Source organism: Lysinibacillus sp. NPDC086135, from assembly GCF_044746345.1.
Classification (GTDB): domain Bacteria; phylum Bacillota; class Bacilli; order Bacillales_A; family Planococcaceae; genus Lysinibacillus.
Genome location: NZ_JBIVCA010000016.1, coordinates 1 through 115,343, shown reverse-complemented (window position 1 = coordinate 115,343; position 115,343 = coordinate 1). Strand labels below are relative to the sequence as shown.

At 36.9% G+C, this 115,343-nt stretch carries 97 protein-coding genes, 4 pseudogenes and 1 riboswitch (1 of these 102 running past the window's edge); of the genes and pseudogenes, 78 read left to right on the top strand and 23 right to left on the bottom strand.

Annotated features, from left to right (window positions below; all coding sequences use genetic code 11):
• From glpK to ssuE, 6 genes are all read left to right on the top strand, one after another.
• A protein-coding gene (glpK, locus tag ACIPKN_RS19440) for a glycerol kinase GlpK (protein ID WP_142510797.1) crosses the window boundary here: on the top strand, window positions 1-349 show its final stretch. 1,148 nt of this gene lie to the left of the window's left edge; only the last 349 of its 1,497 coding nucleotides appear in the window; its start codon lies beyond the left edge, outside the window; the stop codon is at window positions 347-349.
• 1,149 nt (window positions 350-1,498) lie between these two features.
• The gene (locus ACIPKN_RS19435) at window positions 1,499-1,702 is read left to right on the top strand and encodes a helix-turn-helix transcriptional regulator (RefSeq protein ID WP_400939150.1); all 204 of its coding nucleotides are present in this window, start codon (window positions 1,499-1,501) and stop codon (window positions 1,700-1,702) included.
• Between the two features lie 2 nt (window positions 1,703-1,704).
• Window positions 1,705-2,196, top strand: coding sequence for a hypothetical protein (locus ACIPKN_RS19430; RefSeq protein WP_400939148.1), 492 nt, complete (start codon window positions 1,705-1,707; stop codon window positions 2,194-2,196).
• 544 nt (window positions 2,197-2,740) lie between these two features.
• Window positions 2,741-4,822: a catalase gene (locus ACIPKN_RS19425; protein ID WP_400939146.1), complete on the top strand. Its 2,082-nt coding sequence runs from the start codon at window positions 2,741-2,743 to the stop codon at window positions 4,820-4,822.
• A gap of 402 nt (window positions 4,823-5,224) precedes the next feature.
• Window positions 5,225-6,562: a dihydrolipoyl dehydrogenase gene (gene lpdA, locus ACIPKN_RS19420; protein ID WP_400939143.1), complete on the top strand. Its 1,338-nt coding sequence runs from the start codon at window positions 5,225-5,227 to the stop codon at window positions 6,560-6,562.
• Window positions 6,563-7,607: 1,045 nt separating this feature from the next.
• Window positions 7,608-8,138, top strand: coding sequence for an NADPH-dependent FMN reductase (gene ssuE, locus ACIPKN_RS19415; RefSeq protein ID WP_400939140.1), 531 nt, complete (start codon window positions 7,608-7,610; stop codon window positions 8,136-8,138).
• Between the two features lie 155 nt (window positions 8,139-8,293).
• Here ssuE and ACIPKN_RS19410 read toward each other — a convergent pair whose 3' ends face one another.
• Window positions 8,294-8,449 (bottom strand): hypothetical protein, encoded by a 156-nt coding sequence (locus ACIPKN_RS19410; protein WP_185903571.1) that lies wholly within the window; start codon window positions 8,447-8,449, stop codon window positions 8,294-8,296.
• Window positions 8,450-8,640: 191 nt separating this feature from the next.
• Between ACIPKN_RS19410 and ACIPKN_RS19405 the strand changes: the two genes are divergently transcribed.
• The 7 genes from ACIPKN_RS19405 to ACIPKN_RS19375 all read left to right on the top strand — a co-directional run bounded on the left by ACIPKN_RS19405 (window position 8,641) and on the right by ACIPKN_RS19375 (window position 21,080).
• Entirely contained in the window at window positions 8,641-10,029 is a 1,389-nt protein-coding gene (locus tag ACIPKN_RS19405) for an aldehyde dehydrogenase (protein WP_400939138.1), read from the top strand.
• Window positions 10,030-10,470: 441 nt separating this feature from the next.
• Entirely contained in the window at window positions 10,471-11,937 is a 1,467-nt protein-coding gene (locus tag ACIPKN_RS19400; RefSeq protein ID WP_400939136.1) for a UDP-N-acetylmuramoyl-L-alanyl-D-glutamate--2,6-diaminopimelate ligase, read from the top strand.
• Between the two features lie 326 nt (window positions 11,938-12,263).
• The gene (locus ACIPKN_RS19395; RefSeq protein ID WP_400939133.1) at window positions 12,264-13,841 is read left to right on the top strand and encodes a peptide chain release factor 3; all 1,578 of its coding nucleotides are present in this window, start codon (window positions 12,264-12,266) and stop codon (window positions 13,839-13,841) included.
• A 235-nt stretch (window positions 13,842-14,076) separates the two neighbouring features.
• On the top strand, window positions 14,077-17,130 hold the full coding sequence (locus ACIPKN_RS19390; protein ID WP_400939130.1) for an efflux RND transporter permease subunit: 3,054 nt from the start codon (window positions 14,077-14,079) through the stop codon (window positions 17,128-17,130).
• An 18-nt stretch (window positions 17,131-17,148) separates the two neighbouring features.
• Window positions 17,149-18,234, top strand: coding sequence for an SDR family oxidoreductase (locus ACIPKN_RS19385; RefSeq protein ID WP_400939128.1), 1,086 nt, complete (start codon window positions 17,149-17,151; stop codon window positions 18,232-18,234).
• 621 nt (window positions 18,235-18,855) lie between these two features.
• Complete coding sequence (locus ACIPKN_RS19380; RefSeq protein WP_323652949.1) at window positions 18,856-19,620, top strand: TerC family protein; 765 nt, start codon at window positions 18,856-18,858, stop codon at window positions 19,618-19,620.
• 104 nt (window positions 19,621-19,724) lie between these two features.
• Window positions 19,725-21,080 carry a TrkH family potassium uptake protein gene (locus ACIPKN_RS19375; RefSeq protein WP_142510000.1) on the top strand — a complete coding sequence of 452 codons (1,356 nt, stop codon included), beginning with the start codon at window positions 19,725-19,727 and terminating at the stop codon, window positions 21,078-21,080.
• A 465-nt stretch (window positions 21,081-21,545) separates the two neighbouring features.
• Here ACIPKN_RS19375 and ACIPKN_RS19370 read toward each other — a convergent pair whose 3' ends face one another.
• Window positions 21,546-23,285, bottom strand: coding sequence for a B12-binding domain-containing radical SAM protein (locus ACIPKN_RS19370; RefSeq protein WP_400939123.1), 1,740 nt, complete (start codon window positions 23,283-23,285; stop codon window positions 21,546-21,548).
• Between the two features lie 315 nt (window positions 23,286-23,600).
• On the opposite strand from ACIPKN_RS19370, the gene ACIPKN_RS19365 reads away from it, so the two are divergent.
• From ACIPKN_RS19365 to ACIPKN_RS19355, 3 genes and pseudogenes are all read left to right on the top strand, one after another.
• On the top strand, window positions 23,601-24,962 hold the full coding sequence (locus ACIPKN_RS19365; protein WP_400939207.1) for an ATP-binding protein: 1,362 nt from the start codon (window positions 23,601-23,603) through the stop codon (window positions 24,960-24,962).
• Between the two features lie 122 nt (window positions 24,963-25,084).
• Window positions 25,085-25,531 carry a MarR family winged helix-turn-helix transcriptional regulator gene (locus tag ACIPKN_RS19360; protein WP_142509997.1) on the top strand — a complete coding sequence of 149 codons (447 nt, stop codon included), beginning with the start codon at window positions 25,085-25,087 and terminating at the stop codon, window positions 25,529-25,531.
• Between the two features lie 303 nt (window positions 25,532-25,834).
• Window positions 25,835-26,082: pseudogene (locus ACIPKN_RS19355) on the top strand (IS1595 family transposase); the annotation flags it as partial.
• Between the two features lie 179 nt (window positions 26,083-26,261).
• Here ACIPKN_RS19355 and ACIPKN_RS19350 read toward each other — a convergent pair.
• The 3 genes from ACIPKN_RS19350 to ACIPKN_RS19340 all read right to left on the bottom strand — a co-directional run bounded on the left by ACIPKN_RS19350 (window position 26,262) and on the right by ACIPKN_RS19340 (window position 27,906).
• Window positions 26,262-26,957: a hypothetical protein gene (locus ACIPKN_RS19350; protein ID WP_400939120.1), complete on the bottom strand. Its 696-nt coding sequence runs from the start codon at window positions 26,955-26,957 to the stop codon at window positions 26,262-26,264.
• 64 nt (window positions 26,958-27,021) lie between these two features.
• Window positions 27,022-27,636: a CPBP family intramembrane glutamic endopeptidase gene (locus ACIPKN_RS19345; RefSeq protein ID WP_142509995.1), complete on the bottom strand. Its 615-nt coding sequence runs from the start codon at window positions 27,634-27,636 to the stop codon at window positions 27,022-27,024.
• 81 nt (window positions 27,637-27,717) lie between these two features.
• Window positions 27,718-27,906, bottom strand: a complete 189-nt coding sequence (locus tag ACIPKN_RS19340) for a YkvS family protein (protein ID WP_142509994.1) — start codon at window positions 27,904-27,906, stop codon at window positions 27,718-27,720.
• Window positions 27,907-28,030: 124 nt separating this feature from the next.
• Between ACIPKN_RS19340 and ACIPKN_RS19335 the strand changes: the two genes are divergently transcribed.
• From ACIPKN_RS19335 to ACIPKN_RS19325, 3 genes are all read left to right on the top strand, one after another.
• The gene (locus ACIPKN_RS19335; RefSeq protein ID WP_100544207.1) at window positions 28,031-28,219 is read left to right on the top strand and encodes a hypothetical protein; all 189 of its coding nucleotides are present in this window, start codon (window positions 28,031-28,033) and stop codon (window positions 28,217-28,219) included.
• A gap of 92 nt (window positions 28,220-28,311) precedes the next feature.
• On the top strand, window positions 28,312-28,488 hold the full coding sequence (locus tag ACIPKN_RS19330) for an aspartyl-phosphate phosphatase Spo0E family protein (RefSeq protein WP_132357797.1): 177 nt from the start codon (window positions 28,312-28,314) through the stop codon (window positions 28,486-28,488).
• A 327-nt stretch (window positions 28,489-28,815) separates the two neighbouring features.
• Window positions 28,816-29,682: an NAD(P)-dependent oxidoreductase gene (locus ACIPKN_RS19325; RefSeq protein ID WP_400939115.1), complete on the top strand. Its 867-nt coding sequence runs from the start codon at window positions 28,816-28,818 to the stop codon at window positions 29,680-29,682.
• A 139-nt stretch (window positions 29,683-29,821) separates the two neighbouring features.
• On the opposite strand, the gene ACIPKN_RS19320 is transcribed toward ACIPKN_RS19325, so the two are convergent.
• Complete coding sequence (locus ACIPKN_RS19320) at window positions 29,822-30,214, bottom strand: DoxX family protein (RefSeq protein WP_400939112.1); 393 nt, start codon at window positions 30,212-30,214, stop codon at window positions 29,822-29,824.
• A gap of 158 nt (window positions 30,215-30,372) precedes the next feature.
• Between ACIPKN_RS19320 and ACIPKN_RS19315 the strand changes: the two genes are divergently transcribed.
• The 6 genes from ACIPKN_RS19315 to ACIPKN_RS19290 all read left to right on the top strand — a co-directional run bounded on the left by ACIPKN_RS19315 (window position 30,373) and on the right by ACIPKN_RS19290 (window position 39,345).
• Window positions 30,373-30,690 carry a winged helix-turn-helix transcriptional regulator gene (locus ACIPKN_RS19315; protein WP_142509991.1) on the top strand — a complete coding sequence of 106 codons (318 nt, stop codon included), beginning with the start codon at window positions 30,373-30,375 and terminating at the stop codon, window positions 30,688-30,690.
• A 220-nt stretch (window positions 30,691-30,910) separates the two neighbouring features.
• Window positions 30,911-32,236 (top strand): MFS transporter, encoded by a 1,326-nt coding sequence (locus ACIPKN_RS19310; protein ID WP_400939108.1) that lies wholly within the window; start codon window positions 30,911-30,913, stop codon window positions 32,234-32,236.
• Between the two features lie 180 nt (window positions 32,237-32,416).
• Window positions 32,417-33,319 (top strand): chemotaxis protein, encoded by a 903-nt coding sequence (locus ACIPKN_RS19305; protein ID WP_132357787.1) that lies wholly within the window; start codon window positions 32,417-32,419, stop codon window positions 33,317-33,319.
• A 293-nt stretch (window positions 33,320-33,612) separates the two neighbouring features.
• Window positions 33,613-35,166, top strand: a complete 1,554-nt coding sequence (locus ACIPKN_RS19300) for a Ppx/GppA phosphatase family protein (protein ID WP_400939105.1) — start codon at window positions 33,613-33,615, stop codon at window positions 35,164-35,166.
• Entirely contained in the window at window positions 35,156-37,312 is a 2,157-nt protein-coding gene (locus ACIPKN_RS19295; protein ID WP_400939103.1) for an RNA degradosome polyphosphate kinase, read from the top strand. Before ACIPKN_RS19300 ends, ACIPKN_RS19295 begins: the two co-directional genes overlap by 11 nt.
• A 29-nt stretch (window positions 37,313-37,341) precedes the next feature.
• Window positions 37,342-39,345, top strand: a complete 2,004-nt coding sequence (locus ACIPKN_RS19290; protein ID WP_400939101.1) for a putative bifunctional diguanylate cyclase/phosphodiesterase — start codon at window positions 37,342-37,344, stop codon at window positions 39,343-39,345.
• A 257-nt stretch (window positions 39,346-39,602) separates the two neighbouring features.
• Here ACIPKN_RS19290 and ACIPKN_RS19285 read toward each other — a convergent pair whose 3' ends face one another.
• Window positions 39,603-40,217: a TetR/AcrR family transcriptional regulator gene (locus ACIPKN_RS19285; protein WP_400939098.1), complete on the bottom strand. Its 615-nt coding sequence runs from the start codon at window positions 40,215-40,217 to the stop codon at window positions 39,603-39,605.
• A 512-nt stretch (window positions 40,218-40,729) separates the two neighbouring features.
• Between ACIPKN_RS19285 and ACIPKN_RS19280 the strand changes: the two genes are divergently transcribed.
• The 23 genes and pseudogenes from ACIPKN_RS19280 (at window position 40,730) to ACIPKN_RS19170 (ending at window position 65,842) form a co-directional block, all read left to right on the top strand.
• Entirely contained in the window at window positions 40,730-41,653 is a 924-nt protein-coding gene (locus ACIPKN_RS19280) for an NAD(P)-dependent oxidoreductase (protein ID WP_400939096.1), read from the top strand.
• 15 nt (window positions 41,654-41,668) lie between these two features.
• Window positions 41,669-43,189 carry a CoA-acylating methylmalonate-semialdehyde dehydrogenase gene (locus tag ACIPKN_RS19275; RefSeq protein ID WP_400939093.1) on the top strand — a complete coding sequence of 507 codons (1,521 nt, stop codon included), beginning with the start codon at window positions 41,669-41,671 and terminating at the stop codon, window positions 43,187-43,189.
• Window positions 43,190-43,280: 91 nt separating this feature from the next.
• A complete protein-coding gene (locus ACIPKN_RS19270) occupies window positions 43,281-44,042 on the top strand; it encodes a 3-hydroxybutyrate dehydrogenase (RefSeq protein WP_400939091.1) in 762 nt (253 codons plus the stop codon).
• Window positions 44,043-44,058: 16 nt separating this feature from the next.
• A complete protein-coding gene (locus ACIPKN_RS19265) occupies window positions 44,059-45,243 on the top strand; it encodes an iron-containing alcohol dehydrogenase (protein ID WP_400939088.1) in 1,185 nt (394 codons plus the stop codon).
• A 152-nt stretch (window positions 45,244-45,395) separates the two neighbouring features.
• Complete coding sequence (locus ACIPKN_RS19260) at window positions 45,396-45,953, top strand: HIT family protein (protein WP_400939085.1); 558 nt, start codon at window positions 45,396-45,398, stop codon at window positions 45,951-45,953.
• Window positions 45,954-46,233: 280 nt separating this feature from the next.
• Window positions 46,234-47,001, top strand: coding sequence for a 2,4-dienoyl-CoA reductase (gene fadH / locus ACIPKN_RS19255; protein WP_400939082.1), 768 nt, complete (start codon window positions 46,234-46,236; stop codon window positions 46,999-47,001).
• Between the two features lie 171 nt (window positions 47,002-47,172).
• Entirely contained in the window at window positions 47,173-47,412 is a 240-nt protein-coding gene (locus ACIPKN_RS19250; RefSeq protein ID WP_049668244.1) for a hypothetical protein, read from the top strand.
• A gap of 247 nt (window positions 47,413-47,659) precedes the next feature.
• A complete protein-coding gene (gene cbpB, locus ACIPKN_RS19245; protein ID WP_400939079.1) occupies window positions 47,660-48,100 on the top strand; it encodes a cyclic-di-AMP-binding protein CbpB in 441 nt (146 codons plus the stop codon).
• Window positions 48,101-48,168: 68 nt separating this feature from the next.
• Window positions 48,169-49,062 carry a transcriptional regulator CcpC gene (locus ACIPKN_RS19240; protein WP_132357897.1) on the top strand — a complete coding sequence of 298 codons (894 nt, stop codon included), beginning with the start codon at window positions 48,169-48,171 and terminating at the stop codon, window positions 49,060-49,062.
• Between the two features lie 102 nt (window positions 49,063-49,164).
• Window positions 49,165-49,356, top strand: coding sequence for a DinB/UmuC family translesion DNA polymerase (locus tag ACIPKN_RS19235; protein WP_323653085.1), 192 nt, complete (start codon window positions 49,165-49,167; stop codon window positions 49,354-49,356).
• A 329-nt stretch (window positions 49,357-49,685) separates the two neighbouring features.
• Window positions 49,686-49,967 (top strand): YolD-like family protein, encoded by a 282-nt coding sequence (locus ACIPKN_RS19230; RefSeq protein ID WP_400939076.1) that lies wholly within the window; start codon window positions 49,686-49,688, stop codon window positions 49,965-49,967.
• Between the two features lie 450 nt (window positions 49,968-50,417).
• Window positions 50,418-50,837, top strand: coding sequence for a S8 family serine peptidase (locus ACIPKN_RS19225; RefSeq protein WP_400939074.1), 420 nt, complete (start codon window positions 50,418-50,420; stop codon window positions 50,835-50,837).
• Window positions 50,825-51,298: a S8 family serine peptidase gene (locus ACIPKN_RS19220; protein WP_400939203.1), complete on the top strand. Its 474-nt coding sequence runs from the start codon at window positions 50,825-50,827 to the stop codon at window positions 51,296-51,298. Before ACIPKN_RS19225 ends, ACIPKN_RS19220 begins: the two co-directional genes overlap by 13 nt.
• 12 nt (window positions 51,299-51,310) lie before the next feature.
• A pseudogene (locus ACIPKN_RS19215) lies at window positions 51,311-52,086 on the top strand (SAR2788 family putative toxin).
• Between the two features lie 140 nt (window positions 52,087-52,226).
• The gene (locus ACIPKN_RS19210) at window positions 52,227-53,000 is read left to right on the top strand and encodes a DUF7683 domain-containing protein (protein ID WP_400939072.1); all 774 of its coding nucleotides are present in this window, start codon (window positions 52,227-52,229) and stop codon (window positions 52,998-53,000) included.
• 1,047 nt (window positions 53,001-54,047) lie between these two features.
• Window positions 54,048-56,432, top strand: a complete 2,385-nt coding sequence (locus ACIPKN_RS19205) for a DUF7408 domain-containing protein (RefSeq protein ID WP_400939070.1) — start codon at window positions 54,048-54,050, stop codon at window positions 56,430-56,432.
• Window positions 56,432-57,367 carry an ABC transporter ATP-binding protein gene (locus ACIPKN_RS19200; RefSeq protein WP_400939067.1) on the top strand — a complete coding sequence of 312 codons (936 nt, stop codon included), beginning with the start codon at window positions 56,432-56,434 and terminating at the stop codon, window positions 57,365-57,367. The genes ACIPKN_RS19205 and ACIPKN_RS19200 overlap by 1 nt, the downstream gene beginning before the upstream one ends.
• A complete protein-coding gene (locus ACIPKN_RS19195) occupies window positions 57,364-58,209 on the top strand; it encodes an ABC transporter permease (RefSeq protein WP_400939064.1) in 846 nt (281 codons plus the stop codon). Before ACIPKN_RS19200 ends, ACIPKN_RS19195 begins: the two co-directional genes overlap by 4 nt.
• A 12-nt stretch (window positions 58,210-58,221) precedes the next feature.
• Window positions 58,222-59,625 (top strand): hypothetical protein, encoded by a 1,404-nt coding sequence (locus tag ACIPKN_RS19190; RefSeq protein ID WP_400939061.1) that lies wholly within the window; start codon window positions 58,222-58,224, stop codon window positions 59,623-59,625.
• An 11-nt stretch (window positions 59,626-59,636) separates the two neighbouring features.
• Window positions 59,637-60,632 (top strand): AAA family ATPase, encoded by a 996-nt coding sequence (locus ACIPKN_RS19185; RefSeq protein ID WP_400939058.1) that lies wholly within the window; start codon window positions 59,637-59,639, stop codon window positions 60,630-60,632.
• The gene (locus ACIPKN_RS19180; protein WP_400939055.1) at window positions 60,629-61,504 is read left to right on the top strand and encodes a DUF58 domain-containing protein; all 876 of its coding nucleotides are present in this window, start codon (window positions 60,629-60,631) and stop codon (window positions 61,502-61,504) included. Before ACIPKN_RS19185 ends, ACIPKN_RS19180 begins: the two co-directional genes overlap by 4 nt.
• A gap of 11 nt (window positions 61,505-61,515) precedes the next feature.
• Window positions 61,516-63,261, top strand: a complete 1,746-nt coding sequence (locus ACIPKN_RS19175) for a vWA domain-containing protein (RefSeq protein WP_400939052.1) — start codon at window positions 61,516-61,518, stop codon at window positions 63,259-63,261.
• The gene (locus ACIPKN_RS19170) at window positions 63,245-65,842 is read left to right on the top strand and encodes a VWA domain-containing protein (protein WP_400939049.1); all 2,598 of its coding nucleotides are present in this window, start codon (window positions 63,245-63,247) and stop codon (window positions 65,840-65,842) included. Before ACIPKN_RS19175 ends, ACIPKN_RS19170 begins: the two co-directional genes overlap by 17 nt.
• Window positions 65,843-65,978: 136 nt before the next feature.
• On the opposite strand, the gene thiW is transcribed toward ACIPKN_RS19170, so the two are convergent.
• The 7 genes from thiW to ACIPKN_RS19135 form a co-directional block, all read right to left on the bottom strand.
• On the bottom strand, window positions 65,979-66,488 hold the full coding sequence (thiW, locus tag ACIPKN_RS19165; protein WP_400939047.1) for an energy coupling factor transporter S component ThiW: 510 nt from the start codon (window positions 66,486-66,488) through the stop codon (window positions 65,979-65,981).
• A 117-nt stretch (window positions 66,489-66,605) separates the two neighbouring features.
• Window positions 66,606-66,713: riboswitch (TPP riboswitch) on the bottom strand.
• Window positions 66,714-66,777: 64 nt separating this feature from the next.
• On the bottom strand, window positions 66,778-67,974 hold the full coding sequence (locus tag ACIPKN_RS19160; protein ID WP_142509966.1) for an MFS transporter: 1,197 nt from the start codon (window positions 67,972-67,974) through the stop codon (window positions 66,778-66,780).
• Window positions 67,975-68,185: 211 nt separating this feature from the next.
• Entirely contained in the window at window positions 68,186-69,259 is a 1,074-nt protein-coding gene (locus ACIPKN_RS19155) for an ABC transporter substrate-binding protein (RefSeq protein WP_142509965.1), read from the bottom strand.
• Window positions 69,256-70,053 carry an ABC transporter permease gene (locus ACIPKN_RS19150; RefSeq protein ID WP_400939043.1) on the bottom strand — a complete coding sequence of 266 codons (798 nt, stop codon included), beginning with the start codon at window positions 70,051-70,053 and terminating at the stop codon, window positions 69,256-69,258. The genes ACIPKN_RS19155 and ACIPKN_RS19150 overlap by 4 nt, the downstream gene beginning before the upstream one ends.
• On the bottom strand, window positions 70,050-70,862 hold the full coding sequence (locus ACIPKN_RS19145) for an ABC transporter permease (protein ID WP_400939041.1): 813 nt from the start codon (window positions 70,860-70,862) through the stop codon (window positions 70,050-70,052). Before ACIPKN_RS19145 ends, ACIPKN_RS19150 begins: the two co-directional genes overlap by 4 nt.
• Window positions 70,852-71,958: an ABC transporter ATP-binding protein gene (locus ACIPKN_RS19140; RefSeq protein ID WP_400939039.1), complete on the bottom strand. Its 1,107-nt coding sequence runs from the start codon at window positions 71,956-71,958 to the stop codon at window positions 70,852-70,854. The genes ACIPKN_RS19145 and ACIPKN_RS19140 overlap by 11 nt, the downstream gene beginning before the upstream one ends.
• Window positions 71,959-71,975: 17 nt before the next feature.
• A complete protein-coding gene (locus ACIPKN_RS19135; RefSeq protein ID WP_132357730.1) occupies window positions 71,976-72,518 on the bottom strand; it encodes a helix-turn-helix domain-containing protein in 543 nt (180 codons plus the stop codon).
• Window positions 72,519-72,924: 406 nt separating this feature from the next.
• Between ACIPKN_RS19135 and ACIPKN_RS19130 the strand changes: the two genes are divergently transcribed.
• From ACIPKN_RS19130 to ACIPKN_RS19110, 5 genes and pseudogenes are all read left to right on the top strand, one after another.
• Complete coding sequence (locus ACIPKN_RS19130) at window positions 72,925-73,467, top strand: peroxiredoxin (RefSeq protein WP_142509961.1); 543 nt, start codon at window positions 72,925-72,927, stop codon at window positions 73,465-73,467.
• A gap of 462 nt (window positions 73,468-73,929) precedes the next feature.
• Window positions 73,930-74,382, top strand: coding sequence for a TlpA family protein disulfide reductase (locus tag ACIPKN_RS19125; RefSeq protein ID WP_053483465.1), 453 nt, complete (start codon window positions 73,930-73,932; stop codon window positions 74,380-74,382).
• A 457-nt stretch (window positions 74,383-74,839) separates the two neighbouring features.
• Complete coding sequence (locus tag ACIPKN_RS19120) at window positions 74,840-75,502, top strand: potassium channel family protein (protein WP_053483642.1); 663 nt, start codon at window positions 74,840-74,842, stop codon at window positions 75,500-75,502.
• A gap of 6 nt (window positions 75,503-75,508) precedes the next feature.
• Entirely contained in the window at window positions 75,509-75,988 is a 480-nt protein-coding gene (locus ACIPKN_RS19115; RefSeq protein WP_142509960.1) for a hypothetical protein, read from the top strand.
• 47 nt (window positions 75,989-76,035) lie between these two features.
• Window positions 76,036-76,618 (top strand): annotated as a pseudogene (locus ACIPKN_RS19110) (transposase); the annotation flags it as partial.
• Window positions 76,619-76,649: 31 nt separating this feature from the next.
• Here ACIPKN_RS19110 and ACIPKN_RS19105 read toward each other — a convergent pair.
• Window positions 76,650-76,835 (bottom strand): annotated as a pseudogene (locus tag ACIPKN_RS19105) (IS1595 family transposase); the annotation flags it as partial.
• A 243-nt stretch (window positions 76,836-77,078) separates the two neighbouring features.
• Here ACIPKN_RS19105 and ACIPKN_RS19100 point away from each other — a divergent pair.
• Genes ACIPKN_RS19100 through ACIPKN_RS19085 form a run of 4 tightly spaced genes read left to right on the top strand, consistent with a single transcriptional unit; the run spans window position 77,079 to window position 80,795 of the window.
• Window positions 77,079-77,864: an ABC transporter ATP-binding protein gene (locus ACIPKN_RS19100; protein WP_323657614.1), complete on the top strand. Its 786-nt coding sequence runs from the start codon at window positions 77,079-77,081 to the stop codon at window positions 77,862-77,864.
• 11 nt (window positions 77,865-77,875) lie between these two features.
• Window positions 77,876-78,868 (top strand): FecCD family ABC transporter permease, encoded by a 993-nt coding sequence (locus tag ACIPKN_RS19095; RefSeq protein WP_400939032.1) that lies wholly within the window; start codon window positions 77,876-77,878, stop codon window positions 78,866-78,868.
• Complete coding sequence (locus tag ACIPKN_RS19090; RefSeq protein WP_400939029.1) at window positions 78,869-79,885, top strand: FecCD family ABC transporter permease; 1,017 nt, start codon at window positions 78,869-78,871, stop codon at window positions 79,883-79,885. It begins immediately after the preceding gene.
• A gap of 4 nt (window positions 79,886-79,889) precedes the next feature.
• Window positions 79,890-80,795 carry an ABC transporter substrate-binding protein gene (locus tag ACIPKN_RS19085; RefSeq protein WP_400939027.1) on the top strand — a complete coding sequence of 302 codons (906 nt, stop codon included), beginning with the start codon at window positions 79,890-79,892 and terminating at the stop codon, window positions 80,793-80,795.
• A gap of 308 nt (window positions 80,796-81,103) precedes the next feature.
• On the opposite strand, the gene ACIPKN_RS19080 is transcribed toward ACIPKN_RS19085, so the two are convergent.
• Window positions 81,104-82,366: a dicarboxylate/amino acid:cation symporter gene (locus ACIPKN_RS19080; protein ID WP_142509955.1), complete on the bottom strand. Its 1,263-nt coding sequence runs from the start codon at window positions 82,364-82,366 to the stop codon at window positions 81,104-81,106.
• A 416-nt stretch (window positions 82,367-82,782) separates the two neighbouring features.
• Here ACIPKN_RS19080 and ACIPKN_RS19075 point away from each other — a divergent pair, with 416 nt between their 5' ends.
• The 5 genes from ACIPKN_RS19075 to ACIPKN_RS19055 all read left to right on the top strand — a co-directional run bounded on the left by ACIPKN_RS19075 (window position 82,783) and on the right by ACIPKN_RS19055 (window position 90,174).
• The gene (locus tag ACIPKN_RS19075) at window positions 82,783-84,384 is read left to right on the top strand and encodes an ATP-binding protein (protein ID WP_400939025.1); all 1,602 of its coding nucleotides are present in this window, start codon (window positions 82,783-82,785) and stop codon (window positions 84,382-84,384) included.
• On the top strand, window positions 84,385-85,089 hold the full coding sequence (locus tag ACIPKN_RS19070) for a response regulator (protein WP_400939023.1): 705 nt from the start codon (window positions 84,385-84,387) through the stop codon (window positions 85,087-85,089).
• Between the two features lie 320 nt (window positions 85,090-85,409).
• The gene (gene mprF, locus ACIPKN_RS19065) at window positions 85,410-87,932 is read left to right on the top strand and encodes a bifunctional lysylphosphatidylglycerol flippase/synthetase MprF (RefSeq protein ID WP_400939021.1); all 2,523 of its coding nucleotides are present in this window, start codon (window positions 85,410-85,412) and stop codon (window positions 87,930-87,932) included.
• A gap of 730 nt (window positions 87,933-88,662) precedes the next feature.
• The gene (locus ACIPKN_RS19060) at window positions 88,663-89,160 is read left to right on the top strand and encodes a GNAT family N-acetyltransferase (protein ID WP_400939019.1); all 498 of its coding nucleotides are present in this window, start codon (window positions 88,663-88,665) and stop codon (window positions 89,158-89,160) included.
• Between the two features lie 18 nt (window positions 89,161-89,178).
• Entirely contained in the window at window positions 89,179-90,174 is a 996-nt protein-coding gene (locus tag ACIPKN_RS19055) for a S66 family peptidase (protein WP_400939016.1), read from the top strand.
• Between the two features lie 41 nt (window positions 90,175-90,215).
• Here ACIPKN_RS19055 and ACIPKN_RS19050 read toward each other — a convergent pair whose 3' ends face one another.
• Both ACIPKN_RS19050 and ACIPKN_RS19045 read right to left on the bottom strand, forming a co-directional pair.
• Entirely contained in the window at window positions 90,216-90,776 is a 561-nt protein-coding gene (locus ACIPKN_RS19050) for a GNAT family N-acetyltransferase (RefSeq protein WP_400939014.1), read from the bottom strand.
• A gap of 512 nt (window positions 90,777-91,288) precedes the next feature.
• The gene (locus ACIPKN_RS19045) at window positions 91,289-94,378 is read right to left on the bottom strand and encodes an efflux RND transporter permease subunit (protein ID WP_400939012.1); all 3,090 of its coding nucleotides are present in this window, start codon (window positions 94,376-94,378) and stop codon (window positions 91,289-91,291) included.
• A gap of 99 nt (window positions 94,379-94,477) precedes the next feature.
• On the opposite strand from ACIPKN_RS19045, the gene ACIPKN_RS19040 reads away from it, so the two are divergent.
• A complete protein-coding gene (locus tag ACIPKN_RS19040) occupies window positions 94,478-95,311 on the top strand; it encodes a TetR/AcrR family transcriptional regulator (protein ID WP_400939009.1) in 834 nt (277 codons plus the stop codon).
• A gap of 355 nt (window positions 95,312-95,666) precedes the next feature.
• On the opposite strand, the gene rnjA is transcribed toward ACIPKN_RS19040, so the two are convergent.
• Window positions 95,667-97,334 carry a ribonuclease J1 gene (gene rnjA, locus ACIPKN_RS19035; protein ID WP_400939006.1) on the bottom strand — a complete coding sequence of 556 codons (1,668 nt, stop codon included), beginning with the start codon at window positions 97,332-97,334 and terminating at the stop codon, window positions 95,667-95,669.
• Between the two features lie 5 nt (window positions 97,335-97,339).
• On the bottom strand, window positions 97,340-97,549 hold the full coding sequence (locus ACIPKN_RS19030) for a DNA-dependent RNA polymerase subunit epsilon (protein ID WP_142507617.1): 210 nt from the start codon (window positions 97,547-97,549) through the stop codon (window positions 97,340-97,342).
• Window positions 97,550-97,998: 449 nt separating this feature from the next.
• Here ACIPKN_RS19030 and ACIPKN_RS19025 point away from each other — a divergent pair, with 449 nt between their 5' ends.
• Complete coding sequence (locus tag ACIPKN_RS19025) at window positions 97,999-98,769, top strand: Cof-type HAD-IIB family hydrolase (RefSeq protein ID WP_400939003.1); 771 nt, start codon at window positions 97,999-98,001, stop codon at window positions 98,767-98,769.
• A gap of 214 nt (window positions 98,770-98,983) precedes the next feature.
• On the opposite strand, the gene ACIPKN_RS19020 is transcribed toward ACIPKN_RS19025, so the two are convergent.
• Window positions 98,984-99,760: a DeoR/GlpR family DNA-binding transcription regulator gene (locus tag ACIPKN_RS19020; protein WP_400939001.1), complete on the bottom strand. Its 777-nt coding sequence runs from the start codon at window positions 99,758-99,760 to the stop codon at window positions 98,984-98,986.
• 146 nt (window positions 99,761-99,906) lie between these two features.
• On the opposite strand from ACIPKN_RS19020, the gene ACIPKN_RS19015 reads away from it, so the two are divergent.
• From ACIPKN_RS19015 to phnX, 5 genes are read left to right on the top strand one after another with little or no spacing between them, the layout of a single operon-like run.
• Window positions 99,907-100,659, top strand: a complete 753-nt coding sequence (locus tag ACIPKN_RS19015; RefSeq protein WP_400938998.1) for an ABC transporter ATP-binding protein — start codon at window positions 99,907-99,909, stop codon at window positions 100,657-100,659.
• Window positions 100,652-102,316 (top strand): ABC transporter permease, encoded by a 1,665-nt coding sequence (locus tag ACIPKN_RS19010; protein ID WP_400938996.1) that lies wholly within the window; start codon window positions 100,652-100,654, stop codon window positions 102,314-102,316. Before ACIPKN_RS19015 ends, ACIPKN_RS19010 begins: the two co-directional genes overlap by 8 nt.
• Entirely contained in the window at window positions 102,279-103,262 is a 984-nt protein-coding gene (locus tag ACIPKN_RS19005) for an extracellular solute-binding protein (RefSeq protein ID WP_400938993.1), read from the top strand. Before ACIPKN_RS19010 ends, ACIPKN_RS19005 begins: the two co-directional genes overlap by 38 nt.
• Before the next feature lie 15 nt (window positions 103,263-103,277).
• Window positions 103,278-104,378: a 2-aminoethylphosphonate--pyruvate transaminase gene (locus ACIPKN_RS19000; RefSeq protein ID WP_400938991.1), complete on the top strand. Its 1,101-nt coding sequence runs from the start codon at window positions 103,278-103,280 to the stop codon at window positions 104,376-104,378.
• Window positions 104,368-105,174 carry a phosphonoacetaldehyde hydrolase gene (gene phnX, locus ACIPKN_RS18995; RefSeq protein WP_400938989.1) on the top strand — a complete coding sequence of 269 codons (807 nt, stop codon included), beginning with the start codon at window positions 104,368-104,370 and terminating at the stop codon, window positions 105,172-105,174. The genes ACIPKN_RS19000 and phnX overlap by 11 nt, the downstream gene beginning before the upstream one ends.
• A gap of 102 nt (window positions 105,175-105,276) precedes the next feature.
• Here the strand turns inward: phnX and def are convergent, their stop codons facing one another.
• Window positions 105,277-105,834, bottom strand: coding sequence for a peptide deformylase (gene def, locus ACIPKN_RS18990; protein ID WP_400938986.1), 558 nt, complete (start codon window positions 105,832-105,834; stop codon window positions 105,277-105,279).
• Between the two features lie 392 nt (window positions 105,835-106,226).
• Between def and pdhA the strand changes: the two genes are divergently transcribed.
• The 7 genes from pdhA (at window position 106,227) to ACIPKN_RS18955 (ending at window position 113,769) form a co-directional block, all read left to right on the top strand.
• Entirely contained in the window at window positions 106,227-107,342 is a 1,116-nt protein-coding gene (gene pdhA, locus ACIPKN_RS18985; protein ID WP_142507608.1) for a pyruvate dehydrogenase (acetyl-transferring) E1 component subunit alpha, read from the top strand.
• Window positions 107,343-107,345: 3 nt separating this feature from the next.
• Window positions 107,346-108,323 carry an alpha-ketoacid dehydrogenase subunit beta gene (locus tag ACIPKN_RS18980; protein ID WP_079559704.1) on the top strand — a complete coding sequence of 326 codons (978 nt, stop codon included), beginning with the start codon at window positions 107,346-107,348 and terminating at the stop codon, window positions 108,321-108,323.
• A gap of 42 nt (window positions 108,324-108,365) precedes the next feature.
• Window positions 108,366-109,706: a dihydrolipoamide acetyltransferase family protein gene (locus tag ACIPKN_RS18975; protein ID WP_400938982.1), complete on the top strand. Its 1,341-nt coding sequence runs from the start codon at window positions 108,366-108,368 to the stop codon at window positions 109,704-109,706.
• A 5-nt stretch (window positions 109,707-109,711) separates the two neighbouring features.
• Window positions 109,712-111,127, top strand: a complete 1,416-nt coding sequence (gene lpdA, locus ACIPKN_RS18970; protein WP_370077012.1) for a dihydrolipoyl dehydrogenase — start codon at window positions 109,712-109,714, stop codon at window positions 111,125-111,127.
• A gap of 248 nt (window positions 111,128-111,375) precedes the next feature.
• Window positions 111,376-112,158, top strand: coding sequence for an SDR family NAD(P)-dependent oxidoreductase (locus ACIPKN_RS18965; RefSeq protein ID WP_400938979.1), 783 nt, complete (start codon window positions 111,376-111,378; stop codon window positions 112,156-112,158).
• A gap of 497 nt (window positions 112,159-112,655) precedes the next feature.
• The gene (locus ACIPKN_RS18960) at window positions 112,656-113,099 is read left to right on the top strand and encodes a CidA/LrgA family protein (RefSeq protein WP_400938976.1); all 444 of its coding nucleotides are present in this window, start codon (window positions 112,656-112,658) and stop codon (window positions 113,097-113,099) included.
• Window positions 113,092-113,769 carry an LrgB family protein gene (locus ACIPKN_RS18955; RefSeq protein WP_400938974.1) on the top strand — a complete coding sequence of 226 codons (678 nt, stop codon included), beginning with the start codon at window positions 113,092-113,094 and terminating at the stop codon, window positions 113,767-113,769. The genes ACIPKN_RS18960 and ACIPKN_RS18955 overlap by 8 nt, the downstream gene beginning before the upstream one ends.
• A 39-nt stretch (window positions 113,770-113,808) precedes the next feature.
• Here ACIPKN_RS18955 and ACIPKN_RS18950 read toward each other — a convergent pair whose 3' ends face one another.
• Window positions 113,809-114,405, bottom strand: a complete 597-nt coding sequence (locus ACIPKN_RS18950; RefSeq protein ID WP_400938972.1) for a class I SAM-dependent methyltransferase — start codon at window positions 114,403-114,405, stop codon at window positions 113,809-113,811.
• 241 nt (window positions 114,406-114,646) lie between these two features.
• On the opposite strand from ACIPKN_RS18950, the gene ACIPKN_RS18945 reads away from it, so the two are divergent.
• Entirely contained in the window at window positions 114,647-114,994 is a 348-nt protein-coding gene (locus tag ACIPKN_RS18945; protein WP_400938970.1) for a helix-turn-helix transcriptional regulator, read from the top strand.
• A 102-nt stretch (window positions 114,995-115,096) separates the two neighbouring features.
• Window positions 115,097-115,343, top strand: a 247-nt coding sequence (locus tag ACIPKN_RS18940) for an HTH domain-containing protein (protein ID WP_400938968.1), incomplete at its 3' end; no start/stop codon positions are given.

Below are 115,343 nucleotides of genomic sequence, written 5' to 3'. Positions count from 1 at the left end.
ATCGTTAGCGTATCAAACAAAAGACGTACTTGGTGCAATGGAAGCAGATGCCAATATTCCACTAACGAAATTACGTGTAGATGGTGGTGCAGTCGCAAACAATTTCTTAATGCAATTCCAATCGGATTTATTAAACGTTCCTGTTGATCGTCCGGTCATTAACGAAACAACAGCTTTAGGTGCTGCGTATTTAGCAGGTTTAGCAGTTGGCTTCTGGAAATCACCAGATGAAATTAGTGAGTATTGGAATTTAGATCGTCAATTCACACCTAATATGGATGACTCACATCGTGAAGAAATCTATGCAGGCTGGAAAAAAGCTGTTGCAGCTGCTCAAGCATTTAAATAAACATATAGCTGAATAGTGATGAAAAAAACCTTGATAGGCAAATTTGAAGCGAATCCGGTTGTTAGACAAATATCTAACTGAGGTCACTTCACTTGCTGGTCAAGGTTTTTTAGGTCTGTACTCATATTTGCACTTACATATTTTGAAGATGAACTAAGGTGAATATAAAAATAACAACAAATACATTACTATCCGCAATTGCAAAAGTATGTTTTATCGTAAATTAAGGAAAATTGAGTGTAGATTTGAAATAAAGTCGCGACGTATATAAAAAGTTTGATTGAAAATCCTGAGTTGATATGCAGGATTTTTTCTTTTTCCACAAGCGTGCCAGATTTTTGAAGAAGAGTATCAAAAAAACGTGTGGCTATCAAACCTAAAAAACCCCGAGTAAGAGATTTTGGTGTCTTTTACTCGAAGTAAAGTTCAGAGTATAGTGTCTTAACTAATTATTGTGTGGCTCATTATGATTGTATTTTAACAGTTTTATTTGACTCCTTTTGGTTCATCACCAAAAGTTGTGGATGACTTTTGTTAAAACGTCTACTATGTAAATAGTTGATTGGAGTGGAGACTGGGCGACTCCTTGGGGATCAGCGATAGAGGAACGAAGGCTAAAAGCATCACATCCTGTGATAATGCCTTCGTGACCAACATCGTGTTGGCCCGAGACCCTGTAGCGCAGCGGATGTTTTCTGTGCGAAAGCGTAGTGTTAACGTAGCGGCAGCAAATGTTTTGACTGTGCGAAAGCGAAGCGTCAGCAACACCAAAAGCGGCTCATCGGACGACCCCAGGAAGCTTTGCTCTGTGCGAAAGCGAAGCGTCAGCAACAAATGTTTTCTGTAGCGAAAGCGAAGCGTCAGCAACAAATGTTTTTTCTGTGCGAAAGCGAAGTGGCAGCAATAAATGTTTTCTGTAGCGAAAGCGAAGCGGCAGCAACAAAGCGCCCAGTCGGAACGGAAATCAACCACACGTTTTGGTGATGATCCCTCCTTTTGTTATATCCTCCATATATCTCCTAGTAGTGGTTATTTGTTGTATTAACTAAAAATTAAATTGTAAAGTAAACTTGACACTTTTGAAGGTGTAAAGTAGACTTTACTTATTAACGAATGTACAGTTTACTTTACATTTTTAAAGGAGGCTTTATGAAAAACAGAATTCGCGAATTACGAAAATCGAAGAAGATTACGCAGGAGGAATTGTCGAAACAAGTTGGAGTCTCACGGCAATCAATCATTGCAATTGAATCAGGAAAATTCAATCCATCTATTGAACTTGCCTATAACATATCAAAAGCTTTCAATTGCACGATTGAAGAAGTGTTTATTTTCGAAGAGGGGGAAATGTAATTATGGAGGTTTCTATCGGGGGTATTATTGGATTGTATGGAGGAATGATTTGTGGAATCTTTGGCTGGTGGTTCGGACGGAAAAAAGCTAGAGAAAACAGAGGTTTAGATGAGCTATACTATCATATTTGGCAAAATGCAAAATCCTATTCATGGTATGTGACATTAGGAGCGATTTATGTTCTCTTTTCTTTAATCATGTTTGGGATTGAATTAAGCAACGCAATGGTTTTAGGTATCCTTCTTTTAACACACCTAGGGAGCTGGGGAATAATTGGGATTGTTTTGTCCATTAGTATGTCCAGTACAGTCACGTTGCAGCCTTCCCGTGTGAAGCTTGGCATAATCATCATTGTTATGTCTATTATTGTTTTTACGATTATCACGATCATGACGAATAACTGGAAGTTTTTATTATTTAGTTTACCACCTAATTTAATTGGACTTTTTACTGCACTTAAACCAAAGGGAGAAGATTCCGAGTTAACTCCCTAGATGTGAAATAAAGTCGTACCATTATACCCCTTTAGATATGGTTATCTAAAGGGGTATTTTTATAGTGCAAAGGAAAAGAACATCGAAATTAAAAGATCGATTAGGAATTGTTGAGTGACAATAAAGTTGTTCCATTAAAGGGGTGCTTTACTGGAACAACAGTAAGGTTTTTCTTATTGTGCTAACGGTGGAGGTTAGTTGAAAAATGAACAAGAAGTGTTGTGAAAAAAAGTGAGAACCTGAGGACTTAGGAAATGTGTTAATTTGGCTATATTTACGAGTTTGGAATAGTTGAATGTATTGAACAAAATAAAGAGTATGTTAGTTATGAACCAGAAAAATATAATTGCATAGGTGTAAATGGGACCTTTTTGATGAACTTATGTCTAAGGTTTTGGTGAAAAAATGAATCATCTAGAAGCATTCGCGCTCGAATTTGGTCGTAAATCAAGAAATAATTGAGAAAGTTTTCCTATAGCTATGCCTTGAAGCATGTTTATTTCATAAAAACATATAGTGTATATTGAGAATTAAGAGTATTGGAATGAAAGGGGATTGCGTGGATAAATCTAAGTCGAATCAGCGCAAAAATTTGGAGGAGAATGCAAAGGATCAGCAGTTAGAGCAGTTTCGTGTCGATAATGAAGGGCAAAAGATGACGACGAATCAGGGACTAAAAGTTTCGAATGATGAGAATTCGTTGAAGGCTGGGGTTCGTGGGCCAACAATTATGGAGGATTTTCACTTTCGAGAGAAAATAACGCATTTTGATCATGAACGTATTCCAGAGCGTGTTGTACATGCGAGAGGCTTTGCGGCACATGGAGAATTTGAGCTGTATGAATCGATGGGGGAATATACTAAAGCAAGCTTTTTACAGGACCCTAATAAGAAAACACCTGTATTTGTCAGATTTTCAACGGTAGTTGGAAGCTTAGGTTCGATGGATACTGCACGTGATGTTCGTGGTTTTGCGACGAAATTTTACACGGATGAGGGCAATTATGATTTAGTTGGTAATAATATACCGGTCTTTTTTATTCAGGATGCCATTAAGTTCCCTGATTTAATTCACGCGGTAAAGCCTGAACCTCACAATGAAATGCCACAAGCAGCTTCAGCTCACGATACGTTTTGGGATTTTGTAGCGAACAATCAAGAAATTGCGCATATGATTATGTGGCATATGTCTGATCGTGCAATACCTAGAAGTTTTCGAATGATGGAAGGCTTCGGTGTTCATGCTTTTCGTTTCGTCAATGATAAGGGGAAATCAAGATTTGTAAAATTTCATTGGAAGCCTGTGTTAGGTGTTCATTCACTCATTTGGGATGAAGCGCAAATCATTGCTGGTAAGGATCCGGATTTTCAACGACGTGATTTATGGGAATCCATTGAAATAGGTGATTATCCTGAATATGAGTTGGGTGTACAAATGCTTGAGCCAGAGGACGAATTTAAATTTGATTTTGACATTTTGGATGCAACAAAGCTGTGGCCTGAGGAGATGGTGCCAGTTAAAAAGATTGGGAAGATGACATTGAATCGTAATGTGGATAATGTTTTCGCTGAAACAGAGCAAGTCGCCTTCCACCCTGGGAATGTTGTACCAGGCATAGATTTTACAAATGATCCACTTTTACAGGGGCGGCTATTTTCTTATTTAGATACACAGCTAATACGTTTAGGGGGACCAAATTTTGCAGAAATCCCGATTAACCGACCCGTTTGTCCATTCCATAACAATCAGCGCAATGGCTTTAGTCGTCAAACTATTAATATAGGAAAAGTGAGCTATCATAAAAATTCCTTGGCCAATAATACACCATCAACTTCAACGGCAAAGGAAGGTGGCTTTGTCCATTATGAAGAAAAGGTTGAAGGACGTATCACACGAGCACGTAGTAAATCATTTGATGATCATTTTTCACAGGCGAGGCTGTTTTGGAATAGTATGTCACCTCCTGAAAAACAGCATATCATTGATGCCTTTAGTTTTGAGGTAGGGAAGGTGAAAAGTAAGTCTGTTCGGCAACAGGTTGTCGATATGTTTGTCCGTGTTGATAAAGCAATGGCAACGACTGTGGCCGATAATGTAGGTGTTAATCGTCCAAAAGGCGAGCAAATAAATGTCACGTTAGCATCACCTGCACTTAGTCAAGCTAATACTATAAAAATGCCCCAAACACTTAAGGTAGGCGTGCTAATAGGTGATGGATTTGATGCAAATGAAGTTGGCGAAATACTGAAATTTTTGACAAGACAGGGTGTTCGATACAGTATTATTTCCGACAGATTAGGGGTTGTTACTAGTAGTGATGGTGTACAATTAACAGCAAGTGACACATTTATTACTACGGACGCGGTACTATTTGATTCGTTATATGTTGTAGGCGTAAGAGCAAAAAATCAGGCTAAGTTTAATTCACATATTGTAAATTATATTAATGAAGCATATAGACATTACAAACCGATTGGTATAGCTACATCAGGAACGACATTTTTTAATATGTCTAATGCCAATGTAGGGCCAGGAATTGTGTTAGCAACTGGCGACAAAGATTTCGCTAAAAAATTTGTCAAAGCAATTGCTCAACAACGCTTTTGGGAACGGAATATTTATTAACCTTACGTTGTTTCCGCGTAAAGGAAAATATCCGTGAAGCAGAGCAAATACCTGCGGGAAAAGAAGCAATACTTTCTCGCGTCAATGGCATTAGATTTTCTATGAAATATTTCATCTATCATAGTAAAAATGCTGATAATTAAAGTCTCTCATTGTTCTTAAAGAATAGTGAGAGATTTTTTAGCTTGCATTAATGGGTAGTTAGACAACTACCTCAAAATTCAACAAGAGCATTCTAGTTACGTTTTGTTATCTTTATTGGCTCCTTCTCCATATAGATGGGTCTTAAGATTGAGAGTTTTAAAGAAAGTTGGTAGACAAAATGTTTCTTAATTTACTATAAATTACATGGCGTTGCATTCGAATTTTGTAAATGCTATGGTGGTAAATGAGGTGAATTTTGTGGAAAAATTTGATATTGCAATTATTGGTGCAGGTCCTGGGGGCTATATAGCAGCCATTCATGCAGCAAAAAGTGGCAAGAAGGTCGCTTTAGTAGAGCGCGATAAAGTAGGAGGAGCCTGCTATAATGTCGGCTGTATTCCTTCGAAAATATTGTTGGAGCATAGTAAGCTCATTCAAGAAATAAAACGTGGTAATGACTGGGGTATTGAAACTCCTACAGTAAATGTGAATTTTCCACGATTGATGAAACGTAAGGATGCTATTATTGACGAGCTTTTAACGAATATTGAGGGCTATATTTTGAGCAATCAAATTACCTTTTATCGAGGAGAAGCGGCAGTATCTAATGATTTAACTGTAACAGTTGGTAATGAGATATTTACAGTAATGGATATCATTTTAGCAACCGGAAGTAAACCATTTGTACCACCTTTTAAAGGTATAGAGACTTCTTCCTATTATACAACGGATACCTTTTTCGATATGACAGAGCTACCAAAGCAGTTAACAATTATAGGCGGAGGCGTTATTGCAGTAGAAATGGCATTTAGTTTAGCACCGCTTGGAACAAAGGTGACGGTGCTGAATCATAGTGAAGATATTTTACAGACAGAAGAGTCAGATGCACGACCACTAATTCGTGAAAAGATGAAAAAGCTTGATATTGAGCTTGTGACAGATTTCCAATTTGAGCATTTTAATGGCAATGAAATTCATACATCTAAAGGCATTTATACATATGAAAATCTTTTGTTTGCAACGGGTCGACGCCCGAATACAAAAATAGCCCAGCAGCTAGGTCTAGCCTTCGAAGGTCGATTGATTGCTGTCAATGAGCATCTTGAAACAAGTCAGCCACATATTTATGCTATAGGTGACTTAGTTGGTGGTTTCCAGCTAGCTCATTCAGCGAGTGCAGAGGGAATTTATGTTGTGGACCATATTCTGGGGAATAAACCGGCACTAATTGATCAAGCTTTGATTCCTCGCTGTGTTTATACACATCCTGAAATTGCAACTTTTGGATTACTGGAAGAACAGGTTAACGAACCTTATAAGGTGACTCAAATGCCTTTACATACAAACTCTAAGGCATTAATGGAAGGAAATACAGTGGGCTTTATAAAACTTATTGCGACGGAAAAAGAAGGACGCATTTTAGGAGCTTGTGTTGTTGCTGATGGGGCAACAGAAATGTTAAATGCTATTTTAGCTACTAAAAATGCTGGTGGTACGGCCCATACTCTTGCAAATATGATTTTCCCCCATCCTACAGTGTCAGAGCATATAGGGGATGCTGCAAAAGCTATTTTTGATAAAGCCATTCACCAATAATGGTCTCAGAACTACCTTTTATGAAGCGAACCAGAACCCATAACAATACTGTTAAGCCTTCTATTTATAGATATACTTGTTCTTATACTAATTAAAATAAGTGTGATACAGGCTCATTATGCAAATGTTTGATTTTGTTATAACTACTATTAAATGGTTCATAACCGAAAATTGTGGATGACTTTTGCTAAAACGTCCACTATGTAAATAGTTGATTGGAGTGGAGACTGGGCGACTCCTCGGGGATCAGCGATAGAGGAACGAAGGCTAAAAGCATCACATCCTGTGATAACGCCTTCGTGACCAACATCGTGTTGGCCCGAGACCCTTCAGCGCAGCGGATGTTTTCTGTGCGAAAGCGTAGCGACAGCAACACCAAAAGCGGCTCATCGGACGCCCCAGGAAGCTCTGCTCTGCGCGAAAGCGAAGCGTCAGCGGTAATGTTTTATCTGTGCGAAAGCGAAGCGACAGCAACAAATGTTTTCTGTAGCGAAAGCATAGCGACAGCAACAAATGTTTTTTCTGTGCGAAAGCGAAGCGGCAGCAACAAATGTTTTCTGTAGCGAAAGCGAAGCGGCAGCAACAAATGTTTTCTGTAGCGAAAGCGAAGCGTCAGCTACAAAGCGGCCAGTCGGAACGGAAATCAACCACACGTTTGGTGATGATCCCATTAAATGAAAAAACTTATTGACTTTGTATGTCATTATGTTAAATTAAGTTTATAAGAATACTTGGTTTTAAAAAATGAGTTGACTAGACATCTAGAGGCTTCTATTTTACGTAACGGATTTTTTCCGAACGTAAACATAGAAGCCTTTTTTTATCTTTATGTTGTGAATTTCTATTGAACTTGAGGAGGAAGGAATATGAAATTAGGATTTGGCTACTGATTTTTAGAGGATGGTTACGTAATGTAGAAAATGGAAATATGCCTGCAACATTTGATTATGTAAAACAGGTTACTTAGGCGCTACATTACGTCCATATGAAAAGACATTGCATTGGGTGTAAGGACATTTATCTTTGTTAAAAAGGAGTGGCTAATATGACAAAAGCAATTATTATTAATGGCACTAATTCGAGAAATTCACGCGTGACGGCGATTCATGAAAAGGTGGAAAATTACTTAAAAGCACAGGGAATAGCGGTACACACAAATTATGTACATGAATTGCCAGCTGAGGACTTAATTAAGGCTAATTTTGCAAGTGAGGCCATCGTTTCAGAAAATAAACAGGTTGAAGAAGCAGATATTATCGTACTTTTGACGCCAATTTATAAAGCTTCATATACAGGAATATTGAAAACTTATTTAGATTTGCTACCGCAAAAAGCATTGCTTGGAAAGTTTATCTTACCAATTGCTGTAGGTGGCTCTATTGGACATTTACTCGCTTTAGAATATGCATTAAAACCAGTTTTAGCTGTATTAGGAGCTACAACTATTGCACATTCTGTTTATATTGTTGATAAACAAATTATTCGATTAGAAGATGGGAGCTTTGCTATCGAGGAAGAAGCTATTAACCGTCTTGATGTAGAATTAACACAATTTCAGCAAATTGTATCCATTTAAGTATGAAGTAGCTCAGTAACATAACATGGTTGATTTCCGTTCCGAATAGGCACTTTCTTGGGGGCGTCCGATGAGTTTTAACAACTTTTGGGATTGAGCCTAAAAGTTCAAAAAATAGCGCATTATAGGAAATAACCTCCTATAACGCGCTATTTTTAATTAACTTCAGGTTCTTCTTTTTTCTCACTCGCTGCTGTAGAGAGATATAAGAATGCCTCATCTTGCAATAGCAATAATTTTTCTTCGCAAATACCGTGTGCTAATGGTCCAGAAAAAATAGACTCCCACCAAGTTCCTGTTGTTGTTGTCATTCGTCTAAGCCCCCGTTTCAATTTTTCAATATGTAGTTGTAAATTTCCCAAAATCACAAAACGATCTACACATTCCGTCCATTCAAGAAAGAGGAATTTTGATTGTCAATGTTGTATCGTATAGACAAAGATAGTTTGTTTCGAAATGAAAAAACTATGTACGCCATTTTAAAAAAAGAGGTGCTTTTATTATGAATTTTACGATACAAGATGTAGAAAATATGATTACAGAACAGCGTCAATTTTATTTTTCACGAGCGACGAAAAGTACAAAATTTCGAAAAGAGCAATTAATAAATCTGAAGAAAATGATTTTAAAGTATGAGAAAGAAATTTTGAATGCTCTATATTTAGATTTACGAAAGAGTGAGTTTGAGGCATATGCAACAGAAATTGGCATTGTTTTAGATAGTATTTCTTATATGGTAAAGCATGTTGAAGAATGGATGAAACCTGAAGCTGTAAAAACACCGATACAATACCAGGTGGGAAAAAGCTTTATTGTAAGAGAGCCATACGGAGTAACATTAATCATTGGTCCATTCAATTATCCATTCCAGCTTGTAATGGAGCCATTAATTGGAGCAATTGTTGGTGGTAATACGGCTATTGTAAAACCATCAGAAACATCTGTGCATACAGCAGCGATCGTTAAAAAAATAATTGAAGAAACGTTTAGTCCTTCTTATGTTCGGGTTGTAGAGGGAGAAAAAGAGGAAGTGACTGCACTTATTCATGCATCTTTTGACTATATATTTTTTACAGGGAGTGTGGCAGTCGGAAAAGTTGTTGCAAAGGCAGCAGCGGAACGCTTAACACCAATTGCCCTAGAACTTGGTGGGAAAAGTCCCGCAATTATTGATCAAACAGCCAATTTAGAAGTAGCGGCGAAAAGAATCGCTTGGGGGAAATTTACAAATACTGGTCAAACTTGTGTGGCACCAGATTATGTTCTTGTTCATAAAGATGTCTATGACCGATTTATGAAAATATTGAAAGCAACGATTCGTTCCTTCTATGGTAAAAATGCATTAAAAAGCCCTGACTATGGTCGTATTGTGAATTTAAGACAATTTGATCGCTTACAGCAAATTATCGTGGAAGAACGTGACGCAATTACATTTGGTGGTAGAACAGATCGTGATGATTTGTATATTGAGCCTACAATTATTGGTTATGTGAAATGGTCAAGTCCTTCGATGCAGGATGAACTATTTGGACCGATTTTACCTGTGATGATGTATGATGATTTACCGCTGGCTATTCACCAGATTCGTCAGTTACCAAAGCCTTTAGCAGCTTATTTTTTCTCAGAGCATGAAAAAGCTACCCAGTACTTTTTGGAGGAATTACCATTTGGTGGAGGGTGTATTAATGATACGATTACACATGTAGGAAATTTACATTTGCCATTTGGCGGTGTCGGCCCATCAGGAGTAAAAGCATATCACGGGAAGGCAAGTTTTGAAAACTTCACCCATCCAAAATCTATTTTAAAAAAATCATCGAAGTTAGAGACGAATGTTCTCTTTCCGCCATATAAACAAAAGGTTAAGCTTGTGCGAACTATCATGAAATAGTAAAAGGAGGTGTCGGGCATGACACCTCACTTTTTTTGACACCCGCAGAAATAGGGGAACTCAGTCTAAGAACCCCACATCCTGTGGCACTTTATTTGTGCGAAAGCGAAGCGACAGCAACAAATGTTTTCTGTGCGAAAGCGAAGCGACAGCAACAAATGTTGCCGATGCAAAATTGATCTGCTCTCCAACGTATATTTCCCATTGTGCTTGTCGATAAATGCCGTTTTTTGATATGTTAGGTAAATTACGGTGAAATATTAAAAATATATTAAAATGATAGCGTTTTCATTTTAAAAACGTTCGTACAGGCATTTTATTTATCGGTGAATAAGTAGTAAAATAAGATCATTAGAATGTGGGGGTATTCATCTTGTCATTTTTTGTCGAATAAACAATAAATGATGAAATGAATGTAGAGATTGATTGGAGGACTATGAAATGTATGCAGAGGAATTGTTGAATGCATTACCTTTGAAAAAAATAATTGGAGTGCTACCTGACCAAGTAAGTGATATTGTAATTGATTCACGAAGTGTGCAACCAAATAGTATGTTTGTTTGTATAAAAGGTTATACAGTTGATGGTCATGACTATGCACAGAAAGCTGTTGAAGGTGGCGCAACAATTGTTGTAACAGAACGAAAATTACCATTAGCAGAAAATATTGCACAAGTCATTGTGAAAGATTCGGATCGTGCAGTTGGCTTGTTAGCTGCAAAGTTTTTTGACTATCCGTCGAAAGATATGGCAATGATTGGCGTAACAGGGACAAACGGAAAAACATCAGTAACGGGTATTATTCAAAATATAATGCATGGTATGGGTGAGAAATCGGCATTATCAGGAACAATCGGCTTTAATTTAAATGGTATTTTATATGAATCTGCAAATACTACGAGCGATGCATTATCGACTCAACAAATGATATTCCGTGCAAAAATGGAAGGCTGCAGATTAATGACTATGGAGGTATCTTCACACGGTTTAGCACTTGGACGTCTAGCTGGGGTAGAATATGATGTAGCTATTTTTACAAATCTTACACATGATCATCTTGATTTCCATGGTACGATGGAGGAATATGGCCATGCGAAGGGCTTAATGTTCTCTCAACTTGGACAAGACTTAGAAAAGAATAAATTTGTAGTGTTAAATGCTGATGATGCTTGGTCAGAGCGCTATGCAGCGATGACACCATTTCCTGTATGGACATATGGTTTGAAAAATGAAACAGCTGATTTCCGAGCTATTAACTGTGAGTATCATGATTTCATGACATCTTTTGACGTTGAAATGCCAGAGGGAATATACCATGTAAAAATGCATTTGCTCGGGGAATTTAATATCTACAATGTGCTTGCCGCTATGGTAGCTTTTTATGGCCGTGGTTATTCAATGGAAACAATCATTGAGCAAATTGAGCAATTACCACCAGTGAAGGGCCGCATGGAGAAAGTTTGTTCAGATTTACCAGTGCAGATTTTTGTTGATTATGCACATACACCTGATGCCATTGAAAAGGCAATTTCTTCAGCAGAACCATATAAAAAAGGGAAGCTTATTTTCCTAGTTGGTACAGGTGGCAATCGTGATAAATCAAAACGTCCAGCAATGGCAGAAAAAGCATCAGCCGCTGATTACGTTATTTTAACGACAGATGACCCACGCTATGAGGACTATGATAGTATTACAGGTGATCTTGCTAAAGGGATGCTTCATGAAAATTATGCATGTATAGGAGACCGTGCTGATGCGGTGCGTCATGCGATTGAGGTTGCTGAACCAGGGGATATGATTATTTTTGCTGGTAAAGGCCATGAAGATTATCAAATTATTGAGAATACGAAATATCCGCATAGTGATGCAGATATTGCAATAGAAGCTGGCCACTTAAAATTTGTATAATATATGATCTCCAATGAGGATGTTAGAGCGTACTTGATAGGGTGAACGGGAAAGCATGCAAAAATGCGGTAAGTTCACCATACTTAGAGAACCCTTTTAGTTCGTACTAAAGGGTTTTCTTTTTGGGTACTTTTGGTGAATGTCACAATGTTATCAAACGAGTGAGTAGATGGACAGAAAGGGTAGTCATCGAAATGTTTGAGAAAACTATACATTGTCCCTCGCCAAAATGAAAACCTCTTTTTTGGGGAAATCATGTAAAAAGGTTGTAAGTGAGGCAAGTCTTCTTTTATTATTATTAAGTATGAAAAAAGGAGAATAACGAGATGAATTCAAATTTAGAAAAAGATATATTATCGCGTCGAACTTTTGCCATTATTAGTCACCCTGATGCTGGGAAAACGACGATTACAGAAAAGCTTTTACTATTTGGTGGTGCGATTCGTGATGCCGGTACAGTAAAAGGAAAGAAAACAGGTAAGTTTGCAACATCTGACTGGATGGAAATTGAAAAACAACGTGGGATTTCTGTAACTTCTTCAGTTATGCAATTCGATTATAACGGCTCACGTGTTAATATTTTAGATACTCCAGGTCACCAAGATTTCTCGGAGGATACGTATCGTACGTTAATGGCAGTGGATAGTGCTGTCATGATCGTAGATGCTGCCAAAGGTATTGAAGCACAAACTTTAAAGCTATTCAAAGTTTGTAAAATGCGTGGTATTCCAATTTTTACTTTTATCAATAAACTAGACCGTCAAGGGAAAGAGCCACTTGAGCTGATTGAAGAGCTTGAGGAGGTACTTGGCATTAATGCTTACCCAATGAACTGGCCAATCGGTATGGGTAAAGAGTTTCTAGGTATTTATGATCGTTATAATAAACGTGTCGAGCAATTCCGTACTGAGGAAGAAGAACGTTTCTTACCAATTGATGATAATGGGGAACTTGCAGTCGAGCATCCTATGAAGGTGACTTCTTATTATTCACAAGCAATGGATGACATCATGTTGCTTGACGAAGCGGGGAATGAATATTCTGAAGAAAAAATTCGTCGTGGTGAATTGACACCTGTTTTCTTTGGTTCGGCTTTAACAAACTTTGGTGTGCAAACATTCCTTGAAACATATTTACAATTTGCGCCAACACCACAGCCTCGAATTACTGAGGATGAACAATTTATTGATCCAGTTGATCATGAGGAGTTTTCGGGCTTCATTTTCAAAATTCAAGCAAACATGAATCCTGCACACCGTGACCGTATTGCCTTTGTGCGTATCGTATCGGGTAAATTTGAACGTGGCATGAACATGACTTTATCTCGTACAGGTAAATCATTCAAAGTGACACAATCTACACAATTCCTTGCTGACGACCGCGAAACAGTTGATGAAGCAGTTGCTGGTGATATTATCGGTTTATATGACACAGGCACTTATCAGATTGGTGACACAGTTGTAGGTAGTAAAAAGACATTCCAATTTGAAAAATTGCCACAGTTCACGCCAGAGTTATTTGTTCGTGTCACTGCGAAAAATGTTATGAAATCAAAGCAATTCCATAAGGGGATTTTACAACTAGTGCAAGAAGGCGCTATTCAATATTATAAAACGTTGCATACAGAAGAAGTTATTCTTGGAGCAGTTGGTCAATTACAATTTGAAGTTTTTGAGCATCGTATGAAAAACGAATATAATGTTGAAGTGAAGATGGAGCCAATTGGTTCGAAAATTGCAAGATGGATTGAAAACGAAGAGGATGTTAAAGAATCGATGTCTTCAGGTCGTTCAATGCTTGTCAAAGACCGTTTTGATAATCTTGTTTTCCTATTTGAAAATGAGTTTGCTATGCGTTGGTTCGCTGATAAAAACGAAGACATTAAACTGTATAGCCTTTTATAATGAAAAACACGAATCGACATGTTGCGATTCGTGTTTTTTTACAAGGGAAATTAGAGCTTTATGTAGAATATATACAGTATTAGGAAATATAAGGTTCAGTAAACAAATTGCATCTCCTAATTTTCGCGTTGTGCTATATATTAAACCTATAATACATGGAGAGGTTACCAAATTTATAAAATATCCTCCTGTTCGGGTATTATAGAAAGGAAGAGATTAAAAGGAGCTTGTAATAATGAACATTAGTAATTTTTCTATTAAAAGGCCTGTTTTTACAATAGTTACGATGTTGTTAGTCATTATATTAGGTGGCGTTTCATTATTGAAAATACCTATTACGCTTATTCCAGAATTACGTCCACCTATAGGCATCGTTGTTACCAATTATCCTGGTGCAAGTCCAACAGAGGTTAATGAGAAAATAACGAAGCCCTTAGAAACAACACTCGCCACCTTACCAGGGATAAAAAAACTACAGTCTACCTCTCAAGAAGGGTCCAATTTAATTATACTCGAGTTTGATTGGTCAACCAATATTGATGATGCTCAGCTCGATATTTTACAACGCATCGATATGACCCCTTTACCGAATGATGCAGAGAAACCTAACTTTTTAAAATTTGATCCATCACAATTTCCTATAATACAACTTTCACTACGTGCGGAAAATGACAATATAGATGTACGTTTATTGGCGGAAGCCTTGGAAAAAGAACTTCGTCGAACAGCAGGTGTCGCAAGTGTCAATATTTCTGGCAAGCTGATGGAAGAAGTTCAAATAACTTTAGATGAATCGATGCTAGTTGAAAAAGGATTATCGCAAGCAGATATTATTCAAATTATTCAATCGAACAATGTTTCTCTTCCTGGTGAACCAGTGTTAACGGCAGACGGGAAGATGTTAACGACACGTATTTTAAGCACTATAAATTCGCTTGAAAGCATTGCTGATTTAATCATTTCAGTAAATCCACTAGATGGTAAAGCATTAACAGTAGGAGAAGTAGCGACTGTTGAACGTGTGGAACAAAAATCTGTAACTACTACACGAGCAAATGAACATCCTGCGGTATTAATGTCTGTATTACAGGAATCGGGTGCTAATACAGCAGAGGTTTCAAAAGCTTTTAAAGAAGCTTTAAATGAATTATTAACAAAGAAGCAATATCAAGGAATCGTTGCAGACGTACTGGTGGACCAAGGGAACTACGTGGATTTAGCCATTAGTAATATCGGATCTTCTTTACTTCTAGGTGGATTATTTGCAATGTTCGTATTGTTTGTCTTTCTACGTAGTGTGAAAAGCCCTATTATCATTGGCATTGCGATACCATATTCAGTGATTGTTACATTTGTTTTAATGTTTTTTGCAAATTTTTCACTCAATATTATGACGTTAGGGGCGTTAGCACTTGGCATCGGTATGTTGGTTGACAATGCCATCGTTGTTATTGAAAACATTGAACGACATTTAGGACTTGGCAAGGATCCGAAAACAGCAGCGAAAGAAGGGACAAAGGAAGTGGCACTTGCGATTACTGCTTCCACTCTAACAACTATTGCAGTATTCATTCCTGTAATGTTTATTGAAGGTTTAATAGGACAAATTTTCACAGAATTTGCATTAACTATTTCCTTTAGCTTAATTGCTTCTTTAGTCGTTGCGTTAACGGTTGTCCCAATGCTTGCAAGTCGTCTTTTAAAAATGAAATCTACGAATATTTACGAAAAACGTATTGAGTCATCTTTTTACAAGCGCTACAAAACATCAATTATTTGGGTATTGCGTCACCGTATGCTTGTACTAATGTCAGCAGTTGTCTGTTTTGGGCTTGCGTTGTTTGGGCTTATGAAAATTGGTACTGAGTTTTTACCGCCAACGGATGAAGGGTTTGCCTCCATTAGTGTAAATCTAGAAAAAGGGGTAGCAGTATCAGAAACAGAAAAAGTTGTAGCGAAAATTGAAGAACGCCTAAAACAGGAGAAAGATGTTGACGTATATGTTAGCCTAATCGGTGGTACGCAACAGGCACAAGCACGGAGACAAACAAGTGCAAACCAAGCAGAACTATATGTAAAGCTTGTTCCTCTAGCAGATAGGAATCGTTCAATTTTTGAATTTGTAGAAGAGGTTGAGCGAGATTTGCATAAAGAGCTAGGTGAGCAAGTTGAAATCAACTTTAATGTCTCAACGACAACAGGATCGTCACCAAATACATTAACGTTCAGGTTAACAGACTCTGATGAGCAAAGACTTCAAAGCTCTGTTGATAAATTACAGCAGGAGCTATTAATGGTAAAAGCCATCACAAAAGTATCTACGGATTTAGATATTACTGTAAAAGAAATTCAAGTCGAAGTAGACCGAGAAAAGGCGAAGGACTACGGATTTGTACCCGCACAAATTGCTCAAACGGTCAATCAAATGACGAAGGGTCAGCTAACTACGCAAATAATGGCAGAGGATGGTGCTGTATTGCCTGTTTATACAGGCTTTGGACAAGTGTTTAATGATAGTATCGAGTCATTAAAATCGATGCAGCTTCGTTCCCCTGCAGGTTTATTTGTAAAGCTAGAGGATATTGCTACAGTTTCTGTCCAAGAGGGACCAGTATCGATAAGACGTTCTGATCAGGCGGCAGCGGTTGCATTTTTTGTCGAGTATGAAACGATGGAATCGCTCGGAGGCATCTCAGCAAAAGTGGACAAAGTATTAGAAAAAGCGAAATTACCAACTGAAACTCAAGTTGTCTTTAGTGGAGATCGTGAGCTTTACGATAGTGCGATTAATGATATGCTTTTAGCCGTGGCATTAGCAATAGTCCTTGTATATATCGTAATGGCTGCTCAATTTGAATCATTCAAATATCCATTCGTTATCATGTTCACAGTACCATTAATGATTATTGGCGTTGCCATTGCAATGTTTGCTACGAACACGTTAGTTGGTGTGACATCTGTTATAGGCATCTTAGTGCTAGTTGGAATTGTCGTGAATAACGGGATTGTACTTGTCGATTATATTAATCAACAAAAAGCTAGGGGAATGGCGACGTATGATGCGATTTTACTGGCTACCCAAGATCGATTTCGACCAATTTTAATGACTGCACTAACAACAATCTTAGGATTGCTACCACTTGCTCTTGGTATTGGTGAAGGAACAGAGATGAATCAACCGATGGGGATTGTAGTAATTGGAGGACTTGTGACATCAACTTTGTTGACATTATATATTGTACCGATTATTTATAGCTTAATGGATAAAGAAACTAGGAAGATGCGGTAAGTTCAGGGGGGATGAAAGATGGGGGTTCATTTTTTTACAGGTTTCCCAGGTTTTATTTCAAGTCAATTAATACGAGCGTTATTACGAAAAAAACAATCACAGGAAGTCATCGCTATTGTTTTAGCTGGTGAATTTGTAAAAGCAAATTTAGAAAGAGAAAAAATAGTAGCGGAGTTTCCAAACTGTTCTATTCGTATTGTAGAGGGAGATATTACATTACCGAATCTCGGTCTTGAAAATCAAGCAGTACAGGACATTGTACCTCAAATTGAGGTGCTCTGGCATTTAGCTGCTATTTATGATTTAGCGGTACCACGCGATCTAGCATGGAAGGTAAATGTGCATGGTACGACGATGGTCAATGATTTTGTTCGAACACTGCCGAACTTAAGACGCTATATGTATTTTAGTACAGCGTATGTAGCTGGTACACGTGAAGGTGTTTTGCGTGAAAATGAACTAATTCGTCCGCCCGCATTTAAGAATTATTATGAAGAAACAAAATATGAAGCTGAGCATCGAGTAGAAGATTTGAAATCAGAAATACCACTGACAATTATTCGACCTGGCATAGTACGTGGACATTCTGAAACAGGAGAAACGATTAAATTCGATGGGCCTTATTTCTTTTTAAATATGGTAGATAAGTTAAAGTGCCTTCCTTTTATCCCGTATATTGGACGATCAACTTCAACAATAAATGTGGTACCAGTGGATTATATTATAAATGCCTCGACTTATCTCGTTGATGAAAAATGTGCTGAAGGGAAAACTTTGCATCTAACGGACCCGAATCCTCATCCTGTGCAGGAAGTGTATCGTACGATGGTAAAATTATTAACTAACCATTATCCTAAAGGGCGATTACCGTTAATACTAGCAAGAACATCTTTACAAATACCACTTATTCGAAAATATCTAGGTGTTGAGCAAGAAACTCTAGACTACTTAGCTTGGAATGCTAAGTTCGATACATCCGAAGCAGTTACTATTTTGAAAAAGGGTAGTATTGCATGTCCCGATTTTATACTGACTATGCCTAGAATGATTGATTTTTATTTAGCGCATAAAGAAGATAAACGCTATCAAATTCAAATAAAGTGAAGCTTCAATTAGTGGACGGTGATAGAAATCGATGTTTACATCCAGTGCCATCTAGCAAACAAACAAGTTATCATTAATCAACTTCTTTCAGCGGGTGTCCAAACACCCGCTGAAAGAAGTTAAAGCCTCTGGCGGATGTCACGGAATCGAAAAGGAGTTCAATAGGAAGTTAGCCGTTATCGCATCCATGCGATAACGGCTAACTGACCTGCATCGGTGTTGCTGACGCTACGTTAGCACTGCGCTTTCGCACAAAAGACATCTGTTGCTGACGCTACGCTTTCGCACAAAAAATATTGTAGATTAAAAATGGGGTAGATAATTTTGCCACTCATATATGATAGTGCTATAATAAGTTTTCAGAAGAAAAATACCTTCGACGTTTTGTCAAAGGGGAGTAGCTAACAGATACGAGCGAAGTATCTGGATTCACATTCGTCATGACGTGGTTTTTTACCATCGGGTGTGATAAGCGAATAATTCCATACTAGCAGTATTCAACGACTAGTATTTATTTGCTTAGCGAGACCTTTGCCTTTTTATAGGGGCAGAGGTCTTTTCTTTTGTACTCGTATAGTAATGATTATTTTGGGTATACAGAGCTTTAGAGGAGGCACATGAATGGAATCAATTTTATTACAATACGGCTGGGTACTTATTGTACTTGTAGTATTAGAAGGGTTATTAGCAGCAGATAATGCAGTTGTAATGGCTGTGATGGTGAAGCACTTACCACGGGAACAACAAAAAAAGGCATTATTTTATGGATTATTTGGGGCATTAATTTTTCGATTCTCAGCACTTTTTGTCATTACAGTATTAGTGAATTATTGGCAAATTCAAGCGTTGGGAGCAGCTTATTTACTATTCATGTCTGCCAAAAATATATATGATTTGCGTCATAAAGGGGATTCAAACGAAGAATCTAACGATGAAGTGGGGAAAAAGGGCGCTGGTTTTTGGATGACAGTGCTTAAGGTAGAGGCAGCGGATATTGCATTTGCTATTGATTCTATGCTTGCTGCAGTTGCCATTGCTGTAACTTTACCGCAGGTAGGGAACTTTGATATAGGTGGCATCAATGGTGGACAATTTATTGTCATGTTACTTGGAGGGTTTATCGGAGTTATAATGATGCGATTTGCGGCACAATGGTTTGTGAAAATATTAAATGACTACCCCTCACTTGAGACCGCTGCGTTTTTAATTGTAGGTTGGGTAGGCGTGAAGCTTGTTGTGTTGACTTTGTCACATGAGAAGGTGGGCATATTACCTGCAGAGTTTCCGCATTCTACTGTGTGGGAGTTAACTTTCTGGATTGTATTAGTGGCCATCGCATTAGTAGGTTATTTAGTAGGAGTTCGTCATAAAAAACAAGTTCAATGATCTTTAAGAGGAATAGTCGTATCTATTCCTCTTTCTTTTTTGATGTATTTTTTCTATACTAATATCTATCGAGTTTGGCATCATATAAGGAAGGGGTTGTCAAAGTGCCCTGGAAAAGATCAAAGAATAGGCTTGTCACACCTTTTCAGGTACTTGTCTCTTATTATTTTATAGCTATAGCTATTTCCTTCCTGTTACTACTGCTACCAGGCGTTCATCAAGAAGGTGTTAAAGTTTCATTATTAGATAGCTTGTTTACTGCAGTAAGTGCAGTTAGTGTAACAGGTTTAACAACATTCAATATATCTGAAAGCTATACCACATTCGGGCTAGTGATGGTTCTTGTTATTTTACAGCTTGGCGCAATTGGCATTATGTCACTTGGTACCTTTGTGTGGTTACTTGTTGGGAAAAAAATCGGTATGCGTGAGCGTCAATTGATTATGATCGATCATAATCAATACAATTTGTCAGGGGTTGTTCAATTAATTCGGGAAATATTGAAAATCTTAATCGGTATTGAAGTGATGGGTGCGTTCATTTTAACTTTGCACTTTACTAACTATTTTGACACTTTTGAAGAAGCCTTGATTCATGGTGTCTTTGCCTCCGTTTCAGCTACTACAAATGGTGGCTTTGATATTACGGGTATGAGCTTACTTCCGTTTCATAACGATTACTTTGTTCAATTGATAACAATGGTGTTAATTGTGCTTGGTGCGATAGGCTTCCCAGTTTTGGTTGAAGTGAAAACTTTTTTATTAAATCGCCATGCAAATTTCCGCTTTAGTTTATTTACAAAAATAACTACCTCCACATACGCAATTTTATTTGTGGTAGGGGCTGTCGTTATTTTATTGCTTGAATCATTCCATTCCTTTAAGGGAATGTCTTGGCATGAGGCTCTGTTTTCTGCAATGTTTCATTCTGTTTCAACACGATCAGCTGGACTTACGACGTATGATGTAACAACCTTTAGTGAAGCGACAGATATTTTTATGAGCTTTTTAATGTTTATTGGTTCTTCGCCAAGTTCAGTTGGTGGAGGAATACGTACAACAACTTTTGCCATGGCCATTTTATTCCTAATTACCTTTTCGCGAGGAAGGGAAGATATTCAAGTATTCGGACGTGAAATACATTTAATTGATGTATTCCGCTCGTTTGTTGTTATTTTATTGGCATTCTTTATGGTATTAGTTGCGACAATTATTTTACTCATTACTGAGCCACACGCATCACTGATTCAAATAATCTTTGAAATTACATCAGCGTTCGGAACGTGTGGGATGTCTTTAGGAATCACTTCCGACCTATCGGTAGTTGGCAAAATTATCATTATGATTTTAATGTTTGTTGGTCGTGTCGGTTTAATTTCCTTCCTTTACACTTTAGGTGGCGGAGGTAGAGGAAAAAAATCTAATTACCACTATCCTAAAGAACGAGTAATTATTGGGTAAATTACTAGGAGAATAAAAAAGAGCTAATTCCGCTCTTTTTTATTATTTCCGATTAACCCTAAAAGCTTATTGAAATCCGTATATTAAAACGGAGACATTTAGAGATTATATCAGTAGAAAATCTATGCATAAAAAGTGTCTAAGATTGTTTAATTGACGAAAAAAAGGACGTTGCCACAAAATTGTCGAAAAATTTTAAATTGTTTTTTCCTGGTTATTACGATTATTTAATAGGTAATATTTACAATATTAGGGTGTTGGCAGGTTGAGGATTTCGTACTAAACTTTTTTAGGATAATTGTAATGCGCATAGAATATCTGTTGATTGTATTAAAGTTATGGTTATTACTGACAATGACACAAATAAATTGGTCATTTTAGATTACTGGAAAAGTTGAAAATTCCCGCTTAAATGGATGAAAAAAACGCTAGTCCTAAACTTTATTAAAGGACTAGCGTTTCTTATTATATAGAGTGGATTGTTGCAAAGTATGGTGCTTGACCGTGACGGAAGTAAGTTAATAAATAGCCGTTTTTTTGTACAATTTTGCCATTTGAGAAATTTTGGTAATCTACATGGTGCGGAATAATGAGCGTATGTTTAAATAACTCTTTTTCAGATAGATTGAAGCTGGCGAATTCCTCACCTGCAATTGTAGGGTTTTCACGCAAGGCCGTATAAAGTGCTTTCTGTTGCTCCTCTGTAGGGCGTTCCTTCCACCATAATTTACGTGGCTGGAACTGCTGTGCCATTAAATAATCTAGTTGCATGAGGCTTTGAATGATAGTTAAATTAACACCCTCTACAGTTTCTAAAAACATTAATAAACGACGGAATAAATCCTCAAGCTGATGACCGATACGAGACCAACCTTTTGTTTCCCAATAAGTACCGAAGTTTTGGAAGAAATCAAATGGTGTTTCAAACACTTCAGTTACTAAGTATTCAATTGTATGATCCATACGATGATCGTTCCAATATTTCTCAAGTACATCCTCTGCATGTTTAATGCGTACTATATCATCAAACGTTAAGACATTGTTTGAGAAAATCTCGTAAGGAGATTGGTCCACATACGTATAGCCGAATTTTTCAGCCTCTAGACGAAGGCCAGTACCGCGCAGAAGTTTAAGGAATCCAAGCTGTAATTCTTCTGGTCGCATTGCGAAAACATCATTAAAGGTTTGACGGAAGCTTGCATAATCCTCCTCCGGTAAACCAGCGATTAAATCTAAATGCTGATCAATCTTTCCACCTTCTTTGACCATCGTCACTGTACGTGTTAGCTTTTCAAAGTTTTGACGGCGCTTCACAAGAGTATTTGTTAAATCATTCGTTGATTGAACACCAATTTCAAAACGGAAAAGCCCTTTAGGTGCGTTATCATTTAAAAACTGGATAACTTCAGGACGCATAATATCTGCCGTAATTTCAAATTGGAATACAACCCCTGGCTTATGTTCATCGATTAAAAATTGGAACATTTCCATGGCGTAGCTGCGGCTTATATTAAATGTACGGTCGACAAATTTAATCGTACGTGCACCATTGTCCATCAAGAATCGAATATCTTCTTTTATTTTTTCTCTGTTGAAATAACGAACACCTACTTCAATAGAAGATAAACAAAATTGACAGCTAAATGGACAGCCTCGACTTGTTTCAATATATTGAATTCGTTTGCTTAGATGAGGGAGGTCCTCTTCAAAACGAAATGGACTTGGTAACTCACGTAAATCTATTTTGGGTGCTTGTGCGTGAATTCGTACTTTACCATCCTCTAAGTAGCAAATCCCTGGAACATCGTCTAATGCAATTTCTCCATGCAAATAGCGTAGTAACTGTTTAAAGGAAGTTTCTCCTTCACCCATAACAATGAAATCAACCTCTTCAATTTTACGTAACCAATGGTGGGCATCATAAGAAACTTCAGGTCCACCGAGCAAAATTTTAACATTTGGACAGACAGTTTTTAACATCTTGATGACGTGAATAGTTTCTTCAATATTCCAAATATAGCAACTAAATCCTACAATATCAGGTTTTTTTTGGAATAAATCTGATACAATATTAAAAGCAGGATCTTTAATTGTATATTCTGCAATAATTGGATTAAATTCTGGTAAAGCTGCACCTTTTAAATAACGCAATGCTAGATTTGTGTGAATATACTTTGCGTTTAAAGTAGTTAAAATAGTATTCATGCAATAATCTTCCTTTCAATTTCTAATTGTAACAGTCAAGTAGCTGTCATACAATATAATCCTTTTTGCCTATTTATTTTGTGAACAGTTCGTGAAATAATTTTTATACTTAAATTTACTAAATTTTGTAATAATAGATTCGTGCAGTCATAAAGTATAGTAAAGGCTCAAAATTCGATTAAGAGGTTTTTTACTCTTTTGAAAGGTTCGGTGAGAAAGTTGAAGCAAAATGATATTAATCAATGTTTTGGAAATCTTATGACAAGTACTTCGTCACCAACACTTATTCTTAATAAAGCAGGGAAAATTTTGAACGTGAATGAGGCGGCTATTAAACTTTTTAATCTCAATTCAACGTATATTGGCTATTTAACTATGGACGAGCCATCTAATTTAAATTGGGCGAAATTCGTTAAACAATTAGAAAATGATTTAAGATCAGAAGAAATCTTCAATATTCAAACAAATGGTAATGAGTATGAAATGATGTCCTTCAAATGTTTTTATGATCCAAACACAGAAGAAATTGTTGCGCAAATTTCAACGTTAAATAATGACATAGCTCATGAATTATATGTTAGTCAAGAGCAGGAGAGATCACAATCTCTCAATGCTTATGATCACTTACCGTATGCTGTTATTATAAGTGACGCTAGCGGGATAATTCTTGGGCTAAATAAGTATGCTGAAATGTTTTTAAGAACCGAAAAATCGCTGCTACTTCATAAGGCACATCAGCACATATTCGATGCATTTACATTGAAGAAGGGTCAAATTACAACATACCTTTCTAAACTGATGGGTGAAAAGCATGCAAGTATTCATGTAGTTGATGAAACTATAGTTACTAGCCCTTGCTATTATGAAATTTCGAGTATCTTTGATGAATATAATAATATTATTGTCACAGTCATTAATGATGAAACAGAAAAGAAACAACTTCAACATAAAGTTGAACATCAACAAGCTTTAAATGTTGTCGGTCAAATGGCTGCAAGTATCGCCCATGAAATTCGTAATCCATTAACTTCTTTAAAGGGCTTTACCGAATTGTTAAAACTAAATGCAGATGAAGAGTCACGCATGTATTTATCTGTCATCGATAGTGAGCTTCAACGGATGGAACAAATTTTATCCGAGCTTTTAGTATTGTCCAAGCCAACATGTATGAAAGTGGAATTATTAGAGCTAGATCACATTGTAAAGCAAGTGATTGAGTTTATGCTTCCAGATGCGCTTATGAAAAATATTATGATTCAATACATTTCTCCTTCTACACAAGTATACATTGGTGGCAATGAGAATCGTTTAAAGCAAGTATTCATGAATCTTATTAAAAATGCGATGGAATCCATGAATAATAGTGGAACGATCACAGTAGAAATGAATGTTATTGACTGTGCGATTGTAGAATTACTGATTAAAGACGAAGGTGTCGGTATGGACAGTGCTACCCTTCAAAACTTATTCCAACCTTTTTACACGACAAAATCAACAGGGACAGGACTAGGTCTTGCTTTCGTGAAAAAGGTGATTGAAGAGCATGAAGGTGTAATAGGTGTGAATAGTGAATTACAGAAGGGTACATGCTTCCACTTACAATTCCCGATTTACACATTTAATCAGATGGATACAATGGATGTTTCCACGAAAGATTCTGCTTATTTAGTAACATAAAAAGCGTCTGAGTGGTAAATTAAACCACTGTGAAAAACTTAAAATCAAATATTGCTTTTGACAATGCTTTTCTAATATCGCTATAATGGCATGTATAAAACGCGAATTGAGAGGAAAAGGATATGACGTCAGAAGATATAAAGCAATCTTTAAAATTATATATAGTATTATCACGTGCACATAAAGCGATTAATGAGATGACCCATCAATTATTTCAAGAGAATGGATTAAATCCTACTGAATTTGCTGTATTAGAGCTTCTTTATCATAAAGGAAGACAGCCATTACAGCAAATTGGCAATAAAATTTTGCTAGCTAGTGGGTCTATTACGTATGTCATTGACAAACTTGAAAAAAGAGGGTATTTATTGCGTGTCTCATGTCCATCAGATCGCCGTGTTACCTATGCAGAAATTACGGACAAAGGTGAAGCATTTATGGGAGAACTATTTCCAAAACATGAACAGCATTTACATGAATTGATGAGTGTATTATCTGTTGAAGAAAAAGGCCAAGCTATCACTTTATTAAAAAAATTAGGCCTGTCTATTAAAGACTTATCTTATTAAAAAAAGTTGTCTCAATGAGTTTGAGGCAACTTTTTTACGTTATTTTGGAAGAAGTTAAATTGTACTCCAACAAATCCCTCTTAAATCATTAGCGTCATAGATAAGGCAGGAGCGAGCACAGGCGAAGGACTAAGTATACTGAGTGCTTAAAGCCCACGTGATCGTTCCTAGTCGCTCATAGGACAACGCCTGCAGAAACGAAAATCAGCCTCATAATTATGCTATAAACCCTATTAAAAATAAAGGCTCTGTTAAAGAACGTTACTATTTGGAACCTGTTGAGCTTCTTGCTATAATCTCTAAGCTAAACATAGCGGCATTAGTCGAGAACAAGTTTTTGTACTCATTGCCAGAGACTGCTCAAAAGCAACTGTTTCCAAATTAGCTTGTATGGGGCGTGTTGTGAAAACATGATAATATGATTGGCTCTAATGTCATTTGTTAATGTTGGAGAGCGTACAATACAAATGCAAAAGAAAAAGAGATGGAACATTATCGTATGAAATCAAACCGATGGAAAGCGCGTTAAAAAAGGTTTATATCACATAAGAAAGTCTGAATATTCTATATCCTTGTAAAGATTATAAATCTATAGCTGATGACGAAAAATTATAATGATTGGTTTAGAAGATATATCTTAATTTAAATCAAAATCAGCATTAAAAATAACACAGTCAACATAAAAAAGACTATAGAGCAAACAAGTTTGTCTACAGTCTTATTTGAATAATTATTTTTTAGAAATAGTTGCTGCCATTTTAAGCATAGCATCTGCTAAATCTAATTCGTCGTTATCGTGAATTATTAGTTTTGTAATTAAACCATCTTTTTCAAAAACAACGCCGATTACTTTTTCTTTATCTTCTTTAAAATGTACAACATAACCCTCAATGTTTTTAATATCTTTAAATGCAGCTAAATCCTCAGAAGATAAATTTGATGGTTCACCAACAGCATTCATATAATCTTGCATAGATGTTTTTGCATCTTCATATTTTGTTTGTGATGCATCAATAGATTCGATACGCATAAATACGTCAGCATTGTCATTAGAAACTAACATGTCTTTACCTGGTTCTTCTTGGCTAAGTGTAAATCCAGGTAGTTGGTGTATTTTATAGTCTTGATCAGCACTTTTTGATTCCGTTGCTTTTTCAGTCTTGTCTACACCTTTTTGTACATATTTAACTTCTTGTTCTTTTTTAGTTGTATTGTCTTTATTGTCCTTATTTGTTTCATTTGATGCAGGCGTTTCTTGCGATTCATCTACAGTTGTATCCTTAGATGATGGTTGTTGCTGTTCAGTCGGTGTATTTGATGGCTCATTTTTTTGAGCATCAGAATCCTTTGTTTCAGAAGTATTACATCCTACGACTAAAACAGCTGTTAGTAATAATGCAGGTACAGAAAATAATTTTTTTTGCATGAAAAGCCCTCCCTTTCTTAATTAAACGCTAGTAAAGATAAAATGTTTCCAAATTTTAATGTTATCATGTTAAAGGTAACACTAAAAATAATAGTAGTACAAAAACTACATGGGTTACAATAACAAGTGGCATACTTTTACGCCATTCATATAAAAAGCCCCAAATAAGGCCGGTTACAAGTGCAGCGATCATACCAAGCATAAAGCCGCTTAATGCAATAGAGATTGCGCATAAAATCGCAGTTACAATAACAGCAAAAATAGGACGCATAAAACGTTTCAGCTGTTGTTGAACATAGCCACGCCAAAAGATCTCTTCACCAATTGCAACAATGAATACGAGTAAAATATAGTGCCAAATATTTTGTGGTCCATAGTTTGTTAAAAATTTTTGTACTGACTGTACTAATGAATCATTAATGTATGGTGCAAGCCAATAGCCAAAGCGTATAATACCGTATGTTATTGTACCGTACCCAATACCGAAAAGTAAAAATTTCCAAGTAGGTAACTGATCTTCAATTTTACCAGCCAAAATGGCAATGGCAATACATACAAGTAAAGTAAATGCATATAGGTACCAAAATACAGCTTGGTTAGCAAAGGTATATGCAAGCATGCCATAAACGAATAATAAAGAAAGGAGCAATATTATTGTTTGTTTCGAATTTGTAAGCATTATTCGACCTCCATGCTTTTAATATTATCAAAAAAAAAGCCCCTTATCATCTATAAAGACAAATAGGGACTATTCAGACTATTAAGCCTCGTTTGCATATAAAATTTTGTAACGTTTATGGTTGACGACCGTTTTTTCTTCAATTTCAAGGGAATCGAAATTCGCCATATATGTTAAATCAACGATCACCGAATTTTCATTTACTTTTTCTACTATACCTTGTAAGCCATCTTTAAACTCGATAATATTTCCAACTTCAGCTATTTTCACAGACAGTCAGCTCCTTCATCGACTAATAATATACAGTTTGCATGAAAAAATGGAAAACGTAAAGCTTTTTTTGAATAATTCATAATCTATTACACAAAATATTGAGAAGAGAGGAAAAGAAAAAATGGAAAAATACGAAAATATGCTTAAACAATTACAAAATGGGGAATTAAAAAGTATAGAAATAGAAAAGGAACAATTTTATGAGTTTCGAGAAGTGCTTGTAAAACATCCTTTATTTAAACATTTTAGAGGTGAGGCCAAACAAAATGGACGCGTAATCTATACTTATCAAGAAGTTGCAAGAAGCTAATTTGTCGAACATTGTCGTAAGTTAATGCTGTAAGAAATGAAATATAAATGTATAATAATGGTATGATTATTTGTGTGTGGAGGGTTGTATGAATGGTCAATCTACTCTTGAAACAGATGGAGCAAACTCGTGAGATGATGATTCGCTCAGGTGTAGAGAACGGATTACAAAATGCAAAAACCATTCAACTGAGTCGCAGATTAGATCAGTTAATGAATACTTATTATAGACAGACAGCATTTGAAGAAGAAGAAGATCAAGAAGATTGAAAGAATGTTCCCTTATTTAGAGTATAAACTTTTTAAATAATATGTTTAAAAAGTATTTTTTGGAGAATACTTATTTTGAACACAGCAACATTCTCATTTCCCCCTTTAGAGCAGTGATACCCCATCACGTGCTCTCTTTTTTTATCTTTATTCTAGGTGAAATTGATTTAACTTCTTTCAGCGAGTGTCCAGCAAAAGGCATTTAGTACAAGATAATAAAAGGAGTTTGAATTATCGCACTTATTAGACTACACTGGAAGATAAAAATAAGTGCTAATGATTGGGTACGTAGAATCGATAGCCTGGATAACAAAGGAGTATGTACATATGAGAAAAAAGAGTATTGCATTTATCGGCACTGGTGTTATGGGTGCTAGTATTGTAAAGCATTTATTAAAAGATGGTCATGAGGTGACAGTTTACACACGCACAAAGGAGAAAACGGAGCCGCTTTTAGCGCTAGGGGCAAAATGGGCAAGTACTCCAGCAGAAGCATTTAAAAATAAGGAAATTGCCTTTACAATGGTTGGATACCCAGCAGATGTAGAGGAAGTTTATTTTGGAGATAATGGTTTATTTCAAACAGCTGAACCCGGCAATATCGTTATTGATATGACCACGTCCGAGCCAACATTGGCAAAGGAAATTTTTGAGCATGCCCAAAAGCTTGGGGTGGAAGCGCTAGATGCACCTGTTTCTGGGGGGGATATTGGTGCTCAAAATGGGACATTATCAATTATGGTTGGTGGAAGCCAAGCTACATTTAATAAAGTTTTATCAGTTATGAAACATTTTGGTGAAAATATTGTTTATCAAGGTGAAGCTGGTGCAGGACAGCATGCTAAAATGTGTAATCAAATAGTTATTGCTGCAGGAATGATTGGTGTGTGTGAGTCACTTACTTACGGTTTAAAGGCTGGGCTTGATTTACCAACAGTATTGCAATCCATTTCGTCTGGTGCAGCAGGCTCTTGGTCGTTAAGTAATTTAGCACCCCGTATGATTAAAGAAGATTACGCACCAGGTTTTTATATTAAGCATTTTGTAAAGGATATGAAAATTGCTTTAGACGAATCAAAAAAAATGGGGATTACATTACCAGGTCTAGCACTTGCTTATGATATGTATGAAAAACTAGTGGAAGCGGGCTATGGTGAAAACGGTACACAGGCTCTTTTAAAGGCGTATCAATAAAATACTGACTATAAAGAGCGAAGAATTCTAACTTTTAGAAAACCCGAAGTATCATCTTATGAAAGGATGGATGCTTCGGGTTTTGTATTTGATAAAGAGGCAGCTCACTAACACACAGAAAATAGTTAACTACGAAACATTACTCTTTATCAAAAAGTTTTGCGTCTAAAGAAAAACTTGATGCTCCTGCAAGTGCGAAGTATAAAGCAATTGCAGCTAAAGCTAAATCAAATTCATATCCAGCTAAGCCGTTTTCACCGATGAAGCCAACACTAAGCTTCGCTGTAAAAATGGCAACAATCATAGTCACTGTCAATAAAGCGCCAAAAAGTCTTGTGCCTAAACCTAGAATAATTGCAGCACCACCGACTAGTTCTATAATGGCAACAATATAAGCCATAAAGCCTGGAATACCAATGGCATCAAAATAATCAGCTGTAAAGCCGATACCACCTTGAAACTTTTGATATCCGTGAGCGGCAAAAATAAAGCCAAGCACCACACGTAAAATAGTTGAACCGATATTTTGCATAGTATAATAAACTCCTTTTGTTTTTTTACTTACATTTCGTAACTTAGTTTATTTTTAAAAACAAGTTTTGTCAAGTAACTTAATTTTATTTTTAAAACTGATTTTCATAAAAATGATATACTCTTATATAAGAACGAAGTACTTAGGAGGCAAGTAAATTGGATCAAAAAAAAATTTGCCCACGATTTGAAAAGGCGCTAAAAATTTTAAATCATAGCTGGAATACCCTGCTTATTTATCAGTTATTAGAAGGTTCTCAACGGTATTCAACAATTAAAAAACAAATGGGTATTAGCAGTCGCGTATTAACGGAGAGATTAAAAGAATTAGAGATCGAGAACATTGTGAAACGCACTGTTATTCCATCGACACCAGTGGTGATTGAATACGAGCTAACAGAAAAAGGACATGCACTTGCGCCGGTCCTAAAAGCAATTGAAAAATGGTCTTCTACGTGGGTAGATATAGAAGAATAGTAAAAAGGATATCCAAGCGAGGGGGCTTGGATATTTTTTTATTATGAAGTTGTAATCTTTAGTATTCCGCAGCTAAGGCTAAAATTCGTTTATTCAAAAGTGTTAGGTAATAAAAAATAATTGTATATTGTAAATAGTGTAAATTTTCTTTAAATAAGAGGTATTTTTTATTACATGAGGGAGATTATTTAATATTATAGAGAATAGGGAGGAGGGTTTTATGAAGCGGAATTCAGTAGTAGACGCACAGCATCGGAGCCAGTTAGCTCTTTATTTATCATTGCCAATTTTATCGTGGGCATTTTATGATTTTGCGAATACAATATTTTCTTCAAATATTAATACTATATTTTTCCCTTTTTATATGGATGAAATTTTAGGGACCAATGAGGTAATGCAGCAGGTGGCAAGCACGTTTATTTCTTATGCGAATGCCATTGCCAGCTTTTTCCTCGTCATTTTTTCACCACTTTTTGGTGTATGGATAGATAATACGGGCTATAAAAAGAGATTTATAGTGTGGTTTGCATCTATCTCTATCTTTTCCACCTTTATGATGGGTGTTTTTGCGAATCTACAGACGTCAACAAATTATTCAGGTGTGCCACTTAGTTTATTTTTAGTTGTAGTTAGCTTTATCATCGCAAAATTTTTCTTTAATTCAAGTCTAGTGTTCTATGATTCAATGATGAGTGATTTAGGGACAAAAGAAGAAATGCCCCTTATTTCTGGCTATGGGGTAGCGATTGGATATCTTGGTACAATTCTTGGATTACTTGTTTATTTGTATGTAGGAAATAGTGGATTCCATCGAGCATTTATTCCAACTGCAATTTTATATTTGTTATTTTCTTTGCCATTATTTTTTATTAATAAGGATACACCAATTTCAAGGTCTCAGCGCAAGCCTATTAAATTCCTAGATGGCTATAAGGAAATTGTTCAAACCTTTAAAGACATGAAGCAATATAAAACTATTTTCACCTTTATGATTGCTTATTTCTTTTTAAATGATGCCATTGCAACAACCATTGCAATGATGGCTGTATATGCAACAACGATTGTTGGCTTGACGTCGGGTCAATTTATCGTGCTTTACTTAGTGTCTACGGTTTCAACTATTATAGGCTCTTTTACATTTGGTTATATTACAAAAGCAATAGGAGCCAAACGTGCGATTACCGTGGTGGCGCTATTAATGATTGTCGCTTTAACATTTGCTGTCTTTGCGACAGAGCAATGGATGTTCTGGCTTGCAGGTAGTATGTTTGGCGTATCACTAGGATCCATGTGGGTAACATCTAGAACATATATTATTGAATTGTCTCCAGAAGACAAACGGGGTCAGTTTTTTGGCTTATTTGCATTTTCGGGTAAAGTATCCTCCATTATTGGGCCGGCAGTCTATGGAACGGTCACATTATGGATGAAAGATTACGGAACGCTAGCAAGTCGTGTTGCATTATCGACATTAATTGTGATGACGATAATTGGGCTATTGGTACATCTGAAAGTTAATGGCTCAAAAGTTGGGGATGATATTTGAAAAAACGTATGCATGCCCAGTCAAGCGCCCTGTCGGAATGGAAATCAACCCAATGTTATGATAACAACCCATGTTCACAATAAAATTGGAAAAAGCAAGTAGGAGAAATGTATTGCCTATGATACAATTGAATTATAAATTATATTAAATTGTAGTTGAGGAGAAAGGAGCGGGGTTGCTTTGGAACATAAAGGTATATTGTTAGAAAGTGGCACAAATGAGCTAGAAATTGTTGAATTTGAAGTAGCGAACAATAAATTTGGTATTAACGTTATTAAAGTAAAGGAAATCATTCAACCGATTCCAGTAACATTTATTCCACACGCGCACCCGCATGTAGAAGGGATAATTCAATTACGAGGTGAGGTTTTACCAGTAGTTGATATGCTTCGAGTGTTAGGTATTCAAAAGGCAGAGCGTAGTCCTCAGCAAAAATATATTGTAGCTGAGTTTAATAAACAGCGCGTAGTATTCCATGTAGATAATGTAACGCAGATCCACCGTATTTCATGGGATCAAATCGAGAAACCTTCTGATATGTATCAAGGAGGAACATCACAAGTAATTGGTGTTATTAAGCAAAATGAACAAATGATTTTATTACTAGATTTCGAAAGAATTATGGTGGATATAAATCCGGATTCTGGTATTAGTGTAGAATCCGTTAAAAAGCTCGGTAAACGTGAGCGCTCTGAAAAACGAATTTTAATTGCTGAAGATTCACCGTTACTACGTAAGCTCTTATTCGATACTATGAATGAGGCAGGTTATGCGAATGTTGAATTCTTTGAAAATGGTCGTGATGCTTATGAATATCTTGAAACTATCGTCAAAGGTGGTAACGAAGTAGCTGAGCATATTCAATTAGTTGTGACAGACATTGAAATGCCACAAATGGATGGGCATCATTTAACACGTAAAATAAAAGAGCATCCAGACCTCCAAAAGCTTCCAGTTATTATTTTCTCAAGCTTAATTACGGATGATCTTCGTCATAAAGGTGACCAAGTAGGTGCAGAGGATCAAATTAGTAAGCCTGAAATTGCGGAGCTTATTTTACGTATAGATCAACTTATCTTATAAAAATAAGTTTTTATTAGGGTTTAACAATAGAGATTAAGGTACTTCACAATAATAATAATGGGTATCCTGAAAGTATATTAATAATTTTAAGAAGTCGGATGCCTTTTAGGCTCCGGCTTTTTTGTATAGATAAATGATGCTAGGAACAAAATAATAAGGGCCAACTTGTCTATAAAACTTTGACGTGAGTATCCTGACACTGGCAAGCTAAGAGCCCACAGGTTTGTATCTACGACCGAAGAGGCTAAACGATTAGTAAATAGTATGAATGTATGCGTTAAGGAAGTGATTATTTGAATGAATTAAAAACGGCTATCATCGATATTGGCTCTAACACCATTCGATTAGTATTGTATCAATACGATAAAGAAGAGGGACTTCGTGAGATTGGAAATATTAAAACAGTTGCACGTTTACGTACATATTTACAGCCCTCTGGTGAAATGTCTGAAGAAGGTATACAAGTATTAAAAGAAACATTATTGACTTTTAAAGCAATGCTCGATGATTTTGAAGTGACTGATGTTAAAGCTGCTGCAACAGCTGCAATCCGTCAGGCAACAAATAGAGCAAAAATTATTACCTTAATGAAAGAACGAACAGGCATTCAAATAGAGCTATTATCTGAAGAAGAAGAGGCATATTATGGCTTTGTTGCTGTAGCGCATTCAATAGGCACGAAGTCCGCTGTAACTATTGATATTGGTGGTGGTAGTACAGAAATAACGCTTTTTGAAAATAAAGACCTACAGAAATCTTATAGTTTTCCTTTTGGCACAGTTTCTTTAAAGCAACGTTTTGTAAAGGGCGAGATTATGAATGGTAGTGAAAAAAAGGAACTCATTGCATTTGTTAAAGAACAGTTCACATCACTTCCATGGATTCAGGATATCGGTTTACCGATTATCGCCATTGGTGGTAGTGCTCGAAATATTGCCCAAATTCATCAGCAAAAACATGCATATCCAATAGCAAGTGTACATGGCTACGAAATGACTAAGGAAAATTTAGTTGAGCTCAGTGTGTTTTTAGGTAGTTTAAGTTTTAATGAATTGAAACAGTTAGATGGGCTTTCGGCAGATCGTGCGGACATCATCGCTCCTGCACTAGAGGTTTTCAATGTGTTAATGGAGGTTGTCGGCAGTAAGTTGTTCCAAATAACAAAGAAGGGTTTGCGAGAAGGGCTCATTATACAGCGTATTTTGCAAACAGATAAAAGTGCGTTTGATAAATACAATGTGTTTGAGGGAAACGCTAAAAGATTGGCTCGTCAGTATGGTCGAACTGAAAAAGAAGTGGACTATTTGACGCGTTTAACGGATCAATTGTACCGTGAATGCTGTCGCTTCGGTTGTTTACAACATAATCCAAAAGATTTGCAATTATTGGCGAAAGCAGCGAAGGTTTTTAATATAGGGGAGTATATTGAGTTAAGTTCGGCGAGTCAGCATACCTTTTATTTAATTGCGAACCAATCTATCGATGGGCTAAATCATAAAGAGCGTGTGAAATTAGCACTTTTAGCCTCGTATAAAAATAAAGATTATTTTCAGCTATTCGCAGCTCCTTTTACAGAATGGATGAGTCGTGAGGAGTATCGTAAAATACGAGACTTTGGCGCACTTTTAAAATTTGTCTATGCGTTAAATGTATCTAAAAGAAAGATAGTACGTACCATTAAGATGCAAACAAAAGAGGATTATGTTCAGCTTAACATCTATGTAAAACATAATGCGGCCGCTGAAAAATATCAAGCAAATCGACATAAAAAACATCTAGAACGCGCACTAAAAATACCTATAAAAATAAACTTTATTGAAGAAGGGTTGAACAATTATGACAACTGAAGTTACGAATAATCAGTTAGGTGAAGGGAATTTAACAGAAGTACAAGGTCGTTTACTAGAGGAAATCGCTAAGCCGCAATACTATAATAATCGTGAATTAAGCTGGTTAGCCTTCAACGAACGAGTTTTAGAGGAAGCAGAGGATATCAACAATCCTCTGCTAGAACGATTGAAATTTTTGGCGATATTTAGCTCGAATCTAGATGAATTTTTTATGGTGCGTGTTGCGGGTCTACAGGATCAGGTACGTGCAGGATTCCATAAGCCTGAAAATAAGTCAGGCTTAACACCAAAAGAACAATTAGCAAAAATTGCAGAGCGAACTCAGGCATTAGTGCGCCGACAAACTGAAGTTTATAGACATTTAATATATGATTTATTACCACAACATAATGTACATATTGCAGACATGAAAGACTTAAATAACACACAGAAAGCATTCGTCAATGAAATGTTTGCAGAAACCATCTTCCCTGTTTTAACACCCGTAGCTGTAGATGCTTATCGTCCTTTCCCAACTTTGCTTGGTAAAACTTTAAATTTACTTGTTTTATTAGAGCAAGATGAAACCGACTTAGAAAATCGTGAAAAGGTAGCGATCGTACAAGTTCCATCTGTCTTAGATCGTTATATTAAAGTACCATCAGCAGATGGAGAGACAGTTATTGTCTTATTAGAAGACGTGATTGTAGCGCATATCGAAAAGCTCTTTTATGGTTACAGTGTCAAATCAGCACAGGCTTTCCGTTTGACGCGTAATGCTGATTTAACGATTCATGAGGAAGGAGCAAGAGATTTACTTGTAGAAATTGAAAAAGAGTTGAAAAAACGTAAATGGGGTGTAGGCAGCCGTCTAGAAGTTCGTGAGGGCGAGATGAGCGAGGAAGTTCTTACATATTTACTAGAAGAATTTGAAATTGAAGAAACAGATGTTTTTCATATAGATGGACCGCTAGATTTAACATTTATGTTCTCGTTTGTAAAAGGCATATCGGTTGGTCGGGAACATTTAGAATATGAAAGCTTTATTCCACAGCCACCATTAGATTTGCAATCGGATGAAAATATTTTTGAAAAAACTCTGCAACAAGATATATTTTTCCATCACCCATATGAGTCATTTGCGCCAATTGTAGATTTTATCTCAGAAGCGGCCATTAATCCGAACGTTTTAGCCATTAAACAAACATTGTATCGTGTTAGTGGGAACTCGCCTATTATACAAGCATTAAAGTTCGCTGCGGAAAATGGTAAACAGGTAACAGTGTTAGTTGAATTGAAGGCACGTTTTGATGAAGAAAATAATGTGCATTGGGCAAAGCAACTTGAGCAAGCTGGCTGCCTGGTCATTTACGGTATGAATAACTTAAAAACACACTCGAAAATAACGCTTGTTGTAAGTCGTCGAAATGGAAAAATTGAACGTTTTGTACATCTTGGGACAGGAAATTATAATGATGCAACTGCAAAAATTTATACAGATATGGGTATAATAACAACAGATAAGGAATTTGGCATTGATGCTACTAACTTCTTTAACTATTTAAGCGGTTATACAGAAAAGCCAACTTTTAATCATTTAGTCGTTGCGCCATTTGATATTCGAGATGAATTTATTCGATTAATGGATGAAGAAATTGCTTGTCATAAAAAGCATGGGAATGGTTTTATTCGAGCTAAAATGAATTCACTAACGGACAAAGACTTAATGATGAAGCTGTATGAGGCGTCTATTGCAGGTGTGAAAGTAGAGCTTATTATTCGTGGTATTTGTTGCATTAGACCAGGCATCCCTGGAATTAGTGAAAACATAACAGTAACGAGTATTGTTGGTCGTTTCCTTGAGCATTCTCGTATTTATTGGTTCCATCATAATGGGGAAAATAAAGTATACTTATCTTCTGCAGATATGATGACTCGTAATATGATTAAACGCGTGGAAATTTTATTCCCTGTATATGCAAGCGAAGCAAAAGCTCGTATTATTAACATCATGAATACACAACTTGAGGATACAGCAAAAGCTCGGATTCAAGACTCCAATGGAAAATATCATTATAAAGAGTTTGACCGTGGTGAAGATCCGATTAATAGTCAGGAAATTTTCCTAAAGGATGCACTAAAACCTACGCTAGACGAAGAATAAAGCAAACACGCTACTTAGTGAGGGATATAATGAAAAAATATAAAGAGAGTGTAGCGCAATTTGCAGACTATCATCAATTCATACAACTCAACCCATTTGATGCAATCGTATGTTTGAAAAAAGTTGATACAAAAGCGTTTGAAGTCGTAAATTTTAACGAAAAGCTACCGTCATTTATTAAGCTACAAGATGTGAAAGCCACCAACGCAGAACAATTTTTTACGGAGCAATGTTGGCTACAATTATCAAATATATTACAACAAGAATTTAATAAAGACCAAAATCTAAAGGAAAGTACGGAGCACACAGTAAAAACATTTGTTGTTCGTGTACTGCCCTTAGAAAAATCAGTTATAGCCGTTATTCTACGGGAGAAACAGAATGAGGTAGTACCGTATTTGCAATTTGTGGAACAGCACGTAAGTCCGGTATTAACAACTGATTTACAAGGTCGCATTATTCACCAAAACGTTGTTGCCACTTCTCTATTGTCAAAAGAACATCAAAGCTTGATAGGCCAAAATATTTTTTCATTATTAGAGAGTAAGTATATCAACGAATTTAAATTATTATTTGCAAAAACTATTGAGGGCTCAGCATTTGGTATGCCCCAATGTATGTTTAAAGGTCAATTGCTAAGTAAAGAACCATTTTATTTAAGAACGCATCCAACGTATTTTAATGGTGAAATTATAGGTGTACACTTATTTGTGAAAGAAGCCACTTCATTTATGAATGATCATGAGGCCTTTTATTACCTAGCATTAATGGATGAATTAACGGGTATATGGAATCGCAAGGCTTTTAAGGAGCATTGGCTTCAGCATTTAAATGGTAAAAAGCATAATAAGCAAGCAGCTATTATTTTAGTGGATATTGATCGCTTTAAAAAGTTTAATGAATCCCTTGGTGAAAGTAAGGGTGATGAACTTATGCGAATGTTTAGTCATAGACTTCGTGAGCTCTGTTACTCCAAATGCTCGCTTTATCGTTATAATAGCGATGAATTTATTTTTGTGCTAAAAGATGCAACCGTCAACAAAATTGAACTTACGGCTAATGCTATTTTAGACGCATTAAAGCAACCATTTATGATTGATGGGCAGGAATACTTTATTAGCGTGTCAATTGGTATTTCACTCAGTCCAGCAGATGGCAAGGATTTAGAAACACTTGTACGTAAAGCGGATAAAGCATTGTTTTCTGTAAAAGAGCATGGGCGTTCACACTACCGTTACTATCGTGAAGATATGACAACTATTTTTCCAAATGAAGCGCTAATGGAGGCCCATTTACGTCGTGCTATCGAATTTAATGAGCTAAGTATCCATTTACAGCCACAAATGGATTTAATGAATAACAGCATCAATAGTTTTGAGGCGTTATTACGATGGAATAATCGAAAATTTGGCTTTGTGTCTCCTGCACAGTTTATACCTATTGCGGAGGCATCCGGTTTAATAATTGAAATCGGTGATTGGATTATTGACGAGGTATGTCGCTATCAAAAAGAGTGGCAGATGAAGGGCTATCGACCAGTGCGAATTGCCATCAATATTTCACCAAAACAATTTAGGAAAGAGAACTTTGCTCGGAAAATTAAAACGGCCTTGAAAAAGTATAATGTGCCACCTGAATTATTAGAGGTGGAAATTACCGAAAGCTCCATGACGAATGTTCATGAAACATTTTCAATTTTAACTGAATTGAAGCAATTAGGTGTTTATGTTTCGGTTGATGATTTTGGAACAGGCTATTCATCTTTAAGCTATTTAAAGCGTTATCCGATAGATATCATAAAAATTGATCAATCATTTATAGCTGATATTACGAAAGATGATAAAAATGAGGCAATTATTAAGGCCATTATTTCAATGTCTCATAACTTGGGATTAGAGGTCATTGCTGAAGGGATCGAGGAGCCATCACAGGTTGATTTCTTAAAACGTCATTGTTGCCAAAAAGGCCAAGGCTTTTTATATAACAAGCCATTACCTGTAGAAACCATTGTTAATAAATATTTTGTCAGCTAATGTAAACAAGTCAAGTAGCACTTCATCGTGAATTGGATGAAGTGCTACTTTTTTTAGAGTTTGACCTGATCACCTCACCGTTCAACCCGATCATATAAGGGTCAAACCTGATCAAATCTCCTAGCTATCCGATCGAATAGTGGCTTTACCCGAGCAGTTTTCCGGGCAACTTGAACGAACGGAGATACAGTCGGATTAGAAAATGACTTCACCCGAGTGCAATAAGTTTCCACATGAGCAAACTCTTTTAAATTTAGCTAGTTATTTTCTACTTTCAATCCATCTAACACAATAGCTGTAAATTGCACCATTTCTGCTGATAAATCGAAGTCTTCATTATGGATTAACCAATCATAGACATTTGCACGCATACAACGCTGAATAATTGCTTGAATTTGACTAACTTCTAAATCTTGACGAAACTCGCCAAGTTGAATACCTTCTTCGATATAAGTGTTCATAATTTGGAAAATCATTCTTTGTGGATTTATTAAATAATGATCTTGTTCCACTTGATTTGTCATTGCAGCAGTATACACTGTTCGTAATAAATCTTTTCCAACAACATTTGTTAAATACTTCATTTGTTCTTTATAGAGCAATAAAATTTTTTCACTGGGCGGCAATGTACGATCAATATTTTTTTTCACAGAGCCATAAAAACTATCTAGCTCTTTAAATTTTTCTAAAATAACATCGTACTTGGATGGAAAATGTGTGTAAAATGTTCCTTTTGATACATTACATGCTTTAGTAATCTGCTCAACAGATACATGCTCGAATCCATGTTTATTAAATAAATCTAATGATACTTTGAGTAATTTTTCCCGTGTTTCTAATGCCTTTAATTGTCGACTAGTTAATGAATTCATATTTCGATTTTACCTCCATATTTAAGGCTCATCACCAAATGTTGTGGATGACAGTTGTTAAAGCATATGCCATGTATATTAGTAGATTGGAGTGAAGACTGGCGATTCCTTGGGGATTAGCAATAGAGGAACGAAGGCTAAGAGCATCACATCCTGTGATAACGCCTTCGTGACCAACATCGTGTTGCTGCCGCTACGTTACACTACGCTTTCGCACAAATGCCCCAAGCGACTCATCGGACGCCCCCAGGAAGCTTCGCTCTGTGCGAAAGCGAAGCGGCAGCTAAAGCGCCCGGTAGGAATGGAAATCAACCACACGTTATGATGATGAGCCAATTTTAAGTATTTTAAGATATTTTCCACAAAAAATATTCTGAAAATATAAAATTTTTTAATTGACGAGATGGATTTGTTTTGATTATGATTTAATTGACCGCGGTCAATGACTGTGGTCAATTAAAGAATCTCGTTATTAATGTTACGATAAAAGAGTAGAGTTTGGCTAGTGTTCATTGAATTTTCAAGTTAGGGGGAGGTCAATAATGACGGAGAAATTAGGTTTTATCGGCTTAGGCAATATGGGGTTACCGATGTCAGTAAATTTATTAAAGGCTGGCTATAAGGTATATGGCTTTGATACGAATTCACAAGCAGTGGAGCAATTTAAAAAAGAAGGTGGAGTTGGGCTTCCAACAGCAAAGGAGGTTGCTGAACAAAGTGATATTATCATGACGAGCTTGCCAACACCACAAGTAGTGGAACAAGTATATAGATCTGAACAGGGTATAATGCACCATGCTAAGAAAGGAAGTTTATTAATAGACTTTAGTACGGTAAATCCCGAATTGAATGATTCCTTACATAAGGAAGCACAATCATTGGGATTACGTTATCTTGGGGCACCTGTTAGTGGGGGTGTTATAGGGGCTATTAATGCAACACTTACGATAATGGTTGGTGGTGAAGAGGAAAATTATCAAACTGGGTCTGGAATATTTCGAATAGTAGGAAAAAATATTTACCATCTAGGTACATCCCCAAGTGTAGGTACACGTATTAAATTACTCAATAATTTAATGATTGGATTCTATACAGAAGCAGTCGCTGAAACAATCGTGCTTGGTGAAAAGATGGGTATTCATGCAGATACGCTGTATGAAGTATTAAGTAATAGTTATGGTCAAAGCCGTATTTATGAACGTAATTATTTAGAGTACATGAAAAACGACAACTATCAGCCAGGCTTTTCTACAAATCTATTATTAAAAGATTTGAAGCTAGCGAAAGATATGGCAGAAGAAGCAGGGGTACCACTTCGAATCGGGGAAAAATTAGTGGAGCTTTATAGTGATATTTCTCAGCAGGGCTATGGAGAAAATGATATGTCTGCAACTTATTTAAGTTTAAAAGAACAATGTAAAATTGGACAAATTTAAAGGGGGACTAGAAGTATGACAACAGCACAAGACATTAAAACTTTAACACACTTTATTGGTGGGGAACTAGTAGAAGGGAAAAGCGGACGCTTCGGTTCAGTATTTAATCCAACGACGGGTGAGGTCATTGCCAAGGTGCCACTTGCTACTGTAGAAGAAACTCGAGAGGCAATCGATAAGGCACAGGCAGCATTTCCACAATGGAGAGATACGTCAGTAGCTAAACGTGCCGAGATTGTATTAAAGTTCCGTAATCTTATAACTGAAAATATGGAGGAGCTTTTACAAATTATTTGTTCGGAAAGCGGTAAAACAATTGAGGATGCGAAAGGTGAAATTACACGCGGTGTAGAGTCGGTTGACTTAGCTATCAATGCACCTCATTTAATGAAGGGAGAGTACTCCGTTAATGTTGGTGGTGACATTAATGCCTACTCTGCAAAATATCCATTAGGTGTTGTAGCGGCTATTTCGCCATTTAACTTCCCAATCATGGTGCCTTTAGCGCAAACAAGTATGGCAATTGCCGTCGGTAATGCAGTTATTTTAAAAGCTTCCGAACGTGTTCCTATGACTGCTTTATTTGTTAGCGAGCTTTGGAAAAAGGCTGGGTTACCAGATGGTATTTGGACGGTAGTAAATGGAGATAAAGATGCAGTTAATGAACTATTAGAAAACCCGAGTGTGGAAGCAATTTCATTTGTAGGGTCGACACCAGTTGCCAAATATATTTATGAAACGGGCTCGAAATACGGTAAACGTGTCACAGCACTTGGTGGAGGAAAAAATAATATGGTTGTTATGCCTGATGCAGATCTTGATCAGGTAGCAAATGCGTTTATTGGAGCAGCTTATGGAGCAGCCTCTCAACGTTGTATGGCTATTTCTACGATTATGCCTGTGGGAAAGGATACTGCAGATCGTCTTGTTGAAATATTAAAGGAGAAAATCGCTAATTTGAAGATAGGCTCATATACAAATCCAGAAACAGACTTTGGCCCTGTCATTTCACAGCAATCGAAGGAAGCGATTATTGCTGCGATCAATCGAGGAGAGTCTGAAGGGGCAACAGTTGTTTGTGATGGTCGTGAACTTGATATTGTCAAAGATTCAAAAGGATTCTTTGTAGGGCCAACATTGTTAGATAACGTAAAACCAGGTATGGAAATTTATGAACAAGAAATATTTGGCCCAGCGCGAAATGTTGTACGTGTTGATTCATTGGACGAAGCCATCCAACTTATTAATAAGCATGAGCTTGGAAATGGGGTAACCATTTTTACGAATGATGGTTTAGCAGCTCGTAAATTTACAACAGAAATCGATGTTGGAATGGTTGGTGTGAATGTACCAATTCCAATCCCGGTAGGCTACCATAACTTTGCTGGATTTAAAGGCTCCCGTTTTGGAGAAGGTCATATGTTTGGTCCAGATCAAGCACGCTTCTTCACAAAAACAAAAACAATATCAGAGCGTTGGATGACAGGGCATGCTTCGACAGCATCTACGTTTGCATTCCCAAGTAATAACGACTAATACAAATGAAGAGCTGTATTCTTTTACAGCTCTTTTTAAATGTTCAAATCTTCAAATCATAGATAGGATTTATTACTCCAGGAGGGATTGCGTGAAAGGAAAAATAGTTTTTATTACAGGAGCAGCCCGAGGTATCGGGTTATCCATGGCACTAACGTTTGCTGAGCAGGGAGCAAATGTCGTGATAACAGATATTAATGAACAGCTTTTAGCGGAGGCAATTAAACACTATCCGCAATTAACAGCATACACATGTGATGTTACGAATGAACAGGCAATATGTGATGCGATTGACTTTACTGTTAAAAAGTTTAAGACAATAGATATTTTAATTAACAACGCAGGATTTCAGCATGTTTCTCTTATAGAGGATTTCGCGACAGAAATCTTCGAATCCATGCAAAAAGTGATGCTTGTTGCACCTTTTATAGCAATGAAATATGTCTTACCACATATGAAGAAAAATAAGTTTGGACGCATTATTAATATGGCATCCATTAATGGCGTTATTGGGTTTGCAGGTAAAGCAGGCTACAATGCTGCCAAACATGGGCTAGTTGGTTTAACGAAAGTGGCGGCACTAGAGGTTGCAACTGAAGGGATAACCGTGAATGCGATTTGTCCAGGGTATGTCGATACAGAATTAGTACGTAATCAGTTTACAGATTTGGCGAAAATAAGGGGAATTCAAGTAGAAGAAGTGCTTGAGCAGGTGCTTTATCCACTCGTTCCTCAAAAACGTTTACTAGATGTATCGGAAGTTACAGGACTTGCGCTTTATTTAGCTAGTGATATCGCAAAGGGTATAACAGGTCAAGCAATACTTTTGGATGGCGGTTATACAGCACAATAGCTTAGGAGGATTAGATATGATTCAAACAAAAACAATCTATACGGTTCATTCGCCAGGAACGATCGTTTATGGACGAGATTCTTTTGAAGAAGTAGGCGATTATGCAAAAAAATTGGGGACTAAGGCTCTTATCATTAGTGATCCAATAATGGATAGTTTAGGCTTTGTTAATCAATGTAGTGCTTTATTAAGAGCTAGTGGATTAGAAGCGGTTTCATATTTAGGCGTAACAACGGAACCAGTAGATACGTATGTAGCAGAGGGGCTTCATAATTTACAATCTGAGGGCTGCGATATTATTATTTCCGTCGGCGGTGGTAGCTGTATCGATACAGGGAAAGCAATCGCAGTAGTTGCAACGAATGGTGGTTACATTGGTGATTATATGAAAATGGCAAAAATAGCTGAGCAAGCACCAATCCCACATATTGCGATACCGACAACGGCTGGTACTGGTTCAGAAGCCACGGATGCAACAGTCATTACGAATACGAAAAATGACGTGAAAATGATGATTAAGCAACCTGCATTTATGCCAACCATCGCCATTGTAGATCCGATTTTAACGGTTACCTCTCCACCCGCTATCACTGCAGCGACCGGTATCGATGCATTAAGTCATGCTATTGAAAGTTATTTATCTCGTTTAGCACATCCTTATTCGAATGTACTGGCACTATCAGCCATGGAGTTAATTGTTAATAATATTTTAAAAGTTTATGAGCAAGGTAATGATATTGAAGCGCGGGAAGCGATGTCGCTAGGCTCAATGCAAGCAGGTCTTTCATTTTCAAATGCCTCTGTTGCTTTAGTACATGGCATGTCTCGTCCAATTGGAGCGTTATTCCATGTGCCCCACGGTATTTCAAATGCCATGCTTTTACCAGCAGTATTAGAATTTTCAAAGGATGCTTGTGTCGATCGACTAGCGGATTTAGGTAAATTTTTTAATAGAGATAATGGGCAGTTATCTCTAGAGGAGCTTGCCGATTTAGCTATTGTTTCGATAAAGGGAATTTGCAAGAAGATGGATATAGGGAATTTAAAACAGTGGGGAATTGAAGAACAAGCCTTTTACGCAGCTATCCCAAAAATGACAGCTGATGCAATTGCTAGCGGTAGCCCTGGAAATAATCCTAAGGTTCCGACACAGGAAGAGCTTATGGAACTTTATAAAATGGCCTTTCATTATGAGTTTTAGAATTTCGAAAAGAAACTGTCTAAAATAGGGTTACAAATCATATTTAATTTGTAACTTTTTTTTTATTGATTATGTTATTTTGAAAATTTGAACAGAGGAGTGGGGGGTAATGGAGGAATGTTTTATTTGTAATAGTCCCTACTCTCGGAGATATGACTCTAGAAGAAGCAAAAGCATTTGGTGTTATTATGGCTAGAGTCAGTAAGGCAATAATGGAGTGTGAAAAGACAGAACATATTGATTCATTAGCTTCAGTAAATTCAGTACCACATTTGCATATGCATTTAACTCCCCGATATCCTAACACCCCTAAACAGTATTGGGGACCAAATGATGTATATGATTGGGAAGATGCTCCGATGGGTGACAATAGCGAAGTTGTTAAACTTTGTACACGTATTAGAGCATATCTGGAGCGTAATTCTATAGAAGATTTTAGTTGGATAGGTAGCCAAGACAACTTCATAGATCACCCAAATCTTTATCAAATTAACCATGTTATTGTTGGACGATATGGTAACTCCGATGCAGGCCAATATAAAAACGAAGATGGTTGTTTAGTATGGCTCGATGAAAAGCAAGATTGGGAATTTTCCATTTTACTAGATGCTCATAATACATCTGAGAGTGCTCAAATCATTATCGGGCAATTTTTTTATTATAAAGATGTAAACATGATGAAACTAAACATTTATTATCATTACCGATAAACCATAAAATCTTCAAAAAGCTTGAAGATTTTAACTATATTTAGTTCTTACTACCCGCGCGCACCAGAGAAATACTCGCGAAAGAGAAGCAGATCCCCGCGCGTTATGGAAAAACTGCGAAAGAGAAGCGAAAACAGCGCGCCAGTAAAATACTCCCACAACTTAAGAATCTCTGCTAACAGGACTGCCCCTATTGTTTTACAGAATTAATATGACATATACGAGAAAATATAGTAATATTTATATGAATCACCATTCATTTTTAAAAGGGGGAAATCGTATGTTGCAGGGGAAAACAATTATTATAACGGGTGGATCAAATGGCATGGGGCTTTATATGGCAAAGAAATTTGTTGCTGAAGGGGCAAATGTTGTCATTACAGGTCGTAACGAGGAGCGATTAGCAGAGGCGAAAGCCTTTATTTTAGAGGCCGGAAAAGCGATTGAAACGTTCCAAATGGATGTTCGAGTACCGGAGCATGCAGAGGCAATGCTAGCATTTGCTGTTGAAAAGTTTGGACAAGTTGATGGGCTTGTGAATAATGCGGCTGGTAATTTTATAGTGCATGCAGAGGATTTATCACCAAATGGTTGGAAGACTGTTATTGATATTGTTTTAAATGGGACATTCTTTTGTTCTTCGGCAGTCGGTAAGTACTGGATTCAAAATAATATTAATGGATCTATTCTTAATATGGTTGCAACATATGCATGGAATGCAGGTGCTGGTGTTATTCATTCTGCGGCAGCTAAAGCAGGTGTATTGTCATTAACTCGAACGTTAGCTGTTGAATGGGGGAAACAATATGGCATTCGAGTAAATGCAATTGCTCCTGGTCCAATTGAGCGTACAGGTGGTGCGGAAAAGCTTTGGGAATCAGAGGCTGCAGCTGCTCGTACGCTAGACTCTGTTCCATTAGGCCGGATAGGTACTCCTGAAGAAATTGCAGATTTAGCTACATTTATAATGTCTAATAAAGCAAGCTATATGAACGGTGAATGTGTGACACTTGATGGCGGGCAATGGCTTAATCAGTATCCATTCTAACTTCTTTCAGCAATTGTTTTCTGTAGCGAAAGCAAAGCGGCAGCGGCAAATGTTTTCTGCGCGAAAGCGAAGCGACAGCGGCAATTATGGGAGGCTAATTGATAACAAAAACTTTGCATAATGGAGAGCCGAGTTGACGCATACTAAGGGTAAAGAAAGGAGTTTTGCCGAATGGGTATGTGGTTAATACCGGCTCTTATTGCCATTACGATTATTTCTGCCATTTCGCTTGTGTCGACGCTGAAAATTGCTAAAATGACGTCTCAACGGAAATCAGAAAACGATACGCCGATTTCTGAAACCGTTGAAGAGTATGCGACTATGCTCAACCCAGTTGTTTGGGTATACATCATTTTTTTACTCTTTTTGGGAATAATGATTTTTTATTACTGGAGTAAGGCTGGCTATTAAGTAAATAATATCTTCATTCAGTTCATATGCATAAATATGAGGCTGAATGAAGATATTTCTCCATTGCCCTCAAAACCCTCGTATATATGCACTTTCGATACTTAGTTTTGTTCAAAATGCTAAAATAATTCGTTGCTTTATAAAAACTCTTCTCGGCCTTGTCGTGGTCATAAAAGGAATAGTTATGATATGATAAAAGGGAAGCATCCTGTTCTGCAAAGCGAGGACAGAAAAGGAGAAGAAGTTCATGATTTCAACTAACAGCAAAGACTTATTAGCAATGCCAATTAGTGATTTTATTATTTCATCTGAAAAGGTTGCGCATGTACAAATTGGAAATAGTGCGGAACATGCACTCCTAGTACTTACACGTACAGGGTATTCATCAATACCTGTTTTAGATTTGAAATATCGACTTCAAGGTTTACTAAGTATGAAAATGATTACTGAATCCATTCTTGGACTAGAACATATTGAATATGAAAAGCTACCCGATATTAAAGTGGATACAATAATGGAGAAAGATATCGCTGTATTAAAGTTGACGGATACTTTTCAGCGAGCGCTCGACTTAGTTATTAATCACGCCTTTTTATGTGTTATAGACGAAGAAGGAACATTTGCGGGAATTTTAACGAGACGTGTTATATTAAAGCAATTGAAAAAATATATTTATCAAAAAGAGTAGTAGTTTAAGAGGGGACTCAGATGAAAATCATGAGGCCCTCTTTGCTTGTATCGGAGGTTTACTGATTGATGGCAACGGAGGCTGAAATTTTAAAAGTACTAGCAGAGGAACGTAATATGCGTAAAGCAGCAGAACGTTTATTTTTATCTCAACCAGCACTTTCACAACGGTTGCAGACTATTGAAAAGGACTGGGGTGCGCAGTTATTTATTCGTTCGCAAAAAGGACTTACGGCGACACCTGCTGGAGAGCTTATTATTGCCTATGCAACTGAAATGCTCAGCAAAAAAGAAGAGATATTTGAAACAATCCAATCATTAACGACGAAAGTAAACGGGACATTGAAAATCGCCTGTGCATCGATTGTCGGCCAAAACTGGCTTCCGATAATATTAAAGGATTTTGTATCGAAATATCCTGATGCAAAAATTTCTCTTATGACTGGCTGGAGTTCTGAAATAGTAAAAGCGCTTTATGAAGGTGAGGCTCATATAGGGATTGTACGTGGGCAGGTTGATTGGAAAGGGGAAAAAATTCACCTATTTCGTGACACCCTTTATTTAGTAGATCAAGAGCTAAAAACTATAGAAGACGTCTTGACGACAGACCGACCTTTTATTCAATATAAAAGTGATTCCAATTACTATCAGGAAATTCAACAATGGTGGCAACAGCATTTCGCTTCAAATCCACGAAAACAAATTTTAGTTGATCAGATTGAAATTTGTAAGCAAATGGCATTGAACGGCATTGGTTATGCTATTTTACCTTCCATTACTTTAAATGATCATGATGGTATTAATAAAATAGCGTTAACGAATAATGAAAAAGAATTTGGTATAACGCGTGATACTTGGTTAATTGGCTATGAATCTTCATTTGAATTACGACAAGTAGAGGCTTTTGTAGAAGTAGTGCAAGACCATGCGCGATGTTTGTTTGATTATACGAAAAAAAAATAATATATCAAGGCAGTCTCAAGCGATTCACTTGGGGCTGCTTTTTTGTGCACCCGGTATGTGCAACGACCACTACAGGTTTGGCGGTAGAAACTGTTAGTGAAGATGCGTGATTATCATACGCGTACGGAGATTTTAGTGGTGTTATTAGAAATGTGTGAGGATATTGCGAAAAGAGCCCGTTTAGGTGGTTATGTAGGAAGTACGATATCACTTGGTTTGTCTTATAGTCACGCTGCGATGACAAAAAGCTTTCATCAATCAAAAACAATTGTAGAACCCACAAAGAAACAATGAAAATTTATGCTGTGTGTATGGAATTACTTGATATTCATTTTGTGGGTGAACCAGCCCGACAGCTTTCTGTACATATCTCAAATTAAGAACTTGTGTGTAGTATTCAGCTTGACCTCTTTGATACTCGGAAATAACAACGACAAATACTCGGACATACGATGGATTCCATTCGGGAGCGTTTTAGGGCAACTTCTTTACTTCGAGAGGTCTCTTTTACAGAAAGTGAATCCGCCATTCAACGTAATTTACTTGTCGGTGGACATATTGGTTAAAGGGAATGACAACTATGATTAAAGATCGAGGTACTATAAATTGGACTACGATGAAAAATGCTTCGTGATTGGAAGAAGGAAGAAGGTTGTTTCTTGCCTAAAGAAAAGACCGGGTGGGAGCTAGAGGAGCTGCAACAAACGATTCAACATGCTGCACGTACAAAAAATGCTCTACATCTCACATTATGGCAAAATACGTCTTGGCATAATGAAACAGAAATTATTACAGCAATAGATACGGCAAAACGTGAACTGCTATTTGAAACAAAAACAACAATAAAACGAATCCCACTCTCTTCCATCTATGCTGCAAAGCTAATGGATGAGTACGATGATTAATCGTAAGGATCGTTATTATGTTAATGAATTTATAGTAAGTAAATACAAACTAGAATTTTATACATGTTGTAGCTGGTAATTTAACCGAAAAACGCTGTGAGATCAACGATGTATAAAATTTTGCATATACAATACATAGTGATTCAACCGAAAAGGTAGTCACGACAAGGGTTTGGACCTGGTTGTGACTGCCTGATTCTGATGTTATGTAAAGTCAAAGTGTATGGAAATGTATAAGGTTCACTCATGAATGGATAATATTGGAATCCTATATTACTCAAGTTATTTACTTGTGAATTTACAAATTTATGTTATTTTGGTTAATATAAGTGTTACTACCAAATTTGAACTCTATTGGTAGAACTTCAATTAAAAAATTATGTTAAAGGTAATTAGATACATTTGGAAAAGTTGCTGAAATTTGGGCTAGTCAAGTGGTTAGGAGGTTTTATGGGAATTAGATGCTTTTATATTATCTTATTGACAATATTTCTCATGGGATGCAGTGAAAATGAAGATAAATTAGATTCTGTATCATTTTCTTCTAATGAATGTGAACAAAACTGGGGTATTTGTACAGTTTATGACAAAGGAAAGTATAAGAATTCAGGAGATTCTACTGTTAAAATTGCAATTTTGGATAGTGGTATAAATAGTAATCTAGCAATTTTGAAGGGGAAAGTTAAAGAAACTTATAATGCAATAAATAAGGATTCAGAGACTTTAGACGAATTGGGACATGGCACTATGATAGCTTCTATTATTGCAGCTGAAGAAAACCCACATAACGTTATTGGAGTTAACCCTAATGCTGAGTTATATGACGTACAAGTATTGAATAGTAAAGGGGGGGGCAAATTGAGGACGTAATAGACGGAATACACTGGAGTATAGACAGAAAAGTAGATATCATAAATTTAAGTTTTGGATTTGAAAAAGACGATCCAAAGTTAAAGGAAGCAATTAGTTTAGCACTATCAAATGATATTCTGGTTGTTGCATCAGCTGGCAATACACTTGGCTTGTATACACATTATCCTGCAACGTATAAAGGTGTTTATTCTATATCTGCAATTGATAAAGATTTAAAAAGATATAAATTAGCAGCTAAAGGGAAGATTGATTATGTCGCCCCAGGTGTAGAGATTCCTGTATATAATCAAAAAGGAGAAACTATCATTCAAAGTGGTACGTCATTAGCTACTGCTTATACAACAGGTGTTATATCTATATTAATGTCTAAAGAAGACTCTAATGTAGACTTGGGATTGACTTCTAAATCACTTGGAAAAAAGGATGATTTTGGATTAGGTTTATTATTAATTAAATAATTAGGAGGGATTATTTTGAAGAAGATTATCTATAGTATTGTTGTTGCTTTAATAATTTCATGTGTCTCCCCAAATTTATTATTAGTACAAGCGAATGGGAATGAAAATTTAACGAGTTATGAAACTGATGAACAATCTATTAAAATAACTGAAACAGTTGAAGAAAATGTAACAATAATAACTACTACATTAAATACAGAAGATGTATACGTGCAAAGTGATTTGAGTATAGATTTTGAAACGAATGAAATTAGTCTTGATAATTTATACGATGATAACTCTGGTGAAGTTATACAAAATAAATACGAGGTTAATCTATTAACAATAGATGGTGAAGATTTTAGAGCAATTTTTATTGATAAAGAAACTGGTGAAGAGACTTATATTAATACGGCAGAAGTTCAAGCGTCGGTTGCTCCTTTAGTAGTTGTTTAGCAACAGTAGCTAGATATGGCTTTACTCGTGCAGTTTCAAAACATGGATTAGCACGAGTAACACAAGCGCAAGTGAGCAATGCATCAAAAACTAAGTTAGCAACAGATGCAGCTGCGAAAGAATTAGCTACAGAACTAGGTTATGCAAAAACTGCTTATCGTACAAAGGCTGATGCAGCTGTATTTAAAAGGTCAGCAAAAGATGCCGTTGACGGACCAGATTTTATTTCTAGAGATAGAACAAGTCATATTGGAGGAGTCTGGAAAGGTGCGAATAAAAAATGGGAGAACTTAAATTCGGATAAAAGTAGATCTGGAACATATGATGCTGTCTTAAAGAGAATAGGTGATTAAATTAAGATGTAGTGGTTAGACACTTTTATTTTCGAGTATTTAGTATTCTTTTTAGTGGTATCCCTCATTGTTTTCTATAATATTTTTTATATTCTTTATATGTTGATTCATAAAATAATATGACTAAAGAGGTGATATAAGTGGGTAATCATATAAAATATCAATGGAGGATAACGAAATATAATCCAAACTTTAGAAATAATGAAGGTCATTACACGAAAGAGTTGGAATGGACAAGTCCTTCACACATAGGGAAAAAAATATATGGTGAAACATTTACATTAGAAGAATATTTAAAAGTCGAAACGGCATATATTGATACTATTATTAAGTTTTTAGATGTCAATCATATAAAATCATTAAGAATTATTAACACTACTTATATTGATGTAGATATGGATTCTGCCTTGTATAACAAATTGTATGATAAAAAATTAGACAATCTCCACTTAAAGGATGATCAAGAAGTAACTATTGATCAAATTCGTCTAATTTCTAAAATGGTATTACGAGGTTTCATATATTGTCATTTCATATCTTCAAATTTTTTTGTGCATTTTGGAGATGAGTATTACATGTTTATTGGAACAAATAATTATCAAGAGGAACCATTGAAATTTGCTAAGAAAAATAATTTATTTGTTGAAGAAATGGTTTCTCCATTTTATATAAATGAGGAAAACGTCGTGAGAACGATTATTTGGACTCCAATTAATGAAGATATTGTAGCAGGCGAGGAAATTCTAACTGATATTCCAATAGAGGAATATAGAAAAATAATGAAGCTTTCGAATACTCATCCAGTTATCGGGGTATTTCCAATTACATCAAGTAATGAGGAGTTTTTCCGAAAAAAACTAAGTCATAATATTGATACTAATAAGTATCAATATTATCTAAGTGCAGGGGATTAATCTCACTGTACATAATCGGTTTTGATTACCAGTAGATAAAACTGTATCCAACCTAACAGCTTGGATACAGTTTTTTGATTTTTATTCTAATACTCATATAGGGGTTCAACCGACAAAGCGCAGATATTATACGCTAAGAAATTATCAAAAACGAACGTTTAGGGGGTTCAGTCCCGAAAATGCGGATTTACAACGATAAGACTTTTGAAACAGCTTATTTGAGACACGGGCACCCCTTATTTGTCGCAAAATTGACTACGTCTCAATAGATTAAACCCTATCGATGCAATGTTCAAGAATGTAACTTCTGTAAAAGAAGCCCTATTCAAGAGCTGCTTTTGTAATCTTATACAATCACTTGCCCACAAGTCTTATTGACTTTTTTTAATCACACCAGCAACCTCAAGAACCACATTTACAATCCCATCAACAATCGCCTCAAACTTCACGTCATACAGCTTATTATCCGCACTATTATTAATAAAACCCAACCTCCAGCAATAACGCAGGGGCTCGCGTATGCTTCAACACATAAAAATCTGCTTCTTTTACGCTGCGATTACGAATCCAACACGTACTAAAGCACTCTGGATCTTCACAGGTTTGATCATCAGTAATTTAGATACGAGATTGCCCTTTACGACTTCGTTTAAAATCAGAAAATCAAAATTGCCACGCACACAAGAAATTCAATTTAATCGATAGAATCGTTACCAACGGCAATTTATGGAGAGCTTTTAAAAAGGTAAAAGAAAATGGAGGAGCTCCGGGTGTGAACGGAATAACAGTTCACGAACTAAAATCTCACCTGCGGAAATATTTTGAGCCACTCAAACAGCAACTAAAGGATGGCACATACAGACGCCCCGAAAGCGAAGCGTCAGCAACAAAGCGCCCAGTCGGAACGGAAATCAACGGACACATTGGCAATTAGGTAAATCTTAAGAGTTTATGAATATTCATGAAGATGTCGTAAGAAATGGAACAAAATTCAATTTAAATCGTATAATTATGTAGCCAACAATTTACATAAAAGGGGTTGAGTTTTTGAAAAAAACGAATATTACGGCATTTATACTGTTATTCATGCTTATTAGCTTTATTCTACCTGTGGAGCAGGCGAGTGCAGCGGCTACATTGGACGTGCAGGCTAAGGCAGGGATTGCAGGTAAAGCAAAATACCAATCAGTTGTGCCACTTCAAATAACAGTAAAAAATAATGGTACAGATTTTTCTGGAGACATGGTCATCAATACTGCCAATTCCTATCAAGTTGCGTCTGCTAAAGTGCTTCCAATAGATATAGCTGCGGGAGAAGAAAAAACATTTGATATTTATCTAGAAGGTATCGATTCCTGGAATGCAGATGTGTTTGCATTTTATGAAGGAAGCATTGAAAAAGGAAAAAAGGTTGCTTATAAAGGAACAAAACAGATGCAAGGTAACCTTTTAGATCCTTCATCAGTTTTTATTTATACATTAACGGATAAAAGCGATCGTTTATCAGCATTTTTGAAGTTATCCAAATTAGCTCCTCAAAATAATGTTGAAGTTTTCAATTTAAAGCAAATCAAGGACTATACACTGCCAGAGGATCCACAAGGATTTGCGATGGCGAATGTTGTCGTCATCGATGAAATTGCTATTGCTGATTTATCACAAAAGCAACAAGAGTCTTTACTAAATTGGGTACAGAATGGTGGAACATTAATAGTAGGAGCTGCTGATCAGCTAAATGCAACAGCAGGTATTTTCAAAGATTATTTACCACTGGCATTATCCGAGCAAATGACATCTGTTTCTGCAGATAGCCTATCAAAATTATCAGGTGGAGGAACTTTTACACAGCCTATTTCAATATATGGGGCAACTGAAAATAAAGGAAGTATTCCTGTATTAACAGATAACAATAAGATTTTAGCGTCTAAGAAAAAAGTTGGCAGTGGGGAAATTATTCAAACAGCCTTTTCTTTAGGGGATCAACCACTTGCATCTATGGATGGCTACCCAGCATTAGTGGCAAAATTGATAAATATTCAAAAGATATCACAACAAGCGGTGATAGCAAATGGACAGTCACCAATGGATCAAATTTCATTTGATCTGCGTAACATAAATGAATTATTCCCTTCGTTTGAAGTATCTGTTAGCTATATGCTAGTAGTTATTATTTTATATATTTTAATAATTGGACCTATTTTATATTTCATTTTAAAGAAAATAGACAAACGTGAGCATGCATGGTGGATCATTCCTGCGATATCAATTGTGTTATCTATTGCTCTATTTATTTTTGGTGCAAAAGATCGAATTGGGCAACCGCAAATTCAACAATCTGCATTTTATAAAATAAATGAAGATAGTAGTGTAAGTGGTTATTATGTAGAGTCCATTTTAACAAATCGTAGTGGTGATTTTGTTGTTAATGCAGATAAGAATACAAGTGCAGTCGCGCTACGAAATTCTAATAATTTCGCAGTGGTAAGGGAGGATTTACATGAATTATCCTATATTAAGGAAAATGCCAATGGTTCGACGTTAACACTACGTGATTTAAGCTATTGGTCTGTGCAATCGTTTGCAGGGAAGTCAACGGCGCATAATCTTGGGAAGATGGATATCGATATTACATTAAATAATGAAAAGCTAACTGGGACAATTAAGAACAATTTCCCGTTTGACCTAAAGGATGTTACGTTAATCTCTGGCGTTAAAGAAATTAAACTTGGCGACATTGAAGCGAACGGTACACTTAAAGTCGACACAGAGCTAAAAGCAACGGTTCTTCAAAAACCATCTAATTTTACTAGTTACAATTTTAATAATTATCCAGCGAAGAAGGAAGACGTGAATCCTTCACGTATCGAGGGTATGAAATCTATGGCATTACCGCTTGTAGAAGATGATAAAAAACCTGTCATTACAGCATGGGCAGACCAAGCAATTGCTGGGGTTGAGCTAGAAACAAGTGCCAATATGTCTCCGATTTCCTATTTTGTTCAGCCGTTTGAAGGAAAAGTAGAGTTATCAGGTCCATTTACGATGAAACGTAACAACTTTACGTATTCAGTAAACCAACTATCTCCTAATTCGTATGCTGAAAAAGTTGATGAACAGTTAAATACTTGGCGCTTATCTGATGGTTCCTATGAAGTATCCATCGCGATGCCAGATAAGTTTATGAATTCAGTTCAAACGTTAAACGAATTGACAGTTTCAAATAAGGATATTGATCGCATGCAGCTATCGATTTGGAATAACGAAACGGAAAATTATGAGCCATTAGTAGATGCGAAACAGGTGTTTACAGGTAACATAAAAAAATACGTCAATGATAATGATGAATTGCTGATTGAGATTAGATTCGGACCAGATCAAACAGGTGAGGAAACAAAATTACCAGATGTAGAGCTGAAGGGAGTGGCGAAATAATGATTGAAATTCGTGATTTAACAAAAAGATACGGCTCCTTTACAGCACTAGATCATTTGAATCTATCTTTGGAGGAAGGGGTTGTCTTTGGTTTTGTAGGTGCCAATGGGGCAGGTAAATCGACTACATTCTCGATTTTAGCAACCTTGCTATCTCCAACTTCAGGTGACGCCATTATTAATGGTAAAAGCGTTATTAAGGAACCGAAGAAAGTTCGAAAACAAATTGGTTATATGCCAGATTTCTTTGGCGTCTATGATCAACTAAAAGTAGACGAATACTTAGACTTTTACGGTGCCAGCTACGGCATTGGGGCAGCTGAACGAAAAGTACTTATTCCACAGCTACTAGAGCTCGTGAATTTAACGAATAAACGTCATGAATATGTTGATTTACTGTCACGTGGGATGAAGCAGCGTCTATGTTTAGCACGTGCCCTTATCCATGATCCTAAAGTATTAATTTTAGATGAACCTGCTTCAGGCTTGGATCCACGTGCTCGAGTAGAAATGCGAGATATTTTACGGAATTTAAAAGCTATGGGAAAAACGATTTTAATCTCCTCACATATTTTGCCTGAGCTTGCAGAAATGTGTGATGAAATCGGTGTGATTGATAATGGTAAGCTTATCGCTCATGGCAATGTAGCTTCCATTCAAGCACAGTTACAGGGGGAGAAGCGTATCGTAGTAAAAGTAACGGATCGTTTAAACGAGGTACGTGCGTTTTTGGAGGAGGATCCACTGATCTCTTCTATAGATGTAATGGATAATCGCTTAGAGATAGCCTTTAATTACCGAGGAACAGATGACGATCAGGTAGCACTATTGAAAAAGGCAATACTTGCGAATTTACCTATTTATGCATTAAGCGAAGAAGAAAAAGATTTAGAGGATGTCTTTATGGCTATTACGAAGGGAGCGGACAATCAATGATGGAACGATTTTATAATCCGGTATTCGTAAAAGAATTGAAGTTACGCTTCCGTTCTTTTAAAAGCTTTTCAGGTTTAATGTTTTATTTAGCGGTTATTTGTATTTTTATCGTAGGATTTTTGCTTATAACAACTGGGTTCACAGGCAAGGGTTTCTTTAGACCAGACACAAGCTTTATGATGTTCGCAGTCTTAACAATATTACAAATGGCTCTTGTTCTTTTCATTACACCGAGTTTAACTGCCGGTGCAATTAGTAGCGAAAGGGAAAAGCAAACATTAAATATTTTACTAACAACGACACAAAGCTCTACCCAAATCATCATTGGAAAATTATTATCCTCGGTAGCATTTTTAGTATTAATGCTTATCGCAGGGTTACCATTGTATAGTTTAGTATTTTTATTTGGAGGCGTATCACCGTCTCAATTAATCTCGATATTTTTATTTTATTTATTAACAGTTGTAGCCATTGGTAGTATTGGTGTTATGTTTTCAACCATTACAAAGCGGACAATTGTTGCGATGATTTCTACGTACGGTTCGATCATTTTTTTAGGTGGTATTACAGCGTTTTTCTTCTTCTTATCGATGGCCTTCCATCAAATGGGGAATGTCGCAGGTACTGGTACTTCTTATATGACTTACTTCTGGGCTGCTATTAACCCAGGTGCATTAATGCTTACACTTACTTCATCATCCATGGGCGATGCTTTAGTGCAAGTTTCGGGCGTGAAATTACCTGTATGGATTAGTTATTTAATAGCTTATTCTTTGATCATTGTTGTTTGTTTAACAATTGCGATTAGAAAATTACGTGCCAATATGAAAAGTAATCGATAAGGAGGAAACCTTATGGAGCGTCGTAAGCAATTACGAAAATATATTCAACGTGCAAAGACGAGTTTAACAGTAGAAAGAAGCATTCCAATTGCACAGTACGGCTTGTTTTTGGCATTGCTTTCGAGTGCTGCCCTATTACTTGTTTCACGGCTCTTTGTTTGGCCGTATTATCGCCAAACAGCTCTTGCTATCTTTATCGCTGTCATACTAGCAACAGTGCTGTTTATGTGGTGGAAGCGTATAAAAGAAAAGGAAGCATTGCATACACTGGATGATTATTTTACTCACAATGAGCTTGTGACAGCCTTATCGTTCGAGGACGATAAGGACCCACTCGTTCAATCTCTACTAACGAAAGCAATCGAGAACGTTGAAAAGGCGTTTGCTGATTTTAAGGCTCGAAAGAAAAATTTGATTCGTCCAAAAGCATTGATTGGTTTATTTGGAACAGCTGTCGTACTGGCCATTCTTTATATGTTCCCAGCAGCTTCACAAATTGAAGCCATTGAGGTGGAGAAAGAAAAAGCTGTCATTGAAGACGTAAAGAAGGAAGTTGCTAAATTAGAAAAAAAAGCAGAAACAAAAGAAGTGAAAGAGCAATTAAAAGAATTGCAAAATACGTTAAAAAAGACAGAAACAGCGGAAGAGGCATTACGGGAAGTCGTGAAAAAGCAAAAGGAGCTTGCTTTAAAGGAGCAACAATTAAAGGATAAACAAACAGCTAGTAAGGAGGGCGCTTCTGACGACAAAGGTTTATCGAAGGAAGAAGTGGAGCAATTGAAGGAGCTCGCCCAAATGCAGCAGGAGCTAACGCAAAATGCAAATGCTACTCAGACAGCTATGAGCAAGCTTGGGAAACCTGCAAGCAATACGCTACAAAATGCTATTGCGAGTGCCAATAGTGCCAACAACAATCAGCAAAACAATAATAATCCAAATCAAAATTCATCAGGGAATTCACAGCCGAACAATCAAACAGGACAACAAGGCCAAACTAATTCTCAAAATGGATCCCAACAGGCTAGTGGTAAAGGTCAGAAGCAAGGATCGAATCAAAGCAATCAACAAGGTCAGGGACAAGGTAATGGACAGGGACAAGGTAATGGACAAGGACAAGGTCGGGGCAATCGTTCAGGTCAAGGTGCTGGCACAGGACAGGGCGGCCGCGATTTATTAACGACACCAAGAATTGGTGGCTCTAGTCAGACTTCAGTTGATGGTGGAGCATTAGGAGAGGGATCACATGTTTCAGAACAACAAGGAAATGGCCCGATTACTAAAGGTTCTATCCGACCGTATGAGGAAGTTATAGGTTCCTATAAAGATAGCTATTTAGAAAGCTCAGAGCGTTTACAATTACCGAAAGATTTACAAAATGTCGTGCAATCTTATTTCACGTCAATTGAGTCTAAGTAGGAGGAAAAGGTATGGCATTTACAGAGCAACAATATGTTGAAATGAGTACGAAATTACAACAAGTGAAGGAAGAAATTCATCGCTTTATCGTTGGCCAAGAGGAAGCCATTGATTATACATTATACGCAGTCCTTGCTGACGGACATGCATTATTAGAGGGCCCACCGGGTTTAGGGAAAACGATGTTAATTCGTACAATTTCTGAAGTACTAGATTTATCATTTTCACGAATTCAATTTACACCAGATTTAATGCCAGCGGATATTACAGGGACAAGCATGATTGAGCGCACAGTTGATGGCAAGCAGCAGTTTACGTTCCAGCCTGGTCCGATTTTTAGCCAAATGGTATTAGCGGATGAGATTAACCGAGCAACACCAAAAACACAAAGTGCACTGCTTGAAGCAATGGGTGAAAAAACTGTAACAATTTTAGGAGATACAAAGAAGATGGCAAGACCATTCTTCGTATTAGCAACACAAAACCCGATTGAGATGGAGGGAACATACCCGTTACCAGAAGCACAAATGGACCGTTTCCTATGTAAAATTCTTGTGTCGTATCCTGAGAAAAGTGAGCTAATGGAAATTATGAAGCGTACAACAGGCGCTAAGGAAATTGGTTTACAAAAGATCATGGATACAGAAGCACTGATTGAAGCGCAGCAAATGGTTAAGGAAGTACTCGTTGCTGATGAAATGCTCGAATTTGCGACGGACCTTGTTGTGGCTACTCATCCTGAGAGAGTGGATGCCATTGATGAGGTCAAGCAATATGCCATGTATGGTAGCGGCCCTCGAGGTTTACAAAGTTTGATCAAATTAGCAAAGGCAAGAGCGCTTATGAATGGACGTTTCCACGTGTCTGTGGCGGATATTAAATCTGTAGCTAAGCCAGTGTTACGCCATCGAATGCTGTTGAATTATGAAGGGGAGGCTTCAGGTAAAACAGCAGACGATGTGATTGATGTCATTTTAGAAAAAGTACAGCAAGGTGTTAGCAGGTGACACAAAAATTATTATTGCCCGAAGATTGGTTAGCGAAAATCAGTCGCTTCCAAGTGGCAACGGCCTCCAAATTACGTGGGCAGCACAAGGGCTCGCACCGTTCGCAGCGCTTCGGGGCATCGCTCGATTTTTCAGATTTTCGTGAATATCATTTAGGTGATGATGTACGTCAGGTGGATTGGAACGTCTTTGCGAGAACTGATAAATACTTCATTAAACGTTTTTTAGATGAACAAGAAATGCGCGTACACATTTTGCTAGATACAACTAAATCTATGGGGGATCAAGCAAAATGGACTTTTGCCCGGCAAATTGTTGCCTCACTTGGTCTAATGGTGCTCGGTCGCGATGATCGCTTATCTTTTTCTTTCCTGCAGGATGAAGTGAGGCCACCGTTTCGTCGTAAAGGTGCCATGTATCGTCGCGCCTTTTTACAGGTGGTCACAGAGATTGAGCAAGCAACTTATACAAATAGCTTCGCACAGGGAGCTTTCAAAGCATTGCCTAAAGATAGTACCGTACTATTTATTGTGACAGACGGACTTGAGCCAATCGATGAATGGGAGCAACTTTTAAAAAGGCTACCACGCTTTGCGGGGGATGTCCGTATTTTGCAAATAATTACGCAAGAAGAAATAGCACCTGAGTATACGGGCGACGTACGCTTACTTGATCGTGAAACGGGTAGAGATGTAAATGTTACGATGTCTTCTAAAGTTCTGGACACATATAGGGCAAGACGTTTTTTACATGAAGAGGAATTTGAAGCAATTTGTCGGCGCTTCGGTGTTCGACAATTACAGCTTAAAGTAGAGGATGGATTGCAGCATGCCATCTTCCAACAATTATTAAAAGCACATTGGATTAGGTGAGGTGAGCCGTATTGGGCTTTAGTCAAATACTTTTTAGCTGGACGGCCATCATCCCGGTCATTGTCCTTCTATATTATTTCTTTCGAAAAAAATATACCGATCAAACCGTATCCTCCACACTTTTCTGGTCGGAAATTATGCAAGAAACCCGTGTGTCACCATACTTAAAACACTTACAAAAAAACGCACTGCTTTATTTGCAACTACTTGCTCTTCTTTTACTCGTACTAGCATTAATGAATCCATATGTTAAAAAGTCAACAATTGTTGGTGCGCAGACGATTTTCATAGTAGACACGTCTGCAACGATGTTAGCAGGGAAAGAGCAGTCAACATTTGATACACATAAAAAAGAAATGCTGTCATTGGTTAATGAACTTGACGGAAGACCTGTGACACTCATTACAACAGGCAATACGCCAAAAGCTATATTACAGCAGGAAACAAAGATTAAAGATATTGAAAAAGCTATTCAAGAGTTACAAGTAACATATGAAACAGCACAAATGAATAAAGCTTTAGATGTGGCACAGGCTTTTGTCGGTAATACACCAACATCTATTTATGTCTTTACAGATTCGCTCGATAAAAAGCAATTACCGATGGAAAAAGATACGGTGAAGTGGATCGTAAAAGGATCCGCAAAAGATTTAACAAATATCGCAATGACACGTTTTGCTGCTACTACAGATGGACAATCTGCTATGGCGCTTGTACAGTTACAAAATGATACGGACCAAGAGCAAAATGTAACACTTTCGATAGACAATGTTAAAGGTAAGAAAATAGTTGCGGAGAGTGTTGTATTACCTCCAAATGAAGCTATAACAAAAACATTCAAAGACCTTCCATTAGAAGATACTATGACTGCTAAGATAGATGCTAAGGACGATTATGCTGTTGATAATTCACAGCCTGTATTGCTACAAACAGCTACTTCAAAAGTAGTTGTCGATCAAAGTATGCATCAACTCATTCAAAAAGGTTTGCAAACGATTAATAGTAGCGTGAAGATTGTTCCATCTTCACAAGTGGCTGACAATTTGGATGCCACTGTGGTGACAAATCAGACGGCGCTACTCGAAAAGATGGACAAGCCAATTGTATTATTTGGACGGGATGATGTTGAGAAGGTTGAAGCTACTGGGGAAATCAGTACAACAAGTGATGCATTGTTTGCATTTAGTGAGCTAAAAGATATTTACGTCAGTACTGTATATCCTGGATTCGACAACTATAAAACGATTGCATCAGTTGGAGACCAGCCATTTATTCAGCGTTCACCTGAAGGAGATATTGTTGTATTAGCTGATATTGCAGATACAGATTGGCCGTTGCATCCTTCATTCCCATTATTTTTATGGAGTGCTGAACAGGAGCTTTCAGCATCGATTGGTTCACTTGGTATTTTTACACCAAATGAGCAACGTGCAGTTGCTTTAACGCAAGGTGAGTGGAGTGTATATTCGCAGGAAGATGAGTTTTTATCGTCTATTACGAATGGTCTATTAACAGCACCAATGAAGCCAGGAATTTATACAGCTCGCTCAAATGATGAAGAAAAGCGCTTCATCGTACAGCTTCAAGCACAAGAGCGTGTGATTGAAAAAGGGACAAGCTATACACTTGGAGAGCTTCCAGACAATGGTAAGGAAGAAATATCGAAAACATCGTTCGTACCTTGGCTTATCCTTATCATCTTAGTATTATTTGTTTTAGAGTGGGAGGTGCAACGACGTCGTGGATTTACGAATTGATATGCCATTAGCATTGTTGCTTTTACTTCCATTGCTTATGTATTTTGGATGGACCTATTGGCGTGAACGTCAGCGACTAAAAAAAAGCCATATCGTCGTACTAGGTATTCGTATTGTGGCTATATGCTGTTTGGTTTTTGCACTTGCAGGGCCCTATATTTTATTGCCCGTAAAGGAAGAACAAGTATTATTTTTAGTGGACCGTTCTGCTTCAATGAATGGTACAGATGATGAGATGTCCAATTTTATAGCGGAAAGTTTACAGTCGAAAAAAGATGAACAGCTTGCAGGGATTTATTCTTTTTCATCGACTTTACAAACGGAAGCCATTTTATCGAAGTTTTTAAAGGAAGTGCCGAAGTTTACAGCTATAAAAGCAACAGATCAAACAAATATTGAACAGAGTCTACAGCTCGCTTCAGGTATTGTAGATCCGAAAAAAGCGACACGACTTGTGCTCTTAACGGATGGCAATGAAACAAAAGGGGATGCCTTAGAATTTGCATCGAAGTTTAAAGGGTCAAATATTAGCGTTGATGTAATGCCGTTTAACCAACCTGTTGCGAAGGATGTATCCATGAAAAGCTTTGTTACACCACAAGTTGCTTATGTTGGTGAGCAGCAGCAGTTAGTCGCTGAAATAAATGCAACTGTAGCAGAACAAGGTGAGCTATTACTATACGAAAACGATAAGCTTATTCACCGTGAAGCAGTGGAACTTACAGAAGGTTCGAATGTATTTTCGTTTAAACATTCAGCAACAGCTGAAGGGCTTGTAAAATATGAGGCACTCGTGCAGGTTGAGCAGGATGCAATTTTTGAAAATAATAAATTAACAAGCGTCACGATGGTGCAAAGTGAGCCACATTTACTAATTGTTAATGGCTATGAAACGGCATCACCAATTGCAGCGGCGCTAGGCAAACAATCAATTGCCTATGATGTTGTAAATGCTAAAAGTCTACCAAATGAACTTTCTAGTTATTTACAATACAATGCCATCATTTTTGATAATGTGCCAGGGCATTTAGTAGGCGAGGCAAAAATGAATGTCATTGAGCAAGCAGTGAAAAATTTCGGTGTCGGTTTTACAATGGTTGGTGGCGAAAATAGCTTTGGTTTAGGTGGCTATTTTAAAACACCAATCGAAACTTTACTACCTGTTGAAATGGAGATTAAAGGTAAGGAGCAATTGCCATCATTAGGGCTAGTTATCGTACTTGACCGCTCGGGAAGTATGTCTGGAGCAAAGCTAGAGCTTGCAAAAGAAGCGGCCGCTCGTTCAGTTGAAATGCTACGAGATGAGGATACGCTCGGGTTTATAGCCTTTGATGATCGACCTTGGGAAATTATTGAGACAGGACCACTTGGCAATAAGGAAGATGCGGTGGATACAATTTTATCTGTAACGCCAGGGGGAGGTACCGAAATATATGGATCACTAGCTAAAGCTTATGAAAATCTAGCTGATTTAAAGCTACAGCGTAAGCATATTATTCTATTAACGGATGGTCAGTCTCAGCCAGGTAACTATGAGGACTTAATTGCACAAGGAAAAGAGAATGGCGTAACCCTATCAACGGTTGCAATTGGTCAGGATGCTGATGCCAACTTACTTGAAGCACTCAGTGAGATGGGCAGTGGGCGTTTCTACGATGTTATTGATGAGCAGACGATCCCCTCCATTTTATCTCGTGAAACTGCCATGATTTCACGCACATATATTGAGGATAACCCATTCTATCCAACTATATTTAATGCGGCTGGCTGGAATACGTTATTTGCGAATGGTGTACCTAAAATGAATGCTTATATTGGTACAACAGCAAAGCAGGGAGCTACTGTTATAGCAGAAAGTGAGAAAGAGGATCCAGTACTAGCAGAATGGCAATATGGCCTTGGCAAAACATTTGCCTTTACTTCTGATTCGACAGGAAAATGGACAGGGGACTGGGCAAGATGGCAAAATTGGGGCACTTTTTGGCAAACGCTTATTTCAAAAATGCTACCAAGTTATAATGATGTTGCCTATGATGTACGTCTAGAATCAGACGGCTCATTTGTCATCACTGATCCAACAAATGAAGCGGCGTTCTTAGATATTGTTGCTGTCAATGAAGCTGGTGAAGAACTTGATACACAACTTGAAACAATTTCAGCATCACAAGTTCGAGCAGTCGTACAAGCAGAACCAGGACTCATCTTCTTCCGCATTGCCGATGAAGATCAGACCATTTACCAGGCAGGCTTAAGTGTACCTTATAGTGCAGAGTATGAATTACGCCCAGTGAATGATAAGTTAATCGAAGCACTAACAAAGCAAACAGGCGGCTCTGTTTTGAAGGAACCGAGCGAGGTATTCCGTGAATTTACTAAAAAAGGTGCAGAACGTCAAAATATTGCGACATGGCTTTTATTAGCAGGGATGTTGCTATTCTTTATTGATATTACCATCCGACGCTTTGGTTGGCGCTTCTTAACTAGGCCGAAGAAAAAAGAACAGCCTGTAGAGAGAACACAGATACAGGAAGATGACACAAATGTTGCCCAGCTATTAAAGGGTATGAAAAAACGATCTTAGTAAGTTAAAACGATGGTTCATTGCTTTATAGTAATGAGCCATCGTTTTTTCCTAAATTGTTCCGATAAATAGATGAAACATTCCGATAAAATCTGAAATTGTTCCGATAAATCACAAATTTATTCCGTTAAATTACTCATCTCACAATATTTTTATCTAAAAAGGATTTACGATTTATAGTATTCTTCCGCAAATTGCTAGCAACGACTATACCTAAGACAGCACCAATAGTACTTGAGGTTAAAAAGGCTGGCATGAAAAATAAAGCAGCAACGGATGTCCCCATTAATAAATGTGCGTAAGGTACTGCGATAAGTGAGGCAATGATACCTGTCCCAAACATTTCACCGACACCTGCAAGCCATTGCTTGCCGCTGTATTTATAGGCAAGAGCTGCACATAGAGCGCCAATAACACTGCCAGGAATAGCTAGTAATGAGCCTGTGCCTGTTAAAATACGAATAATAGCTGTGACAAAGGCGACCATAACAGTAGGCACTGGTCCAAGAATGATAGCACCGATAACATTAATGGCATGCTGGACAGGGTAGGCACGAGCAATTCCCGTTGGTATTGAAACGAAGGTAGAACCAGCTACGGCAATTGCTACTAATATGGCCATGATTGTTAATTTTCGAATTGACATAATTTCCACTCCTTTGAAATGTTAATACCGCCGCAAAAACAGAGAGAATCGCCGCTAAAGCGTCAAAAAGCCGCTTCCTAAAAACAACAGGAAGCGGCCTTGCATCTACAAATAAAAAAGCAAGTGTCGACACTTCCCTCCGCTAGTGTGAACTAGATCAGGTTCAAAGGGTCCGTATATGACCATATACGTCTCAGCCTTTTAAAGACTCCCCTAGTGGTAAGAATTTAATTAATTTTTTCTCTTAATAATGTAGCATACTATTAAAAATAGTCAATAACTTTTCAGACTATTTTGTATCAGGATGCATAAGGTGTGGCGCTTTTTTCATTGTCCAAATAAGGGCAAGGAAGAAGCAAGCCATTAAAATAATAGCCCCGAATATATAAGGACTGTTCATATTCCAATCGAATAATATACCTGCTAAAGCTGGACCAATCATATTACCAAGACTCATATACGCATTGTTCAGACCAGCTGCAAAGCCTTGTTCATTTTCAGCAAGTTTTGAAATCAGTGTGTTGACAGCTGGACGAATCAATGTCGTAGCTGTAGAGAAGATGGTCGCTACAATCAAAATAAGTGCAAATCCAGATGCGAATAATATTAAGAAAATCGAAACGGATGCAATAAATAAATTGACTAACACTACTTTCATTTCGCCGAAGCGATTAAACAGCGGTGTAATAACAAACATCTGTACAACAACACCAAAAGCGCCACCCATAACTAATATAATGGCGATATCAGTAGGTGTGTAATTAAACTTATCTGTAACAAATAATGATAATGTTGTTTGGAAGTTAGCAATCCCGAAAGAGAATACAAGCATGATAATTAGCATGACAAAATAAGGCATTCGGACTGAACGGGCCATCTGCTTTGCAAGATTATCCTGCTTCTGCGCTTTTTTCGCTGCATTCGGTTTTGTAGCAGGCAATAAAAAGAACGATAAAATAGCTGCTAAGATAGCTGCAAACCCAGCGGTATAAAATGGAAAATGCAAACTAACTTTTGAGAGGAATCCACCGATACCTGGTCCGATCATAAAACCAAAGGACATTGCTGCCCCTATCATCCCCATACCTTTTCCTCGTTCCTCATACGTTGTGACGTCTGCCACAAAAGCCATTATAGGAGGTGCCACAAATGCGGAACCAAGGCCACCAAAAAAGCGTGCCAGGAAGAGCATCCACACATCTGTAGAAAGCCCGAAACAAATTTGTGCAAGTCCTGTTACGATAAGACCGAAAATAATGAGATTTTTACGACCGTATTGATCGGAGAGATTCCCAGCAATTGGAGAAAATATGAATTGTGCGAAGGCGAACGTTGCAATCAACATGCCAAGTACTTGTCCTGCGGCACCAAACAATTTTAAATACTCAGGCATGACAGGAATAATAATTCCGATACTCCCCATTGCGATAAACATATTAAACATTAAAATATACAAAGCCGCCTTATTAGACTTCTGCTGGGTCATCGAATACCCCTTTCTTTAATCAAATATACTACAGTCTACCATAAGACTTATACGTTTGCTATTGACTATAAGTCTGAGATTTACTAGAAAGATATGCGGATTCTCAAATACGGCCGGCTAGTTTTTCCACAGAAGCTTACTTCCAGATAAACGAAAAAAAGCTGTTCTCAACGTTTGTAACGTGAGAACAGCTTTGAATGGGTAAAATAGTTTATCGAATACTCATTTTAAATTCTAAGAACAGCTCATTGTATTTGCCTAAGTAATCAGGACCTAAGTTTTTATAAACTTCTAATGTTTTACGTTGTTCTTCAGAAGGATAGAAGCGCTTATCAGATACAACTTCTTTATCCATTAACTTCATCGCTGCAATATTAGGAGTAGAATAGCCTACATAATCAGCGTTTTTAGCACCCGATTCAGCTTTCAACATAAAATTAATGAAAGCATGTGCGCCATCAATATTTTTTGATGTTTTTGGGATAACCATATTGTCAAACCATAAGTTTGAGCCTTCTTTTGGTACAGCGAAGTCCAAATCTTCATTTTCTGACAACATATCTGCTGCTTGACCAGACCAAGTGAGTGCCACAGCGGCTTCATTATTAACCATCAGCGGTGTAATTTCATCTCCGATAATGGCTTTAACATTTGGCGCCAATGTGATTAGTTTATCAGTAGCTTTACGTAGCTCCTGGTTATCTAAAGAGTTGAGAGAGTAGCCAAGACTGTTTAAGCCCATACCAATCACCTCACGTGCACCGTCTACTAAAAAGACTTTACGCTTTAATGAAGGATCCCATAAGTCCTTCCAAGATGAGAAGTCTAAATTTCCAACGAGCTTTGGATTATAGACAATGCCGACTGTTCCCCAGAAATATGGGACAGAGTATTTATTGTTCTTATCAAATGGTAAATCTAAAAAATAAGGATCAATATTTTTTAAATTAGGGATTTTCGTTTTATCTAAAGGAATAAGTAAGTTTTCTTCCTTCATTTTTTCAATCATATATTCAGAAGGTACGGCGATATCGTAAGCTGTACCACCTTGTTGAATTTTTGTCATCATTGCTTCATTGGAATCAAACGTTTCATAGATGACGTGAATGCCTGTTTCTTTTTCAAATTGCTTCAGCAAATCCGGGTCAATATATTCTCCCCAGTTAAAGATGGTTAATGTATCTTTACCACTTTTTCCACCACCGGCACTTAGGGCGTCAGCAGTATAGAATAATAGGGCGGAAACGACAAGGATTGCGATTGTTGCTTGAATTAATTGCTTCATTGAGTTCCCCCCGTTCTTTTACTAGCGCGGCTTGTAATGAAGTAATAGCCAACTACGACGATAACCGTTACAAAGAATACTAACCCAGAAATAGCGTTAACTGTTAAGGAAATACCTGCACGTGCCATCGAATAAATTTCAACAGATAAAGTACTAAAGCCGTTACCTGTCACGAAAAACGTTACCGCAAAATCATCTAGAGAATATGTTAAGGCAAGGAAGAACCCTGCAAAAATACCAGGTTGAATATACGGTAAAATAACACGCATCATGACATCTTTTTTCGTTGCCCCTAAATCTAATGCAGCATCGATTAATGATTTATTCATTTCTAATAGTTTAGGTAAAACCATTAGTACAACAATTGGGACACTGAACGCTACATGTGCTATTAACACAGAAGAAAAACCTAATTTAATACCAACCATTGTGAATAAAATTAAAAAGCTTGCTCCAATAATGACATCCGGGCTCACAATTAACACATTGTTTAAAGAAAGTAGTGTGTTGCGCATTTTTGAATCTTTAACAGTGACAATGCCAATTGCTCCTAGTGTCCCAATGATTGTCGAAATCAATGCAGAGAGTAATGCCACGATCACTGTATTAATTAGAATGACGAGTAAACGTGAATCCTCAAAGACCGCTTTATAATGTTCTAACGTAAAGGACTCAAAGTTATTCATCGATCCGCCACTATTGAACGAATAGAAGATTAAATAGAAGATAGGTGCATACAAAACGATAAAAACAATCGCTAAATACACTCTTGCTGTAGCAGATAGTTTTTTCATCGTATGCGACCTCCTTTATCCTTTTTCTGTCCTGTAATTAACATAACGATGACCATGAATAAAATTAAGAACACAGCAATTGTTGAACCCATTCCCCAGTTTTGGGTCACAAGGAATTGTTGTTCAATAGCTGTACCAAGTGTAATGACACGGTTTCCTGCAATTAAACGAGTGATCATGAAGAGTGATAATGCAGGAATAAATACAACTTGAATACCTGATTTAACACCGTCCATTGTTAACGGCAATATAACGCGACGGAACGTAGTAAAGGCCGATGCCCCTAAATCACGTGCGGCATAAACAAGAGCCGGATTTAAACGATCCAATGAGTTGAAAATCGGTAAAATCATAAATGGAATAAAAATATAAACGGATACGAACACAAAGCTAAGGTCAGTGAATAGCATTTGCTTTGGATCAAAACCAAGTACTTCGATAAATGCATTTATTGGGCCGTATAAGCCGAAAATCCCGATAAAGGCATATGTTTTTAACAAAAGATTAATCCAAGAAGGAATAATAATTAGTAAAAGCCAAAGCTGTTTATGTTTCGTCTTCGTTAAAAAATAGGCTGTTGGATACGAAACAAGTAACGTAAAGAACGTAATTAAAAACGCATACCAGAATGAACTTAATGTCATTTTTAAATAGACAGAAGTAAAGAATGCTTTATAGTTATCGAGCGTGAAATTGCCATGTATATCTAGTAGGGAATAGTAAACAACGAGTGCAATCGGCATGATAACAAAAAGTGCAATCCATAAAACATAAGGAAATAAAGCTGATTTCGAAGTCTTAGTTTGCATCTTCGTCGTCCCCGTACGCCTCTAAACGTTTATCGAATTCTTCTTCTGTTTCATTTAAGCGCATTACATGAATTGCTTCTGGATCAAAGTCTAAACCAATTTCTGTCCCTACTTCAGCTTTTTTCAATGAATGCACGAGCCATTCATTCCCATCTTTGTCGTACGTAGATAATTCATAATGCACCCCGCGGAACAATTGAGTATCAACTTTAACGACAAGTTTGCCTTTATCGATTGTCGTCATTTCTAAATCCTCAGGGCGAATGACAATATCGATTTTTTCGTTTGGCTTCATACCTTGGTCAACACATTCAAAAACTTTACTAGCAAATTCAACTTTGAAATCTTCAATCATCACGCCAGGAACGATATTTGATTCACCAATAAAATCAGCAACGAAGCGGTTAATTGGCTCATCATAAATATCTACTGGTGTACCAGATTGTTGAATTTCACCTTCACTTAAAACAAATATTTCATCACTCATGGCAAGTGCTTCTTCTTGATCGTGTGTGACAAATACAAATGTTTTCCCGAGGCGTTGTTGTAACTCTCGTAGCTCATACTGCATTTCTGTACGCAGTTTTAAATCTAAAGCAGAAAGAGGCTCATCTAGTAAAATTACTTCAGGATCGTTCACAATCGCACGAGCAATGGCCACACGTTGACGTTGACCACCAGACATTTCAGAAATTTCACGATTGCCATAGCCTGCTAAGTTAACGAATTTTAATGCTTCAGCAACACGTTTTTTAATTTCACTTTCAGGAAGCTTTTTAATGCGAAGTCCAAATGCGACGTTTTCAAAGACGTTTAAATGAGGGAACAACGCATAATCCTGAAAAACAGTATTTACTTGGCGTTCATTTGCTGGCATGGAGTTGATTTTTTTATCATGAAAATAGATATCTCCTGTAGTCGGTTCTGTGAATCCAGCAATCATACGTAAAATAGTTGTTTTACCACAACCAGAAGGACCTAGCAGTGTATAGAATTTACCCTTTTCTAGCTCCAAGTTAATGTTTTTTAAGACGACAGTGCCGTCATTATAGGACTTTGAAACATTTTCAAAGCGGATAATCGAATTCGTTGTCATAGATGCGCCTCCTTAAGCTATAAATATGAATCCGTTGCGACAAGTAAAATTTTTGTTTCATCAGCATGTGCATTAAAAATTTGGTGATGATCTGTCGCGTCAAAATAGAGAGCATTGCCTTTACTCGCTATGTACTGTTCATCTCCTAAAACGAGACGAATACGCCCTTCAACAACAAAAATAAATGTTTCTGAAAGTGAGGGCTCAAACTGTTTGAATTCCCCATCAGCAGCAAGTGTCAAGAAAATAGGCTCCATTTCTTTTTCATTAGAAGTAGGAATGAGCCACTGAATTTCATATTTTTTTTCTTCGTCTGTATAAGTGGATTGATCTTCTTCTGTATATACAACCTTTTGTTCAGGTGCTTCATCATCGAAAAATTCTTTAGGTGTTGACCCTAAAACTTCTAATAATGAAAAAAGAGTTTCAATGGAAGGTGAATTTAGATCACGTTCTAATTGAGAGATATACCCTTTACTTAAATCTGTGCGTTCTCCAAGTTCCTCTTGGGTAAGACCTTTTTTTAAACGAAGCGCTTTGATTTTTGCTCCAATTTGCATCTTTTCCCTCCTAGAAGAAGTTTAGCAATCATAAACTTTTGAAATACAAAGTTTACTTTAACGAAACTTTTAGTTTACTAAAACCATTACAATTATACATAATAATAAAGAATTTGCAATCGTTTTTTAGCAAAAAAAAGTAGATGAAATTTTTAGAAATTATACATAAATGTAGCGTAGAAAAATTTCGTTTAAACTAGAATAAAAATGTTAAAAATAGCTAATAAATAGGCTGTAGCAGCTATTCCATTTGGGGATTTGACGGAAATTTGTCAGACAATTTAATATGTGCACTTTTGTGAAGTTTACTTGTTTGAAAAACTACGATTACTCTGTTATCGTAGAAGACGAGTTCGCTGGTGCGGATGGAATATATACACTACATATTTAATCGGAGGGATTTATAATGGCAGAACGCATGGTAGGTAAACAAGCACCTGACTTTACAATGGAAGCAGTACTTCCAGACAAATCATTTGGTAAAGTATCGTTACAAGACATTAAAGCACAAGACAAATGGACAGTTCTTTTCTTCTATCCAATGGACTTCACTTTCGTATGTCCAACAGAAATCACTGCAATGAGCGATCGTTACGATGAGTTCGAAGACTTAGATGCAGAAGTAATCGGTGTTTCTACTGATACAATCCACACTCACTTAGCTTGGATTAACACTGACCGCACTAAAAATGGTCTTGGTGAGTTAAAATACCCATTAGCAGCAGATACAAATCACCAAATTTCACAAGAATATGGTGTATTAATTGAAGAAGAAGGTATCGCACTACGCGGCTTATTCATCATCAACCCAGAAGGTGAATTAAAATACCAAACAGTATTCGATAACAACATCGGCCGTGATGTAGACGAAACTTTACGTGTACTTCAAGCTTTACAAACTGGTGGTCTTTGCCCAGCAAACTGGCGCCCAGGTCAAGCAACTCTATAATTTAAGTAGAGTTTTTATGTCAGGCATTGAACTGAATTCGAGGTTTGGCGAAATTGATCATTTAAAAATAAAGAGTCCCCACAGCAAGTTTGTGGGGATTTTTTTAAACTTGATATAGAAAAAGGTTCATCACCAAAAATTGCGGATGACTTTTGTTAAAACGCTACTATGTAAATAAGTTGATTGGAGTGGAGACTGGGCGACTCCTCGGGGATTAGCGATAGGGGAACGAAGGGTAAGAGCATCACATCCTGTGATAACGCCTTCGTGACCAACGTCGTGTTGGCCCGAGACCCTGCAGCGAAGCGGATGTTTTCTGTGCGAAAGCGTAGTGTTAACGTAGCGGCACCACCAAAAGCGGCTATAGGACGCCCCCAGGAAAACGCCCAGCCGGAACGGAAATCAACCACACGTTTTGATAACGATCCCAGAAAAAGGAAAAAAGAAAAAGGAGAATGTTTTATGAAACTTCGTGAACAAATGCCTGAACTTGTAGGCGCAACGACTTGGTTAAATGGTGAAGTAACAAAAGCGGATTTAGTTGGCGAAAAACCAACATTAATCCACTTCTGGTCAGTTAGTTGCCATTTATGTAAAGAGGCAATGCCAGATGTGAACAATTTCCGTGATCAATACAAAGATGAGTTAAACGTTATTGCAGTGCATATGCCACGCTCTGAGGAAGATACAAATTTAGAAACCATCAAATCGGTAGCAGCAGAGCATGACATTGTTCAACCAATCTTTGTGGATAGCGAATTAAAGCTAACGGATGCATTTGAAAACCAATACGTACCAGCGTATTTTGTGTTTGATAAAGATGGTCAGCTTCGTCACATGCAAGCTGGTGGTAGCGGTATGAAAATGCTAGAAAAACGTGTGAATCGTGTTTTAGATGAAATGCGCAACGCATAAAAGAGCAGATTACGAGGCGGGGATATTGTATTCCTCGTCTTTTTTATTGAAAAATACGGGAGGGGAATCGGAGAGTATCCTAGTTACCTGGGGAAAAAATCGGGTGTAACGTTCCTAATCCGACCCGAGCGAAAAAGGGAGTAATCCGATCAAATTAAGGCGTGACCCGGGCGAAAAAGAGGTTACCCTGATCACATTTTAGGGCAAGCTGAGCAGTTTCGTCTCTCACTTGATCACTTCTCGAAGTACCCGAACGAAAAAGTTATTAAACCGTACGTCCAAAGAAGTACCTCAAGTATAAAAAAGAACCTAGTGTTCTTGAATAGGAGCAGGGGATTCCTACAAAGATTATCTTAGAGATGTCTTTTATTGAAGAATAGTCTCTTGTTTTGACGATACATATAGCAAAGAATACGTTACAATAAGGGTATAGTAGTTTTCGGAGGGATTTTTAATGATGAAAAAAGAGTTTGCTGTCATTGGACTTGGACGTTTTGGAGGAAGCATTGTTCGCGAACTAATGAGTCAAGGCGCACAAGTTATGGCGATAGATCATTCCTCAGAGCGGGTGGACGAGTTTGCTTCGATTGCCACACAGGCCGTTATCGCAGATTCGACGGATGAATCGGTATTAAATTCATTAGGTATTCGTAATTTTGAGCATGTTATCGTAGCGATTGGTGAAGATATTCAGGCTAGTATTTTGACGACTATTATTTTAAAAGAAATTGGTGTTCAGCAGATTACTGTAAAAGCTCAGAATGATTACCATGAAAAAGTACTGCGTAAAATTGGCGCAGATTTTGTCGTGCATCCTGAGCGAGATATGGGGATACGTATTGCCAATAATATGTTGTCTAATACAGTGCTCGATTACTTAGAGCTTTCGGATGAACATTCGATTATGGAGCTTAAAGCCAATGATGCGATTGCAGGTTACTCTGTTATGGATCTAGATATTCGTGCAAAGTACGGGATTAATATTGTAGGTCTTAAGCGTGGTGCAGATATCATCGTATCTCCGCAGGCGAGTGATAAAATTTTGCTAGGAGATATTATGCTTGTCATTGGGGCTGATGTAGATATTAACCGCTTTGTCAAAAAGGCATTGAATGGGTAATGAAAAATGAATAAACGAAGATGGAAACTAGTTATATTTGCAGCAATTATTCTTATTGGCGCTTTTACATGGCAATCTCGCGACAAAAATGAGCAAGAGGCTATTTCTCGTATTTTAGATCACACTGCAGAAATTGATGCAATCGAGCTATTTAAAGGAGAGCAATCTTTATTTAGTGCAACAGGTCAAGATGCAAAAGCCTATATTGAAAACTATCCGCTTAGCCATGTTAAGAAACTAAGCAAAAAAGAACGAGCTATATTTGAAGAAAAACCACTTTATCATATTGTCTACGAAATTAAAGGAGAGCCTTTATATGAGGTAGATATTTTAAAAGTTGCGATTAGCTCTGAGCTCAGTGAAGAATTACAGCAGATGGTTTTTAATGTTGGGGATCAGCAATATTTGATTTATTGGGCAAAAGAGAAAAAAGCACTTGAACAATCAACAAATACGCAACGTTTGCTTGAACAATATGTTAAATAAAAAAGGTTCTATAATATTTGTTGGGGTAATCACACAATTTTAAGCACCGTTTTAAAAAGGTAGCGAATAAACAATTAGTAGAGGGTGTACGTTTACCAAAAGTGATTGCGATTGATGAGTATAAAGGCGATACAGATGCAGGTACGTATCAGCTAATCATTGCGAATGCGGAGACGCGCGAACCGATCGATATTTTACCGAATCGTAAAAAAGAAACAATAAAAAATTACTTAAGTCAGCATGGAGCCGATGTTGAAATAGTGGTTATGGATATGAATCCAAGTTTTAAAGCAGCTGTTCGTCAAGCGCTAGGTCGACCTGTTATTGTGGCAGACCGCTTTCATTTTAGCCGTTATATTTATTGGGCAATGGATGAAGTGCACCGACAAGTACAAAAAGAATGGGATAAATACAATCGCACAAAGTGTAAACGTATGCGTCATATATTTTATAAACGTGCATCTAAATTATCACCGAAACAACAGTGGTATTTACAGCGCTCTAGAAGGCATTAATAATAAAACAAAAGTGATGAAACGGAATGCATATGGCTTTCGACGCTTCGATCACTTTCGAGCAAAAATCTTATTAAATTTAAAGTATAAAGAAATTGGAGTTCATCTGGGTTAAGGTGCTGAAAGAGTACAGCACCCCAACATTGCGCAACTCCTTGAAAACGCTCCATCCACTTTTTCAAGCGATTATGAAAGTTATTAACGTGTTGAATGTGGTAAATTCCCTCCTTTACACGCTGTTTTTGTCGCTCATTGACTGTTTCGTGTTGTAATCCTTTTATCTTAGCGAACTTTTTATAATTCGTTGCCGTATCAGTGAACACCATTCCACTTATGAATGGTGTTTTTTGGGGTTCTAGAAGGAAAAGAATAGAATAGAGTTCAGAGCAGAATAAACTGAATGTACCTTTCTCAGCTATATTTAAACGCTTTTATAAGTGGATGAAAATGAATAAACGATGTTTAATTTAACTTATATTTAAATAACTTATTTTTTAATGCTATATTGACTTTAAAATGCAAATAGAATACAATTCGATAATGATAATCATTCTCAGTAAAAGGAGACTAACAAATTGTTTCGAATTTCTGCACACGACATCGAAGTAAAATATGATAAAAATATTATTCTTAGAGACCTATTATTACATATTCCAGATAATAGTATTTCAACAATTATTGGACCGAATGGTTGTGGGAAATCAACTTTATTAAAGGCTCTAACAAAAATATTGCCTTATTCCAAAGGTCAAATTTTATTAGATGGACAAGCTTTAACCTCATATAAAACAAAAGATTTAGCGAAAAAAATGGCATTACTTCCGCAGTCTCAGATTGCACCTTCTAACATTTCAGTACGTGAACTTATTGCTTACGGAAGGTATCCCCATCAAGGGAATTTCGGTATTTTAAGCTCTCAAGATCAAGAAATTATTAACTGGGCAATCTCCAAGACCAAGTTAAATGACGTAGAAAATTCTATTGTTGATTCATTGTCGGGTGGGCAACGTCAACGCGTTTGGGTCGCTTTAGCATTAGCTCAGCAAACGGACATTATTTATTTAGATGAGCCCACAACCTATTTGGACCTTGCACATCAACTTGATTTAATGAAACTTCTTAAACAATTGAATGTGGAAGAAAATCGTACAATTGTTATGGTACTACATGATTTAAATTTAGCAGCTAGATATTCAGACTATATGATTTCAATGAATTCTGGTCAAATCGTAAAAGCTGGAACCGTTGATGAAGTGATGACTACTGATAATTTAAAGCGGGTTTTTCAAATAGATGCTGTCATTAGTGAAGATCCTTATACTAAAAAACCAATTTGTCTATCTTACGACACTAGTTTATAAGAGGTGATGAGATGACAATTTGGCACAAATGGATCACGATATTCGTACTTTTAATTATCTGTTTTGCTTCCATTATTTTTGCAATCAGTATAGGGGCTAAAAATATTTCCTTTATCACAGTGTGGACATCCATTTTCCAATACAACTCAGAGGATAACTTACATCAGATCATTTATGAAGTTCGATTACCACGAGTGTTAGGGGCCGTATTTGTTGGAGCTGCTTTCGCAGTCGCTGGTACAGTAATTCAAGCAATCACACGTAATCCCCTTGCTGATATAGGCATTTTAGGGATCAACGGTGGGGCAGTACTTCTTGTGACTATCTGTTTTGCATTTTATCCAGCGATTTCCTACGGTTGGCTTACGTTCTTTTCATTCATCGGGGCCGCACTATCGACCTTCCTTGTCTTTTCAATCGGTATAGTCGCTCGTGGGAATCTTTCCCTTTTAACATTTACAATTGCTGGGGCAGTGATTGCTGCATTTCTACATGCAATTAGTTCTGGTATTGCCATTTATTTTGATTTGAATCAAGAATTGGCTTTTTGGTATGCAGGTGGAGTTGCAGGTGTTACGTGGAAGCAACTTCCTTTATTGATTACTATCGTTATCGTATCCATCATTATTGCAACATTACTTGGTAAGCAATTAACGATTTTAAGTACAGGGCAAGAAATGGCATCGAGTTTAGGTATTAACATTAAGTTCTTACTATTCACAAGTATGGGGGTTATCGTTTTACTTGGTGGTGTTGGAGTTGCAGTCGGTGGTTCTATTAGTTTTGTTGGACTAATTATCCCTCATCTTTCACGTAAATTTGTTGGACATGATTACCGTTGGAATATTCCAGTAAGTGCTTTATTAGGGAGTACACTTGTAGTAATCGCTGATTTATCAGCTCGAATAATTTTTGCACCTAAAGAGCTTGCATTAGGAATATTAATTGCCTTTATTGGTGTGCCATTTTTTCTAGTTGTAGCGAAGAAACTGGAGGGAACTTAAATGGCACCAAAGCGAAGAATTCCATTTCTTTTATACATCTCGATCACTTTGATATTCATTTTTCTAACATTTTTCTTTTCAATTAACACAGGAAGCTATCAACTTTCTTTACTAGAAGTGGTGAATAACCTATTTGGTCAAGGGCAGGATAATAGTATACTCGTATTATTTGAGTATCGATTACCCCGCATCTTAATGGCATTAGTCGGTGGTGCTGGTATCGCTGTGGCAGGATCATTACTCCAATCCTATACGGGCAACCATTTAGCGGATACTGGTTTATTAGGTCTCCATGCGGGTGCTTCATGTGGATTAATTATATTCATGAGCTTTTTCAGTCAAAAATTTTTATATGCTGAAATTTTAATACCTTTATTCGCCTTTTCAGGTGGTGCTTTGGCCGCCGTTTTGATTGTTTATTTAGCAAAATCAAAAAATGGCGGTATCAATACAAATAAATTGATTTTAATTGGTATTGCTGTATCGGCACTTTTTAATGCAATAACGCTATTTTTATCATTACGTTTAAGTAAAGATACTTATTCTTTTGCAGCTAGTTGGTTACTTGGGAATATTTGGGGGCGCCATTGGATTCATGTTTCTATTTTAATTCCATGGGTTGCTCTATTTAGTTTTCTTGCCTATCACTTAGCGCATCGATTAAACCTTTTACAAGTTGGAGAGGCATTCGCTCAAACAACGGGAATTAATGTAAAGCGCACAAAAAATAGCGCATTGATATTCGCTGTGGTGTTATCAAGCGTTTCAGTAGCCATCGTAGGTAATATTAGCTTTTTAGGACTTTTAGCGCCACATTTGGCACGTCAATTAGTTGGCAGTGACTATCGCCTCAACCTACCTTTATCTGCATTGATTGGCGCTGGCATTTTACTACTTTCTGATACGATTGGTCGTTCTCTATTTGAAGCAAACCCAATCCCAGCAGGTATATTGGTATCCTTCATTGGAGGACCTTATTTTATTTATTTACTATTAAAAAACAACAGGAGTGTATAACAATATGAAAAAATGGTATTTACCAGTAACTTTAGCTCTATTAACAGCAGTTTTAGGTGCTTGTGGAAATGAAGATTCAACAACATCTAATTTAACAACGAAAGTAGTTGAAGAACAACGTATTGGCTCTTTATCAATTCACTTAACAAATGACTTAATTGCCCTAGATATTACCCCCGTTGGTTCTGTAGTTGGCGGTTCATTAGGTGATTTTTTACCACAAGCAGTTCCATACTTAACAGAAGCTACAAAATATGGCCCTGCAAAAGATGTTGATATGGAATCATTACTTTCCTCCGAACCAGATGTTATCGTTGCAGATGAAGAATTTGCAGCAGCGAATTTAGAACACTACAAAAAAATTGCACCCGTTCAACTATATAACTTAGATGAAGGAACATGGCGTGATCATTTAACATTACTTGGAGAAAAATTCAAAAAAGAAGAATCAGCGAAACAATTTATTGCAGATTACGAAAAGAAAACGGAGGAAGTAAAATCTTTACTTGCTAAACAATATGGTGAAGATGCAACAGCAATGGCAATCCGTGTTACAGATAAAGAATTACGTGTTTTCTCAACAGCACGACCAATGGGCCCAATATTATTTAAAGACTTAAATCTTAAACCTGCTACAGGAATTACAGAAATGGGTACAGAAGAGCCTTATCAAGTGATATCAAAAGAAGTTATTGGTGATTACGATGCAGATATTATATTTGTTGTAGTAAATAGCAACGAAGAAGCTGAAAAAGTATACAAAGAACTTGCTGAATCATCTATATGGAAATCTCTAAAAGCTGTTCAAAAGGGCCAAATTTTTGTTGTTTCAGATCAACCTTGGTTAGACTATTCAGCTCTTGGGAACTCAATGGCAATGGATCAACTATATGACCAATTAAAAAAATAAAAATATAGTCTATTTACAAGAATACATCTTACAATGCGAAACCCTTCACTTTTCCCCCTAAAACCATAATGTTTCAATGGTTTTAGGGGGATTTACTTTTTTACTTTTAAAAAAGGGTAGTGAAAACAGCCTAGCTGCGATCACTACCCTTCCTTGTAGTTAAGGAAAATTAGATTTTTTGCCTGTGGACAAACTAGAACATAGTAAGCGTCTAGGCTAAAGTGCTACGAGGTCGCTCGATCCCTCGGGCGAAGTAGTGGAGCGTTTACTTTTACTTCGGGCTCTCCATCGCTTTAGCGCATTTGTTCTTAGGACACAATAGTATTTTTTCCTTGAAGTGCACGTTCTTGCATTTCTACATCAAATTCCTTTTCCGATTTCGATACGACTACACAAGCTACACCGTTACCAATTAAATTTGTTACGGCACGTGCCTCAGACATGAAACGGTCAACACCGATTAATAGCGCAATCCCTTCGACTGGAATCATTGGGAAAGCAGCAAGTGTTGCTGCTAATGTGATAAAACCAGAACCTGTTACACCAGCGGCTCCTTTAGATGTAATCATTAAAATCCCAAGAAGTGTAATGATTTGAATCCATGTCAATTCCATTCCGTATGCTTGTGCAATAAATAAGGCAGCCATTGATAGGTAGATGGACGTCCCATCAAGATTGAAGGAATAACCGGTTGGTACTACTAATCCAACAACTTGTTTAGAGCAACCAAAATTTTCTAATTTACGCATCATAGATGGCAAGGCAGATTCAGATGATGAAGTACCAATTACTAAGAAAATCTCCTCTTTTATATAAGCGATAAATTTAAAAATGTTGAAGCCGAAGAATTTTGCGATCATTCCTAAAACAAGGACTACGAATATGAACATTGTAATATATACTGCAGCCATTAATAGACCTAAGTTGGCTAACGATTTCAACCCAAAATTACCAATTGTATAGGCCATTGCACCAAAAGCACCTATTGGAGATATTTTCATCACCATATTTACGATTTTAAAGAAAATTTCTGCCACTTGTTCAAAAAATGTGATGACAGGTTTTGCAGGTGCGCCAATAGAAGCAGCAGCTAAGCCGAACAAGATGGCAGAGAATAACACAGGAAGTAATTGTCCTGTTGCAAGTGCACCTACAACGTTTTCAGGAATAATGCTAGAGATGAAAGCACCTAAGCCTTGCTCAGACTCTGCTGCAGCAGTTGTATATTTTGAGATATCGGCTTCGGAAGCACCAGAAGTATCTAAACCTGTACCAGGGCTAACGATTAATGCAACAGCAATACCGATTGCTAAGGCAATGGTAGAGACAATTTCGAAATACAGTAACGCTTTTCCACCGATTTTTCCAACTTTTTTCATATCTCCCATACTACCGATTCCGATTACAACTGTTAAGAAGATAATAGGAGCGATTAACATTTTAATTAGCTTAATGAATAAATCAGCCAGGATTTTAAGGCTTGCCCCAAACTCAGGGAAGATAGCCCCAACAATCACCCCTAGAATAATTGCAGCTATAACTTGAACGGTCAGATTTTTCAGTAATTTCACTTTATGCTACCTCTTTTCTAAATTTTCTCTTTGATATCGTTTTCACTAGAATTATCATAGCGAATCCTTTAAGGGAAAAGAGATTTAGAAAATAAGAAACATATCGTTCATTAAGTACATTCATCCATATTTTAAATAAAACGTAGTGTTTTCAATAACTTAAACTGTTATGATACTCTGTGAATAACTTACTGTTGTTATAATACAAAAATAATTAATGATAGAAAATTTCGTTTTATGTCAATTTTTCGTAATATTGTTCATTAAGTTCATGACTTTCTCCTCCTTATGTCAACTAAAACTGTTGTCAAAAGATTTTTTTGAAGATAATCTTAAAAGCATATCATTGATAGAAGTGACATTCTTAGCATGAGTAAAAAATGTCCCATTCAGATTTGGAAAGGAAGGAATATTAAATGATAAAAATGCCTGTAAACGGTAAAATCCTGCTAGTGACATTTTTAATCATTGCATTCTCCTTTTTACTTGGTGGCATTTTTGTACTTGGAAACCTCTTAACTGAGCAAGAAAAGGAGTTTAGTCAGCGTGCTATGCTCGTTGCGCGGACTGTATCAAATGTGCCAGAAATCAGTATGCATTTGAAAAATGACAATATTAAAGAAGCGGCGAAAAATGTCAACAAAATTGTAGATGGAATTCGTGTTGTTAATAAAGCAGAGTATATCGTTGTAATGAATATGAATCGTATTAAACTATCTCACCCAGTTAATAAAGAAATAGGGAAGCGTAGTGAATCACAGGATTTAAATGCTTCCTTTAGTGAGCATTATTATGTAACGAAGGCGCAAGGGGAAGCGGGTGTAATGATTCGAGCTTTTGTCCCTATTATTGACGACAAAAAAGTACAAGTAGGCATTGTCGTTGTAGGATATTCGATGCCAACTTTTATAGAAATGTTGCAAAATTATGAGCATGAAATTTTTATTACTATTCTTATATCTCTTGTTTTTAGTATTTGGGGGGCATATACACTTGGCCGACATATTAAAAAGCAAATGTTTGGGCTTGAGCCCCATGAGATTGCCAAGATGTATGTGGAACGAACAGAAACGTTCAATGCTATGCATGAAGGCATTATAGCGGTCGATAAAGGAATGAATATTACAATTTTTAATGAAAAAGCAGCTGATATATTAGGAGTTACTAGAAAAATAGAGGATTGTATCGGAGAAAAGATTTATGATGTTTTGCCTGACACACGATTGCCTGAAATTGTTGAAACAGCAACACCAGTATACAATCAAGAGCTCTACATAAATCATCATAGTATTTTGAGTAATCGTGTCCCGATTATTGTAAATGGCGAGCTAGTTGGAGCAGTTGCTATGTTTAAAGATTTAACAGCAGTTAAAAAGCTTGCGGAAGAAGTAACAGGTGTTAAAGCATTTGTTCAAGCACTGCGTGTACAAACACATGAGCATAAAAATAAGCTTCATACTATTGCAGGACTTCTGCAATTGGGACATACAAAGCAGGCACTTGAATACGTGACAGCTACTACCGAAAATGAAGCTTCTTTAACGAAGTTTTTGAATGAACGCTTTCATAATGAAAATATTTCAGGATTATTGCTAAGTAAAGTTAGTTATGGTAAGGAATTAGGCATACAAGTAGAAATCGATCGAAAAAGTCATTTTAAACGCTTTCCACCATTATTAGATCACCACGATTTTGTCGTCTTGTTAGGAAATTTAATTGAAAATTCCTTTGAAGCACTAAATGTTCTTTCAAAGCATGATAAATATGTAGCTATTTCTGTAGATGAGCATGACGGTGTGCTAGCAATTGCTGTTTCTGATAATGGAATTGGGATGTCTGAAGGGGTGCAAGCTCGTATGTTTGAAAGTGGATTTTCTACAAAGGCAAGTGAGAATCGCGGTATCGGCTTGCATTTAATACATGAAATAGTAAGAAAAGGTAATGGTGATATTGAGGTAGTGAGTGAATTTATGAAAGGGACAAGTTTCTTAATCTTATTTGAGTTAGGAGAAGAGTAGATGGATGTAATAAAAGTGTTATTAATCGAAGATGACCCAATGGTACGAGAAGTGAACAGGCAATTTATTGAGCAAATTAAAGGATTTTCACTGATAGGCTATGCTGGCAATGGGATAGAAGGGATAGAGAAGATTAAGCAGCTAAATCCAGAACTTGTCTTTATGGATATTTTTATGCCAGAGCAGGATGGCATTATTACGCTAGGAAAAATTCGCGAAGAACATATTCCAGTTGATGTTATTGCCGTAACTGCTGCGAATGATATGTCAACTGTACAGAGAATATTACACCTAGGCGTCTATGATTATATTATGAAACCTTTTACGTTTGAACGAATTGAACAAACTTTAAAGAATTATCAAGCGTATAGAAAGAAAATAAGTGGTATGCAAGATCTAACACAGCATGATGTGGATCATCTAATGCAGAAACGTATCCCTGAGCAAATAGTTGTTCCTCCGATCACTGAGACAATAATAATTGACGAGCTACCAAAGGGTTTTAACCGAGCGACATTAGACAAGGTACTTGCCTATATTCAAGAGAGTAACGAAGCCGTATCAGCGGAAGAAGTGTCCATGTATATTGGAACGGCTCGTGTAACAGCTCGACGTTACTTGGATTTTTTAGAAAAACAAAATCTATTAAAGGTGGATATACAATATGGAAATGTGGGCCGTCCTATCCATCGATATTATATTTAATCCGAATGAGTGTCTTATAAAGTTGTTTAATACATCTTTTATAGGGAAAGCTTAGAAACTAAAGGGATATGGAAGTATCATTTGCTTTCTCACCAAAGTATGGATTAGATTTTGGGAATATGAAGGGTTGATGAATACATTATGCAGCAAATAGACTTAATAGAGTGAATAAAATATGCTTTATCCCGATAGGTAAACTTGACGATACATATAGCAGAGAATCCGTTACAATAATGGTATGTTATTTTTCGGAGGATTTTTTATGGGAATTAAAGAAATAATTGATTTTAGAAAGCTAATGGGGAGTAGGTTTAACACACATGTTCAACGTTCGAAAAGAGTCACTATTTAAATTTTTGAAAATTCTATTTCCAATAGCGCTTTTAGCAATAGCAATTTATGAAATTCTACAAACGATAAGTGGGATAGATGTTCATTTACTTCGGAAAGAAGTGAATGAACTGCAGATATGGGAGCTCTTATTTATTCTTTTTATCACCTTCTGTGCCATTACACCGATGATTTTTTATGATGTTATTTTAGTGAAAATATTAGGAATAAAAATAAACAACCGTCTTCTACTGAATCATTCTTTTGTTGTAAATACCTTCTCCAATCTTATTGGCTTTGGTGGTTTAGTTGGTGTTTTTTTACGTAATTATTTCTATTCGAAATATAAAGAGGATAAGGAAGACTTGTTAAAAAGCATTGCCTCCGTAACACTCTTTTATTTAACAGGGATTTCGCTGTTAACTTGGATTATGTATATATTCTTTTGGGACTTCCCATTGCTAAAAGAAGTACGGTGGTTAAAGATAGCAGTTATTCTTGTCAGCCTATATGTTCCGATTTTTATTGCTATGCTTCTCATTCGCAATAAAAAAGCAGGTTCTATAAAGCCAAAGATCTCTCTTCAATTGATGGGCACTTCCGTAACTGAATGGGTTGCAGTCTTTTTAGTTATCTGGATATTAACTTTTATTTTGAAGATCCCAATAGAATTATCCGATTTAATTCCCATATTTTTAATTGCCTCCTGTGCGGGTATTGTCAGTATGATTCCTGGCGGAGTGGGCTCTTTTGACCTTGTTTTTTTATGGGGGACTCAAAGTTTAGGAATCGCTGATGAAAAAGTGCTTTTTCTATTAATTTTGTATCGAGTTGGTTACTTTGTGCTTCCATTTTTAGTTTCTTCTCTTTTATTTGTAAAAGAATATTGGGAACGTTGGAATCAATCATGGGATGACTTGCCAAATGTCGTTCTTCAGAAGCTGAGTCACATGTTATTAACGATATTGGTATTTTTCTCTGGCATTGTATTATTGCTATCAGCTTCGGTGCCGGGTATTTTAAGTCGACTAAAAATAGCTCAGGAATTTTTATCTTCGCCGATTATGCATGTCTCTCATCAAATGACTGTTGCAGCTGGCTTTATTCTCTTAGGTTTATGTAGAGGGATTAAATATAAAGTGAAAAGGGCCTATCAGCTTTGCCTCATTGTGCTAAGTAGTTCTGCACTATTTTCAATTTTTAAAGGCTTGGATTATGAAGAAGCTATTTTTTTACTGATTGTCGCAGGGCTGTTAATTGCCTCAAAAAAACAATTTTACCGTGAAAGTAACGTTCTGACATGGGGAATCGTTTTGATTGATCTTGCTGCAGTGACAATCATTACAGCGATGTATGTATTGATTGGTTATGTGAATTTACCTACTTCCAAAATTCATATTCCAGTCGCTTTGCAGGAATATATCATTACGGATTACCGAGACCTATTTTATAGTGCAGTAATAGGCATTTTAATAGCAATTGTCATTTTTTATATAGGTTATTTTATCCGTGCACCTAAGAAAATGGAAAAGCTTTTATCAAGTGAGCAAGAAGAGCGAATTAAAGATCATTTGATGACCTATAAAGGGACGGAGTATTCACATTTAATTTTTTTACATGACAAATTTATACATTGGAATAAACAAGGTACAGTTTTATTTTCTTATCAAATATATGCCGATAAGATTGTTGTACTGGGAGATCCAGTGGGAGATGAATCTGATTTTTTATCAGCTATTCAGGAGTTTTTAGAATTGGCAGATAAGCATGGTTATACACCAGTCTTTTATGAAATTAACAATAAAATTTTCCCTTCTTTACATGAGCATGGGTATAGTTTTTTTAAGCTTGGTGAAGAAGCTTTTGTAGATTTGGATAAGTTTACACTTGCTGGTAAGGGAATGAAGGGACGTCGAGCGGTAAAAAATAAATTTGAACGGGAAAATTTTACAGTTGAAATAGTAAGCCCTCCTTACTCAACGGAATTAATGAATGAATTGCAAGAAGTATCAACGAAATGGTTGCAGGGAAGGTCAGAAAAAGGCTTTTCTCTTGGCTTTTTTAATGAACACTATTTAAACACTTCAAACATTGCCGTTTTACGTGGAGCAGAAGGAGTTATTGGCTTTGCTAGTCTCATGCCAATGTACGATAATGGCGAAAGACTCTCAGTAGATCTCATGCGTTTTAAACCGGGAGCGCCATCTGGAACGATGGATTTCATATTCCTATCGCTCTTTGAATGGGCAAAAGCAGAAGGCTACCGTGTTTTTAACATGGGGATGTCGCCATTGTCAAATGTCGGACAGTCTAGGTATTCCTTTTTAAGTGAAAAAATTGCAGCACAAATATTTTTACATGGGCAGTACTTCTATCATTTTAAAGGATTAAGAAACTTTAAATTAAAATATGCAGATTTTTGGGAGCCAAAGTATATAGCATATCGAAAGAAATCCTCACTGCCATTTACAATGGCACAGGTCACGTTATTAATTGGTAAAAAGAGAAAATAAGTAACTAAGTTTTTACTATAAAGAAGAGTGTGAATTTAAGAAGTTGTGCTGTCAGCATAATGAAACGCATTCGTCGCAAGCCAATACAAAAAAGATGCATTGCAAAATTACTTTGCGATGCATCTTTTTTATGAATTTTTATAGTCAGAAAAATGATAAGGACCGGAACGCAGGGCATCGCTGATAAAAGAGTCAGAATCGCTGATAAAGCATCAAACATCGCTGATAAAAGAGAGTCAAGTCCTTAATATTGTGTAAAATTCTATACAATGTTCTTCAACTCGGACTTTAGTTTTGTCAAATTGTCCAGCTTATGTTGGAATTCGCCGCTAAAAGTGTGAGTTTCGCCGCTAACCAAAGGAAGAACGCCGCTAAAACACGAAATTCCGCCGCTAACCAAGCAAGGAACGCCGCTAAAACTTGAAAGAGTCAGAATCGCTGATAAAGTAGTAAACATCGCTGATAAAAGAGCCAGAATCGCTGATAAAAGTAAACATCGCTGATAAGTGAACCGAAATCGCTGATTGATTTATGATGAAATAAAGTTTATGAAAAAATTGTAATTTTATATTTGATTTTCCATTAGCGCTTTGTAATAATTGAAATTCAAGATGAACACAAAAGACTTGATGATACATGTCACTAAATTTTAACTTATTTCAGCGGGTGCCACACATCCGCTGAAATAGAATGCCAAGCCATAACTGATAAAGAAAGGAGTTCGATGAAAATGTTAATAAGAGAGGCAAAACGTGAAGATGCTGAACAGATCATAGCTGTCATAAAAAATGCGGAAGAGTCTAATTTAATGTTATTCGGGCCAGGTGAACGAAAGTTAGAGACTGAACAATTTACTAAATTTATTGAGAATATTCACAATAACAGCCATTCTGCTTTATTGATAGCTGAAATAGAAAAGAAAGTAGTTGGTTATTTAATTGTTCAGGGTAATAATATGCCATCTAGAGTTTCACATCGAGCCTATATTGTCATAGGTATCCATAGTGATTATAGAGGCCGGAAAATAGGTACGGCATTATTTAGTCACCTTGACGATTGGGCAAAAGGAAAGGGTATGCATCGCTTGGAACTAACAGTAATGGCGAACAATACTGTAGGTGTTGCTTTATATAAAAAAATGGGATTTGAAATTGAGGGAACCAAGAGACATTCCTTATATGTTGATGGTGAGTACATTGATGAATATTTTATGTCAAAATTATTGTAATATAAAGGGTGTGTGTATATGAATTCTAGAAGAAACACTAGAAGTATTAATATCGGAATTTTTTCACCATCATCGCCAGCATCCGTCAGTGCCCTTTCTCGATATAAGCGTGCAAAAGCTTTCCTAGAACAAAGAAATATAAACTTAATTGAAGGAAGTCTAACTGGTAAATCCGATATTTATCGCTCTGGCACTCCTAGAGAGCGTGCTGAAGAGTTAAATAAATTATTACGAAATCCAAACGTCCCCATCATCATGTCGACAATCGGTGGTACAAATTCAAATAGTATGCTGCCATATATTGATTATGAGGCATTTCGAAGCAATCCAAAAATCGTCGTTGGTTACTCTGATGCAACGGCAATTTTACTGGCACTTTACGCAAAAACAGGAATTACAACATATTACGGTCCAGCATTAGTTCCTTCCTTTGGGGAATTTGAACCATTAGTCAATGATACATATCAATTCTTCGAGAACTACTTCTTTAAGTCACAATCATTACCTTACGAAATTCCAATGCCTACATATTGGTCAGATGAACCCGTCAATTGGTTAGAAAAAACGGTGGAAAAAAAGTTATATAAGAATGAATGGTTGACGGTTCAAGAAGGAGTTGCTGAAGGTAGATTAATTGGTGGCAATGTAAATGCTATGTATGGATTTATTGGTACTTCTTATTTCCCGAAAATTCATGATGGAGATATCTTATTAATAGAAGATTGCGCTAAAAATACAGCTATCGTTGAGAAAAATTTTGCGATGCTGAAATTACACGGAGTATTTGAAAAAATAAGTGGCATTATTTTAGGCAAGCATGAACGCTATGATGATTTGGAGACTGGACGTAAACCATATGAAATACTGCTTGAACAGTTAGACGGCATTGATATTCCGATTTTAGCAGAATTCGATATATGTCATACACATCCGATGCATCCAATTGCTATAGGAAAACAAGTAAGATTAGATGCAACGGCTAAAAAAGTCTATTGTATTGAGCAATGGTTATAAATAAAATAAGCCCTGCTGATTTTTTGCAGGGCTTAGTCCAATTATGATTTAACATAGTCATTATCTGTAATAGCATACATTTTAACATTTTGATGATTCCCCTTAACAAACATACTTTTTCGTAAAATCCCCTCAAAAAGCATCCCTGATTTCTCCATTACTTTTTGGGATCCAATATTCCCTTCAAAGCATCGCGCTTGAATTTGCACTAATCCTAATTCGTTAAAGCCAAAGTCGATTAGTTTTTTAGCTGCTTCAGTCGTTATCCCTTTATGCCAATTATCTTCAGATAGAACATAGCCTATCTCCGCACATTTATGCTTGTCAGTAATAGAAACAAAATCGATAGTGCCAATTAAATTTTGCTCAAATTCGATGCCCCATAATAGGTGATTATCTTGTTTATAGTCACTTAAAACTAATTCAATAAACTCTTTTGTTTCGTCTAAACTCTTATGGGGTTCCCATGTAACATAGCGTGCTACATTTTCACTTGAAGTGTAGTTGAATATTGCTTCTAAATCATTTAATGAGATCGGCCTTAACGTTAATCGTGCTGTTTTTAAAACAGGTGGTGCTTGTTTAAAAATGTTATTGCTCACAAAACTCCCCCTTCATTTTGTGTAATCATTAAAGTTTATCTAATTATAACCAAATTTATAAATTCTTGTGAAGCTATTCATTACAGTTTGAGAGGGGATATTTTAAGGTTAAAGGGAGAAAAATTAAAAAATTAAAGCAATGTACTATTAAGGGATTTACATTTGATTGGAATGGAGGTTGGGCGACGCCTTGGGGATAAGCGATAGAGGAATGAAGGCTAAAACCATCACGCCCTGTGATAAAGCCTTCGTGACCAACATTGTGCTGTTGCTGTCGCTTCGTTGCACTACGCTTTCGCGACATCTGTTGGCCCGAAATGCAATGGATGTTTTCTGTGCGAAAGCGAAGCGATAGCAGCAACTAGAGCGGCTCATCGGAAGCTACCAGGAAAGCGCTCAACCGTAACGGAAATCAACCTCACGTTATGCTAATGAGTCATAGACAATAGTGTTTCTTCAAAACATAGAAAAAAGGGCCTCCTTTAATGGAGCGCCCTTTTTACATGTGTTTATTAATTATCTTTAACGTCTTTTCGGTTTTTCTTTAACATTTTAGATAGCATTTCATAAACGATTGGTACAACTACTAATGTTAATAAAGTTGAAGATAGTAGACCACCGATTACTGTAATTGCTAGGTCTTTTGAAATTAGACCACTGCCACCATTACCAAGTGCCATTGGAATCATCGCACCGATTGTTGCTATGGCAGTCATTAGGATTGGACGTAAACGAGTTGCACCAGCCTCTAAAATGGCCTCGCGCATTGCAAGTCCGTCACGTTCCATATGAATAATGCGGTCTACTAATACGATGGCGTTTGTTACAACGATACCGATTAGCATTAATAGTCCCATCATAACAGAAACAGAAATTGTTTGACCTGTGACGAATAATCCGACAAATGCACCAATTACTGCGAATGGTAGGGAGAACAGAATAGCGAATGGTGCTAAACCTTCACCGAATGTTACTACTAGGATGAAGTAAACAATCGCGATCGCAGCTAACATAGCAATTCCAAGCTGTGTGAACGTTTCTTGCATGTCTGCAGCAACGCCTCCAACGCCAGTCGTTACACCTTTAGGTAAATCTAATTTATCGATTTTTTTATCAGCAGCTGAAGTAGCTTTTGAAATATCGTCACCGATAATCGTACCAGAAACTTTTGCGAAGTATTCACCTTTTGAGCGAGATAATGAGTTTAATGTAGTGCCTTCTTCTACTTTTACTAACTCACCGATTGTCATTGTTGTGCCTAAAGCTGTTTGGATTTTAGTAGCTAATACATCATCAAGAGATTTAGCAGCAGCTTTTTCTTCATGCTGTACAATAACATCAATATCTTCACCATCATACTGAACTTTAGTTAGAACTTCTGGTGATGTATTTTGATTTAAAGCCATTACAATTTGAGCAGTAGTTAAACCGTATTGTAGAACATTTTTTTGATCTACTTTTAAGGTATTCTCAACAAATGGATCTTCAGTATCAGACTTAATTTCTTCTAAACCATCAACTTCTTTTAGTGCGCCTTCTACTTGTTTCACTGCTTTACGAAGCTTATCTAAATCTTCACTATATAATGTGTAACTTACTGCATTTGAAGACGATGACATTGATGAGAAGTTTTGAGATTTCCATTCACCTGATTGACCGATGTTAGTTACATAATCTTCAACTTCTTTACGTGCTTCAGGGAAGTCCTTCATATCTGGATCGAAGATGAGGTACATTAAGGCACCACCAGCACCGCCACCCATCATCATTGCCGAAGGATCAACATGTTTAGGGTCATTGATCGAAACTTGTAAAATATTAACGTCTTTACGTTTCATTAATTCTTTTTCTACTTTTGCAACATTTGCTTCTGTATCTTTCATTAGCTCGCCTGTACCAGGAGTGTACGTTAAGTACATAACCTTATCTTCTTGTGAGCCCATGAAACTGAAGCCAATAAGTGGTGTTAAAGCAAGAGAACCAACAAGCAGTACAATCGCTATAACTGATGTAATGATTTTATGATTTAATGATTTTGCTAGTACACCTTTATACCAAAGAGCTAGTTTACCAACTTCTTTATGTTGACTTTCTTTTTTCTCACCGTATATTTTTTTACGGAATAGGAAGTGAGATAAAGCTGGAACAATTGTAATCGCCACTATTAATGAAGCACCTAGCGCAAACGACATTGTTAACGCAAACGGCATGAATAATTCACCGACCATACCGCCTACAAACATTAGTGGGGCGAATACTGCTACGGTTACTAATGTAGAAGAAAGGATTGGTTTGAACATTTCAATTGTCGCTTCACGAATAAGAGCGCGACCTGTTAGTTTTTCATCTTTTAAATGGATACGTCGATAAATATTTTCAACAACTACAATGGAGTCATCAATTACACGACCAATCGCCACGGTTATCGCGCCGAGAGTCATAATGTTTAATGTGATATCCATCCAGTTTAATAGTAGTAATGCCATGAATACTGAAACTGGGATAGAAATAATCGAAATAATTGTTGATTTGAAATCACGTAAAAATAGTAAAATAATTAATACGGCAATGGCACCACCGAATACTGCTTTTTCAATCATTGTGAACACTGAATCTTCAATCGGTTTACCTTGGTCAAGTGAGATATCCACTTTTAGGCCGTCTAATGATTTTTCTTCGTCTTTCATTAAATCTTTCACTGCATTTACGACTTTTACCGTATTGGCATCTTGAGCTTTAACGATTTGAATCGCAATCGCATCTTTGCCGTTTGTACGTGATACGGATTGTACTTTACCTTCGACTTCAATCGTTGCAATATCGCCTAAGCGAACGAATGGAGAAGGATTTGTAGCTGAAGGTGTAACTGGAATCAATAAGTCTTTTAACTCATCGATAGATTTAACTTTACCGTCTACTGAAACGGCCTGTTCACCTACAGTAAATTGATATAAACCAAGTGAAAGCGACATATCACTTGCTTGAATCATTTGCTTGACTGAATCCTCTGTTAAGCCAAGAGCAGCCATTTTTGCTTTATCATATTTAAATGATACTTCATTAATGTGCTGACCGTTGATAGTTGCTGAAGCAACGCCATCAATTTTTTCGATTTTAGGAAGTAGAATGTTTTCTACTGTTGACGTTAATCCGACAATATCTTCCTTAGAGCTACTAACCGATAAAGCGACAACAGGCATCATATTCATGCTAATTGCCATAACTGTTGGTTTTTGAGCACCTTCAGGTAATTTTATACCTTCTAAAGCGGACTCTAATTGGCGTTTTTTCTCATCCATATCAATTCCATAGTCATATTCCACTTGAACTTGTGCTACGTTTGAAGAGGATGATGAGTAAACTGCTTTTACATCTTCTAAGCTTTCAATTGATTTTTCAAATGGTATGGAAAGCTCATTCATTACCTGTTCAGGTGTTGCACCAGGATAAACACCCATTACAATTAAATATGGTATAGAAATGTCAGGTATGGATTCCATTTTCATTTTTGTACCTGAATAAATACCAGAGACAGTGATGATAATTGTTAATAACCACACTGCCAATTTGTTTTTCAATACGAAATTAACTAAACCTTTCACCTTCACACCTACCCTTTATTGACTAACTAGATTTCGTTATATATACTAATGACTAATCGGTCATTTGTCAATGAAACACATTAGGAGAGAATTTAAAGTATGTTAAAAAAGCAACTTATTATGGAGAAAGCGTTGGAGCTATTCTCAGAACAAGGCTTTGAAGCTACATCTGTACAGCAAATTACAGAACGATGTGGGATTTCAAAAGGCGCATTTTATTTATCTTTCAAAACAAAAGACGAGCTTCTAATTTCAATGGTAGAGAATTATCTACAACAGTTTGTCACTGACGTTGACCAAGTAGTCAGAAGTTCACTTAGTAAAGATATCATTTTAGTTGAATTTTACAAAAGTATTTTTCAAGCTTTTAAAAAACATGCTGCATCTGCCCGTGTGTTTTTTAATGAGAAAGTACTTCTTACAAAAAAAGAATTGTTTCAGAAAATAATTGCCTATGATGTTGAGATGTCTAAGTCGATTATCTATATGCTTGAGCAACTATATCAGGATGAACTCGACGAAACAAAATATGATGTTATGTATTGCATAAAAGGATTCATGAAAAGTTATTCAGAACTTTTTATTTTTTCTGATATACCACTCGATTTAGATCAATTGTCTAAATCTCTAGCTGAAAAGACGGAAATTCTTGCAAGGTATACAACGATTCCATTTATGACCGAAGAACTCGTTCAATTAACAGCAAAACCTTGTAATGAAGAATTTTCAAAGGAATCTTTGCTAGAATTAATCGAACAACATCTAGATGGCTTAATAGACACTATAGAACGCGAGTCTCTAGAATTATTAAAAGAACAAGTCGAAAATCCAACCTATAGTAAACCGATTATAAAAGGTTTAATTGAAAACATACGCTTGCAGCCAGATTATCGTTGGATTGCTTATGTAATAGCTAAATACTTTAATATGTAGACATAAGGATAGGATTGCACACTCTAAGACGGGTGAGCGATCCTTATCTGTCTGTAACGATAGTTAAAGTTATGACACTGCGAAATTAGTTAAGATTAAAGAATACTGTAAGAAAACTTGAAGTGTTAGCGGCAATTAAGAAATAGTCTAGGTGACTAGAAGTGTGGGCAGGGTTTCTGATAGTGTTAAAATAGGGATATAATTCCATTTATGTAGCCATTCTTGTGTTACTCTAATTCATTGTCGTTTGAAATGGTTTTAGAGTCGTCATACTATATACGAAAAAAAGAGCAAAGAGGTTCCAAAAAAATGAAAATAAAAAAACTACGCAATTTTGCGTAGTTTTTTAATGATGTTAAACCTCCATAATGATCGGTAAAATCATAGGGCGACGTTTTGTTTTTTCAAATAAATATGGTCCTAAAACGTCGGTAATTTCATTTTTTAGCTCAGTCCATTGAGGAGTTTTGCCTTTAATGGTCTCGTTTAGGTGACGGTTTAGCATTTTTTGTGCTTCATTAATCATCGTACCTGACTCACGCATGTAAACAAAGCCTCGTGAAATAATGTCTGGACCGGAAACGATTTTTTGGTTTTCCATATCCACACTTACAACAACGATCACTAAACCTTCTTCAGAAAGAATGCGTCGATCGCGTAATACGATATTACCGATATCTCCGATACCATTGCCATCAATATAAACGTCTCCTGAAGGAATACGACCTGCTACATGTGCTTCGTTGGCACTTAATGCTAGCACGTCACCATTCTCCATGACGAATGTATTATCAAGCGGAACATCACAATCTTCTGCTAGATGAGTATGCATTTTCAACATACGGAATTCACCGTGAATTGGCATAAAGAATTTAGGCTTCATTAAGCGCAACATCAATTTTTGTTCTTCCTGTGAACCGTGACCAGAAGTATGGATATTATTTAGTGCACCATGTATAACTTCTGCCCCTGCACGGAAAAGTAAGTTGATGATCTTGTTTACACTTACTGTATTTCCTGGTACTGGTGAAGAAGAGAAGACAACTGTGTCACCAGGCTGGATTTGGATTTGACGATGTGTACCATTGGCAATACGAGAAAGAGCAGCCATTGGTTCACCTTGAGAGCCTGTACATAATATCATTACTTCATTGGCAGGAAGACGATTAATGCTTTGGGCATCAATAAATGTATCCTTTGGTGCATTAATATAGCCTAGTTCACGACCAATTGTAATGGCATTATCCATTGAACGTCCGAAGACAGCAATTTTTCTTCCGTATTTTATTGCAGCATCTGTTGCTTGCTGTAAACGGTGAATGTTAGATGCGAAAGTTGCGAAAATAATACGACTATCAACCTTACGGAAAATTTCATCGATACTTTTACCAACTGTACGCTCTGACATTGTGAAGTTCGGCTTTTCTGCATTCGTACTATCTGAAAGTAAGCACAGTACGCCATCACGGCCGATTTCAGCCATTTTTGTTAAGTTAGCTGGCTCTCCTACAGGTGTAAAGTCAAATTTAAAGTCACCTGTATGCACGATGTTACCAGGTGGTGTTTTTACAACGATTCCGTAAGCATCTGGAATACTATGTGTTGTTCTAAAGAAGCTAACAGATGTTTTTCTGAACTTTATAACATCTTCTTCTTTAATTTCGATAAGCTTTGTTGTACGTAGTAAGCCATGCTCGTCTAACTTATTGCGTAATAAACCAAGTGCAAGCTTACCGCCATAGACAGGGACATTTACTTGACGTAATAAGTAGGGAATACCACCGATATGGTCTTCATGTCCATGTGTAATAAATAATCCTTTAATTTTGTCAACGTTGCGTACTAAATACGTATAATCCGGAATAACGTAATCAATACCGAGTAAGTCGTCTTCTGGGAATTTAATTCCAGCATCAATTAAAATGATTTCATCTTGAAATTGAACGCCGTAAGTGTTTTTGCCGATTTCGCCCAGTCCGCCGAGCGCGAAAACAGCTGCTTGGTCATTTTTAACAAACTTCATGTTTGTTAAATTTCCTCCAAGATAAAGTTCGGGCTTGCTTGTTCGTAGACTAAATAGTTACCTTCAAGCAATTGAACGAACTCGATGTTGTAGTTTCGGTCTTTTAGCTTTTCACGTACTTCGCGTTCTGAAGCAGCTTCTAGGTATAGACTTTTAGTGTTTTCGCGAACTGGAATTTCATTTGCTTTTTCTTGATAATAAACTTTGTAAATCATAGTTTGCTCTCCTTTAATTGCGTACAATTTTCTTGCACCTTTGACTAATACCACACACGTACTACAAGAAAAAACAGCAAATTTCTAGCAAGCAAAAGAAGAAATTAGGCGTTTGAAGTTCTTGTATTCTCAGTGTTACAATCCAGACGTAATTACAACAAGGTGTAATTGAATTAAGCAATGAGACAGTGGTTGCACATAGCCAAATAAATGCATTTCCTTTATATTATCACGCAGTTACTCTAAAATAAAGAAAAGCCCTTCAAATAATGAAGGGCAAATGTTAGGCAATTGATTTTTTTCCGAGTATGCCGCGAAGTTGCTTCAACAATTTACGTTTGAATTTCTTCAACATGGCACATCACTCCTTAGGATCATTATAATAAAAAATATTGCCTCTGTAAAGTCATTAACCTTGCAGAATAATACATAATGAAGGGGACTATAAGATGAAGAAAATATTATTTTTTGATGTAGATGGTACACTTTATAATAGTGAGAAAATATTACCGGCTTCTGCGAAAGAGGCACTTCTTGAAGCTCGTCGTAATGGATATGAGATAGCGATTGCAACTGGACGTGCACCTTTCATGATTCAATCCTTACTAGAAGAGCTAGATATTAATACGTATGTGACATTTAACGGACAATATGTTGTTTATCGTGGTGAGGTTATCTATGCAAATGGTGTTGGAAAAGATGAACTAGCCAAAATCATTGCCTTTGGTGAAGCGCGAAATGAACCTGTAGTATTTTTAGACGACAAGCGTATGATTGCATCTGTAGGAAATAACGATATGATAGTAGAAAGTCTAAATACATTGAAATACGAGTATCCAACTATAGACTCAACTTATTATATGCAGAACGATGTCTATCAAACACTTATTTTTATGGAAGAAAAAGATGAACATTTATATCGTAAGGCATTTCCAAACGTGCAGTTTGTACGCTGGCATCACTATTCTTGTGATATTTTACCGAAGGGAGGCTCGAAGGCTGCTGGTATTGAAAAGGTCCTTGAGAAGATAGGGCTGACGTTAAATGATGCGATTGCTTTTGGGGATGGCCTCAACGATATTGAAATGTTGCAAGCTGTTGGGACTGGCGTGGCGATGGGGAATGGACATGAGAGAGTGAAGGCTGTTGCTACTCATGTTGCAGAGCATGTGGACGAGGATGGTCTTGCTAAAATCATGCGCCAATTAAATATTATCTAACTTATTTCAGCGGGGTCCAAACATCCGCTGAAATAAGTAAAGCCTCCGGCGCGTTAATAAAGGATTTTAGGTTAATTGACCTACATCCTATTGTCGCTGCCGCTCTGCTTTCGCGCAAAAGACATCTGTAGGCATAAGTGATTGAAAAAAGAAACTAAAGAAGCAACTAGTTGTTAATCAATTCTTACAACTAGTTGCTTTTGTATTTAGTAAATTATTCAGTGTCTTTAATGTTTGTTTTTACTATTTTTAGTTGTACACCTTTATCCGTGAAATGATTGATCGTGTCTTCTGGTAGAGCGTAATCAGTAATAATCATATCTACCTCATTTACTGGACAAACTTGAATGGCGACATCTTTGTTAAATTTTGAAGAGTCTGCTGCTACAAAGACAGTTTGAGAAATATTTATAATTTGTTTCCGGGTAATAGCCTCTTCTAAATTGAAATCGGAAATTCCTTTTTCAATCGATACGCCACTAGCACAAATAAAAGCTTTATTAATATTAAGGTGATCGAAGCGGAAGAGGAAATCATTAGACGTTACAGATTTTTCGGAATGTCGAATTTTACCACCGAGGATAATCACTTCGATATTGGAGCCAATTAAATCAAAGGCTACTGGAAGTGAGTTTGTAATGACAGTTAATTTTTCTTTCTCTAATAAAAATGGTGTCATTTGGTATGTGGTTGTTCCGCTATCTATAAAAATACATTCCCCGTCTTGTACTAAAGAAGCACATGCTTTTGCAATAGCGATTTTTTCTGGTAGCTGTTCATGAAGTCTGTGATCAATCAATCCCTCAACAGGTTCAATATATTTTACACCGCCATAAAACTTCTCGATTTTCTTTTCTTGAACAAGTTGTTGAGTATCACGACGGATTGTTTCCATGGATACGTTGAACTCATTTGTTAGTGTTACTAATTTTACTACCTTATGTTTCCGTACAAATTGCAAAATAAGCTGTTGCCTTTCTATTGTATACATTTCATCACCTCTCCTTATTATTTACTCAAAACACTCATAACTTTGTCAACACTTAGTCATAATTTACTCAACATTTACACAAATCCGTAATTTCCTTTACAAATTGCCCCTAAACTAAAACTAAGAACTAAAGAGAGGTGAAGGATTTGTTAGAACTAAAAAATATCTCGAAAAACTATAAAAATAAAAAAGTTATAGAGAATATAAATTTAAGCATTCAATCTGGTGAAATAGTTTCTTTACTAGGACCGAGTGGCTGTGGAAAAACAACTTTACTCAATATTATTTTAGGTCTTACAAAACAAACGAATGGACAGCTTTTTTTCAATGGACAAGATATATCGAAACAATCAATGCGAGATCGAGGGTTTAATATTGTTTTTCAGGACTTTGCATTGTTTCCACATTTAAATGCGTATGACAACATCGTGTATGGTTTAAAAAATAAAAAAGAAGGAATGTCAAAAGCGGAGGTTCAGGAATATATAGACTTTTTAGAACTGACTCCACATTTACATAAAAAGATTCATGAATTGTCAGGTGGACAAAAACAGCGTGTCTCTATAGCTAGAACACTTGTGATGCAACCTAAAATTTTATTGTTGGATGAACCGTTAAGTGCGCTTGATGGAGTAATAAAAGAATCGATTAAGGAACGTATTCAATCCATTGCTCGCCAATTTAATTTAACGACAATCATTGTAACTCATGATCCAGAGGAGGCTCTCACACTATCGGATAAAGTGTTAATTATTAATGAAGGAACTGTTTCGCAATTTGGAACGCCGCAAGAAATAGTAAATACACCGGAAAACCAATTTGTTGAAGATTTTATATTAAGGCAGCTTCATATAAAACGTCATAACATTTATCAGCTATTTGGAGAATCTTATGCTTAAAACAAATAAAATGATGAAATTGATTTTTCTGCCGATTCTTTTCTTTTTTGTATTCTTTTTAATTGTTCCGTTACTTTATATGTTTTGGCAGTCTTTAAAAAAGGGGAAGGCCATCACTATTCAAAACTATGTGGAAACATTGCAAAATGTAGAGATTCATGATGCGTTTTTAAATAGTTTTCAAGTCTCTTTAGTAGCGGCTTTGATTACGACAATTTTAGCTTTTTTATTGGCCTATGCTGTGCATTTTACAACGATGCACCGCTCTACGAAAAAGCTTGTCCAAGTTGGTATTACGTTGCCGATGCTTTTACCGACCATTACATATGGTTTTGTACTAATTTATACCTTTGGCAATCAAGGGATTATTACGAAGATATTTGGTCAGCCCTTGTTTACGGTATATGGATTTAACGGTTTGTTAATTGGTTATGTACTTTATACATTACCTGTTGCCTTTATATTAATGCAAAATTCTATGCAATACATTGATAAACGTTTTCTGCTAGTTTCCATGCTGATGCATGATCGTCCATTACGAAGATTTTATCATACAGTATTGCGACCGATGCTAGGGGCGATTGGTGGGGCATTTATATTATCGTTTGTTTTAAGCTTTACAGATTTCGGGATCCCCGCGTCAGTTGGTGGAGGCTACAAAGTTATTGCAACTGAGCTATATCAAGCAATGCTTGGCTCCATTGTACATTTCGAGAGGGGTGCAGTGATTTCGATTTTAATGTTAGTACCTGCTGTACTTGGAGTTGTTATGTTAACTATTTTAGAACGATTTAATTTTCAATATAAGCAAGTTTCTAAAAGTGACCTCGTTGTTCATCGGTTACGTGATTTGCTATTTACTGTTTTCTCATTTGTCTGTGTAGGTTCAGTGTTAATCATGTTTTCAACAATATTTATAGTACCTTTTACCAAGGGCTATCCATATGATTTCGACTTTACTTTAGAGCATGTGAAAAACGTTTTAGCTGAACAAGGCTTGAAGCAAGTCTATATGAATTCACTAATTGTTGCTGTTTTGACAGCTGTTTTAGGTGTAGGTGTAGCATTTGTAGCCGCTCTATTAAATGTACGAACGCCACTTAAAGGGAAGAAAAGCTTAGATTTTGCTTCGATGATTACGAATACTGTGCCAGGCATGGTACTTGGTCTTTCTTATTTGTTTTTCTTTAACGGAAGTACCTTAAAAGGGACTTTCCTTATCATTATTGCGTGTAATATTGTTCACTTCTTTGCAACACCATATTTAATGGCGAAAAATTCATTGCAAAAAATGGATCCGACATGGGAAGTAACGGCGGAACTATTAAAAGATTCGTGGTTAAAAACGGTTATTCGCGTTATATTGCCGAATATCAGGCCTACGATTTATCAAATGTTTAGCTATTATTTTTTAAACGCTATGGTGACTGTTAGTGGGGTGATTTTCCTTGTCAGTACGAAAACGATGCTTGTATCGACACGTATAAAAGAACTTCAACATTTTGCGAAGTATACAGATATTTTTGTCCTATCGATTTTTATTTTATGCACAAACCTCATTGTGAAATTAGGTTGTGATTATATAGCAACACCTAAAGAAAAAACAAAGGAGCATAAAGATGAAAAAATCAACGGTAATGATGTTAGGTACAGTTAGCTCTGCAATCGTTTTAGCTGCTTGTGGAGGAGCGGAAGCGGGTTCGAAAGATCAAGTCATTATTTATTCAAATGCGGATGATGAAGCCATTCAAGTAATGGAAGCAACATTAGATAAAAAGGGTTACGAAGGTAAATATTTAATCCAATCATTCGGAACTTCTGAACTGGGTGGGAAAATAATGGCGGAGGGGAAAGACATTGAGGCGGATGTCGTTACAACGGCTTCTTATTTTATTGAAAGTGCGCAAAAATCTCAGTCAATGTTTGTAGATTTATCTTCTGATTTAAAGCCTCTAGATGGTGGCTCTACATATGCGTTACCGATTTTAGGGAATATCGGCTCGATTTTTATCAATACGGATTTGTTAAAACAAAAAGATTTGCCAGTTCCAACATCTATAAAGGATTTAACAAACCCTGCCTATAAAGATTTATTGTCATTTCCTAATATTCTTGACTCTTCAACAGGTTGGTTGTTAGTACAAGCAATTATTAATGAGTATGGAGAAAAAGAAGGTAAACAAATATTAGCTGATTTAATCAAAAATGCTGGACCACATATTGAAAGTTCAGGTTCTGGACCAATTAAAAAAGTAAAAACGGGCGAGGTAGCTGTAGGGTTTGGTCTACGTATTCAGGCTATCGATGCTAAAAAAGAAGGGTTGCCGATTGATTACATCGATCCAAAGGAAGGTAACTTTACATTAACAGAATCAGTGGCTGTGGTAGATAAAGAGGGGGATGAAGCGTTAGCGCGCGAAATAGCCAAAGTAATAGCAACGGAGGCCCGCCCCGATTTATTGAAGCAATATCCAGTAGCTCTTTATGAAGGTGAACAAGTAAATGAAGAGTTTGTTCCTAAATATTTAAAGAAATGGGACACAACATTATCGGTAGATTTATTAGAAAAACATCAAGCGTTCTTTAAAGAAGCACAACGATAAGGAGCTATTAATTTTATGAACAACTATAAATTATTAACACCAGGACCATTAACGACAACAAAAACAGTAAAACAAGTGATGTTAAAGGATCGTTGCACTTGGGACGATGATTATAAAAATGTCACGCAAACAATACGTAAGCAGCTTTTAGAGTTAGCGCAAGTGAAAGAAACAAATTATACAACTGTTCTTATGCAGGGAAGTGGTAGTTTTGTTGTAGAATCTGTGTTAACAACGGCAATTGGTGAGGGAGATAAAGTCCTTATTATCACAAATGGTGCTTACGGTGAACGCATTGTAGAAATGGCCAAAGTGCTTAAGCTACAGCATTCGGTCTATAGTGTTCCTTATAATGAACAACCGTCTCCATTCGAAGTTAAAGTGCTGTTGGAAAATGATTCAACAATAACACATGTTGCAGTTGTACATTGTGAAACGACAACTGGGATTTTAAATCCTATTGCTGAAATAGGAAGCGTCGTGAAAAAGTTGAACAAAACGTTTATCGTTGATGCAATGAGTAGCTTTGGTGGCGTACCGATGGATGTATCGGCATTAGGGATTGATTATTTAATTAGCAGTGCCAATAAATGTATCCAGGGGGTGCCGGGGTTCGGGTTTGTTATTGCAAGAATAGAGGAGTTAGAAAAGTGCAAAGGGCAAGCGAGAAGCGTTGCGTTAGATTTATATAATCAGTGGGAAGTGATGAAACTAGATGGAAAATGGCGTTTTACATCACCTACACATGTAGTGGCAGCTTTTGCGAAGGCATTAGAGGAGCTCGCAGAAGAAGGTGGAATACATGCTCGCTACGCACGATATGCGAATAATAATCATATACTTCGCTCTCGTTTAACAGCACTTGGGTTTAATGCCTATATTTCAGAGGAGCTACAATCACCTATTATTACAACGTTTTTATTCCCTTATGAAGGGTTTTCCTTCGAGCATTTCTATGGTGCGATGAAAAAATCAGGTTTTGTTATTTATCCAGGGAAATTAACAGATGTGGATACATTCCGAATTGGCAATATTGGGGATATTCATGAAGATGATATGACTACATTATGTAAGGTTATCGAAAATTATATGGCGGTGATGAGTAATGAAGGTTAAAGGTGTTATTTTTGATTGGGCAGGTACAACCGTTGATTTTGGTTGCTTTGCTCCTGTGAATGTTTTCTTGACGGTTTTTGAAGATGCGGGAATCAAGGTAACGCTAGAGGAAGCGCGTAAACCAATGGGAATGCTGAAAATCGATCATATTCGTACAATGCTCAAAATGCCTAGAATTCGTGAGGTATGGAACCGAAAATATGGCCGAGATTTTACGGAACAGGATGTCCTAGCTTTATATAGGCAGTTTGAATCAAAGCTAATGGAATCGTTAGCTACTTACACAGATCCGATTCAGCATGTGAAAGAAACGGTGCATCGATTAAGGGAAGAGGGTATTCGTGTTGGCTCTACGACGGGATATACAGACGCTATGATGGGGGTAGTGACTCAATATGCAGCGGCAAAAGGATATGCACCTGATTTTTTAGTAACGCCTACTCAAGTAGAAGATAAAGGACGTCCGTACCCATATATGATTTTTAAAAATATGGAGGCATTAGGTATTGAGGCGACGAAGCAAGTTGTGAAGGTTGGAGATACAACTTCAGATATTCGAGAGGCTTTAAATGCAGGGGTCTGGGCTGTTGGTGTTATTGTTGGAAGCTCTGAGATGGGGTTATCTGAAGAAGAGTTTATGGCTTTATCTGAAGAAGAGCAGCAAGTAACTATTGAAAAAACAGCACGAGTATTTAAAGAAACAGGTGCGCATTATACGATTCAAACAATGGAAGAGCTGCCTGTACTGCTGGAAAAAATAAATGAACGTTTAGAACAAGGGATAGAAATATCATAAAAATAAAGTTGAAAATGATGGGTAGAAGATCGAAACGAGCTTGTAAAAAAGTAGACCCCGCAGTTTATAGTAACTGCAGGGGTTTGCTTTCGTTCTGTGCTCCTAATCGCGCTCGTATGGTGTAGAATCTGGAATTTCCGCAAATGGATTTTTTTCATTGATGCGATCGTAAAACATAATGCCGTTCAGGTGGTCTAATTCGTGTTGGAAGGCTATAGCAGGTAAGCCTTTAAGTCGCATTTTCTTCTCTTCGCCGTCAATTGTTTTAAATTTAACTGTAACACGAGCATGACGTGGTACATAGCCTGGGACATTGCGGTCTACAGAAAGGCAGCCCTCACCCGCTGCAAGGTATGAGTTTTCTACAGAGTGGCTAACGATTTTTGGGTTGATCGCTACAAAACTTAATTGTTCGCCATTGTCATCAGGCAAATGAAGGGCAAACATTCGATGTAGACTATTTACTTGATTGGCAGCTAATCCAATACCGCCGCGTAAATTATATTTATCTGCCATTTCAGGATCTTGGCTGTATATTAAATATTGAAGCATGTCTTCTGCAAGCTGTCTTACTTCATCAGTTAAAGGGAATTTGACCTCCTCGGCTTTTGTGCGTAAAGTCGGATGACCTTCGCGAATAATATCATCCATTAAAATCATATATAAATCTTCCTTTCAACTTTGTGGTGCTTACTTATAAGTATACACCACGTCTTAAAACAATCACATGAAAAAAGACCTTATTTGAATATACTTAAAAATTTTTCTAAAGCTATTAGATTGTCTAGAACTGGGCATTCTACTATTGGTAATCATGTAGGGGAACTGAATAATTGTGTACTTTCGACAAGGTGTTATAATACAGTTTTTCTTTATTGGTGGTACAGTGTGGGACAGGTTTATTTATTTGTTATGTTAGAAAAAATCTTTGTTTACACGCGAATTATATGATTGACCGACAGTATTTTATTCAGTATACTGAGTGCAAAGAATAAGTTGTACTAGTTGAAATGGTGATTTATTTTAATACAGCTGAAAGGGAGATGTGACAAATGGGCAAGAAAAACAATAATATTTTTGACGCTAAACAAACGCTAACTGAAATAGAAGATAAATTTGAAATGTTTCAAATTTTGAATGAAGAAGGCGAAATTATAAATGACGAGGCAGACCCAAAGTTATCTGATGAGGAGCTAGTTGAGTTAATGACGCGTATGGTTTATACACGTATTTTAGACCAACGTTCCATTTCTCTTAACCGTCAAGGTCGATTAGGCTTCTATGCACCAACGGCTGGGCAAGAAGCTTCACAACTTGCTTCACACTTTGCATTAGAAAAAGAAGACTGGATTTTACCAGGTTACCGTGATGTACCACAAATCGTATGGCATGGTTTACCTTTAGATAAAGCGTTTTTATTCTCACGTGGTCATTTTATGGGAAATCAAGTTCCTGAAGGGGTAAACGTATTAGCACCTCAAATCATTATCGGTGCACAATATATTCAAGCTGCAGGTGTAGCACTTGGTATTCAAAAACGTGGTAAAAAGGCTGTGGCTGTCACTTATACAGGTGATGGTGGTTCATCGCAAGGGGATTTCTATGAAGGCATTAACTTTGCAGGTGCGTTTAAATCACCAGCAATCTTCATTGTACAAAATAACCAATATGCAATTTCAACACCTCGTGAATTACAAACAGCTGCGAAAACAATTGCTCAAAAAGGTGTAGCAGCAGGCTTACCAAGTATTTTAGTTGATGGAATGGATGCGCTAGCAGTTTACGTAGCAACACGTGATGCACGTGAGCGCGCAGTTAATGGCGAAGGTCCAACTTTAATTGAAACACTGTGCTATCGCTATGGTCCTCATACAATGGCGGGGGATGACCCAACGCGTTACCGTACATCGGATACAGATACTGAATGGGCGCAAAAAGACCCTCTTGTACGCTTCCGTAAATATCTAGAAGCGAAAGGTTTATGGGATGAGCAAAAAGAAGAGGCTGTTATTGAGCGTGCAAAAGAAGAAATTAAAGAGGCAATCAAGAAAGCCGATGCTGCTCCAAAACAAAAAGTAACACAGTTAATGGAAAACATGTATAAAGGCGAAATGCCATCAAATTTAAAAGAACAATATGAAATCTATAAAGAGAAGGAGTCGAAATAACCTATGGCACAAATGACAATGATTCAAGCAATTACAGATGCACTTCGCACAGAATTAAAGAACGATGAAAACGTTCTTGTATTCGGGGAAGATGTAGGTGTCAATGGTGGGGTATTCCGCGCAACTGAAGGCCTACAAAAAGAATTCGGTGTTGACCGCGTTTTCGATACTCCATTAGCAGAGTCAGGTATTGGTGGCTTAGCAGTCGGACTTTCTCTTCAAGGTTTCCGTCCAGTTCCTGAAATTCAGTTCTTTGGCTTTGTTTATGAAGTAATGGATTCAATTAGTGGTCAATTAGCACGTATGAGCTATCGTAGCGGTGGTGTCTATAATGCGCCAGTAACAATCCGCTCTCCATTTGGTGGTGGTGTACATACACCAGAAATGCACTCAGATAGCTTAGAGAGTTTAATGACAGCACAACCAGGGTTAACGGTTGTTGTACCGTCTACACCGTACGATGCGAAAGGCTTACTGATTTCATCTATTCGAAATGATAACCCAGTAATTTTCTTAGAGCATTTAAAATTATATCGTTCATTCCGTGAAGAGGTACCAGAGGAAGCATACGAAATTCCACTAGGTAAAGCGGATGTAAAACGTGAAGGTAAAGATCTAACAATTATTGCCTATGGTTTGATGGTTCACGAAAGCTTAAAAGCTGCAGAAGAACTAGAAAAAGAAGGTCACTCTGTAGAAGTTATTGATTTACGTACAATCCAACCAATTGATATTGAAACAATTATCGCGTCAGTTGAAAAAACAGGTCGTGCAATCGTTGTACAAGAGGCTCAAAAACAAGCAGGTATTGCTGCAAATGTTGTGGCTGAAATTACAGAACGCGCGATTTTAAGCTTAGAAGCACCTGTACTTCGTGTGGCTGCACCTGATACTGTGTACCCATTCCCACAAGCTGAAGGTGTTTGGTTACCAAACTATAAAGATGTAATGGAAACAGCGAAAAAAGTTTTAACATTCTAATGTAGCTTCTAAACGACGGTAATATAGAAAGGATGGGTACACATGGCATTTGAATTTAGATTACCAGACATAGGCGAGGGTATTCACGAAGGCGAAATCGTGAAATGGTTCGTTAAAGCTGGAGATACAGTAAAAGAAGATGATATTCTTTGTGAAGTACAAAATGACAAAGCGGTAGTAGAAATCCCTTCTCCGGTTGAAGGGAAAGTAGAGGAAGTTTTAGTAGGAGAAGGTACAGTAGCGGTTGTTGGTGATGTCTTAATCCGCTTTGATGCACCTGGCTATGAAGACTTAAAGCTAAAAGGTGATGACCATGCTGAAGCGAAAACAGAGGCTCAAGTTCAAGCAACAGCTGAGTCTGGTCAGAAAGTAGAGAAGGCACCTGTTAAAGATGAGCAGGCTCCAGAAAAAGCTACTGAAAAGACTGAAGCTGTAACCGTAGCTGATGACAATAAGCGTGTCATCGCAATGCCTTCAGTACGTAAATTTGCACGAGAGCATGATGTTAATATTCGTGAAGTTAAAGGTACAGGCAAAAATGGCCGTATTTTAAAACAAGATATTGAGAATTTCCTAAAAGGTGGAGGCGCTGTAGAGGTTGAAGTAGCAACAGTGGCTAATGAAGAAGCTGTTCAGCAAGAAACTACTGCACCAGCTGCACCAGTAGTCCTTGAAGGTGAATTCCCGGAAACACGTGAGAAAATGTCGGGCATTCGAAAAGCGATTGCAAAAGCGATGGTTCACTCGAAACAAACGGCTCCACATGTTACACTAATGGATGAAGTCGATGTAACAGCTCTAGTAGCACATCGCAAAAAATTCAAAGATATCGCTGCTGAAAAAGGTGTCAAATTAACGTACTTACCATACGTAGTTAAAGCGCTTATTTCAACTTTACGCGAATTCCCAGAATTTAACCGCTCATTAGATGATGCAACACAAGAGATTATTCAGAAGCATTATTATAATATTGGTATTGCAGCAGATACAGAAAAAGGCTTGTTAGTACCAGTTATTAAGCACGCAGATCGTAAATCTGTTTTTGCAGTATCAAATGAGATTAATGAATTAGCGACTAAAGCACGTGAAGGCAAACTTGCACCACATGAAATGAAGGGCGCTTCAATGTCGATTACGAATATCGGCTCTGCAGGAGGACAATGGTTTACTCCGGTAATTAATCATCCTGAAGTAGCAATTCTAGGTATTGGTCGAATATCAGAAAAACCTGTAATAAAAAATGGTGAAATTGTAGCCGCACCTGTGTTAGCATTATCATTGAGCTTTGATCATCGTATGATTGATGGAGCCACTGCGCAAAATGCTTTAAATCACTTAAAGCGTTTGTTAAGTGAACCAGAATTATTATTAATGGAGGCGTAACAAAAATGGTAGTAGGAGATTTTCCAATCGAAACAGATACTCTTGTCATTGGTTCAGGTCCTGGAGGATATGTAGCAGCAATCCGTGCAGCTCAAACTGGCCAAAAAGTAACAATCGTTGAAAAAAATGTACTTGGTGGTGTGTGCTTAAACGTAGGTTGTATCCCATCAAAAGCATTAATTTCAGTAGGTCACCGTTTTGAGCATGCTAAACATTCAGATGACATGGGTATCATCGCTTCTGACGTGAAATTAGACTTCTCAAAAGCACAAGCATTTAAAGACAGCGTTGTTAAAAAATTAACTGGCGGTGTTGAAGGCTTACTTAAAGGTAATAAAGTTGAAATTGTACAAGGTGAAGCTTATTTCGTTGACGCTCATTCAGTGCGTATCATCAATGGTGAATCTGCTCAAACTTACACATTTAACAATGTAATTATCGCAACAGGTTCTCGTCCAGTTGAAATTCCAACATTCAAATTCTCTGATCGCGTACTAAATTCTACTGGCGCACTTTCTTTACAAGAAGTACCAGGTAAATTAGTCGTTATCGGTGGAGGTTATATTGGTACAGAGTTAGGTTCAGCTTATGCTAATCTTGGCTCACAAGTAACAATTATCGAAGGCGGAAAAGATATCTTAGCTGGTTTCGAAAAACAAATGACACAAATCGTGAAAAAAGGCCTTAAAAAGAAAGGCGTTGAAATGGAAGTAAACGCATCTGCAAAAGGCGTTGAAGAAACAGAAAACGGCGTAGTAGTAACATATGAAGTTGGCGGAGAAGAGAAAAAAGTTGAAGCTGACTATGTATTAGTAACTGTAGGTCGTCGTCCAAATACAGATGAAATGGGCCTTGCTGAAATCGGTATTGAATTCGGTGAACGTGGTCTTATCAATGTTGACAAACAATGTCGTACAAATATTCCAAACATCTATGCAATTGGTGATATTGTAGCTGGTCCTCAACTTGCTCATAAAGCATCTTACGAAGGTAAAGTTGCTGCTGAAGCAATCGCTGGTGAAAAATCAATCGTTGATTATTTAGCTATTCCTGCTGTATGCTTCACAGATCCAGAAATGGCAACAGTTGGTTATAATGAAGATGAAGCGAAAGCTGAAGGCATTGAATACACTGCAGCGAAATTCCCATTCGCAGCAAATGGTCGTGCACTTGCATTAAACCAAACAGAAGGTTTCGTGAAGCTTGTTGCGCGTAAAGAAGATGGCTTATTAATCGGTGCTCAAATCGTAGGTGCTGGTGCATCAGATATGATCGCTGAAATGGGCTTAGCAATTGAAGGCGGTATGACTGCTGAAGATATCGCGTTAACAATCCATGCTCACCCAACATTAGGTGAAATTACAATGGAAGCTGCTGAAGTATTACTTGGCAACCCAATCCATATTGTAGCTAAAAAATAATAAAGTTTATGAAAACGGCTATAAAGCATTTGCTTTGTAGCCGTTTTTTTGTATATTACTTGTAATTTTGATAAAGTAATTATATCGAATGAATATTCTAAAAATATAATTCGGCTTGGATTATAGTAAATACCGAATAGATTTAGCGAATGTGTCAGATAGTCTCAGAAATTAACTGCTAGATATTCGAAAATGCTATCGATGATTGTGTAACAAGAGAAGTTGAACAAAAAACTGGAGTGATAACAATGGAACTAGGCTTAAAGGGGAAAGTAGCAGTTATTACAGGTTCAAGTAAGGGGATTGGTTATTATACAGCGATGCAGCTTGTGAAAGAGGGGGCAAAGGTTGTACTTTGTGGTCGTGGTGAAAAACAGCTTCAAGTGGCTGCTGGTTGTATTAAAAACGAAACAGGCGAGGACGTATTAATTGTACCGACTGATATTACAAAGGAAAAAGATTGTAAGTACTTAATTGAGCGAGCAGTAGAACATTTTGGTCGCCTTGATATTCTTATTAATAATGCAGGGACAGCTTCAGCTCATCCATTTGAATCGGTTAGTAGTGAGCTATGGCAAGCTGATATAGATTTAAAAGTGTTTGGTGCTGTCAATTGTTCAAAATATGCTACACCTCATTTGCGTAAGGTTGGTGGTGGTGCAATAGTTAATGTGACTGCGGTAATGGCTAAAACACCACCAGCAAACTCACTCCCTACTACTGTAAGTCGTGCGGCAGGACTTGCGTTAACAAAGGCTATGAGCAAAGACTTAGGTAAAGATAATATTCGTGTGAATTCTGTTTGTATTGGGCTTATTCGTAGTGATCAAATAGAGAAGAAGTGGAAAGAAGAAGCGCCAGAATTATCGTGGGAAAATTATTCCCGTACTGTAGGTCAAACGATTCCGCTTGGTCGGATAGGGGATACTCAAGAGGCGGCGAATGTCATTACTTTTTTAGTATCAGATGCAGCTAGTTATGTGACAGGAACTTCTGTAAACATTGATGGTGGTTCAGGACATGCATTATAGAAAAGCCTAAACTAGCAATTTTTTTGAGAAAAGGAATATTTAAGGCCCATCACCAAAAGTTATGGATGACATTTGTTAAAACGCTTACTTTGTAAATAAGTTGATTGGAGCGGAGGATGGGCGACTCCTTGGGGATTAGCAATAGAGGAACGAAGGCTAAAGCATCACATCCTGTGATAACGCCTTCGTGACCAACATCGTGTTGGCCCGAGACCCTGGAGCGAGCTATGCGAGTGAAGCGGCTCCATCGGACGCCCCCAGGAAAGCGCCCAGCCGGAGCGGAAATCAACCACACGTTATGGTGATGACCCCCATTTACTGGTGTCTAACGAATGAATGTAGAACAGTTTTAGACAACCTATTTAAGTTATATAGAAAAAGGATGGCTCAAAGTGTTTTGTAGTTATCCTTTTTTTCTATTGTTTTTCTAAAATTATAATAGACAGAAAATTCCTGCAGATGTAGAATAAACGTTATAGGGGGTGAAATGTGGCGAAATGTTGAACGAAAATTTTGCTTCGATGTCAAAGAGAGTTGTTCGTATTATTGTTCAGATTGGGATACTCAATATTTTTTATTACATGGGTGTCGGTATTGTGGCTTTACTACATGTACCTCTTCCAGGAAGTGTAATTGGATTACTATTACTAGCACTTTCACTCAATTTCAAAATACTTAAAGTAGAATACATTCAAGATGGAGCCGGTTTCTTAATTGGCGTATTAACCTTGTTTTTCATTCCAGCAACAGTAGGAGTGATTGACTACCCTGAACTTTTTTCAACAACTGGCCTCTTGATTATTCTAGCCGTTATAGCAAGTACGCTAATCTCTATTTATGTCACAGGATTACTTAGTCAAATGGTTGAGAAAAAAGAGCTGGCTAAAAAAGAAACAGAAGCCGTTGTAGAAGAAGGAGAGGGGGAATTAACGGTTGATTGAAATTATTGTTGTCGCTGGCACCGTTGTTTTATTCGTTTTATTTACAAAACTTTATCAACGTTACCCACATCCTTTAATGATTCCACTAGTGACGACAACGATCGTTAGTGCTGTTATATTATTAGTCTTTAATATTCCATATTCTACTTATATGGAGGGAGGGCAATGGCTTCAAAAAATGCTAGGTCCAGCAGTTGTAGCACTAGCTTATCCTCTATATAATCAACGTGAGATCATTATGAAATATAAGTATGCTATTTTGTCAGGTGTTTTTATCGCTATGATTACAGGCTTAGCAACAATATTTGTTATGCTGAAATGGATTGGTGTCAATAAAAGCTGGCTGCTGACAGCCTTACCTAAATCATTAACGACACCTGTAGGTATGCAGGTGAGTGAGACCATTGGCGGTATTCCACCATTAACAGCTGTACTCGTAATGCTAGCAGGGTTTGTAGGCGCTATTATTGGACCTTTAGTCATTAAATACGGCAAAATTGATTCAGCCGTTAGTAGAGGTGTTGCAGTAGGTAGTGCTTCACATGGCGTTGGGCTTGTTAAATTAAGAGAATACGGAGAACAAGAATTATCAGTAGGCTCACTATCTATGGCCTTAACGGCAATTGTAGGCGCATTTTTATGTCCGCTATTTGTTTATTTATTTTTGTGAAAAAAAGCTATATACAGATATAAACTGTATATAGTCTTTTTAATTTTTTTCAATAATAAATTGAATGGTATGAGCAAGTCCTGTGTGGAGTATACCTTCATTTCGCATTTGTTCACCTGTGAAAAAATGGATAATCTTATAAGGTTGACACCATTTTAGAACATCTAAAGGGTCATATAAAAAATCAAGTTGTCTTGGGCCACCAGACGCGTAAGGTAGTTGATAAATTGAATAAAGTTCCATCATAATACGACCACCAGATTTTACTGAGTTTACAATCCGCTTAAACACTTCTTGTTGCTGCCCGGCTTGGAAATGTCCAAACACCATAATAGCAGCATCAAACTTTTCTACTGGTAGTTCATCTTGCAGTAAGTCAGTAAGCTTTGTGTGAACCGAAACATTATGTTTTTCTGCGAGTTGTTTTGTTTTTTCAAGACCGCTTTCCGCATAATCAAAGGCAGTTACTGTATGTCCCTGTAAAGCTAAAAATACAGCATTTCGACCTTCACCTTCGGCATATGCAGCCACATTTTGATAATCTTTTAAATAGTGTACATAGTCTTCTATAAATGCATTTGGCTTCTCACCATAAACATATTCGATCGTTTTGAAACGTTGATCCCATGTGTTCATCTCATCACTCCTTTAACTTCTTTCGGCGGGTGTCCAAACATCCGTACCTGTCACTACGCTTTCGGCACAAAAGACATCTGCTGAAATATAATTGTAAGTGAAATATGCTCTAGAATCGAATTTTTTGCTTAGTTCATGAAAGCAACTATGCGTTGCGAATTAGCAAATAACAACTTCTAGAATAAAGTGTAATAATCCATTATTATTTGATCAAAATCTGATAAGTTGGAGGTGAAGTTCAATGAATTTAGAAAACCGTTTAAAGGAATTAAGAGAACAACATAAGTATACTCAAGATGATGTCGCAAATTTTTTAAATATTTCAAGACAATCCGTTTCGAAATGGGAGTTAGGAAAGGGCTATCCTGATATTGATAATTTAAGAAGGTTAAGTGATTTATATAAAATTTCTTTAGATCAGCTTATTACAGGGGAAGAAAAATATCATAAACTAGAAGCCTCAGCCCCAGTTTCAGCTCCTGATACAAATAAGTCCGATCACAAAACTGTTGGTGATTTTTTGTGGAGGTATTGGTGGCTTGTTTTCCCTATATTTGGTATGGTCTCTTCTTGGTTTTATTATCATTAATAATCGACAAAAAGCTACCCCTTTCTAAACTGTACCCTATAAGATAGGCACTTTGAAAAAAGTCTATCCTATAGGGTACTTTTGTTTATAATGAGAAAAAAGATGTCGGAGCGGAATGAAATAACGAAAAGAGTATTTACTAAAAAAGAGCAAGAACAACTAAACTGTAATCCTAATGTCCAAGCTATTAGTGATAAGGCGATTACTTATACCGAGGAATTTAAACGCCATTTTATTGTAGAAAATGAAAAAGGAAAACTCCCAAGAACGATTTTTGAAGAGGCCGGTTTAGATGTTGAACTGATTGGTTTAAAGCGCATTAGTTCAGCGGGAAAGCGGTGGCGTGCAG

Bases quoted from the DNA above. Each gene is read 5' to 3' on its own strand.
- ACIPKN_RS19435 (WP_400939150.1), top strand. From the start codon at position 1,499: ATGAAAAACAGAATTCGCGAATTACGAAAATCGAAGAAGATTACGCAG.
- ACIPKN_RS19430 (WP_400939148.1), top strand. From the start codon at position 1,705: ATGGAGGTTTCTATCGGGGGTATTATTGGATTGTATGGAGGAATGATT.
- ACIPKN_RS19425 (WP_400939146.1), top strand. From the start codon at position 2,741: ATGAAAGGGGATTGCGTGGATAAATCTAAGTCGAATCAGCGCAAAAAT.
- ssuE (WP_400939140.1), top strand. From the start codon at position 7,608: ATGACAAAAGCAATTATTATTAATGGCACTAATTCGAGAAATTCACGC.
- ACIPKN_RS19410 (WP_185903571.1), bottom strand. From the start codon at position 8,449: ATGACAACAACAACAGGAACTTGGTGGGAGTCTATTTTTTCTGGACCA.
- ACIPKN_RS19405 (WP_400939138.1), top strand. From the start codon at position 8,641: ATGAATTTTACGATACAAGATGTAGAAAATATGATTACAGAACAGCGT.
- ACIPKN_RS19400 (WP_400939136.1), top strand. From the start codon at position 10,471: ATGTATGCAGAGGAATTGTTGAATGCATTACCTTTGAAAAAAATAATT.
- ACIPKN_RS19395 (WP_400939133.1), top strand. From the start codon at position 12,264: ATGAATTCAAATTTAGAAAAAGATATATTATCGCGTCGAACTTTTGCC.
- ACIPKN_RS19390 (WP_400939130.1), top strand. From the start codon at position 14,077: ATGAACATTAGTAATTTTTCTATTAAAAGGCCTGTTTTTACAATAGTT.
- ACIPKN_RS19385 (WP_400939128.1), top strand. From the start codon at position 17,149: ATGGGGGTTCATTTTTTTACAGGTTTCCCAGGTTTTATTTCAAGTCAA.
- ACIPKN_RS19380 (WP_323652949.1), top strand. From the start codon at position 18,856: ATGGAATCAATTTTATTACAATACGGCTGGGTACTTATTGTACTTGTA.
- ACIPKN_RS19370 (WP_400939123.1), bottom strand. From the start codon at position 23,285: ATGAATACTATTTTAACTACTTTAAACGCAAAGTATATTCACACAAAT.
- ACIPKN_RS19360 (WP_142509997.1), top strand. From the start codon at position 25,085: ATGACGTCAGAAGATATAAAGCAATCTTTAAAATTATATATAGTATTA.
- ACIPKN_RS19350 (WP_400939120.1), bottom strand. From the start codon at position 26,957: ATGCAAAAAAAATTATTTTCTGTACCTGCATTATTACTAACAGCTGTT.
- ACIPKN_RS19345 (WP_142509995.1), bottom strand. From the start codon at position 27,636: ATGCTTACAAATTCGAAACAAACAATAATATTGCTCCTTTCTTTATTA.
- ACIPKN_RS19335 (WP_100544207.1), top strand. From the start codon at position 28,031: ATGGAAAAATACGAAAATATGCTTAAACAATTACAAAATGGGGAATTA.
- ACIPKN_RS19330 (WP_132357797.1), top strand. From the start codon at position 28,312: ATGGTCAATCTACTCTTGAAACAGATGGAGCAAACTCGTGAGATGATG.
- ACIPKN_RS19325 (WP_400939115.1), top strand. From the start codon at position 28,816: ATGAGAAAAAAGAGTATTGCATTTATCGGCACTGGTGTTATGGGTGCT.
- ACIPKN_RS19320 (WP_400939112.1), bottom strand. From the start codon at position 30,214: ATGCAAAATATCGGTTCAACTATTTTACGTGTGGTGCTTGGCTTTATT.
- ACIPKN_RS19310 (WP_400939108.1), top strand. From the start codon at position 30,911: ATGAAGCGGAATTCAGTAGTAGACGCACAGCATCGGAGCCAGTTAGCT.
- ACIPKN_RS19295 (WP_400939103.1), top strand. From the start codon at position 35,156: ATGACAACTGAAGTTACGAATAATCAGTTAGGTGAAGGGAATTTAACA.
- ACIPKN_RS19290 (WP_400939101.1), top strand. From the start codon at position 37,342: ATGAAAAAATATAAAGAGAGTGTAGCGCAATTTGCAGACTATCATCAA.
- ACIPKN_RS19285 (WP_400939098.1), bottom strand. From the start codon at position 40,217: ATGAATTCATTAACTAGTCGACAATTAAAGGCATTAGAAACACGGGAA.
- ACIPKN_RS19275 (WP_400939093.1), top strand. From the start codon at position 41,669: ATGACAACAGCACAAGACATTAAAACTTTAACACACTTTATTGGTGGG.
- ACIPKN_RS19265 (WP_400939088.1), top strand. From the start codon at position 44,059: ATGATTCAAACAAAAACAATCTATACGGTTCATTCGCCAGGAACGATC.
- ACIPKN_RS19260 (WP_400939085.1), top strand. From the start codon at position 45,396: ATGACTCTAGAAGAAGCAAAAGCATTTGGTGTTATTATGGCTAGAGTC.
- fadH (WP_400939082.1), top strand. From the start codon at position 46,234: ATGTTGCAGGGGAAAACAATTATTATAACGGGTGGATCAAATGGCATG.
- ACIPKN_RS19250 (WP_049668244.1), top strand. From the start codon at position 47,173: ATGGGTATGTGGTTAATACCGGCTCTTATTGCCATTACGATTATTTCT.
- cbpB (WP_400939079.1), top strand. From the start codon at position 47,660: ATGATTTCAACTAACAGCAAAGACTTATTAGCAATGCCAATTAGTGAT.
- ACIPKN_RS19240 (WP_132357897.1), top strand. From the start codon at position 48,169: ATGGCAACGGAGGCTGAAATTTTAAAAGTACTAGCAGAGGAACGTAAT.
- ACIPKN_RS19235 (WP_323653085.1), top strand. From the start codon at position 49,165: ATGCGTGATTATCATACGCGTACGGAGATTTTAGTGGTGTTATTAGAA.
- ACIPKN_RS19230 (WP_400939076.1), top strand. From the start codon at position 49,686: ATGCTTCGTGATTGGAAGAAGGAAGAAGGTTGTTTCTTGCCTAAAGAA.
- ACIPKN_RS19225 (WP_400939074.1), top strand. From the start codon at position 50,418: ATGGGAATTAGATGCTTTTATATTATCTTATTGACAATATTTCTCATG.
- ACIPKN_RS19200 (WP_400939067.1), top strand. From the start codon at position 56,432: ATGATTGAAATTCGTGATTTAACAAAAAGATACGGCTCCTTTACAGCA.
- ACIPKN_RS19195 (WP_400939064.1), top strand. From the start codon at position 57,364: ATGATGGAACGATTTTATAATCCGGTATTCGTAAAAGAATTGAAGTTA.
- ACIPKN_RS19190 (WP_400939061.1), top strand. From the start codon at position 58,222: ATGGAGCGTCGTAAGCAATTACGAAAATATATTCAACGTGCAAAGACG.
- ACIPKN_RS19185 (WP_400939058.1), top strand. From the start codon at position 59,637: ATGGCATTTACAGAGCAACAATATGTTGAAATGAGTACGAAATTACAA.
- thiW (WP_400939047.1), bottom strand. From the start codon at position 66,488: ATGTCAATTCGAAAATTAACAATCATGGCCATATTAGTAGCAATTGCC.
- ACIPKN_RS19160 (WP_142509966.1), bottom strand. From the start codon at position 67,974: ATGACCCAGCAGAAGTCTAATAAGGCGGCTTTGTATATTTTAATGTTT.
- ACIPKN_RS19155 (WP_142509965.1), bottom strand. From the start codon at position 69,259: ATGAAGCAATTAATTCAAGCAACAATCGCAATCCTTGTCGTTTCCGCC.
- ACIPKN_RS19150 (WP_400939043.1), bottom strand. From the start codon at position 70,053: ATGAAAAAACTATCTGCTACAGCAAGAGTGTATTTAGCGATTGTTTTT.
- ACIPKN_RS19145 (WP_400939041.1), bottom strand. From the start codon at position 70,862: ATGCAAACTAAGACTTCGAAATCAGCTTTATTTCCTTATGTTTTATGG.
- ACIPKN_RS19140 (WP_400939039.1), bottom strand. From the start codon at position 71,958: ATGACAACGAATTCGATTATCCGCTTTGAAAATGTTTCAAAGTCCTAT.
- ACIPKN_RS19135 (WP_132357730.1), bottom strand. From the start codon at position 72,518: ATGCAAATTGGAGCAAAAATCAAAGCGCTTCGTTTAAAAAAAGGTCTT.
- ACIPKN_RS19130 (WP_142509961.1), top strand. From the start codon at position 72,925: ATGGCAGAACGCATGGTAGGTAAACAAGCACCTGACTTTACAATGGAA.
- ACIPKN_RS19125 (WP_053483465.1), top strand. From the start codon at position 73,930: ATGAAACTTCGTGAACAAATGCCTGAACTTGTAGGCGCAACGACTTGG.
- ACIPKN_RS19120 (WP_053483642.1), top strand. From the start codon at position 74,840: ATGAAAAAAGAGTTTGCTGTCATTGGACTTGGACGTTTTGGAGGAAGC.
- ACIPKN_RS19115 (WP_142509960.1), top strand. From the start codon at position 75,509: ATGAATAAACGAAGATGGAAACTAGTTATATTTGCAGCAATTATTCTT.
- ACIPKN_RS19095 (WP_400939032.1), top strand. From the start codon at position 77,876: ATGACAATTTGGCACAAATGGATCACGATATTCGTACTTTTAATTATC.
- ACIPKN_RS19090 (WP_400939029.1), top strand. From the start codon at position 78,869: ATGGCACCAAAGCGAAGAATTCCATTTCTTTTATACATCTCGATCACT.
- ACIPKN_RS19085 (WP_400939027.1), top strand. From the start codon at position 79,890: ATGAAAAAATGGTATTTACCAGTAACTTTAGCTCTATTAACAGCAGTT.
- ACIPKN_RS19075 (WP_400939025.1), top strand. From the start codon at position 82,783: ATGATAAAAATGCCTGTAAACGGTAAAATCCTGCTAGTGACATTTTTA.
- ACIPKN_RS19070 (WP_400939023.1), top strand. From the start codon at position 84,385: ATGGATGTAATAAAAGTGTTATTAATCGAAGATGACCCAATGGTACGA.
- mprF (WP_400939021.1), top strand. From the start codon at position 85,410: ATGTTCAACGTTCGAAAAGAGTCACTATTTAAATTTTTGAAAATTCTA.
- ACIPKN_RS19060 (WP_400939019.1), top strand. From the start codon at position 88,663: ATGTTAATAAGAGAGGCAAAACGTGAAGATGCTGAACAGATCATAGCT.
- ACIPKN_RS19055 (WP_400939016.1), top strand. From the start codon at position 89,179: ATGAATTCTAGAAGAAACACTAGAAGTATTAATATCGGAATTTTTTCA.
- ACIPKN_RS19040 (WP_400939009.1), top strand. From the start codon at position 94,478: ATGTTAAAAAAGCAACTTATTATGGAGAAAGCGTTGGAGCTATTCTCA.
- rnjA (WP_400939006.1), bottom strand. From the start codon at position 97,334: ATGAAGTTTGTTAAAAATGACCAAGCAGCTGTTTTCGCGCTCGGCGGA.
- ACIPKN_RS19030 (WP_142507617.1), bottom strand. From the start codon at position 97,549: ATGATTTACAAAGTTTATTATCAAGAAAAAGCAAATGAAATTCCAGTT.
- ACIPKN_RS19025 (WP_400939003.1), top strand. From the start codon at position 97,999: ATGAAGAAAATATTATTTTTTGATGTAGATGGTACACTTTATAATAGT.
- ACIPKN_RS19020 (WP_400939001.1), bottom strand. From the start codon at position 99,760: ATGTATACAATAGAAAGGCAACAGCTTATTTTGCAATTTGTACGGAAA.
- ACIPKN_RS19010 (WP_400938996.1), top strand. From the start codon at position 100,652: ATGCTTAAAACAAATAAAATGATGAAATTGATTTTTCTGCCGATTCTT.
- ACIPKN_RS19005 (WP_400938993.1), top strand. From the start codon at position 102,279: ATGAAAAAATCAACGGTAATGATGTTAGGTACAGTTAGCTCTGCAATC.
- ACIPKN_RS19000 (WP_400938991.1), top strand. From the start codon at position 103,278: ATGAACAACTATAAATTATTAACACCAGGACCATTAACGACAACAAAA.
- phnX (WP_400938989.1), top strand. From the start codon at position 104,368: ATGAAGGTTAAAGGTGTTATTTTTGATTGGGCAGGTACAACCGTTGAT.
- def (WP_400938986.1), bottom strand. From the start codon at position 105,834: ATGATTTTAATGGATGATATTATTCGCGAAGGTCATCCGACTTTACGC.
- pdhA (WP_142507608.1), top strand. From the start codon at position 106,227: ATGGGCAAGAAAAACAATAATATTTTTGACGCTAAACAAACGCTAACT.
- ACIPKN_RS18980 (WP_079559704.1), top strand. From the start codon at position 107,346: ATGGCACAAATGACAATGATTCAAGCAATTACAGATGCACTTCGCACA.
- ACIPKN_RS18975 (WP_400938982.1), top strand. From the start codon at position 108,366: ATGGCATTTGAATTTAGATTACCAGACATAGGCGAGGGTATTCACGAA.
- lpdA (WP_370077012.1), top strand. From the start codon at position 109,712: ATGGTAGTAGGAGATTTTCCAATCGAAACAGATACTCTTGTCATTGGT.
- ACIPKN_RS18965 (WP_400938979.1), top strand. From the start codon at position 111,376: ATGGAACTAGGCTTAAAGGGGAAAGTAGCAGTTATTACAGGTTCAAGT.
- ACIPKN_RS18960 (WP_400938976.1), top strand. From the start codon at position 112,656: ATGTTGAACGAAAATTTTGCTTCGATGTCAAAGAGAGTTGTTCGTATT.
- ACIPKN_RS18950 (WP_400938972.1), bottom strand. From the start codon at position 114,405: ATGAACACATGGGATCAACGTTTCAAAACGATCGAATATGTTTATGGT.
- ACIPKN_RS18945 (WP_400938970.1), top strand. From the start codon at position 114,647: ATGAATTTAGAAAACCGTTTAAAGGAATTAAGAGAACAACATAAGTAT.